Here is a 113,023-nt window from a genome sequence, read left to right on the forward strand (position 1 = left end):
GCCAGGTCGTCGGCCACGGGCTCGACCTCGGGGTCTTTCTCCATCGCGATCTGCTTCAGGTAATGGCCGCAGCTGTCGCAGCACTCGGCCTTCACAGCGCCTTCGCGCGCGCCGGTGCCGGACAGGGTCACGCCCGGCTGCGGCGACAGCGACTCGAAGTGAATGCCCTTGGTGCTTTCGCAGTGCGTGCATTTGATGCGCACGTAATGCCATTCGGTGCTGCACAACGAGCAGTGCAAATACCTGAAGCCCGCCTCGTCGGCGCCGATGCGCGTGATGCTCACCGTGGGCGCGCTGCCGCAGCAGGGGCACTCGGTGCCGGGGTCGGTGCGCCCGAAGATGTTTTCGCCTTCGCGCTCGGCCACCTGCTGCACCAGGTGGGTCCAGTAGGTCTGCAGGCCGGCGGCGATCAGCGGTGCGGCGGCCAGGTCGAGGCCGAACATGATGCGGCGCGACAGCAGGTCGGCCTGCTGTTCGATCCATGCATCGTCTGCGGCCAGCACGCGGTCCAGCGTGTCGCGCGCGGGGCCTTGCGGAACGCGCACGCGCAAGAGGGTGAGCAATCGGCGCATTTCGTGCAGCCACACGGGGTCACGCGTCCAGCCGAAGGCGGGCATTGGCGGCTTCAGCAGCTTGGCAGCGGCTTCGAGTGCTTCGGACGCGGGGAGCGCTACGGCTGCGTAGTCCTGCAGCACTTGGTGCTGTGCCTGCGCAAGGTCCGCGATGAAGATCAGGTACTCGCGCATCGGGTGCGACGCAGCGAGCTGGCGCAGGCGCAACTGCCTGTCGGAGAACACGAGGGCGCGAACCGGCAAGCGCAGGAACGGCATCTGCCGTCCGGCCTGCATCGCGATCTGTTCGGGATCGAGCACGCGCGTGGTGCGCAGCGGTGGGGCGCCTGGAGGGCTGTTCATTGCATTCACTCTACAGCGATCTGGCGGTTTGCATGGTGCCTTCCCCCTCTGGGGGAAGGCTGGGAGGGGGGCAGTGCCCAACGAGCGCTGCAGCAGTGCACAGGCCGTCGTGCCCCCACCCCGGCCCTCCCCCGGGAGGGGAGGGAGCAAGACCGGAACGCAGGGGAGAAAGAGGGCGACGCGCTATTCACCGCGCGTCATCTTCCGGTGCCACAGCGGATGGTTCAGCTTGGCCCACCCTTCGGTGACGGTGCCGCGCGTCATGGCGCGCAGCGTGCCCTTGACCCAGATGGCCGCATAGATGTGCGTGATGACCGACAGGATCAGCACCACCGCCGACACCGAATGCACCAGCACCGCAATGCGCCGCACAAGGATCGGAAAGAACCCGACGAACCACGGGCTCCAGAACATGAAGCCGGTAGCAAACAGCAGGAGCAGGCTGATGCCGAAGGCCCAGAACACCAGCTTCTGCCCCGCGTTGTACTTGCCCACCGGCGGCATGCCCGACTTGTCGCCCTTGAGCATCCTGGGCGCATTGGCGACCCATTCGCGATCGGTCTTGTCCAACACGTTGTCTCGCCACATGGTGAAGAACAGGAACACGAAGCCGAACACCATCAGCAAGCCCATGAACGGGTGCAGGATGCGCGTCCACGGCCCGCCGCCGAACAGCGTGCTCAAAAAGAACAGGGCCGGGTGGAAGAACGCCAGGCCCGAGAGCGCCGCGCAAAAGAACATGAGTGCCACGAACCAGTGGTTCATGCGCGTGGCGTCGCGGTAGCGGCGAAGGTAGTAGCGGGTCATCGCATTCTCCTCATGCACGGGGGGCCGAAGATGATGCGGGCGGCGGCGCCTCGATCACCACCACGTCGTCGGGCTTGCCGTCGCGCTCGGCGTCGGGGTGCTCGTCCTTCGGCTCGATGGGGCCGACCTTCATGTAGTGGAAGAAGCTGCCCACCACCGCGCCGATCATCGCGACCATGGCCAGCGGCTTGGCCACGCCCTTCCACAGCGACACCAGCGGGCTGATGCGCGGGTCTTTGGGCAGGCCCGCGTACAGGCCCGGCCGGTCGGCATGCTGCAGCACGTACATGACGTGCGTGCCGCCCACGCCCGCGGGGTCGTACACGCCGGCGTTGGCAAAGCCGCGCTCCTTCAGGTCGACGATGCGCTCCGAGGCGTACTCGTGCATGTCTTCCTTGGTGCCGAAGTGCAGCGCGCCTGTGGGGCAGGCCTTGACGCAGGCCGGCTCCAGGCCCACGCCCACGCGGTCGGAGCACAGCGAGCACTTGTAGGCCTTGTTGTCGGCCTTGCTGATGCGCGGCACGTCGAACGGGCAACCGGTGACGCAGTTGCCGCAGCCCACGCAATGCTCGCTGATGAAGTCGACGATGCCGTTGGCGTACTTGATGATGGCGCCCGGCGAGGGGCACGACTTCAGGCAGCCCGGGTCGTCGCAGTGCATGCAGCCGTCCTTGCGGATCAGCCATTCGAGCTTGCCGGCCTCGGGCTCCACTTCGGAGAACTTCATCACCGTCCAGGAAGAGGGCGTGAGGTCGACCGGGTTGTCGTAGGTGCCGTGGTTGATGCCGACCTCGTCGCGCAGGTCGTTCCACTGCATGCACGCGACCTGGCAGGCCTTGCAGCCGATGCAGGTCGACACGTCGATCAGCTTGGCCACCTGCTGCACCTGCGGGCGGTGGCGGATGTCGGGCGATGGTGTGGTGGTGGCCGAGCGGGCGGCGATGTCGAGGGTTTGGAGGGAGGACATCAGCGGCTCCGGTGTTCTGTCTTGCCCCTTCCCCTTCCGGGGGAAGGTTGGGATGGGGGCAGGCCTTCGATGAGGCGCCGCGTGGCCGTGGAAGCTGTCGTGCCCCCACCCCGGCCCTCCCCCGGAAGGGGAGGGAGAAAGTCGAAGGCAAAGTCAACGAGCGCGTGCGTCATCTCATGCCTTCTCGATATTCACAGTGAACGACTTGTACTCCGGCGTCTGCGTGTTCGCATCCCCCACGAACGGCGTGAGCGTGTTCACCAGATAGCCCGGCTTGGCCACGCCCACAAAGCCCCAGTGGTTCGGCAGCCCCACCGTGTGCACCGTGCGCCCGTCCACCTGCAGCCCGACGATGCGCTTGGTCACCACGGCCACCGCCTTGATGTGGCCGCGCTTGCTCCACACCTTCACCATGTCGCCGTGCGCAATGCCCTTCTCCCTGGCCAGCTCCTCGCCAATCTCCACGAACTGCTGCGGCTGAATGATGGCCGAGGTGCGCACATGCTTCGTCCAGTAGTGAAAGTGCTCGGTCAGCCGGTAGCTGGTGGCCACATACGGAAAGTCCGCCGGCACGCCCAGGCGCTCCAGGTCGCCCTTGAAGATGCGCGCCGCGGGGTTGGCGCGCGCCACCGCGTTGTTCGGGTGCATCAGGTTGTTGACCAGCGGCGACTCGAAGGGCTCGTAGTGCTCCGGCAGCGGCCCTTCGGCCATGCCCGTGGGCGCAAAGAGCCGCGCCACCCCTTCGGCCGTCATGATGAACGGGCGCACCGCGTCGGCTTCCATCGGGTTGGCGTCGGGCCGGATGTCGGGAATGTCCGAGCCGGTCCATTGCTTGCCGTCCCATGCGATGAGCTTGCGCCTGGCAATCCATGGCTGGCCGGTGGTGGGGTCGGTGGAGGCGCCGTTGTACAGAATGCGCCGGTTCGCCGGCCACGCCCAGGCCCAGTTCAGCGCCTGGCCGATGCCGAACGGGTCGGCGTTGTCGCGCCGGGCCATCTGGTTGCCGGCCTGCGTCCACGCGCCGCTGTAGATCCAGCAACCTGAAGCCGTCGAGCCATCGTCGCGCAGCAGGCCGAAGCCCGAGAGCTGTTCGCCGGCCTTGGCCATCGGCGGCTTGCTCGGGTCCTTCGGGTCGAGCAGGTCGGTGATGGCGCGCCCGTTGTATTCCATCGCCAGCTCTTGCGCAGAAGGCGAGTGCGGGATCTTGTAGGGCCAGGTGAGCTTGACGATCGGGTCGGGGAAGGCACCGCCGTCCTTGATGTACGCCTGGCGAATGCGGTTGAAGATGCCCGCCACGATCTCGATGTCCCCCTTGGCCTCGCCCGGCGGCTCCGCGCCCTTCCAGTGCCACTGCAGCCAGCGGCTGGAGTTGGTGAGCGAGCCGTCTTCCTCCGCGAAGCAGGTCGAGGGCAGGCGGAACACCGTGGTCTGAATGTCCGCGGTCTTCACGTCATTGAACTCGCCGAAGTTGCGCCAGAACTCGCTGGTCTCGGTCACCAGCGGATCGATGGTGACCAGAAACTTGAGCCTGGAGAGGCTGTCGACGATCTTCTTCTTGTCCGGGAACGAGCCCACGGGGTTGAAGCCCTGGCAGATGTAGCCGTTCATCTTGCCCAGGCTCATGAGCTCGAAGGCCTGCAGGATGTCGTAAAGCTTGTCGATCTTGGGCAGGTAGTGAAAGGCCCACTCGTTCTGCGCCGTGGCCGCGTCGCCCCACCACGACTTCTGCATGCTGACGAAGAACTTGGGGTAGTTCTGCCAGTAGCTCATCTGGTTGGGGCGCAGCGCCTTCAGCGCGCGAGTCTTGTAGTAGTCGGGCAGGTTCTGTTCGCTGTCACGCGCCAGCGACAGGTAGCCCGGCAGCGAGTTCGACAGCAGCCCCAGGTCGGTCAGCCCCTGAATGTTGCTGTGCCCGCGCAGCGCGTTCATGCCGCCGCCCGCCACGCCGATGTTGCCCAGCAGCAGCTGCATGATCGCGCCGGTGCGGATCATCTGCGAGCCCTGGCTGTGCTGGGTCCAGCCCAGCGCATACATCACCGTCATCGTGCGACCGCTGGTGCTGGTGCTCGCGATGTACTCGCACACCTTCAGGAACTTGTCTTGCGGGGTGCCGGTGATGCGGCTCACCAGCTCGGGCGTGTAGCGCGCGTAGTGCCGCTTCATCACCTGCAGCACGCACTGCGGGTCTTGCATGGTCATGTCGACCTTGGCCATGCCGGCATCGTCCAGCGCGTAGTTCCACGACGCGGGGTCGTAGTTGCGCTTCTCGGCGTCGTAGCCGCTGTAGAGGCCGTCCTCGAACTTGTAGTCGGGCCCCACGATGAACGGCGCGTTGGTGTAGTTGCGCACGTACTCCGTCTGGATCTTGTCGTTGCTCAGCAGGTAGTTCAGCACCCCCGCCAGAAACGCGATGTCCGAGCCCGCGCGTATCGGTGCGTAGTAGTCGGCCATGGCGGCCGAACGCGTGAAGCGCGGATCGACCACCACCAGGCGGGCCTTGTTCTGCTTCTTGGCTTCAATCACCCATTTGAAGCCGCACGGATGCGCCTCCGCGGCGTTGCCACCCATGATCAGCACGACATCCGCGTTCTGGATGTCCTGCCAGTGGTTGGTCATTGCGCCTCTGCCGAACGTCGGGGCCAGACTGGCCACCGTGGGTCCGTGTCAAACGCGCGCCTGGTTGTCGAACACCAGCATCCCGGTCGAGCGGAATGCCTTGTGCGTGATGTAGCCGGTTTCGTTGGACGAGGCCGAGGCGCACAGCATGCCGGAGCTGGTCCAGCGGTTGACCGTTTTGCCGTCGGCGTTGGTGGTCTGAAAGTTGGCGTCGCGGTCGGCCTTGAGCAGCTTGGCGATGCGGTCGAGCGCGTCGTCCCAGCCAATGCGCTTCCATTCGGTGGCACCGGCCTCGCGCACCTCGGGGTACTTCAGGCGGCTGGGGCTGTGCACAAAGTCGAGCAGGCCCGCGCCCTTGGGGCACAGCGTGCCGCGGTTCACGGGGTGGTCGGCATCGCCCTCGATGTGCAGGATGTCCGACACCACGTTCTTCGCCTTGTCGCCCAGGCTGTACATGATGAGCCCGCAGCCCACCGAGCAGTAGGGGCAGGTGTTGCGGGTTTCGGTGGTGCGCGCGAGCTTGAAGTTGCGGGCCTCGGCCAGCGCGGCGGTCGGCGAGAAGCCGAGCGCCACGATGCTGGAGCCGACCAGCCCCGCGCTGCTGACGCGGAAGAATTGCCGGCGGCTTATGTCCATGACACAAGCTCCTGCAGCGCTGAAGTGGGGTGTTTCATCGGGAGCTTCTTCTTTGCGTGGGGAACTGGAAAAGCTGTTTCTGTCTGTTGGGCAGCGTCAGCTACTTGGGCGCCGTGCCGTCGCCACCGCTGGGCGCGGGCGCCGCGCCACCGGAGGTGTTGCCGCCGCTCGGGCCGCTCATGCCGCCCACGGCCGTGCCGCCTTCGGACGGGCCTTTGTGTGAGGTGGAAGATTCGACCTTGTCGCCGGAGTCGGCGGGCTTGATGCCGCTGGGGCTGGCGCCGGAAGGGGCTGCTGCTGCTGCCGGTGTCGCGCCCTGCGCCATGTTCGTGGTGGGCTTGGGATCGCAGGCACTCAACAGCAGACCGAGGGCCATGCACAGGCCCAGGGTTGGAAGGCGCTGAATTCTCGGCATCGACACTCCTTCGGGGAAAGGACGGTCAGACAGTGGAATGTTGTCAGTTCACCCGAATGCACCGGCAGGAAATGCCCGATCAGTGCGCTGAGGTGTTTTTTACGCATCATGCGGCAGCGCTCCGAAGCGATCAATACCCCAGAGGAGGCGTTAACCCTGAATCAGGTCTCGGCCTACAGGCCTCAGGCCTTGTCTTCCAGAAACAGCTGCGCGGCCAGCACGTGCTTGCAAGGCCCGCGCGACCCTGCGTACTTGGCCCAGAATTCGCAGGTGCAGCGCGGTGCGCCGTTCGTGAACCCGACCCAATGGAAATGTTCGCCGCTGGCCACTTTGAGGTACGCATTCTCCGGCGTCACCGCGCCTGCTTCGACCAAGGCCCTGGCGGCGGCCAGGCGCGGGTAGTTGTTGTTCAGGCGCGCGTCGACCAACGGCAGCTGCCTATGGAAGTAGCTTTGTTCGTGCAGGTCGAAGCCCACGTGCCCCGAGGTCGACAGGTACTGCAGCGCGCGGTGCACGCGTTCGGCGGACAAACCGGTTTCCTTCACCAGCGCCGCCTGGTCGATGGCAGCTTCCCATGCCAGCAAGGCGCTCACCGTCGCGGCGTCTTCGCCGCTGGCCTGGGTGAGTGCGCTCAGCACGGCGCCCTCGCCCGAGAAGCCCCGGTAGGGCTGAGGCGACAGCATCAGCATCAGGCGCGCGCCGGGCAAGAAGAACTCCCAGGCGCTTACCGCGACCAAGCTGCCCGCATCGAGGTCCGGCCCGTGAACCTGCACCCGCTGCACCAAGTGTTGCAACCGCTTGATGGCCGACAGCCGCGCCGTGCCAGCGAGCGACACGCCGCCCGCCGCTGGCTTGCTCGCCTGCCGCAGCCCGGTGGGCGTGGGCTGGAGCCACATGTTCACCCCGGCGCCGCTGCCGCCCGACATGGGCAGCGCGTTGATGAAGCGCAGCCAGTTCACCGTGTCCATGCTGGCGCGCGGGCGCAAGGTGGGTGCGATGGATTGCGTTTCCGCCAACGCGCGAACCCAGCGTTCGGGCAGATGCACTTTGCGCTCGACGAAGCTGCCCTGCGGCATCGTCATCTGGATCTGTGCAGGGCCGACGCTCAGGTGCAAGGGATGCTTTGCGCGCACGCCGGCCAGTGCGCGTGCCAGTGGAGGGTTGATGTCGATGTTGGTCGTGCCGAAGCCAAGGGTTGCCCCATCGAAGGTCTGCCCCAGCAGGTCGAGCCGCGCATAGACGCCGTTGCAGGCCGAGAACGCCTCGCAGCGCAGCCGGTCGCCGTTGGCGGTGACCACCGGGTCGAGAGAAGCCAAGCCCCCTGGAACCGGATTGAAGTAGCGCGTGGAGGCCACTTCCACCAGCGTGCGCAGGCCGGCCGCCGCCACGTCGGGCCGTGTCAGCGTACCGCTGAAGAACACCGGGTGACTGACCAGCCCGTGCGGCGTCAGGCCGGCTGCGGTCTGCAGCGTCATCTGGTCTTGCGCGGTGTCGGCGATGTAGCTGGAGGCTTGCAGATAGGTGTCGGTGACTTCGCTCATGGTCGTTCCTTGCTCAATGCCTCATGCCATGCCCAGCAACTGCTGCAGGCGCCTTGCTTCGAGCAGCAACTTCGTGCTGCCCTTTCTGGCGGCAACGGCCTCCAGCGGCGCGATGGTTTCCCGTATGCCAAGGCTTCCTGCCACACGGCTTGCCAGCGCGAGCAGATCGTGCGTGTTGGTGGGCGGCACGGCCTTGGCGAGCGCCGCGTGCACGCTGGCGCTGATCAAGGGCCATAGCACCGGCGCCTGCGGGCCGGCGCATGCCACCTGTGCCAGCGACGCTGCCAGCCGCCCAGCCTTGAGCGTGCCGCAGTCGATGGCCGCGGCCGCCAGCTCGCAGGCCAGGGCGCTGTCGTAGCGGCCCTGGTGGATCAGCTCCAGCAGGCCGTCGCTGCCCACCAGGCGGCCTTCGATGTGATTGGCCGACATGCAGAACAGCACGGCCAGATGCAAGGCGGGCCCGGCAGGTCCGTGGGCCGCCAGAAAGAGCGGCAGGGAACAGGCGAAAGCCTTGCCGCCGTCCGACTCGAAGTCGGCGCCGGCCTTGCGGAAGCCCCAGAGGTGCATGGCTGCCATGGCTTCGGGGTTGTTGGGCATGGCCTGGACGATGTTGCGCTCCAGAAGGTCCCAGTACCAGACGTCCTGCACCGCCTCCGGTGCGAAGCCTTCGCCCCAGCGTGTCGGTGTGCCGTCGATGTCCGGCAACTGCTGCATGGGCCGCAGCGTCACGCAGACTTCGCGTTCGCCAGTCGCAGCCCAATGGCTGGGCCGCGAGTAACGGGTAACCGGCTCGCCACCGACACACTGCCACTGCGTCTGCAGTTGCTCCATGCCGCCAGCCTCGAAGAAACTCAGCGCGCTGCTGGCCTGCGCAGTGCCGACGGCACGCAAGGCGTCGAGCCGCGCGGCATCGGGCTGCTGCGTGCGCATCAGCGCGAGCAGCAGGTCGAGCGGGCCGGCCGTCGTGCCTGTCGCCGCGAGCCGGCGCAGTCGCGTCACGAGGTCGTCGGCGGTGATCGCGCCGTGGAGGTAGCTTGGCTGCGACACCAGCGCATAAGGTTGGCCGCTGGCCAAGGCCTCGACCACTTCGGATGCGCGCATCTCGACCGCCGCAGCCGCCAATGGAACGCGCGAGGCATGCCAGTAGTCGGAGTCGTACTTCGCCGGTTCGGGCATGCGGTCGCGCCCCTGAACCGCCAGAAGCATGCGGCGCTTCCCGGCTTCCATCGGCTTGCCCAGCCGCGCCCGCATGTGCTCGGACAGGTCGGAGATGCCCGCGTTGTGGGCGCGCACCGCGAACTCGATGATGTGTTCGATCGAATGGAGTCGTTCGTCGCCGGGGACCAGCGGTGAGCCGTCGGGTGCGTCCGGCACGCCGCGGGACGCATCGTTGATCGGCAAGAACGCGTGCGAGGCCTGGGGCGTGATCGCCAATGCGTGGGTGGTCGGAAAAGGCACGGCGGGCGCCGGGGCCGAATCCGCGTCCATGTCCGGCGACGTTGGCCGCAGCGTGGCGTAGATCGTCGGGTCCATGGCGGCTCTCAGCGAATCGATGCGCGCGTCCAGCGCATCGCGATCGGCCGTTGCCAGCGGGCCGGCGAGCTTCAGCAGCCTGGCGGCCGCGTCCTTCTGGAACGCGAAGTCGTCCACCATCAACGCGCCCGCCAGCCCCGACAGCGAAGCCGCCAACAGCGCGGGGCGCGACTGGCTGCGCTTGGCGGCCCAGGCCAGCTGGGCTTGCCGCAGCCCCTTCTCCTTGCGCGCGAACACGATCTGGCACGCATTGACGAACAGGTCCTCGTCCAGCGGCTCGACCGCATCGAGGCGCTGCAGCAGCGTCTGGGCACATTCGGCTGCGCTGCCGTGCGCGCTGGCCATCACCCCGCAGAGGGTGTCGGCCAGCGGTGCAATGAGTTGAGGGCTGGGCTCGACCGCCAGGAGCAATCGCGCCAAGAGGCGCTGCGCGCTCACCGAGTCGTTGCGCGTCAGTGCAGTCACGGCGTCTTCCGCCACGGTGCGCCGGTCGAGGAATCCGGCCTTCAGCAGACCGGCCAGCGTTCGGGAGGCGTGGTCGGACCGCTCGGCCACCAGCCAGCCGCCGATCAGATGCATGACCGCGTCCTTGTGCAAGAAGACGGCTCGCACCATGTCTTTCAGGCCGAACAGGGCAGCGGCAACGTCCACGCTGGAGGGCGCATCGATCTCTTCCCCATGCGCCAGCCAGTGCCCATCGCGCCCGTCGTGCCCGTCGGAATTGTTGTCGAGCCAGAGACGCGACACCTTGCGGACGAAGGGGGCAGGCGGGTCTTCCGGCAGTCGGTAGGGCATCAGCGTAGAGAAGCTCCTGGCCCAGGCTTCGATCATGAAGGCCTCGTCGGGCGAATCGAGGCCGAAGCCTTTCATCAGCGCCAACAGAACGTCGGCGTACATCGGCTTCTTGCGCTTGCCGCCGATGAGCAGCTTCAGGTAGGCCTGTGTCCAGTCGCGGCCGTTGCGAGCCACCGCGTTGACGAGCGCGGCCTTGGCCTCACCGCGCGCCGCGTACAGGTCGCACACGGCATCCCATTCGGCGACGCCGGTCGTGCGCGAGCCAGGCGGTCGGAGCGCCAGCGCCTGCTTGGGCGTGCGAGCCGTGGCCACCACGGCAATCAGCGCATGCATCCAGCGCGTGCTGTCGCCGTTCTGCGCAAACGCTGCTTCGATCGCCTCCGCCTCCGCGCTCCAGTATTCAGCCAGCCAGGCCTGCGCCGCGCGCTTTTGCTTGTCGCTCCACGCGGCGGTGGCGTCCAGCAAGCGTTGATGGTCTCCTCCTCGTACCAGATCCTCGATGTCCTGCATGTGCTTCTTCTCGTTCGCCGGCGCCGCCGGGTTGTCCGGAGCGGGTCCGGGTTTTCGAATGGTGTGCGTGCCGCACTCTATCGCCTCCGCGCGACAGCGCGCGGTGACCCATGCCCTCTTATTCCCCGCAGAATCATCGGGACTTCTCATCGGCTATCGTCGCGCCCATGAATGCCTCTCTCCGCCTGGGTTGGCGCACGCTCTGGCGCGACCTGCGCGCCGGCGAGTTGCGCCTGTTGATCGTTGCCGTGCTGCTGGCCGTGGCCGCGCTCACCGCCGTCGGCTTCTTTGCCGACCGCCTGCAGGGCGGCCTGAAGCGCGATGCACGACAACTGCTGGGCGGCGACGCAGTAGTGGTCAGCGACAACCCGACGCCCGAAGCCTTCGTGGCGCAGGCGAAGGCGCTGGGCCTGCAGGGCAGCGGCACCTACGGTTTTCCGACCATGGCCCGGGCCGAGGACGCGCAGGGCGGCGCCAGCAAGCTGGTGGCGCTGAAGGCCGTTACCGCCGGCTATCCGCTGCGCGGCAGCCTGCAGACCTCGCCCACGCTGGAAGGCGCGGGCACCGTCACGCGCGACATTCCGCCCGCCGGCGAGGTGTGGGTCGATGCCTCGCTGCTCGACTCGCTCGGCCTGAAGGTCGGCGACACGCTGCTGCTGGGCGACACCGGCCTGCGCGTGGGCCGCGTCATCACGCTGGAGCCCGACCGCGGCGCCGGCTTCATGAGCTTCTCCCCGCGCGTGATGCTCAACCAGGCCGACGTGGCGCGCACCGCGCTCGTGCAGCCGGCCAGCCGCGTGGGCTACCGCTATGCGGTGGCCGGCAACGACGTTGCGGTGAAGCGCTTCACCGACTGGGCCGACGCCACCATCAAGAAGGGCGACCAGCGCGGCGTGCGGCTCGACTCCTTCGAGGGCGGCCGCCCCGAAATGCGCCAGACGCTGGACCGCGCCGAAAAATTCCTGAGCCTGGTGGCGCTGCTGGCGGCGCTGCTCTCAGCCGTGGCCGTGGCGCTGGCCGCGCGCGGCTTCGCGGCCAGCCACCTGGACGACTGCGCCATGCTGCGCGTGCTGGGCCAGAGCCAGCGCACCATCGCCGCGGCCTATGCCTTCGAGTTCGCGGTGATCGGCCTGGTGGCCAGCGGGCTGGGCGTGGCCATCGGCTTTGCGGTGCACTACGTGTTCGTGCTGCTGCTGGCCGGCCTGGTCGAAACGGCACTGCCGGCCGCCACGCTGTGGCCCGTGGCCTTCGGCATGGGCATGGGGCTGACGCTGCTGTTCGCCTTCGGCCTGCCGCCGGTGCTGCAGCTGGCCAAGGTGCCGCCGCTGCGTGTGATCCGGCGCGACGTGGGCGGGCTCAAGCCGGCGTCGCTGGCGGTGCTGGGTGTGGGCGTGGCGGGCTTCGCGGCCTTGCTGATGGCGGCCAGCAGCGACATCACGCTGGGGCTGATTGCGGTGGGCGGCTTCGCGGGGGCGGTGGCGGTGTTTGCGCTGCTGAGCTGGCTGGCGGTGAAGGTGCTGCGCCGCAGCGTGAACGAAACCACCGCGCCGCGCTGGCTGGTGCTGGCCACGCGGCAAATCTCCGCACGGCCGGCCTATGCGGTGGTGCAGGTCAGCGCGCTGTCGGTGGGCCTGCTCGCGCTGGTGCTGCTGGTGCTGCTGCGCACCGACCTGGTGGCCAGCTGGCGCAAGGCCACGCCGCCGGACGCGCCCAACCGCTTCGTCATCAACGTCATGCCCGACCAGAGCGAGGCGTTCCAGAAGTCGCTGCGCGACGCGGGCGTGGGCAAGTTCGACTGGTACCCGATGATCCGCGGCCGGCTGGTCGCCATCAACGACAAGCCCGTGACGCCCGACGACTACGCCGAAGACCGCGCCAAGCGCCTGGTGGACCGCGAGTTCAACCTGAGCAACAGCGTGCAGGCGCCCGAGCACAACAGCATCACGGCCGGCAAGTGGACGCCCGACGCCAAGGGCGAGGTGAGCGTGGAAGAGGGCCTGGCCGACACGCTGGGCCTGAAGCTGGGCGACACGCTGCGCTTCGACATCGGCGGCATGCAGAACGACGCGCGCGTGACCTCGCTGCGCAAGGTCGACTGGGGCTCGCTGCACGCCAACTTCTTCGTGATGTACACGGTGGCCTCGCTGGCCGACGTGCCGGTCACGTACATGGGCGCGTTCCGCGCGCCCGAGACCAAGGGCTTCGACAACGCGCTGGTGCGCAGCTACCCCAACGTGACCAACGTGGACATGAGCGCGACCATCAACCAGGTGCAGCGCGTGCTCGACCAGGTGATTCGCGCGGTGGAGTTTCTGTTCGGCTTCACGCTGGCGGCCGGGCTGGTGGTGCTGTTTGCCGCGGTGACGGCCACACGCGAAGAGCGCGCCCGCGAATTTGCCGTGATGCGCGCGGTGGGCGCGCGTGCCAGCCTGCTGCGCCAGGTGCAGCGCGCCGAGCTGGCGGGCGTGGGCCTGCTCGCTGGCTTTCTGGCGAGCATCGTGGCCTCGGTGATCGGCTGGGCGCTGGCGCGCTATGTGTTCGAGTTCACCTGGACTGCGTCGCCGCTGGTGCCGGTGGCGGGCGCGCTGGCGGGCGCGGTGTTGGCGCTGGGGGCCGGTTGGTGGGGCCTGCGCGACGTGCTGCGCCGGCCGGTGGTGGACACGTTGCGGCGCGCGTCGGAGTAGGTTCGGCGTAGTGCCGGAGTAGTGCCGGAATACCGCCAAAGCAGGCACTGAAAGTTTTTTCTTCTGTCATCGGCAAGACGGGGTCGGGGATGCCATACATTCCCCGACCCCGTATTCAATTCAGAAGAGAAACCCCTGCATGCGCTTGGCGTCATTCCAGATCACCCACTTTCGCTCGATCAACGACAGCGGCCTTATCGATTCCTCGCAGATCACGGCCATCCTCGGCCGCAACGACAGCGGCAAGTCGAACCTGCTGCGCGCACTGCACAGCCTGAACCCGGCCGACGGCCTGGTCGAACTCAGCCCCATCAAGGACTTTCCGCGCCACCGCCGCCTGGAGGAATGCACCGGTGAAACACCGGTCGTGTTCACGCGCTGGCTGCTGGACGACAGCGAGCAGGCCGCGCTGGCCGAGATGCTGCCGCGCGCGGCCGGCGTGCGCCACGTCACCGTGAGCCGGGGCTACGCCACCGACCGCCGCGCCGGCCTCGAAGGCCTGGCCGCGCTGTCGCTGGACGTGAGCGACATCAAGGGCAAGGTGCGCAAGATCGTCCCGGCCGTGAAGGCCGCCGCCGAGAAGGTGGCCGAGGAGGCCAAGGCCCTGCTCGAGCAGGAGGCCGACACCTTCGACGCCGCCATGATCATGAGCCCCGACTACATCCGCTGGTCGGCCGGCGCGGTGAAGGCGGCGCAGGCGTTGCGCAAGGCGCTGGCCGTGGCGGGCGGCGAGCTCAGCGACAAGCAGGAGCAGATGCTGGCCGAGCTGGAGGACATGGCCCTGGCCATTGCCAACGACGCACCCGCGCTGGCCCGGGCGCAGGCCTGGGTCATCGAGAAGCTGCCGCGCTTCGTGTACGTCGACGAATACCCCGCGCTGCCGGGCCGCCAGAACATCGCCGAGTACCTGGGCCGCCAGGGCTGGGGGCAGCTGACGCCCGCGCAGCAGAGCTTCGGCAAGCTGTGCAAGGTGGCGGGGCTCGACCCGCAGCAACTGCAGGGCCTGCTCGAAAAGAACGACCTGGCCACGCGCAACCAGCTGGTCAACCGCGCCGGCGCGGTGGTGACGGCAGAGATCCGCCGTCTGTGGAAAGACCGCCCGCTGAAGGTGCGCTTCAACCTCGACGGGCAGCACCTGGACACGCTGGTGTCGGACGCCAACGACGCCTATGAGGTGGAGGTGAACCTGGACGAGCGCAGCCGCGGCTTTCAGTGGTTCTTTTCGTTCTACATCGCGTTCTTTGCCGACACGCAGGGCGCCCGCGCGCAAGACGCGGTGCTGCTGCTGGACGAGCCGGGCCTGCACCTGCACGCCCACTCGCAGGCCGACCTGCTGGCGCACTTCGAGGCGGACTTCGGCAACCAGATTCTGTACACCACGCACTCGCCGTTCATGGTGCCCACGCACCGGCTGGACGCGGTGCGCACGGCCAGCCTGGACGCGCGCAACGGAACGACGGTGAGCAACACCGCGCAGGGCGATCCGCGCACGCTGTACCCGTTGCAGGCGGCGCTGGCATTGAGCCGGATGGGGACGCAGGCCGCGCCCGTGGCAGCACCGGCACCCGCCGCAGCCCCCGCAGCTGTCGCTGCAGTCCCGGCAGTACCAGAGCCAGCCTGACCGGCCGGCGCCGCGGCCCCGGGGCTCAGCCCCGGCTGTCCGCGGCTTCGAGCCGCGCCATCGCTTCATTGACCGCGCTCAGGCGCGCGTCCTGCGTGCGCGAGGCGTCGACGATCGCTTCCATGATGCGCGAGGCCTGCTGGGCCGACTGCTGAATCTCCTGCATCACGCGGCCCGACTCCTGCACCTTCGCATTGCCGACCTGCACGCGTGCCGTGGAGGCCGAAATGAGCCCGTTGATTTCGCGCGCGGCCGCCGCGCTGCGGTGCGCCAGGCTGCGCACCTCGCCGGCCACCACCGCAAAGCCGCGGCCCTGCTCGCCCGCGCGGGCGGCTTCCACCGCCGCGTTGAGCGCGAGCATGTTGGTCTGGAACGCAATGCCGTCGATCAGGCCCACGATGTCGGCAATGCGCTTGGAGTCGGCCTGAATCTGCTGCATGGTGCTCACCGCGTCGGCCGAGGCGCCGGCGCCGTCGAGCGCAACGCGGGCCACCTCGCGGGTGTGCGAATGCGCGTTGTCCGCCTGGCTGGCGCTTTGCCTGACCAGGTGCTGCAGTTCCTCGAACGCGCCCTGCACCATGCGCGTGGCTTCGAACCGCGCGGTGATGTCGGTGGCGTACTTCACCACCTTGAAGGGCTGGCCGGCCTGGTCGAGCACCGGGTTGTAGTTGGCCTCGATCCACACCGTGTTGCCGTTGCGCCCCACGCGCGCGAACTGGCCCTGGTGGAACTGGCCGCGCCCCAGGTGCTGCCAGAAGGCGCGGTACGCCTCGCTCTGGCGCTCGTCCGCGCGCACGAACATGCTGTGGTGCTTGCCGACCAGTTCGCTTTCGTGGCGGTAGCCCATGGCGTCCAGAAAATTGCGGTTGGCGCGCAGGATGCGGCCTTGCAGGTCGAACTCGATCACGGCCTGCGCGCGGCCCACCGCGGCCAGCTGGCTTTGCGTTTCGGCGTCGCGCAGCGCCTGCTGCGAAATGTCCATGGCGTACTTCACCACCCGCACCACCTTGCCAGATGCGTCGAGCACCGGGCTGTAGTTGGCCTGCAGCCACACCTCGCTGCCGTCGCCGGTGATGCGCCGGCAGCGCCCCACGAAAGCCTCGCCACGCTGCAGCCGGCGCCAGAACTGCGCGTGCTCGGGTGACTCCTGTTCGACCGGATCGACCAAGGTGCGGTGGTGCCGCCCCTTGAGCGCATCGAGCGAATAGCCCATCAGCGCCAGGAAGGGTTCGTTGGCGAACACCACCGTGCCATCGGGCGTGAATTCGATCACCGCCTGGTTGCGGTAGAGCGACTGGAGTTGGCGCCGCGCGGAAACACGTCGGCCCGACAGAAGGGAAACCAGGGATGCGAAGGGGTTCATGACTGGAGGCTGAGAAAACAGTGTCATGACAGTACGCACCTGATGTTTGTCTGGATGTAAGAAATGTGCGCAATTTAATTGCGCTAGAGGCTATTTTTTCGATGCCCTGAAAAGACTGCTCGAGAGGTTCATGCGACGACCCGTTGAAGGGCCTCGAAGCAGGCGGGGTCGATGGCCGTGCCCACGCTGGCGGCCATCACCGTGAGCGCCTGCGCCACCGGCATCGCCGCGCGCTGGGGGCGGCTGGCGCACAGCGCGTCGAAGATGTCCGCGGCAGTGATGATGCGGGTCTCCAGCGGAATCTGCGGCGCCTTCAGCCCGCGCGGGTAGCCCGTGCCGTCCAGCCGCTCGTGGTGGGCCGCGGCCATGCGCCCGAGGTGGCCGAAGGCGCCCACGCGCGACAGAATGGCTTCGGTGTGCAGCACGTGCTGCTGCACGGCGGCCCACTCGGTGCTGTCCAGCTTGCCGGGCTTGTCGAGCACCGTGTTGCTCACGCCGAGCTTGCCCATGTCGTGCAACAGCGCGCCGCGGCGCAGCCACCGCCGGCGCGCGGGCGCCAAGCCGAGCTGTATGCCGATGCCGTCCACGCTGGCCGCCACGCGCGCGCTGTGGCCGGCGGTGAACAGGCTCTTGCCGTCCACCACCTCGCCGAAGGCCTCGGCAATGTCGTCGAGGTGGTCGTCGCTCACCACGACCCGTGCGCTGGCGGGCGCCATCGCGGCCACGCGCGCCTCCAGCGCTGGCGATGCCAGGCGGTGCCAGAACATCGGGTCGAGCGCCACATGGTCGAAAGCCGCGACCAGCGCCGGGTCGAACCAGGTGCCCGCGCGAGACCGTGCCTCGTGAATGGCCAGCGGCGCATGGCCCGCCGCGTGGTGCACCTCGACCACCTGCGCCAGCAGCGCGATGCGCGCGGGCAATGCAATTGCATCGCCCTGACGCCGCTGCGGGCGGCCGTTGCCGTCCCAATGCTCGTCCAGGTCGGCAATGCCTTGCGCCACTGTTTCGCCCAGGCGCAACTTGCGCGCAAGTGCGGCGCCGCGCGTGCTGCGGGTGCGGAAGAGTTCGTCGGCAATCTGCGCTTCGTTGCGCAGCACGTGCAGCAGGCTGCGCAGCCGCGCCGGCAGGCCGGCCTTTCGCCCCGAGTGGCTGGACCCGGTGTGGCTGAAGACGAAGCGCAGCATGCGCGGCCAGCTGTCGCCCACCGCCTTGAAGTCGCGCTTGAAGCACAGGTCGTCGGTGAGGTACAGCTCGCAGATGCGCGCTGCGTTGCTGCTGCAGCCCAGGTCTTTCAGCAGCACCGTGTAGTACAGGTCGCGCAGCGACGCCTCGTGCAGCCCCATCTGCCGCCCGATGTTCATGCCGATCCAGCAGGCCCGCACGCAATGCCCCCGGGGCTGGCCCGAGGTGAGGTCCAGCGCATGGCTGAGCGAGCCGATCAGCTCGGAGAGCACCAGGCGTTCGGGCGCGGGCGCGAGCCCGGGCGAGGACGCAGAGGGGTCCGAGGGGGCTGGAATGGCGCTGGGCGACGGCATCCCCGTTCTATCGGCACAGTCGCCGAAAAATTAAGCCCTTAGTTCGTAACCGCCGGTGTGTCGCCGGCCTCCCTGAACATGTGCTCGCCCGCAAAGTCGACGAACGCCCGCACCTTCGGCGACAGCTGCCGGCTGGACGGCCACAGCGCAGAGAACTGCCCCTGCCGCGCCAAATGCGTGGCCAGCACGCGCTGCAGCTCGCCGCGGCCCAGCGCATCGCGCGCCAGAAAGTCGGGCATGTACGCCACGCCCATGCCCGCCACCGCCGCACCCAGCATCGCCTCCATGTTGTTGCACAGCAGGCCGGGCGGCAGCGGTTCGGGCAGGCCCGGCAGGCTCCATTCCTCCAGCCTGCCGCCGGTCGAGAACTTGTAGCGCAGGCAGGTGTGCTGCGCGAGGTCGGCCGGGGTGAGGGGCACGCCGCGGCGTTCCAGGTAGGCCGGCGAGGCGACCAGCACAAAGCCGAACGGGCCCAGGCGCCGCGCGACCAGTTGCGAGTCGACCAGCTCGCCGCTGCGGATGGCCACGTCCACGCCTTCGGCAATCACGTCGACCAGCCGGTCGTTGAAGTCCAGGTCGAGCTCGATCTCCGGGTAGCGCGCCTGAAAGGCCGGCAGCATCGGCAGCAGAAAGCGGTAGCCGATGGTCGGCAGGCTCACCCGCAGGCGCCCGCGCGGGGCGGCCACTGCGTCTTGCATCATGGCGCGCGCGTCGTCCAGCTCGTCCAGGATGCGGCGGCAGCGCTCATGGAACAGCGCGCCTTCCTGCGTGAGCCGCGTGTGGCGCGTGGTGCGGTTGAACAGGCGCACGCCCAGCTGCTGCTCGAGCCGGGCCACGTTCTTGCCCACCGCCGACGCCGAGATGCCCAGCAGGCGACCGGCCTTGGCAAAGCTCAGCAGGTCGGCCGCGCGCACGAAGGATTCGAGTCCGCTGAAACTGTCCATGGATTGGCAACCTTGGGTTGGGAGTTTGAGGATCGAAGCAGGTATTCCTGTTCGATTGAATCCTTTTTATCTTCGTGCTTCCGCTTTTTTCTTTGCGCGAAAGCCCTCGATGCCTCCGATCCCCCCGATCCACTCCACCTCGTCCAACAACTGGCTGCTCGCCGCCGTCTGCCTGGCCGCGCTGGGCATGCCGCTGAGCTTCACCGGCCCGGCGGTGGTGCTGCCCGCCCTGCACGGCGCGCTGGGCGGCAGCCCGGTGCAACTCAACTGGGTGACCAACGCCTTCATGCTGAGCTTTGGCGCCACGCTGATGGCCGCCGGTGCGTTGGCCGATGCGTACGGACGCAAGCGCGTGTTTCTGCTGGGGCTGGCGGTGGTGGCGCTGAGCAGTTCGCTGCTGACGCTGGCCCCCGGCATCGTGGCTTTCGACCTGGTGCGCGCGCTGCAGGGGTTGGGCTCGGCGGCGGCGTTTGCGGCGGGCACGGCGGCGCTGGCGCAGGTGTTCGACGGCGCGGCGCGCACGCGGGCGTTCAGCCTGATCGGCACCTCGTTCGGCGTGGGGCTGTCGTGCGGCGCCATGCTGTCGGGCTGGCTCGCGCAAAGCGTCGGCTGGCAGGCCGTGATGCTGAGCCCCGGCGTGGCCAGCCTGCTGGCGCTGTGCATCGCCGCGCCGTGCATGCGCGAGTCGCGCAACCCCCATGCGATGGGGCTCGACCTGCCGGGCGCGCTGAGCTTCACCGCCGCGCTGAGCCTGCTGACGCTGGGCGTGCTGCAGGCGCCAGACAGCGGCTGGGGCAGCCCCTGGGTTGTCGGCGCGCTCGCGGGGGCGGCGTTGATGGCGGCCGCCTTCATCGCCATCGAACGGCGCGTGGCGCACCCGATGCTCGACCTGTCGCTGCTGCGCTTTCCGCGCTTCGTCGGCGTGCAACTGCTGGCCGCGGCGCCGGCCTATGGCTTTGTGGTGTTGCTGGTGCTGCTGCCGATTCGCTTCATCGGGCTGGAGGGGCGCAGCGCGCTGGAGGCTGGCGGCTTCATGTTCGCGCTGTCGGGGCCGATTCTTGTCGTGCCGACGCTGGCGGCATCGCTGGCGCACCGTTTTTCGGCGGGCGCGATTTCAGCGGTGGGGCTGCTGGCGTGCGCGGCGGGGCTGTTGTGGCTCAGCCGCTGCGCGCCCGGTGCGCCGCTGCATGAGCTGACGGGCGCGCTGTTGCTGATCGGCGCGGGCATCGGCCTGCCGTGGGGTTTGATGGACGGTCTTGCCGTGAGCGTGGTGCCGCGCGAGCGCGCGGGCATGGCGTCGGGCATCTTCAACACGGTGCGGGTGGCTGGGGAGGGCATTGCGCTGGCGTTGGTGGGGGCGGGCCTGACGGCGCTGGTTGCGCGGCAACTGGGCCATGGCGCCACGGTCTCGCAGGCGGCGCAGCGCGTGACCACGGGCGACATGTTGCAGGCGCTGGCCTTGTTGCCCGGCATGGACCGCGCCGGGGTGCTGCAAGCCTACGGCGCGGCGTTCGGCACGCTGTTGTGGGTGCTGGCGGGCGTGACGGTGTTGACGGCGCTGGTGGTGTTCCTGTTCCTGCGGGGGGAGGTGCCGGTCGATGTGCCGGTAGCGACCGATGAACGTCACAAAAGGCGTGCGCGTCTTCCTGTCCAATAGCGTCATGGAAAACCAACCCGACGCCCTGACCGAACGCGTGACCGAACTCGAGATCAAGTCGAGCTACGCCGAAGACCTGCTGGACCAGCTCAACATGACGATCTACCGTCAGCAGCAGCAGATCGACCGGCTGATTCAGCAGGTCACGCAGCTGCGTGAGCAGAGTCAGAACGCGATGCAGGACGGATCGGGGAGCAATCCGCGGGACGAGTTGCCGCCGCATTACTGAGCGCTTGTTTTGGGCCGTTGTTCAGGGCGACGCTCACGCCGACGGCGTGCTTCTTTTCTCGAATGTCCCCCGGGGCTTCGCCCCTCCTCCTTTATTTCGCGAAAAGAAGCCCACCATCGGCGTGAGCGTTTTCAGAGCAGTGGTTGATCGCGCGATCACCGCAGAGCGTGCCCTGGTGCACAGGGCGTCGGGTACTCCCCGCAGCGAAATAAAGGAGGAGCGAAGCGGGGGACATTCGCGGAGGGGAGTACCCGGCGGCCTGTGCACGCGCCCCGAACGAATTCAACAGCGCCTTGAACGACAGCGCCCCCAAAAAGTCACCCGTGCGAATGCCAGAGCACAGCAAAGAAGTGACAGGTACTGCCGGCCAGCACGAACAAGTGCCACACCGAATGCGCAAAACGAACCTTGTTGTCGAACAGGAACACCACCGCCCCCGCCGTATAGAAAAGCCCGCCCGCCACCAGCCATCCCAGCCCTGCCGCCGACATGCGCTCATACAGCGGCACCGCCGCCATCAGCGCCATCCAGCCCATCGCCACATACAGCCCCGTCGACCATAGCGGATGCTGCAGCTTGTTGAACAGCTTGGCGCTCACCCCCAACACCGCCGCCGCGCAAATGGCGCCGAACAGCGTCCACCCCAACGGCCCACGCAACACGCCGAACAAAAAGGGCATGTAGCTGCCCGCAATGAAAAGGTAAATGGCGGCATGGTCCAGCCGGTTGAACCAGGCCTTCGCCCGGCCCATGGGCAATGCGTGGTACAGCGTGGAGATCAGGTACAGCACGATGGCCGTGCCCGCGAACAGGCACGCGCCCACCACGCCCGCGGCTTGACCCTTCTGCGCCGCGCTGTACACCAGGATCGGCAATGCCGCGATCGCCAGCGCCAGGCCCAGGCCGTGGCTGAGCGCATTGAAGAGTTCTTCCATCGCCGTCTGCTCGCGGGACGCCAGAACGGCGGTGCGGGGCGAAGTGGGTGCAAGCGTGTGCGTGCGTGAACGGACTGTCATCTGTACCTCATGCAAGTGCGGTGACTGCGCAGATTACTTCACCTGCGGCTTGCCCAGCTTGCGCGCCAGCGTGCGCCGGTGCATGCCGAGCCTGCGCGCGGTCTCCGAGATGTTGAAGCCGGTCTCGGCCAGCGTCTCGTGAATGCGCTCCCACTCCAGCGTCTTGATCGACGTGGAGCGGTTGGTCAGCTCCACCTCGGTGGTGCCGGCCGCGCGGCCGAAGGCGGCCTCGATGTCGTCGGTGTTCGACGGCTTGGCCAGATAGTGGCAGGCGCCCAGCTTGATCGCCTCCACCGCCGTGGCGATGCTGGCAAAACCCGTGAGCACCACGATCAGCATCTGCGGGTTGTGCCGGTGCAGCATCTGCACGCAGGCCAGGCCGGAGGCCTCGCCGTTGAGCTTCAGGTCGACCACCGCGAAGCCGGGCGAGCGCGCGGCCAGCAACGCCTCGATCTCGCCCAGGTTGCCGGCCTGCGACACGGCATAGCCGCGGCGCTCGAAGGAACGGCCCAGCGTGCGTGCGAAGGCGTCGTCGTCCTCGACGATCAGCAACTGGCGCTCAGCTTCGGTGTCTGTCATGGGCTTTCGGTTCGGTGGTGGGGCCGTGCAGGGCCTTGGCGTTCAGGTGGTTCAGATGGCCCTGGCCGTCATGGTCTTCCTCGTCGTCTTCGTCGTCGTGTTCCTCGGGCTCTTCCTCCAGCACGATGGCCGCCAGCGGCAGAGTGATCTTCACGATGGCGCCGCCCTCGGGCCGGTTGAGCGCCGAGACGCGACCCCCCACCGTGCGCGCCACGTTGACGACCAAAAACAGCCCCAGGCCACCACCGGGGCGGCCCTTGCTCGACTGATAAGGCTTGCCGAACTCCTTCAGGATGGCCGGCAGAAAACCGGGGCCGGCGTCCGTGACGGTGATCGTCAGCGCGTCGGCATCGTGCGCCGCCTCCAGCCGCAGCCAGTGCGGCGACGCCTCCAGGGCATTGTCGAGTACGTTGCAGATCATCTGCTTCAGGGCCGAGTCGGAAACCATGGAGAGGTCCCGGCCAAAGTGGTTGTCGTACTCGAAGTCTTCAATGGGGCGGGTGGTGCGCCACTCCTGCACCAGGTCGTCCAGGAAGGTGCTCACGGTGGTTTCTTCTGACGACTCGCCGCGCGCCTCGCCGGCCGACATCAGGATGCCGCTCACGATGCTTTTGCAGCGCTGTATCTGCAGCTCCATCTCGGCCACCTCGGTGAGCAGCTCGGGGTCGGAGCTGAAGTGCGGCAGCCGGCGCCAGTCGCCCAGGATCACCGCCAGCGTGGCCAGCGGCGTGCCCAGTTCATGTGCGGCGCCCGAGGCCAGCAGGCCCATGCGCACGATGTGTTCTTCTTCGGAGGCGCGCTGGCGCAGGTCGGCCAGCCGGGCATCGCGCGCACGCAGGTTGCGGCTGATGCGGGTGATGAAGATCACCAGCAGCGCCGCGTTCAGCGCAAAGCACACCAGCATGCCCTGCACGTAGGGGCTGCCCAGGCCGCGGTCGTGGTCCAGCGGCAGCGCGAGCGGGCGCGAGAACAGCGCCAGCAGCGCAAAGCACAGGCTGGTGATGACCACCATGGTCCAGGTCGACCAGGGCTTGAGCAGCACCGCGCCCAAGGTCACCTGCAACAGAAAGAGAAACACGAAGGGGTTGGTGGCGCCACCGCTCAGGTAGAGCTGCGCGGTGAGCGTGGCCACGTCGATCAGCAGCGCCAGGAACAGCTCGCCGTTGGTCACGCGCCGCGGGCTGCGCGAGCGCCACAGGCTGACCATGTTGAACAACGCCAGGCAGGCCAGCACCTGCAGCATGTGGTCCAGCGGCAGCCGAATGGCGAAGCCGTAGTGGACCAACAGAATGGTGACCACCTGCCCCACCACGGCGAACCAGCGCAGCTGAATCAGCTGCAGCATGTTCTGGTGGCCGGTGGCGTTGTCCAGGTTGGTCCAACCTACGCGAGGGGCGTGCAGCTCGCCCGCGACCGCGTCGGTGGTGGCGGACATCTTGGGCGGGGTGGGCGTCGGCATGGGCTGCATTTTCGCCGCACCCGTTCGGCTCACCCCGGGGACCCCGGGCGGTTCTTGCCGTCGCGCCAGACGAACCACGCCCCTATCAGCACCATCAGCGCCAGGCCATACCAGGTGAAGGCATAGACGGCGTGGCTGTTGGGAAAGGCGATGACCGTGAGGCCGCCCGCCGGCCAGGCTGGTGTGTCTGCTGCTGCTGCATTGGCTGGCACCTGGGCCGCCTCTGCGTCGACGAAGTAGGGCGCCACCTTGCCGATGTCGTTCAGCCCGCGCGCCGCGGCAATGGCCTGCACGTCACGCGAGAACCAGCGCTCGCCCGCTGCGTCGTTCTTGCGCAGGAAGCCGCCGTTGGGTTCGCTCAGCCTCAGCAGGCCGTTCACGGTGGTCGGGCCCTGGGGCTCGGGCGCGGTGCGTGCCGAGCGCTCGCGCGCCTCGGGCGGCACGAAGCCGCGGTTGACCAGCACCACGGTGCCGTCGGCGGCCTTCAGCGGGGTCAGCACCCAGAAGCCGGCACCCAGCCGGGTGCTGGCTTGCACCAGGGTCTCTTTGTCGTGGAGGAAGGTGCCGGCGAGGCGCAGGTGCCGGTATTCGTCATTGGCCGCGTTCGCCGCGTTGATGGCGGGCCATTCGGCCGGTCCCGGCGGCGCGGAGGCCGGGGCGTGCACGCGCTGGTCGACGCGGGCGATGAGATCGAGCTTCCAGGCGCGGCGCTCGACTTGCCAGGTGCCCAGGGCAACGAACCCGGCAAAGGCAAGCACGGCACAGACCGCCAGCGCCACCCGCGCGGTAGCGGAACGCTCGCGGACTGCGCTGGCCGTCAAGGCATGTTCTTCATGTCGTGCATGGACGGCATCATGTTGGTGTTCATGTGATACATGACCCACAGCGAGCCGGCCAGCGTGATGACCACGACCACGATGGTGAAGATGAGCGCCAGGAGGTTCCAGCCGCCTTCGGACTTGGCGTCCATGTGCAGGAAATACACCATGTGCACCACGATCTGCACCACGGCAAAGGCCAGGATGACCAATGCGGTGGTGTTGGGCTTGTCGAACACCTTGGCCATCACCAGCCAGAACGGAATGGCGGTGAGGATCACGGCCAGCACGAAGCCGGTCATGTAGCCCTTGAAGGTGCTGTGGCTCACGGGGCCGTCGTCATGGTCGTCGTGACCATGTGCGTCATGCGCGCCATGGCCGGCGTTGTCGATATGCGCGCTCATTGCAGCGATCCCATCAGGTACACGAAGGTGAAAACGCCGATCCAGACTACGTCCAGAAAGTGCCAGAACATCGACAGGCACATCAGGCGGCGGCGGTTGGCGGCGGTGAAGCCGTGCTTGGGCAGCTGGACCATCAGCACGATGAGCCAGATGATGCCGAAGGTCACGTGCAGGCCGTGCGTGCCCACCAGCGCGAAGAACGACGACAGGAACGCGCTGCGTTGCGGGCCGGCGCCTTCGTGGATCAGGTGCGCAAATTCATACAGCTCCAGGCCGATGAAGCCCGCGCCCAGCAGGCCGGTGATGGCCAGCCAGACCAGCACGCCGCGCATGCGCTTGCGCTGCATTTCCAGCATGGCAAAGCCGTACGTGATGGACGACAGCAGCAGCAGCGACGTGTTCATCGCCACCAGCGGCAGGTCGAACAGGTCGGCGCCCGAAGGGCCGGCCGCATAGCTGCGGCCCAGCACGCCGTACACCGCGAACAGGCACGCGAAGATCAGGCAGTCGCTCATCAGGTAGAGCCAGAACCCCAGCAGGGTTCCGTTCTCCGGATGGTGGTCTTCGTTGCGAACGTTGAACAGCTCGAAGGTGGGCACGCTTGCGGCGTTGCCCACGGTGTTCGTGTGGGAGGGGAGGGCGGTACTGTTAGACATGGGCAGCCAGGAGGCGCGTGCGCGCGTCTTCGGTGCGAACGACTTCATCCGCGGGGATGTGGTAGTCGCGCTTGTAGTTGAAGGTGTGAACGATGATGGCGACCAGCATGGCCACGAAGCTCGCGCCGGCCAGCAGCCACATCTGCCAGATCATGCCGAAGCCCATTGCCGCGCTGAGCGCCGCGATGATGAAGCCGGCGGCCGTGTTCTTGGGCATGTGGATCGGGCTGAAGCCGTCCACCGCGCGCTGGTAGCCGCGGGCCTTCATGTCCGACCAGGCGTCGTTGTCATGAATGCGCGGGGTGAACGCGAAGTTGTAGGCCGGCGGCGGCGACGAGGTCGACCACTCCAGCGTGCGGCCGTCCCACGGATCGCCCGTGGTGTCGCGCAGCGATTCGCGGCGGATGTAGCTCACCACCAGTTGAATGATGAAGCAGGCAATGCCCAGCGCGATCAGCACGGCGCCAAAGGCGGCGACCTGGAACCAGATCTGCAGCGACATGTCCTGGAAGTGGCTCATGCGGCGCGTGACGCCCATCAGGCCCAGCACGTACAGCGGCATGAAGGCGGTCCAGAAACCGATGATCCAGAACCAGAACGAGCACTTGCCCCAGAACGGGTCGAGCTTGTAGCCGAAGGCCTTGGGGAACCAGTAGGTGATGCCCGCCAGCATGCCGAACAGCACGCCGCCGATGATCACGTTGTGGAAGTGGGCAATCAGGAACAGGCTGTTGTGCAGCACGAAGTCGGCCGGTGGCACCGCCAGCAGCACGCCGGTCATGCCGCCGAACACGAAGGTGATCATGAAGCCGATGGTCCACATCATGGGCAGCTCGAAACGAATTCGGCCGCGGTACATGGTGAAGAGCCAGTTGAAGATCTTCGCCCCGGTCGGGATGGAGATGATCATGGTCGTGATGCCGAAGAACGAGTTCACGCTGGCGCCGGAGCCCATGGTGAAGAAGTGATGCAGCCACACCAGGTACGACAGGATGGTGATCACCACCGTGGCGTACACCATGGAGGCGTAGCCGAACAGCCGCTTGCCGGAGAACGTGGAAACCACTTCCGAGAAGATGCCGAAGGCCGGCAGGATCAGGATGTACACCTCGGGGTGGCCCCAGATCCAGATCAGGTTCACGTACATCATGGCGTTGCCGCCCATGTCGTTCGTGAAGAAGTTGGTGCCGACGTAACGGTCCAGCGACAGCAGGGCCAGTACGGCGGTCAGCACCGGGAAGGCGGCAACGATCAGCACGTTGGTGCACAGCGCGGTCCACGTGAAGACGGGCATCTTCATCATGGTCATGCCGGGCGCGCGCATCTTCACGATGGTGGCCAGCAGGTTCACGCCCGAGAGCAGGGTACCTACCCCCGCTATCTGCAATGACCAGATGTAGTAGTCCACCCCCACGTCGGGGCTGAAGATGATGCCCGACAGCGGCGGGTACGCCAGCCAGCCGGTCTTGGCGAACTCGCCCACGAACAGCGAGGCCATCACCAGGCCGGCGCCGAAGGTGGTCATCCAGAAGCTGAAGTTGTTCAGGAACGGAAAGGCCACGTCGCGCGCGCCAATCTGCAGCGGCACCACGAAGTTCATGAGGCCCGTGACCAGCGGCATGGCCACGAAGAAGATCATGATCACGCCGTGCGCGGTGAAGACCTGGTCGTAGTGGTGCGGCGGCAGAAAGCCCGCGTTGTCCCCGAAGGCCATGGCCTGCTGGGCACGCATCATCAGCGCGTCGGCAAAGCCGCGCAGCAGCATCACCAGGCCCAGGATGATGTACATGATGCCGATCTTCTTGTGGTCGATGCTGGTGATCCAGTCACGCCACAGCGGGCCCCACAACTTGAAGTACGTCAGCGCGAGCAGCACGGCAATGCCGCCCAGCACCACCGCGCCAAAGGTGGCAAGCAGGATGGGCTCGTGGTAGGGAATCGCCTCCCAGGTGAGGCGACCGAAGACCAGCTTCGTGAGGTCGAGGTGTTCGAGCATCGTTATTCTTCGGTAGTGCACATTGCCGTGACGTACTTACGCTTCGGCGAATTGATGTTGTCGGGCTGCCAGGGTTGCATGGTCGCGACGTTGAACGCGCCGGGCTTGCCCAGTCCGCCGTCGGCATCGATGGCCATCATCTGCTTCATGCACATCTTGCTGCTGTCGACACAGCGGTTCAGGATGGCGTCGTACAGGTCGGGTGCCACGGTGGCGTAGTGGCGCACCGGTTCGCGTTCGCTGGGCGCTTCGAGCTTCTGGTACAGCGCGCGGCTGAGTTCGCCTTCGGTGCCGGTCTTCACCTTGGCAACCCATTGGTCGAAGTCGCCGTGGCTCAGGCCGTGAAATTTGAAGCGCATGCCCGAGAAGCCCGCGCCGCTGTAGTTGGCGGAGAAGCCGTCGAACTCGCCCGGCTTGTTGATCACCGCGTTCAGCTTGGTCTCCATGCCCGGCATGGCGTAGATCTGGCCGGCCAGCGCGGGAATGAAGAACGAGTTCATCACCGAGGAGGCCGTGATCTTGAACAGGATCGGGCGGTCCACCGGGGCGGCCAGCTCGTTCACCGTGGCAATGCCTTGCTCGGGGTAGATGAAGAGCCACTTCCAGTCGAGGGCCACCACTTCGACCACCAGCGGCTTGGTGTCCGCGGGAATGGCGCGCTGGGCGTCGATGCGGCGCAGCGGCTGGTACGGGTCCAGCGTGTGGGTGCTGATCCAGGTGATGGCGCCCAGCGCGATGATGATCAGCAGCGGGGCCGCCCAGATCGCCAGCTCCAGCTGGGTGGAGTGGTCCCAGTCGGGGCTGTAGACCGCCTCCTTGTTCGACTGGCGGTATCGCCAGGCAAACAGGATGGTCAGGGCCACCACCGGGATGATGATGATCAGCATCAGCACGGTGGAGACGACGATGAGTCGTCCCTGCTGATGGGCGATGTCGCCGGAGGGGTTCATCAACACCGTGTTGCAGCCGGCCAGAAGGACGGCTGTAAGCAGCATGAGTGATCGGCGAAGGTTCTTTAGGATGTGCATGCCGTGGGGAAAAGAGGTACGAGGTCGGCGCAAAATGACCCCACAATCTACGCCGCGAGACGGGTTTTGCCTATTGGACGTTTTGTCCTATGGCGGTAAACGTGTTTCGGTGCGACGCTACAGGTTCTCCATGATCTTTATATGTCGCGCACCCGCGTGGCATTCGAATTACAGCAAGCAATGACGACGTCCAGCATCATTCCGCAAGGCGCCCATCCGCAGCCCGGCTCGCCCGAACGCGACGCCCGGCCAGGCGATGACCACTCGCACATCGCCCCGGGCGAGATCGCCGTCGGCGTGATCATCGGCCGCGCATCCGAATATTTCGACTTCTTCGTCTACGGCATTGCCTCCGTGCTGGTGTTTCCGGCGGTGTTCTTCCCCTTCGAGAAGCACCTTGAAGGCGTGCTCTATTCGTTCCTGATCTTCTCCTTCGCCTTCATTGCGCGGCCGTTTGGAACTGTCATCTCGATGGCCATCCAACGACGATTCGGGCGCGAAGCCAAGCTCACGCTGGCGCTTTTCGTGCTTGGCACGTCCACCGCCGGCATCGCCTTCCTGCCGGGCTATTCGAGCCTGGGCTTCACGGCCATCGTGCTGCTGTCGGTGTTCCGCTTCGGCCAGGGCCTGGCGCTGGGCGGTTCGTGGGACGGCCTGCCGTCGCTGCTGGCGCTGAACGCACCGGCCAACCGCCGCGGCTGGTACGCCATGCTGGGCCAACTGGGTGCGCCCATCGGCTTCTTCATTGCCAGCGCGCTGTTCGCCTTTCTGTACTCCAGCCTGCCGAGCGAAGACTTCCTCGACTGGGGCTGGCGCTACAGCTTCTACGTGGCCTTTGCCATCAACGTGGTGGCGCTGTTCGCCCGCCTGCGCCTGGTGGCCACCGACGACTACTCGCGCCTGCTCGAAGAGCGCGAACTCGAACCCACCAGCGTGGGCGAGCTGGTCAGCTCGCAGGGCTCCAACATTCTGATCGGCGCGTTCGCCGCGCTGGCCAGCTATGCGCTGTTCCACCTGATCACCGTGTTCCCGCTGTCGTGGATCACGCTGTACTCCGACCAGTCGATCACCGAATTTCTGGTGGTGCAGATGATTGGCGCGGTGCTTGGCGCGGCCGGCATCGTGGCGTCGGGCTTGTTGGCCGACCGCATCGGGCGTCGCTTCACGCTGGGCGGCCTGGCCGCGGTGATTGCGGCGTTCAGCGGCTTCGCGCCCACGCTGCTGGACGGTGGCCGTGTCGGCCAGGACATCTTCATTCTGGTGGGCTTCGTGATTCTGGGCCTGTCGTACGGCCAGGCCTCCGGCGCCGTCACCTCCAACTTCGCGCCCAAGTACCGCTACGTGGGCGCCGCGCTGACGGCCGACGTGGCCTGGCTCATTGGCGCAGCCTTTGCGCCGCTGGTCGCGCTGGGCCTGTCGGCCCACTTTGGCCTGGCCTACGTGAGCATCTACCTGCTGTCGGGCGCCATTGCCACCCTGGCCGCGCTGGGCCTGAACCGGGCGCTGGCGCGCGACTGACCGATTGCAGCCACTGTTGCCGTTTCTTTCAAAAGGGGCCGTTCGGCCCCTTTTTCATTAGGATCTACCGATGTTCGCTGCCGCAATTTTCGACATGGACGGGCTGCTGATCGACTCGGAGCGCCCCCTCATGGCCGCCTGGATCGAGGCGGCCCTCACCCTCGACATCGCGCTTTCGCACAGCCAGTACCTGCAGGTCGTGGGGCTGGCCCACCCCGAGTCGCGGCGCATCCTGGCGTCGCTGCTGGGCGGCGAACAGGCCTACGACCACGCGGTGGGCCATGTGCGCAGTCGCCTGCAGCTGGAGCGCTCGGACGGCGCGCCGCTCTTTCCCATCAAGTCCGGCGCGGCCGAATTTCTGGCGGCGTTGCACGCGCGCGGCACGCGCTGCGCCGTGGCGTCGTCTTCGACCCGCGGGCAGATCCAGGCCTGCCTGGGCAGCCTCGGCCTGCTGCACCATTTCTCGGCCTTCGCAGGCGGCGACGAGGTGGTGCGCGCCAAGCCAGACCCCGCGCTCTACCTGCTCGCGGCCGAGCGGCTGGGCGTGGACCCGGCGGACTGCATCGCCTTCGAAGACAGCGAGAACGGCACCAAGGCCGCGCTGGCCGCGGGCATGCGGGTGGTGGTGGTGCCCGACCTGAAGCACCCGCCGGCCGCTATTGCCGAGCGCGCGTTCCATGTGCTCGGCTCGCTGCACGACGCCGTGCCGCACCTGCCGCGCTGGTTTCCCACGGCCGAGGCGGCAGGGGCGGCAGAGAAGCTGGTGTGATCAAGATCGGCACGCTCTGCCATGTGGTCGACAGCTGCCAGGCGTCGCCCTTCACCGAGCGTGCGGTCGGTCGCATCGTCGAAGTGGTTTCGCTGCCTTACCAGGCGCCGAGCGAGCGCTACCTGCCCGGCACCTACTACGACGTGCTGTTCGACGGCTGGACCTTTTATTGCCGCAGCGACAAGCTCGTGCCCATCTCGGACCCCGACGCGCAAATCGAGCGCTGGGAGGATGTCTTCCTGGAAGAACCCGCGCCCATGCCCTTTGTTCAGAGCACTTCGTCGCGCAACTGCGGAAACACCTTCGACACCTTCGCGAGCAGGTAGTCGCCGTAGCGCCCATTGAAGGCGTGCACGTTGGCGCGGTCCCAGCGCTCGGTGCTGTCGTCCAGCGCCTGCGCGCCCGCCAGCCCTTCGATGCGCTGCACGCGGGCCTCGAAGTTCGGATCGAAGAACAGCGGAAACGACAGCCGGTCGTGCCCCGATGTGTTGCGCTTCACGCGGTGCGGCGTCGACTTGTAGAGCCCGCCGGTCATGCGGTCGAGCATGTCGCCGATGTTGCAGACGAAAGAGCCGGCCACGGGCGGCGCGTCGATCCAGCCGCCCGGCGTGTGCACCGCGAGGCCGCCGATCTGGTCCTGGTGCAGCACGGTCAGCAGCCCGTAGTCGGTGTGCTCGCCCACGCCCCATTGCACATCGAGGCCTTCTGGCACGGCCTGGGTCGGGTAGTTGAACAGGCGAAACAGGATCAGCGGGTCGGCCGTGTAGCGCTCGGCGAAATACGCGGCGGGCAGCCCGAGGCTCAGCGCAATGCCTTCCATCAGCCGGTGGCCCAGCTGCGTGACCGCGGCCATGTAATCGAGGATGGTCTCGCGAAAGCCCGGCAGGTCGGGCAGGTCAGGAAAGAGATTCGCGCCATGCACCGGCGTATTCGCCAGCACCCGCGGGTGCGTGGCAGGCAGCTCGGTGCCCAGGTAGAGGCCTTCCTTCCAGTCGGGCCGGCCCGAGGTCAGCTCGCCGCCCAGCGGAAAGTAGCCGCGCCAGGCGCGACCGCCCAGGGCCATGCGCCATTGCATCTTGGTGTCTTCGGGCAGCGCGAAGAAGCGGTGGCTCAGTGCTTCGAGCCGCTGCACCAGCGCCGCATCCACGCCATGGCCGGTCACGTAGAAGAAGCCGTGCGCGCGGCAGGCGGCGCCGATCTGCGCGGCCACCGCGTCACGGCCCGGCGTGCCCGCCACCAGCGTGGCCACGTCGATCAGGGGAAGGTGTGAATCGGTCATGCGTCTCGTGAAAAGGGCGAACGAATGTCGGACAGAAACTGTTGCGCGCGCGGATGCTGCGGCCGGTTGAAAAAGTCGTCGGGCGTGGCGCGTTCCAGCACCTTGCCTTCGTCCATGAACAGCACGCGGTCGGCCACCTCGCGCGCAAAGCCCATCTCGTGCGTCACGCAGACCATGGTCATGCCGTCGCGCACCAGGTCTCGCATGGCCAGCAGCACCTCGCCCACCATCTCGGGGTCGAGCGCGCTGGTGGGTTCGTCGAACAGCATCAGCGGCGGCTGCATGGCCAGTGCGCGCGCAATGGCCACGCGCTGCTGCTGGCCGCCGGAGAGCTCGCTCGGCCATGCATTGGCCTTGTGCGCCAGGCCCACGCGCTGCAGCAGCGCCATGGCGCGCTCGTCGGCCTGCTCGCGCGACAGGCCGCGCAACTGCATCGGCGCCATGGTGCAGTTCTGCAGCACGGTGAGGTGAGGGAACAGGTTGAACTGCTGAAACACGAAGCCGATGCGCGAGCGGAAAGCGTTCACGTCCAGGCCCGGTGCATGAATGTCCTGGCCGCCCACCACGATGCGGCCCGACTGGATGGGCTCCAGCCGGTTGAAGGTGCGAATCAGCGTCGACTTGCCCGAGCCCGAAGGCCCGCACACCACCACCACTTCACCCTTGTGGATGGTCTCGCTGATGTCGACCAGCGCGTGGTAGCTGCCGTACCACTTGTTGACTTTTTCGAGTTCGATCATGCGGAGACCTTGGGGCCGACGGTGGAGGCTGCCGTGGCAGCCCTGGACAAGCCGCGGCGCGCGAGCCGGCGTTCGAGCCGGTAGGCGAAGCGCGACAGGCCGAAGCAGAGAATGAAATATGTGCCGCCCAGAATCAGGTAGATCTGCGCGGGCTTGGTGAACACCTGCGTGTTGATCTGCGTGGCAATGAAAGACACCTCGGCCAGGCCGATGATGTAGCCCAGCGAGGTCTCCTTGATGGTCGAGACGAACTGGTTCACCAGCGAGGGCAGCATGCTGCGCAGCGCCTGTGGCAGCACCACCAGGCGCATGGCGCGGCCATACCCCAGGCCCAGTGCGCGTGCGGTTTCCATCTGCCCGCGCGGCAGGCCCTGGATGCCGGCGCGCACGATCTCGGCCAGGTACGCGGCGTCGAACACCACCAGCGCAATCAGCATGGTGGTGAACTGGTCGGTCTTGATGCCGGTGACGCTGGGCAGGAAGAAGTAGGCCCAGAAGATCACCATCAAGAGCGGCAGCCCGCGCACCACGAACACGAAGCCCGTCACCGGCCAGCGCAGCCAGCGCCATGGGCTCACGCGCGCCAGCCCCAGCAAGATGCCCAGCGGCAGCGCCAGCACCAGCCCGCAGGAGGCCAGCACCAGCGTGAGCACCAGCCCGCCGAGCGGGCCGTTGGGGTACTGCCCGATGAGAAAGTAGACCCAGTAGTCCTTGATGATGTCGATCATTGCGTGGGCGCCTTCAGATCGTTCGCACCGGGAAGCGGTGTTGGTACCAGGTCGCCAGGCCGGTGATGGCCAGCGACACGCTCAGGTACGCGGCACTGGCGAACGCGAACGACTCGGCGCTGCGGAAGGTGGCGCTCTCGACCTGCCCGGCCTGGTACATCAGCTCGGCCACGCCGATCACCGTGGCAATGGAGGTGTTCTTCCACAGGCTCAGCGTTTGCGAGATGAGCGGCGGCACCGTCACGCGCAGCGCCTGCGGCAGCACCACGCGGCGCATGGTGGCGAGGTAGCTGAAGCCCATGGCGCGCCCGGCCTCGAACTGCACGGGGGGAATCGCGCGGATGCCGCTGCGGATGTCTTCGGCCATGAAGGCCGCCGTGTACAGAGCCAGCGCGATGATGGCGCTGTAGGCCTCGATGTGCCCCGCGTAGAGCCATTGCTTGATGCCCTCGGGCAGCAGCTCCGGCGCGCCGAAATACCAGAACAGCATGTGCGCGAGCAGCGGAATGTTGCGGATCGACTCGACGTACGCAAAGCCCAGCCAGCGCAGCGGCGCGAAGGGCGACAGCCGCAGCAGCGCCACCACGAGTGCAAGGGGCAGCGCAAGCACCAGCGCGGCCACGAGCAGCTGCAGCGATAGCAGCAGGCCCGCGATCAGCATGTCGTGGTACTTGCCGGTGAGCAGCAAGGAATAGTCGAACAGGGGCATGGGGGGCGACAGTATCACCGCCGCGGTGCTGTTGGCTCCCTCCCCGTTGGGGGAGGGTTGGGGTGGGGGCACGACGGCGATCGATTCGCCGCGGCCCGTGCAAAGGCCGCTTGCCCCCATCCAAGCCTTCCCCCGGAAGGGGAAGGAGCAATTCAAGAAAGATCGCTCAGCCGCTCAGCCGCTCAGCCGCTCAGCCGCTCAATCGATCTTGTCGCTGTCCAGCTTGAAGTCGCGCGTCTGAAAGCCCGAGGCCGTCGTCGGGCCGTACCACTTCACGAAGATCTTCTGCGCCTCGCCCGACTTCTCCAGCTCGCGCAGCGTGTCGTCCACCACCGCCTTCAGGCCGCTCTCGCCCTTCTTGATGCCGATGGCCAGCGCCTCGGTGCTCAGGTTCTGCTTGAGCACCACGTACTGCGCCTTCTGCGGGCCCAGCTTGGCGTAGCTGCGCAGCAGCGCGGCCTCGTCGTCCACATAGCCCACGCCCTTGCCCTGCTGCAGCGCCTGGAAGGCCTGCTGGCTCGTGTCGAAGGTGACGACATCCACGTTGGGCACGGCCTTGCGGATGTTCGGCTCCTGCGTGCCGCCGCGGATGGTCAGCACCTTCTTGCCGGCAAGCTGCGACACCTCGGCAATGCCGCTGTCCTTCTTCACGATGGCCTTCTGGCCGGTCACGAAGGTGGTGAGCGAAAAATCGATCTGCGCCTCGCGCTCCTTGTTGTGCGTGAGGCCGGCGGCCACCAGGTCCACATGGCCCTGCTGCAGCTCGGGAATGCGCGCGGCCACCGCGATCTGCTTGAGCACCGGCTTCACGCCGATCTTTTTGGCAATGGCGTTCACCAGGTCCACCTCGTAGCCGACGATCTGGCGCGTCTTCGGGTCGACGAAGGTCGCGGGCTCGTCGGTGCCGAGCACGCCGACGACCAGCTCGCCCTTCTTCTTGATGTCGGCCAGCTGGTCGGCGTGGGCGAGGGTGCCCAGCAGCAGGGTGGAAGCGGCAACGGCCGCGGCAATCAGGTTCAAGCGCATGTTCTTCTCCTTCAGGGAAAGCAGGGCGAAACCATATCAATAAAACTTCGGATCATTAAATGGTCAATTCATATATCGACATGTGCGCGCGGCTATGAGGCCGTGGCCGCGGTCAAGATACGGCAACGACACCTTGACGCCAGCTTCATGGAGCACCGATGACCCCACTCCCGCCGCCCGAATCCTGGCGCACCGACCCCGAAGGCCGCTGGATCGACGCGGCCAACACCTTCGGCCACCACCTGATGCAGGCCGCGCGCGACCGCGCCTTCGCCCGCATTCCCGCGTCCGCCACGCCGGAGTGCCGCGACATTGCCCGCCAGGCGGCGCTGGACGCCATCTACGGCGTGTTGATGTTGCTGGACGGCGTGGCCGACAGCGACGGCGTGCGCTATGCGCTGCAGGCCCGGGTTCAGCCTGCCGACACCGCCGAAACCATCGAACTGGCGCCCGACGGCGACGGCCTGTGCATGGGGTTTCACGGCTGGGTGGCCGGCGACTTCGGGGAGCCCTCCCGGTAAGAGGCATTTGCGGCCTGGGTTAAATTCGCGGCGCCCCACGCGCTCAGGCGCCGCGGCCGCTCCTTCGCGGCTGCGGCTTGCGTCGCGCGTCCCATCCAGCGAGAGTTCCATGATCATCAAACCCCGCGTGCGCGGCTTCATCTGCGTCACGACCCACCCCACCGGCTGCGCGGCCAACGTCGATCAGCAGATCGCCTACGTCAAGGCGCAGGCCCCCATCGCGGCCGGCCCGAAGAAGGTGCTGGTGATCGGCGGCTCCACCGGCTACGGCCTGGCCGCGCGCATCACGGCCGCCTTTGGCTGCGGCGCCGACACGCTCGCCGTGTTCTTCGAGCGCGCCGGCAGCGAGACCCGGCCCGGCTCGCCCGGCTGGTACAACACCGCCGCCTTCGAGCGCGCCGCTGCCGCCGAAGGGCGCTATGCCCGCAGCATCAACGGCGACGGTTTTTCCGACGCGGTGAAGCAGCAGGTCATCGACACGGTGCGTGCCGACCTCGGCCAGATCGACCTGGTGGTCTACAGCCTTGCCTCGCCGCGCCGCACGCACCCGAAGACGGGGCAGGTCTTCAACTCGGTGCTCAAGCCCATCGGCAAGTCGGTGAACCTGCGCGGCCTGGACACCGACGCCGAGACCGTGAAGGAAACGGTGCTCGAGGCCGCCACGCAGGAAGAAATCGACAACACCGTGGCCGTGATGGGCGGTGAAGACTGGCAGATGTGGATCGACGCGCTGCAGCAGGCCGGCGTGCTGGCCGATGGCGCCAAGACCACGGCCTTTACCTACCTGGGCGAGCAGATCACGCACGACATCTATTGGAACGGCTCCATCGGCGCGGCCAAGAAAGACCTGGACGACAAGGTGCTGGGCATTCGCGCGCAGCTGGCCGCGCAGGGCGGCGATGCGCGCGTGTCGGTGCTGAAGGCGGTGGTCACGCAGGCCAGCTCGGCCATTCCGATGATGCCGCTGTACCTGTCGCTGCTGTTCAAGGTGATGAAAGAGCAGGGCACGCACGAAGGCTGCATCGAGCAGGTGCAGGGGCTGTTTGCCGAAAGCCTCTACGGCAAGGCGCCGCACCTGGACGGGCAGGGCCGCCTGCGTGCGGACTACAAGGAACTGGCGCCGCAGGTGCAGTCGCTGGTGCAGGCGCAGTGGCCGCTGGTGACCAACGAGAACCTGTACGAGCTTACGGATTTCGCCAGCTACAAGGCCGAGTTTCTTCGGCTCTTCGGCTTCGGGCTGGACGGCGTGGACTACGCCGCCGACGTCAACCCCGAGGTGGACATTCCGGGCCTCGTGCAGGTCTGAGCACGCCCCGCAGAGAGACGCGCGCCATGCAGATACAAGACAAGCCGCCCGCCGGCACGCCGTTCGAATGGATCGGCGGCGAGCCGAAGGTGGAGGCGCTGGTGGAGCGCTTCTACGACCTGATGGAGCTGGAGCCGGCCTATGCGCAACTGCGCGCCGTGCACGGCAGCAGCCTGGACAACGCGCGCCAGCGCCTGTTCTGGTTTCTGTGCGGCTGGCTCGGCGGGCCGCAGCACTACACCGACCGCTTCGGCCACCCGATGCTGCGCGCGCGCCACCTGCCGCAAAGCATTGGCGGCCACAGCATCGGCATCAAGGAACGCGACCAGTGGCTGGCCTGCATGGACCAGGCCATGGGTGAAACGGGCGTGCCCGAGGACCTGCGCGAACGTCTGCGCGACTCCTTTTTCAAGACCGCCGACTGGATGCGCAACCGCGGCGGGTGACCCACCACACAACGATTTCGAAAGACCTTTTTCCATCATGAATTCCATCGTCATCATCGGCGGCGGCCACGCCGCAGCCCAGCTTTGCGCCGGCCTGGCCGAAGCGGGGCAGGGCTCGCGCGTGCACCTGGTCTGCGAAGAGGCCTGCGAGCCGTACCACCGCCCGCCACTGTCCAAGGCCTTCCTGAAGAGCGCCGAGGAAACCACGCAGCCGCACAAGGCCGCCGACTGGTACCGCGAAGCGGGCATCACGCTGCACCTGGGTGATGCCGCCGTGGCCATCGACCGCGACGCGCACACCGTCACGCTGCGCTCCGGCGCGGTGCTGCCGTGGGAGCGCCTGGTGCTGGCCACCGGCACGCGCGCCCGCCAGATCCCCGAGCTGAAGCCGGGCCTGGAGAACGTGGCCAGCCTGCGTGCCGCCGACGAGGCGCATCGCCTGCGCACACGCCTGGCGTCGGCCGAGAAGGTCACCGTGCTGGGCGGCGGCTTCATCGGGCTTGAAGTGGCGGCCACTGCCAAGGCGCTGGGCAAGTCGGTGCAGGTCATTGAAAGCGCACCTCGCCTGCTGGGCCGTGCGGTGTCGCCCGAGCTGTCGGCGCATGTGCTCGCCACGCACCGCGCGGCGGGCATCGACATCGTGCTGGGCGCGCAGACCGGCGCGTTCGAGGTCGAGGGCGAAGGCGAGGGCGCGCGGCTGGTGTCGGTGCAGGTCAACGGCGTGAAGCAGCCGGTCGACCTGCTGCTGCTGGGCATTGGCGCGGTGCCCGAGACCGCGCTGGCGCAGGCCGCGGGCATCGAGTGCGCCGACGGCATCGTGGTCGATGCGCAGATGCAGACCAGCGCGGCCAATGTGCTGGCGGTGGGCGACTGCACGCGCTTCCCTGATCGCCGCGCGGGCCGCGCGCTGCGGCTGGAGTCGGTGCAGAACGCCAACGACCAGGCCCGCACGGCCGTGGCCACGCTGACCGGCGCCGCGCGCGACCACGACGCGGTCGCGTGGTTCTGGTCCGACCAGGGCAGCATGCGCCTGCAGATGGCCGGCCTGATGCCCGCCGAAGGCACGCCGGGCCTGACCAGCGCGCGCCGCGCCGGGCCCAAGCCCGAGGCGTTCTCGCTGTTCCATTACGTCGACGCACAGCTCGTGTGCGTGGAATCGGTGAACGCGCCGGTCGACCACATGATGAGCCGCAAGCTGCTCGAAGCAGGCCGCAGCCCCGACGCGGCGGCGGTGTCGGACGTGTCAATACCACTAAAGAATCACCTGTCGTAAACCTGCAGCGAATGCGGCGTGGGTCAGGCCGGGTTCACCAGCCTGTCACTCTGCTTTCAGAGACTGGTCTTCCTCGAATCAGCAGGGAGATCTCTCGATGAACAACGCAGCGGTTGCGGCGCCTTCGCCCCTTTCAGGCTTCTCAAGCCTTCCCACCTTTTCCAATGCCTCGCCTTCGCGGCGTATTGCCTCCATGACCACCTGCGCCGCCGTGCTGGCTGCCGTGCTCACCGCCTGCGGTGGCGGAAGCGGCGGCGGCAACGTGGTGTTCCCACCGGTCACCGCGCCGCCGCCGACCACGCCGGCACCCGCACCCCCGCCCGTCGCCGAGGGCACGCGCGCCACGGTCGCGTTGCTGGAAACCACCGACCTGCACTTCAACGTGCGCAGCTACGACTACTTCAAGCTCGCCGAAGACAAGTCGTACGGTTACGAGCGCACCGCCACGCTGATCAACGCGGCGCGCAAGGAATTTGCGAACACCATGCTGTTCGACAACGGCGACACCATCCAGGGCACCGCGCTGGCCGACTACGAGGCGCTGGTGAGCCGCATTCCGTGCACCCAGCCGCTGTCGGTCTACAAGGCCATGAACGCCACCGGCTACGACGCCGGCACGCTGGGCAACCACGAGTTCAACTACGGGCTCGACTTTCTCAACCAGGTGATCGGCGGCGGGCTGGATGTCGACGGTGTCGACGGCACAAAGAAGTGCGCCGGCCCCAACTTTCCGATGGTGCTGGCCAACGTGCAGAGCGTGAAGAGCGGCAAGCCGCTGCTGGCGCCGTACACCATCGTCACGAAGCAGTTCGCAGCCGTCGGGCCCGACGGCAAGGCCCTGACGGTGTCGGTGAAGGTCGGCGTGATCGGCTTCACCACGCCCGGCATCCTGAGCTGGGACAAGCGTTTTCTCGAAGGCAAGGTGCGCACCGAAGGCGCGGTCGAATCGGCGACGCGCTACATCCCCGAGCTGCGCGCGCAGGGCGCCGACATCGTGGTCGCGCTGCAGCACGGCGGGCTCGACGCCTCGCCGTACTCGCCGACCATGGAAAGCCCCGGCCTCTACCTGTCCAAGGTGCCGGGCATCGACGCGCTGATGATGGGCCACCAGCACGGCGTGTTCCCCGACCGCGGCACCAGCCCGGGCTACAAGCAGACCGGCGTGGACAACACTGCAGGCACCGTGAACGGCGTGCCCGCCGTCATGGCCAGCTCGTGGGGCAAGGCGCTGGGCCTCATCAAACTCGACCTGGTGTACGACGGCAAGGCCTGGAAGGTGGACAAGACCAAGACCGCCGTGGAAGTGCGTTCCACGCAGACCGGCAAGGACGGCGCGGGCAAGGCGATTTACGTCGACCCCGACGCCACGGTTGCGCCGCTGATCGAAACCCAGCACCAGGCCGCCATCACCTACGTGAAGACGCCCATCGGCAGCACCGACTTCCGCATGAACACCTACTTTGCGGACGTGGGCGACCCGGGTGCGATCCAGATCGTCAACCAGGCGCAGGCCGACTACGTGAAGGCCTACCTGCAGGCCAATCTGCCGCAGTACGCGAGCCTGCCGGTGCTGTCGGTGAGCGCGCCGTTCAAGTCGGGCTACGAGGGCGGGCGCGACTACACCGACGTGGCCGTGGGCAACCTGGCGATCTTCAATGCGGCCGACCTGTACCTGTACCCGAACACGGTGTATGCCGTGAAGGTTACAGGCGCGGAGATCAAGGGCTGGCTAGAAGCGGCGGCCAAGCGCTTCAACAGGATCGACCCGGCCGTGGCGACGGACCAGCAGTTGATCAGCACCTTCCCGGGCTACAACTTCGACATGTTCACCACGCCAGACGTGCAGTACGAGATCGACGTGACGCAGGCCGTGGGCAGCCGCATCAAGAACCTGATGTACCTGGGCGCGCCGATCGACCCGGCCAAGGAGTTCGTCATTGCCACCAACAACTACCGTGCGACCAGCGGCGCGAGCTTCATTCCGGCACTGGACGGACGCGCGACGATCTATGCGTCGCCCGATGCCAACCGCGACGTGCTGATCGACTACATCAAGGCCAAGAAGACCATCACCCGCACGGCGAACGGCGCGGCGCGCAGCTGGCGCTTCACGCAGGTGACGACGGCGGGCAACGTGGTGTTCACCTCGGGCCAGGGGCAACTGGGCGCGGCCGTCGATGCGGGGCTTGCGAACATCTCGCTGCTGACGGCGGATGACGGAAGTGGCAAGGGTCGGTCGGTTTACAGGCTGGACCTGAGCAAGTAGAGCCGCCTCTTGAGCACCCCCTCTTGTCCCCTCTCCCCTCGGGGAGAGGGCTAGGGTGAGGGAGGTGCGCTGGACAAGGCGCGGCGGCGAAGCAGAAGCTGCAAACCCTCACCCCAACCCTCTCCCCCCAAAGGGAGAGGGAGCAGGTCAGCGCCGCACCGGCGCCAGCAACACCACCAGCGCCCCGGCCCCACCCTCCGCCGGCTTCGCCTGCACGAACGCGATCACCTCGTTCTTCTGAATCAGCCAGCGCTGTGTCTTGGTCTTCAGCACCGGCATCTTGCCCGGCGAGCCCAGCCCCTTGCCGTGCACCACGCGCACGCAGCGCAAGCCCTTCTTGTGCGACGAACGAATGAAGCCGCCGAGCGCCTCGCGCGCCTCGTCGCTGCGCAGGCCGTGCAGGTCGACCTGCGCCTGAATCGACCACTCGCCCTTGCGCAGCCGCGCGGTCACATCGGTGCCGATGCCGGGGCGGCGAAAGCTCATGGCGTCGTCCACGTCGAGCAGCGTGGTCACGTCGAACTCGTCGGACAGCGATTCGCGCAGCACGCGCTGCTCGTCGAGCTGGTGCTGCACCGGAATGGGCGGGGGCGGGTCGGGCGCGAGCGGCACGCTGGCCTTGCGGCGCAGCGGCTCGGTGGCGCCAATGGCGCGGGTGAACAGGTCTTTTTCGGCGGCACGCCTGCGCTCGGTCGCGGCCTTGGCAGCGGCCTCGGCGGCTTCGCGCGCGCGGGTTTCGGCCAGCATCTGTTGCACCTGCTTCAGGTCGGCCAGCGTCTTCAACGACGGGGTGCGCGAGGCCATCAGAGCAGCCCTCCTTCGGCCATCGAAAAACTTTTTCCGGGGCCGACGATGACATGGTCGAGCACCCGCACGTCGACCAGCGCCAGCGCGGCGCGCAAGGTCTGGGTGAGCAACTCGTCGGCGCGCGATGGTGCGAGGTCGCCGCTGGGGTGGTTGTGCGAGAGCACCACGGCCGCGGCCTGGTGGTGAATGGCGCGCGTGACCACCTCGCGCGGGTACACGCTGGTCTGCGAGAGCGTGCCGCGGAACATTTCTTCCAGCGCAATCAGGCGGTGCCGCACGTCGACGAACACCACCGCGAACACCTCGTAGGGGCGTGCGCCGATGTGCAGCTGCAGGTACTGCTTCACCGCGTCGGGCGAGTCGAACACCGCGCGCTCCTTCAGCGTCTGGCCCATGGCGCGGCGGGCCAGCTCGAGCACCGCCATCAGCTCGGAGCGCTTGGCGGTGCCGCCCATGCCCTTCACGGTCTTGAGGTCGTCCGCGCCGGTGTGCAGCAGGCCCGCCAGCCCGCCGAAGCGCTCGAGCAACTGCTGGGCCAGCTGCAGCACGTTCTTGCCCGCCACGCCGGTGCGCAGCAGCAGGGCCAGCAGCTCGGCGTCCGCGAGCGCGGAAGGGCCGCGCGCGATGAGTTTTTCGCGCGGGCGGGCGTCGAGAGGAAGGTCCTTGAATGCCATGAAACCCTGGTTGAAACCTTGGCGGAGCCGGGTGGAAGCCCTGCTCCTTAAAATGAGGGCCAGTTTATCGGGACACCCACCTTGTCTTTGCCCACCTCTGATGCCCCCATGTCCCAAGTTGTGACTTCCGGCTCCTTCCTGACCCTGCACTACCGGCTGGCCGGCCCTGCGGGCGACATCATCAACACCTTTGCCGACAAGCCCGCGACCCTGTCGCTGGGCACCGGCGAGCTTTCTCCGGCCATGGAGCAGCGCCTGATGGGCTTGGAGGAGGGCACCCACGCCACCTTCGAGCTGCCCGCCGGCGAGGCTTTCGGCGAGCGCAACGCCGACATGCAGCAGTGGGTGGCCAAAAAACTGCTGGCCAGGATGGGCGACCCCGACGAGCAATACGCCGTGGGCGACGTGGTGCAGTTCCCCACGCCCGACGGCAGCGGCAGCTACGCCGGCGCGGTGGTCGAGTCGAGCGACACCGCGGTGCGCTTCGACTTCAACCATCCGCTGGCCGGCCAGCCCGTGACCTTCGAAGTGAAGCTGATCGGCGTGCTATGACGGTCATCTCGGAAGTTCTTCTGGCCGAGCCGCGCGGTTTCTGCGCTGGCGTGGACCGTGCCATCGAGATCGTGGAGCGCGCGCTGGCCAAGTTTGGCGCGCCCATCTACGTGCGCCACGAGATCGTGCACAACACCTACGTGGTGAACGAGCTCAAGGCCAAGGGCGCGATCTTCATCGAGGAGCTTTCCGACGTGCCGCCCGGCTCCACGCTGGTGTTCAGCGCGCACGGCGTGAGCAAGGCGGTGGAGCAGGAGGCGCGCGACCGCGGCTTCTCCATCTTCGACGCCACCTGCCCGCTGGTGACCAAGGTGCACGTGGAGGTGGCCAAGCTCGCCAAGGAGGGCTACGAGTTCATCATGATCGGCCACAAGGGGCACCCCGAGGTCGAGGGCACGATGGGCCAGCTGTCCAGCGGCATTCACCTGGTGGAAGACGTGGCAGACGTGGCGCGCGTGTCGCCCCTGCAGACCCAAAAGCTGGCCGTGGTCACGCAGACCACGCTGAGCGTGGACGACGCGGCCGAAATTGCCGCGGCCGTGCGCGCGCGCTTTCCGGCGGTGCGCGAGCCCAAGCTGCAGGACATCTGCTACGCCACCCAGAACCGCCAGGACGCGGTGAAGATCATGAGCCCGCAGGTCGACCTGGTGATCGTGGTCGGCAGCCCCACCAGCTCCAACAGCAACCGGCTGCGTGAACTGGCGCAGCGCCTGGGCACCGAGAGCTACATGGTCGATTCGGCCGAAGAGCTCAAGCCCGAGTGGTTCGAAGGCAAGACGCGCATCGGTCTCACGGCCGGTGCGTCGGCGCCCGAAGTGCTGGTGCGCGAGGTGATCGACCGCGTGCGCGCGTTCGGCGCGGTGTCGGTGCGCAAGATGGACGGCATCGAGGAAACCATCAAGTTCCCGCTTCCCAAGGGCCTCAAGCTCGACGACATTCCGCCCCCGGGCCACATCTCCTGAACGACATGAATACAACGAATTGGCGCTCTGAAATAGACAGCGCCTACGCAAGGCTGAACGAGCGTGCAGCGCACTTCCTGCGCGAAACCCCGCTGTGGAAGCTGCCGGCCGCCGCCTTCGGCGTGACGGCGCCGGGCGCCGAGGTCTGGCTCAAGCTGGAGCACATGCAGGTCAGCGGCAGCTTCAAGGCCCGCGGCATGATGAACCGGCTGCTGGCAAACGACATTCCCGCCAGCGGCGTGGTCGTGGCTTCCGGCGGCAACGCCGGCATTGCCACCGCCGCCGCCGCGCAGGCACTGGGCGTGCCGTGCCAGGTGTTTCTGCCGGGCGTGTCGCCCGAAGCCAAGCGTGCGCGGCTGCGCGCGCTGGGCGCCGAAGTGGTCGTGGTCGGACAGCTGTACCCCGACGCGCTCGCCGCCTGCCTCACGCGCCAGAAAGAAACCGGCGCCTTGCTCACGCATGCCTACGACCAGCCCGAAGTGGTGGCCGGCGCCGGCACGCTGGGCCGCGAAATCGAAGCGCAGGGCGGGTTGCCCGACTCGGTGCTGGTGAGCGTGGGCGGCGGCGGCCTGATCGGCGGCCTGGCCGGCTGGTTCGAGCAGCGCGCCCGCGTGGTGGCGCTCGAGCCCGAGAAAGCGCCCACGCTGTACCGCGCCCGCGAAGCCGGCGAGCCGGTCGACGTGGACGTGAGCGGCATCGCGGCCGACTCGCTGGGTGCGCGCCGCATCGGCGCCATCGCCTGGGAGATCACGCAGCAGCAGGTGCAACACGCGCTGCTGCTGAGCGACGAGTCCATTCGCGCCGCCCAGCAGTGGCTGTGGAAAGAACTCAAGCTGGCCGTGGAGCCGGCCGCCGCGCTGCCGCTGGCGGCGCTGCAGACCGGCGCCTACGTGCCGCGCGCGGGCGAGAAGGTGTGCCTGATCGTCTGCGGCGCCAACGTCGACCCAGCCACCGTTGCCTGACAAACCCGCCCTCTAAAATCGACCGATGCTCGACATCACCCTGCTCCGCAAAGACCTGGCCTCCGCTGTGGCCGGCCTCGAAAAACGCAAGAAGAACCAGCCCTACCTCGACGTGTCGGCGTTCACCGCGCTCGAGGCCGAGCGCAAGACGCTGCAAACCCGCACCGAAGAAATCCAGGCGCGCCGCAATACGCTGAACAAGCAGATCGGCCCGCTCAAGGCCAAGGGCGAGTCGGTCGACGCGCTGATGACCGAGGTCAACGGGCTGAAGGCCGAACACGAGTCGCAGTCGAAGCGCCTGGAAGAAATTCAGCCCGAGCTGCATGCGCTGCTGCTGGCCGTGCCCAACCTGCCGCACGCCAGCGTGCCGCTGGGCGAGGACGAAGCCGGCAACCTCGAAGTGCGCCGCTGGGCCCCGCAAGGCGGCGCCGGCGCCAATGCCGTGCCGCTGGCCTTCGCGCCGAAGGACCACGTCGACCTGGGCGCGCCGCTGGGCCTGGACTTCGAGATGGGCGCCAAGCTCACCGGCTCGCGCTTCACCGTCATGAAGGGCCCGATCGCGCGGCTGCACCGCGCGCTGGCGCAGTTCATGATCGACACGCAGACCGAGACGCACGGCTACACCGAGTGCTACGTGCCGTACATCGTCAATGCCGCCACGCTCAGCGGCACCGGCCAGCTGCCCAAGTTCGAGGGCGACCTGTTCGCCGCCAAGAAGGGCGGCCAGGACGGTGAGCCGGCGCCCGACCATTCGGCGCTGTACCTCATTCCGACCAGCGAAGTGCCGCTGACCAACTTCGTGCGCGACGAGGTGGTGGCCGAGTCGCAACTGCCGATCAAGCTCACTGCCCACACGCCGTGCTTTCGCTCGGAGGCCGGCAGCGCGGGCCGCGACACGCGCGGCATGATCCGCCAGCACCAGTTCGACAAGGTCGAGATGGTGCAGATCGTGCACCCCGAGCAAAGCTACGACGCGCTGGAGCAGATGACCGGCCACGCCGAGGCCGTGCTGCAGGCGCTGGAGCTGCCGTACCGCGTGGTGCTGCTGTGCACCGGCGACATGGGCTTCACCGCCGCCAAGACCTACGACCTGGAAGTGTGGCTGCCGGCGCAGGACACGTACCGCGAGATCAGCTCGGTGTCGAACTGCGAGGCCTTCCAGGCGCGCCGCCTGCAGGCGCGCTTCAAGAACGCCAACGGCAAGAACGAATTGGTGCACACCCTGAACGGCTCCGGCTTGGCGGTGGGTCGCGCACTGGTCGCGGTGCTGGAAAACCACCAGAACGAAGACGGCTCCATCAACGTGCCGGTGGCGTTGCGTCCGTACATCGGCGGTGTTGAAATTTTGCGCGGCTGATTCTTTTTGTCGAAACGCCTTGAATTGCCCGTATAATCAGAGGCTCGACAGACACCGGAGAGGTGGCAGAGTGGTCGAATGTACCTGACTCGAAATCAGGCGTACTAGCGATAGTACCGAGGGTTCGAATCCCTCCCTCTCCTCCAGAAATGGCCCCGCAAGGGGCTATTTTTTTGTCTGTACGGTCCTGAATACGCAAAAAAAGTGTTGCGCAGGACCCATCCCGGGCCCCGGCGCAACGCCTCGGTCGCCAAACAAGCTATTCGATCTTGAACACAAACTCCTGCGTCGCCAGGATCTCCGCATCCCCCGTCGTCTGGCATTCGTAGCGCAGCATGGCCGAGCGCACCGCCGACTGGTACACCTTAGGCCCCGACAGAAAGCGCACCTCCGTCACGCGCCCGCCCTTGATGCGCACCTCCGCCTTCACCACGCCGCTGATGCCTTCGTCCAGCGCCTTGCGCGGCATCTCGGGCTTGACCTGTTTCGGGCAGGCCACGGCGATGTCGGCAGAGGTCGCGTGCGGTGGCGCGGGCGGTGCGGGCGGTGCCGGTGGCGCGGCCGGCGGCGGCGCCACCGGCTCGGTGCTCTGCACCGCGGTGACTGCCGGCGCGCTGCTCGGCGGCGGTGTCACGGCCGGCGGCGGCACGTAGGCGGGCCTGGGTGGAGGGGGCGCCTTCGGGGTCTCCAGCTTGATGACCTTTTTCGGCGGCGGCGGCGGTGGTGGAGGTGGCGGGGGCGGCGGCAGCTTCACCTCCGCGATGATGGTCGCGGCCATCGGCTTCTTGATCATCTCCACCGCCTTGCGGGCCAGGCCGGAGACCAGCGCGTAGCCCACCAGCAGATGGAACAGCACCATCACGCCGATGCCCACTGGGCCAAAGCGGGACTTGGGGTCGAAGTCGTTGGCGCGGCTCATGGAACGAACTGCTCCGAGCCCATGATGCCCAGCTTGGTCAGGCCGGAGCGCTGCGCCGAGGCCATCACACCCGCCACCACGTTGTACTTGGCGTGCCTGTCGGGGCGCAGGTGCACCTCGGGCTGCACCGGCTGCGCGGCAAGCTGCGCGAAGCGCCGCTCCACCTCGTCCAGCTCTCCCACGGTCTCGCCGTTCCACAGCACCGCGCTGCGTTCGTCGATGTCGATGCGCAGCACCTCGGGCTTCAGGTCGCTGGGCGGCGGGTTGCCGTTGGGCATGTTCAGGTTCACCGCGTGCAGCTGAATGGGGATGGTGATGATCAGCATGATCAGCAGCACCAGCATCACGTCGATCAGCGGGGTGGTGTTGATGTCCATCATGGGTTCGTCCGACGGCGCGCCGGCGCGCCGCCCCTGTTTTTCTTTTCGCATGGCTGTGCCTTGTCAGTTCAGTTGCGCGCGGGGGGCTCGGTGATGAACCCCACCTTCACGATGCCGGCCGACTGGCACGCGAAGATGATCTTGCCCACCGGCTCGTAGTCGGAGTGCCAGTCGCCGCGGATGTGCACCTCGGGTTGCGGGGTGAGCGCGGCCACCTTCTTCAGCTTGTCGGTCAGCGCGGTCACGTCGCGCACGGGCGTGTCGTACCAGTAGATGCGCCCGGCTGCGTCCACCGACAGCACCACCGTTTCGGGCTTGCTTTCGCGCACCTCGTTGCGCTGCTTGGGCACGTCCACCGGCACCGAGTAATTGACCACCGGAATGGTGATGAGGAAGATGATCAGCAGCACCAGCATCACGTCGACCAGCGGCGTGGTGTTGATGGCGGCAATCGCCTGCTCCTCGTCGCCGCCGGCGGAGGGAATGTTCATCGCCATGGTGTGGCTCGCTTGCTTGCGTGAACGGGGTCCGGGCTCAGGCCTGGGCGCTGCCGGCCAGAATCACCGAGTGCAGCTCGCCGCTGAACTCGCGCACGTCGTCCATCACCGTGATGTTGCGCCGCAGGAGCCAGTTGTAGCCCAGCACCGCGGGCACGGCCACGGCCAGGCCAATGGCCGTCATGATGAGCGACTCGCCCACCGGCCCGGCCACCTTGTCGATCGACGCCTGCCCCGCGATGCCGATGGCCGTGAGCGCGTGGTAGATGCCCCAGACCGTGCCGAACAGGCCCACGAAGGGCGCGGTGGAGCCCACCGTGGCCAGCAGCGACATGCCGTTGCTCAGGCGGCGCTGCACGCGCTCCGTGGCGCGGTGGATGCACAGGTCGACGAAGTCGGCAAAGTCGACCTTGCCGCGCAGGCCGTCGTGCTTCTTGGTGGCGTGCACGCCGGCGTCGGCAATGAAGCGGAACGGGCTGCCTTCGGCCAGCCGCGCGGTGCCGGCCTGCACGGTGCCTTCGTTCCAGAACTCGTTGTCGACCTCCTTCGCCTGGCGGCCCATGCGCATCTGCTCGAGCAGCTTGGTGACGATGACGTACCAGCTGCCCATCGACATGATCGCCAGGATCAGCAGCACGGTCTTGGCCACCAGGTCGCTTTGCGCCCAGAGCGCGCCCACGCCGTAGGGGTTGTCGACCTTGGCGGGCGCGGATGCAGTTGCGGGTGCAGATGCGGGCGTGGGCGCGGGCGCGGCGGCTACCGGCGCCTCTGCAGCGGGTGCCGCCGTGGCGTCTGGAGCGGCAACAGGTGCCGGCGTGGCCTGTGCGTGGGCTCCCTGCGGCATGGCCGTCAAAGAGAACGCCAGAACGAGCGGTGCGGCCGCGGCCATCAGCCTTGCGCAGAAGGTTTTCATCATGAGTGACTCCAAAAAAACAAAGGTTCCGGGTTCAGGCGTCGGGGCCTGCCGCGTGCCAGCCGCGGGCCTTGCCCCACACGGCGTGCACCTGCGTGCCCGCGCCGCGCACGACGTGGTAGCGGTCGTAGGGGGCCGCGGTCATGCAGGCGTGGTGCGGCAGGATGCGCACGCGCCCGCCGATCGGCAGGGCCTCGAACAGGGCCTGCAGCTCTTCCTGCAGCGCTTCCGGCGTATGGCCCGCGCCGTCACCGTCGCAGGCGATCAGGCCGTGCTCCTGGTGCAGCTCGGCCACGCGCAGGCCGGGCAGGGGCCGGGTGTTGCCCGCATGGCAGACCAGCCCGAAGCCCAGGCCATCGCGAAACTCCGCGCCGGATTCGTCCTTCGACAGCGCCAGCGCGCCCGCGTCGATCAGCACGCGGCGCGAGCGCGGGTTGTGCCCGATCACCGTGGCCAGCACCGACAGCGCAATGTCCTCGATGCCGCAGATGCCGCGCGCGGCCTGGTCGAGGTCGAAGAAGGTGTAGACGCCGGGGCGCATTTCGGTGACGCCGTCCAGCCGCTCGGCGCACACCGCCGTGGGCGTGGCGCCCACGCTCACCACGTCCACCTCGAAGCCGCCTGCGCGCAGGCACTCGGCCGCGCGCACCGCGCCGGCGCGCTCGGCCTCGGCAATGGCGCGGATCGCGGCCAGCCCGTTGGCGTGGTAGCTGTGGCCGGCATGCGTGAGCACGCCGGCCAGCGTGAGCGCGCCGCTGCGTTGCACCTCGGCGGCCAGGGCCAGCAGCGCGTGCTCGTCGTCCGGTGCCACGCCGCCGCGGCCACCGCCGGTGTCGACCTCTATCAGCACCTTGAAGCGCGCACCCAGCGCGCGTGCCCGCGCGGCCACGGCCTGCACCGCCTCGACGCGGTCGGCCAGCAAGGTGAGGCGCGCGCCGTGCATGCGCTGGATGCGGTGCAGCGCATCGACCTTGCCCGCGCTGATGCCCACCGCGTAGGTCAGGTCGTCGAAGCCGTGGCGCGCGAAGTAGTCGGCCTCGGCAATGGTCGACACCGTGATGGCGCCGCTGTGCCCGCGCGTGGCCAGGCGCGCCACGTCGGCCGATTTCGAGGTCTTCAGGTGCGGGCGCAGCGCCACGCCATGGCGCGCCGCGCGCCGCGACATGGCGTCGCAGTTGCGCTCCAGCACCGTGCTGTCAAGCAGCAGCGCGGGGGTGGTGAGTTCGGCCAATGCGGTATGCGCCAGTTGCATCATTGCGACCATCCCAGCTCCGCCATCATCAGGTCGACCGCTTGCGCAATCTGCTGCACGAAGGGCGGCAGCAGCACCAGCGTCATGTGCGCGGCGCCTTCCACCAGCTGCACGCGGCCCCGCGTCGACAGCGCCGCATGGTCCTGCTGGTATTCGGGCCAGCGCCGCTGGACTTCAGACGCGCTGTCGGTGCCCGCCGGCAACTTGTCCTGCGCCGCCCACAGCACCGCGACCGGGCGCGCGCCCAGGTCGGGCGATGCCGCCGCCTGCTGCGTCACGCGCGGCAGGCCCGCGTGCTCCGACACCATCGTGTCGATGGCTTCGGGCGTGTAGGTGGCCTTCAGTTGCCGCACCACGTCGGGCAGGTCCGCGAACATTGCCTCGAACGGCGCCATCTCCGGTGGCGCCGCGCCGCCGGCCTGAAAGGCGCTGCGCTTCGCGCGCTCGGCGTCCAGGTGCGCCTGCGGCAGCGGTTGCCTGAACAGTTCGCACTGGTCCGGGTGGCTCGCGTCGAGCATCACCAGCCCCACCACCCGCTCCGGGTACAGCCCGGTGTAGATGCGGTTGAGCAGGCCGCCCATCGAATGGCCGATGAGCACGACAGGGCCCGTCACGCCGGCTGCCTCCAGAAGCGCATGCAGGCGTTGCGCATTGCGCTGCCCGTCGAAGGGCTCGGGGTCGGCTTCGCTCCAGCCCATGCCGGCGCGGTCGTAGCTGATGACCGGGTACTTCGCCGACAGCACCTGCTGCAGCCGCCCGTAGGTCGAAGAGGCGCAACCGCCGCCGGCCTCTATCACCAGCGTGGGCTGCAGTGCGCCGGCCGGTGCCGGGCCGCTGCGCTGCAGGTGCATGGCGCGGTCGTTCACGGTGTACAGCTCGCCGGGCGCTGGCACCTGCCAAGGCTTGCGGCTCTGCGCGGGGCCGCGCTTCGGCTCTTCCACCCGCGGCCAGTAGTCGAGGTCGCGCACGCGGTACGGCAGGTTCGCAAAGTCGTCGCTCAGCGCGGCCGGCGTCGACACATACAGCACCGCCTTGGCAATGGGCGCGAACTGCGCATGAAAGTGCTGCGCCGACTTCACCACAATGAGCTTCTTGCCCGCCAGCTCGATGCCCAGCCCGGTGAACAGGTCGGGCGACATCACCTGGTTGCGCTTGCTGATGAGCACGATGTCCACGCCGCGTTCCGCCTGCACCCACACGCACGGCCCCATGGGCGTGCGCAGGCCGGCCGCAAGACCGCCTTGCTCGTGCGCGTCCAGCACGCCCTTCACGGTCACGCGCAGGTCGATCGGGTCGCCTGATGCGGGCCCGCACTTGCCGCCCAGCCGCAGCTCGAATTGCGCGCCAACGCCCGCGTCGCGGCACAGCTGAATCGCGCCCAGGTCCCAGATGCCGGCGACGGCCACGTCCGCGATCTGTCGCTCGACGATGGCGCGCAGCACGAAGGTGCTGTCGCTGGTGGCGCCGCCACCGGGGTTGTCGGCGATGTCGGCAATGACCACCGGGCCGCCCGGCATGCCCATCGCTTCGTCGAGCGTTTGCGCGACGCCGGCCGCGTGCACGCCGGTCTGGTGGCGCAGATCCCAGAACGCGCGGCCCAGTTCGTCGGCGAGCTTTGCTGCCAGCGCGGGGTCGTTGTCCGTCACCACCCACAGCTTGGCGCCCGACTCAGGCACGTCGGCCCACGGAAAGCCATGGCCCAGCGACACCGACAGCACGCCGGGCAGCTTCTCGCAGGCCTCCATGCGGCGCACGAAGCCGGCCATCGGTTCGCGCGTGGTGTGCCACTTGCCCACCATGCGGCAGTCGTGCACGGCCATCACCGGCTGCACGCGGCCCTGCGCGGCATCGACCACGATGCGCACCAGCTCATGCAGGCGCAGCACCGCGTCGGTGTGCGGATATTCCTTGTAGCCGACGATCACGTCCGACTCGGTCAGCATCTGCCGCGTGAAGTGGCAGTGCAGGTCGAGCTCCACGCCAATCGTCACCTTCGGCCCGACGATGGCGCGCACGCGCGAGATGAGGTCGCCCTCGCAGTCGTCGCAGCCGTCGGCCACCATGGCGCCATGCAGCACCAGGATCACGCCGTCCACCGGGCCGGCCTTGCGCAGGTCGCTCAGAATTTCGTCGCGCAGGCTTTCGTACACGGTGCGCACGGTGCGCCCCAGCGGCTGCGCAAAGGCCAGCAGGCTCTCGACCATCTCGTGGCCTTCGGCGGCCAGTTGCTTGCGCACCTCCACCGCGAACATGCCGTAGCCGTTCGCATCGCGCGTGCTGGCATCGCCGTGAAAGATGCCGTATTCGTTGAAGCTCCCCCAGCCGGTGGGGGCGGAGACGAAGGTGTTGGTCTCCGTGGCGAGCAGGGCGGCGAAGAACTTCATGCGTGTGACTCCTGGCGAGCGAGGTGGATGTTGCGTGTGCGCAGCGTGTGCAGCCGCAGTCCCGTGACGCGGCCTTGCTTGCGTTCCACGGTGAGCGTCGATTGGCCCATCTGGCTGAGCACCGGGTCGGTCGAAGTGAGCGTCATCACGTCGGCCGAAATGGGCGTGAGCGCGCAGACGTGCTGGCCATGGCGGCCTTGCACCGTGAGCAGCAGCGCGCCGTCGACCAGCGCCATCCGCGCGGTGGCGTCCAGGTCGGCGCTGGTGTAGTCGCCGCACAGCTGCGCGGCCACTGCGGCGATGTCGGGTACGTTCTCCGGCAGGCGTTCAAAGCGGCAGGGCTGGCCGCCTTCGTGCAGCACCAGCGTGTCGGGCGCGCGCTGCGGATCGATGTCGCTGGCGTCCAGCACCAGGTCGTTGATCGGCAGATCCTGCAGGCCCAGCCACAGCTTGCCCTCGCCCTGGTGCAGGGGCTTGGCGCCGCTGGCCTGCCACGACATACCCAGCTTGCCCGCCACGTCGGCAAAGCCGATCACGCTGCCGGTGGACGGTGCGTGGTAGTTCTGGCCGATGAGCGTGGGGAAGGCACTGGCCAGCGGGCGCACTTCGGGCGGCTGCAGCGCGTCGCCCAGCAGCAGCTCGACCACCTTCAGCGCCAGCGTCGACGGAGACACCGCCGCGCCGTTGACCATGACGATGATGTCCAGCCCGTGCGCCGGCACGCTGAGCATCTGCGACTGCGCGCCGAGCACCGCGCCCGCGTGATGGACTATTTCCACGCCGCGGTACGGGTGGCGCGCCAGGCCAAAGCCGTAGCTCACCGTCGAGCCCGACAACAGCGTGGTGGGTGCGGACAGCAGCGCCCAGCTCTTCGCGCTGCCCACCGTCTTCTGGCTGCCGTGCAGGTGCGCGAGCCAGCGCAGCATGTCGTCCACCGTCGACACCAGCGAGCCGCCGCCGTCGAGCTCGCACGGGTACAGGCCGCGTTGCCATCCGCCGCCGGGCGCGGGCATGTAGAGGCCGGCCAGGCCGGGCACCACGTCCAGGTCGGTGGCGACCGACGCGGTGTCGGGCATGCCCAGCGGGCCGAACAGGCGCGTCTTCAAAAAGTCGTCGAAGCGCTGCCCGCTCACGCGCTCCACGATCTTCGCCAGCAGAAAGTAGCCGCCGTTGCTGTAGACCATGTGCGTGCCGGGCGCGAAGTTCAGCTCGCTCTGGCGCGCCATGGCCGGCAGCCCCGGGCCTGGCCGGGTGAAGGTGAGGCCGTGCGCCAGCGCCCACAGCTCGTCGTGGCCGCGCCAGCCGCTGGTGTGGGTCAGCAGGTGGCGCAGCGTGGGGCCGTTGGCGCTCAGCTGCGGCAGCTCGGGCAGGTGCTTTTGCACCGCGTCGTCCACGTCGAGCAGGCCGTCCTCGGCCAGCAGCAGCACGGCCATGGCCGTGAAGTGCTTGCTGGTGGAGGCGATGCGCATGCGAGTGGTCGGCGTGTTGGCCACGCCCATCTCCAGGCTGGCCATGCCGACCGCGCGGCGGTACAGCAGGCGGCCGTGGCGCGCGATGCCCATCACCAGGCCGGGGGCATCGCTGCGGTTGAAGGGCGCCACCAGCGCGTCGATGGCGGCCAGTGCGGCGGCCTCCGAAGCTTGCGGCGAAGAGGATGTGTCAGGAGCAGAAGGCGACGGGTGTTGTGACATGGAAGGACAACGAAAAGGGTGTGAAACGAAAGAGGGGAGAGGTTCAGGTGGGCCGCGCCGCGCGCATCAGCCGCACGAACGGGCCTTCGGTGGCGCGCAGCACCATGGCGCCCATGACGCCGCCGATCAGCGTGGTGGCCACGATGGAAACCGCCAGCCCGTTGGGCACGGACTTCAGCGCGTCCGACAACATGCCCACCACCAGCGGCCCCAGCACGCCGAAGGGCAGGCCGCCCACGGAGAGCAGCGCGATGGTGCGGGCGCGCAGGTGCGGCGGCGCCGCGTCCTGCAGCACGTTGGGCAGCAGCACCGCCCCGCCGATGAGCGGCACCACCAGCAGCGCCAGCAGCATGAAGGCGTCGTTGGCCGAGCGCGTGAACAGCAGCAGCGTGGACAGCAGCGCGGCCGTCAGATTGCCCAGCATGATGATTCGCAGCGCGGCGGCCGGCCCCATGCGCGGCTGCACGAAGCGCATCGCCGCCACGCCCAGCAGGCCACCTAGCACCGTGCCGCACAGAAACGCCAGGCCCATGCCCTTGCCCATCTGCGCCGGCGTGATGCCGTATTCGCGCGCCGCCATGATCGGCAGCCAGGTGCCGATGGAGCTCATGCCCACGCTCGCCAGCCCCGCGCCAATCACCAGGCCCGCGAAGGTGCGCCAGTGCGTGCGCAGATGGTCGCGAAAGCTGACGGTGCTGGGTGCGTCGTCGGCATCGGCATGAAGCGGGGCGTGAGCCGTGGCCGGAGCGCTGGATGTGACCGTTGCATCAGCGGCCTGCCGCTCACCACCGCGCCGTGTCCGTCGAATCGACAGCACCAGCAGCGCCACCGGCACGCCCGCGCAGGCCATCACGAAGAAGGTCAGCCGCCAGGCTTCCAGCTGCTGCATCGACGCGGGCAGCCAGGGCCGCAGGTCTTCCGTCAGGTGCACCACGGTGCCGCCCAGCAAGGCGCCCAGCGCGCTGCCGAAGATGGCCGACAGCGCGAACACCGCATTGGCCAGCACCCGCTGCGCGCGCGGAAACAGGTCCGGGATCATGCTGTTGGTGATGGGCGTGAGCCCGGCTTCGCCCACCCCCAGGCCGATGGAGGCGATGAACAGCACGCCGTAGTCCATGGCGGTGCCGCGCATGGCGGTGGCCGCGCTCCACAGCACCACGCAGGCGGCCAGCACCACGCGCCGGTCGTAGCGGTCGCTCAGCCAACCCAGGGGCAGCGTGGCGATGCCGGTGAACAGCACGATGCCGGCGCCCTGCAAAAGCCCCAGCTGCGTGTCGGACAGCTGCAGCGTAATGCGCATCGGCTCCGTCAGCAGCGTGAGGATGACTTTGTCGATCGAGCCCAGCACCGTCGCAATGACCAGCACCGCCAGCGCATACCAGGCGCTGGGCGGTGCTTTTCTTGTCGTCTCGTGTGCTGCGGGGCCCGTCGCGTCCGGCGGCAAGGCAGCCGCCAGCGGATGGAGGCTGGACATCTCAGAACGGCACGTTGACGGTCAGGCCCACGGTGCGCGAGGGCGACAGCGCCGCCTGCACCAGGTTCGGGTTGGCCGACAGGCCGGTGTCGATCGACAGAATGCCGCGCTTGTTGGCCAGGTTGCGCACATAGGCCGCAAGGCTGAAGCGCTGAAAGTCGATGCCCGCCTGCAGGTCGACCACCGTGTAGGCCGGCATCTTGATGCTGGGAATGACCGCGCTGCCGCGGTAGCCCGCGTCGCGCTTGCCGGTGTAGCGCGCGCTCACGCCAAAGTAGGCCGGGCGCTCGGCAATGCTGAAGTTGTGCGTCACGCCCAGCGTGGTGGCAAAGCGCGGCGTCTGCGGCAGCCGCGTGCCGGCCTTGGCGTCCAGGCCCTTCGCGTCCTCGGTCAGGCGCGCGTCGATGAGTGCGGCGTTGGCGGTGAAGCGCCATGCCTTGCTCGGCTTGTAGTTGAGCGTGAGTTCACCGCCCTTGATGCGCGCCGCACCCGCGTTGGTGACAAACACGAAGCCGCCGCTGCGCGTGGGCTGCTGCACGTCGCGCCACTCGATGTCGTAGAGCGCGGCTTCCAGCGACAGCGTGCGGTCCAGCAGGTCGGCCTTGTAGCCGAGCTCGTAGCTCCACAGCGAGTCGGACTTGTACATCGGCTGCACGATGCTGCGGTCGGTGTCGGCCTTCAGCACATTGGGGCCGCCGGGGCGGTAGCCGCTTGCCGCGCGAAAGTACATGGTGCTGGTGTCCGACAGCGTGTACTTGGCCGCGGCCAGGTAGGTGGTGGGGCTTTCCGACGAGGTGCCGCTGGCGTTGGCGTCGACCGGGCCGACCAGCGTGCCCGACTGCTTGCTGCCGTAGCGCTGCTCGTTGCGCGCCAGCCGCACGCCGCCGGTGAAAGACAGCGCGGGCGTCACGTTCCAGGTGACGTCGCCGTACGCGGCTTCTTCGCGGTAGCGCGAGAACTGCGTGGAGGTCAGGAAGGTCTTGTTGCCCAGCCCACCGTTCAGGTTGGCGCTGAGCACGCCGTCGTTCTCGCCGCGTTCGCGGTTCAGGTACACACCGGCCAGCCACTCGATGGTGGTGCCCGAGCGCGAGGTCAGCCGAAACTCCTGGCTCACGCGGTGCTGCTCCACGGTGCTGGCCAGCGGCACCGATGCGGCGGAAAGGCGCATCGCGGTGAGCGACGGGCCGTAGAGCGCGGTCAGGTCGACCGAGTTGCCGATCTTCACGTCCTGCGCGGAGGTGATCGAGTTCAGTCGGGCCCAGCCAAAGTCGTACTCCACGTCCAGCCCGAACAGCTGCGTCTTGTTGCTGTAAGACTCGTTGCCGCCCAACTGGCGTGTGCGCTCGGGGCCCCATGGGCGCCCGGTGCGCTTGTCGATGTCCTCGAAGCCCAGGCCCTTGCGGTGCACGTCCTGCACCATGCCCGTGAGGCGCACCGTGAGTTCGCGCGTGGGGGTGAGCAGCAGCGACACCCGGCCGCCGTCGGTATGGCCGCGGTCGATGTTGCGGCCCCTTCCCAGGCCGGTGGCGTCGTAGCTGCCGCCCACCTGGTCGGTGAAGGCGGCGAAGCGCACGGCGGCCACGTCTTCCTTGATGGGCACGTTGAGCACCGCGCCGGTGGTGAAGCCCGGGCCGCCGCCCTGCGTCCAGGAGGTGCCGAACTTCACCGAGCCCGCGAACTCCATGGTGTCGGGCTGGTTGGTCACGTACTTGAGCACGCCGCTCATGGCGCCCGCGCCGTACAGCGTGCCCTGCGGGCCGCGCAGCACCTCGATGTGGTTCAGGTCGAGCATGCCCATGTCCAGCGGCGTGAACCCGCTGAGCGCGCCGGCCGAGCTCAGCCCGGTGGCCACGTCGTCCACATACACGCCCACGGTGGCAATGCCCTGCACCGGGCCGGTGGTGAGCCCCCGCATGGTGAGCGCGCCGCCCACACTGCCGCTGCTGGTGAGGTTCACGCCCGGCTGCTCGGCGACGTAGTCGGCCAGGTTCCTGGCGCCGGCGCGCTCCAGCGTCTCGGCCTTCATCACGTTCACCTGCATCGGCACTTCGCGCACGGGCTCGCGGCGGCGCGTGGCCGTGACGGTCACGCTGTCGAGCGACTGCGGCTCTTCGGTGGTCGGCCGGGTCACCACCGGCGCGGCGGTGTACACCACCACTGCGCCGTCGTCGCCGCGCCGCGTGAGCAGCGGCGTGCCTTCCAGAATGCGCGCCAGCGCCTCCTGCGGTGCCAGCGCGCCCTGCACGCCGCGCGTGGCAAAGCCCTTCACGTCGTCGACCTTGTAGATCAGCTGCACGCCGCCCTGGGCAATGTAGGCATCCAGCGCGGACTTCAGGTCGCCGGCGGCCACGTCGAAGCTGCGTTGCGCCTGCGACTGCCCCTGGCCTTGGCCCTGTGCCTGCGTTTGCGTGGAGAGCCCGCCAATCAGCGCGCACGTCCCCGCAATGACCCAGGGCCGAAGGGTCACCCGTTTGCTCTTCTTCACGGACGGCACGGAAGGCAGGGTAGCGCTTTGCTCGATTCGATTCATGATCTACAGCGTGGTATTTGTTTGGGTACCCACTGAGACGAATGCCCCGTCACATTCCGGTAATAAGCTAGTTCGAAATTCTTGTTTCGTTGCCGTGCTCCTGCACCGCCAGGCCAAAGCCCTGCTTGAGCAACGCCACAAAACCGGCCATGTTGGCGGCGTCGAAACTGCCGCCGATGCGAATGCGCGCAATGGCCGCATCGGCAATCACCAGCTTGTGCGTGTTGTAGCGGTTGAACTGCGTGGCCGCGTCGGCCAGCGTGGTCTGGTCGAACACCAGCTTGCCCTGGCGCCAGCTCAGTTCGTCGTCGATCTGCTTGGGCGCCTTGGGCACCACCAGCACGTTGCCGGCGTTGGCCACCGCGGCCTGGTTGCGCGTGATGACGGTGGGCGCGGCGGCCTTGTCGCCCGTGGCATCTTGCGCGGAAGCGATTTGCACGCGGCCTTCTTCCACCACCACGTTCACCTGCTCGCCCTGGCGGCGCACCACGAAGCGCGTGCCCAGCACGGTGATGCGGCGGTCGCCCGCAATCACCACGAAGGGGTGCTTCTTGTCGTGCGCAATGTCGAAGTAGGCCTCGCCGTCTTCCAGCCACACCTTGCGCCCGCTGGCGTTGACCAGCGTGCGCAGTTGGGTGTCGGTGTTCAGCGTGAGCCTGGAGCCGTCGGCCAGCGAAACCAGCTGGCGCGCGCCCACCGCGGTGGCGTAGTGCTCGCTTTGCCAGTCTTGCGTGTAGCGCCAGCCCAGCCAGCTGACGCCGGCCGCGGCCAGCAGCATGCTGGCCGCAATGCGCTGGGTGGAAAAGCGCGGCAGCCACCGTGCGCGCGTGCCTTGCGCAGACGGGCTGGCCGCGGGCGCGCGCACGGGCAGGGGAATGGGCACGAAAGCGGGCGCGGGTGGCGCGCGCAGTGCGCTCAACCGGTCGCTGCGCTGCCACACGCTCTCCAGCCGAAGCCACGCGATGCGGTGCGCAATCGACACGGCAATCCACGCGTCCAGCTGCTGCTGGTCGGCCTCGCTCCAGTGGCCGCTGTCGCGGCGTGCCAGCCAGTCGGCGGCGGCGGATTCGATGCGTTCGGCTTCAGTCATGGCGAGAGCCTCTTGTCGTTCTGTGCCCGCCCGAAGGCCTTGGTGTCCAGCTGCACGCCGCTGGAGAGCATGGCGTCGGCCAATGCCCGCACGCCGCGCGACACCTGCCGCTCCACGGTGTCTTCGGTGATGCCCAGTTGGGTGGCCACCTCGCGTTGCGATAGGCCTTCTATCTTGCGCATTTCCACCACGCGGCGGCACTTGGAGGGCAGGGCGTCCAGCGCGGTCTGCAGCAGCCGCAGCTCGCCGCGGCCGGCGGCATGGCGCTCGGGCGTGAGCTCGTCGGCCGAGAAGTCGAGCGCGTCCAGGTCGGCAATGATTTCGATGGACACGATCTGGGCGCGGCGCGCCCGGTCGATCAGCAGGTTGCGGGCGGTGGCGAAGACAAAAGGCTTGACCAGCTCGGGGAGGGCCTTGGCAGCCGATTCATAGATACGCACGTAAACGTCCTGGCGCAGGTCGGGAATTTCGGCGTCGTCACGCCAGTTGCGGCGAAGAAAGCGCGTGAGCGCGGCCTCCATCGGCAGCACCTGGCTGACGAACCAGGTGTCCAAGTCACTGAGAACCAAAAGAGCGCTCCTGGGAATGGCCGGATGGGGTGGCGACGGGCCGCCGGGATTGGCGACAGACAGTGAGACGAACGGCCGCGCAATTTCCGGTAACGCGGCTTGCAAATAAATGCGCGCGCGCACCGAAATGCGGCGCGCGCCTTACCGGAAACCGGTGGCTGGCTCGTCTCACAAGGGTCACAAGAAAAATCACACCGCGGGAAGCACATTCAAATGAACAGAAGCCGGAGGCAGCATTCCTCCCTCCATGCCGGGCCCAGCCAACACCTGGCGCTGGCCCTGGCCGTCTCGGGTGTCTTGATGACAGGCCCTGCGTGGGCCCTGGGCGCGGCCCGCGATTTTGACGTGGGCAGCGGCGCGCTCAAGCCCGCGCTCGACGCCTTCATTGCGCAGTCGGGTGTGCAGCTCATCTACAAGGTGGAAGACGTGAAAGACCTGGCCACGCGCGGCGTGAAGGGAAAGATTGCGCCCGACGCGGCGCTGGAACGCCTGCTGGAAGGAACCCTGCTGCGCATTCGCCGTGGGCAGGACGGCGCGATGGTGCTGATTGCGCCGGTGCAGCGCAAACCCTGACCCAATGACAGGGCCCGTGTTCAGTTCGGCTTAAGTTTGCGTGCCGATACTGGGCAAGACGGTCAGCCGGCGCTGGTAGAGGTTGCTCAGGCACCCGCCCTCAGGGGTGGTTCCTCGAAGCCGGCGGTCGTCCCATCTTTCGGGCCATCATTTTTTGGGGTCTGCCCTCGGGTCTGCCCATTTGGGAGGCACCGCGTTGCAGGCCACGCCAGGCAACGATCTCGCCCCAACTTCGCACGGTTGTCCCCAGGGTTGTCCCCCATCGGCGGGGACAACCGCGAGTGCGCGAATTCAGGCCGCCCAGGCGCGCGTTTCGTCCTCGACGCGCCAGGCCGGCTCGTTGGAGGTCTCGGGGAAGCCCCCGCCGTCCAGGGTCTTGATCATTGACGGGATCTGGCTCTGCGTCTGGCCCTGCGCCTGGGCCTGAACCGGCGCCTGCGCCGGCAGGTGGCGCAGCTCGTAGCCGCGCCCGTACACCGAATGCAGCACGAACTCGCTCTGCTTGTGCAGCGACAGCTTGCGCCGGATGTTCGCCACGCAGCAGTCGAGCACGCGGCTCTTGCGCTCGATGCGCGAATCCATCCACAGCGAGGCCAGCAGCCAGTCGCGTTCCAGCAGCCGGCCCTTGTTGCGAAACAGCAGCAGCGCCAGCTCGAACTCGCGCGGCTTCAGCCGAATGTCCTCGCCCTTGAGCACCACCACCTTGCGGCTGCCGATGAACTGGTAGTCGCCGAAGCTCGCGCTCACCGACTGCGGATGCAGCAGCGTGTGGTTGCGCCGCAGCGCCTCGCGCACGCGCAGCTCCACCTCGAAGTCGTCCACCGGCAGCACCGCGAAGTCGATGGTGGCGCCCGTGGGCTCGGTGTCCGCCGCGGCCAGCACGTCCGTCAGCAGGTCGCGCTGCAGCGCATTGGCCACCAGGAAGATCGGCAGGCGCAGCGCCTTGCACATGGAGGTGAGCACCGGCCAGGCGCCTTCGTCCTTCAGCACCACCAGCAGCAGGCCGAACTGGCTGCCGTGCGTCAAGGCCAGCAGAAAGTCGGTGCTGTTGTCGAAGCGCACCGGCGTGCAGCCCATCAGGTGCAGGCGCTGGCCCCAGGCGTGGGCCTGGGCCGGGTCGCAGCCCACCATGGCCACCTGGCGCAAGCCTTGGGCGTTCTTCGGGTCGATAGCTTCCATGGAGGGACGTAGGAGAAAGAGTGTGGCGCGACGGGGCTCAGCCCGCCGCGAGGCGTGTGCCGGTGCCGGGCTGCGTCTTGCGAGCGCCGTCCGGGCCGTAGAAGAGTTGCGCGCTGGCCTGCAGAAAGTGCAGGGCCTGCTGCGTGAAGTCCAGGTGCGCATACACCATGGAGCCGTTGCGCAGGTTGTGGCTGCGGGCCTGCACGGCCAGCACCAGCAGCGCGGCCCAGGCCTGCTGCACGGCCGGGCCGCCGGCCGCCGCGGCAGCCTCGGCGCCCGCGCGGCCGGGCGCAAAGCCCAACACCACCTGCAGCGCCTCGCGCTCGATGTCCAGCGCCGCCATGCGGTCGAGCAACTGGGTTTTCTGCGCGGCAATGGCGGCCAGGTCGTTGAACACGTTGTCCGACATGGCCTTGGCTTCGCGGTCCAGCAGGGCCAGAAATTCCTGGATGCAGGCGGTTTCGGTGCGCAGGTGCGCTTGCAGCGAGACGGTCATTGGCCGCCCTTCGGCTGGGGCTTGCCTTCGACCGGCGCCTCCGCCTGGGGGTCGAGCAGGTCGCGCACGCTGGCCAGCAGGCCGTCGGCAATGCGCTCCGGGCGAATCTGGTAGCGACCGGCGCGAATGTCTTCGCGGATCGCGGCCACCCGGGCGGCGTCGAAATCGTTGCCGCCCACGGCGCTGGGCAGGGTGCGCACGTGCGCGGTGAACTGCGTCGGGGCTGCTTCCTTGGCGCGCGCGGCGGCATCTGCGGGGGCTGCGCCGCCTGCGGTGGCTGCAGGCGCCGCGGCCGGTGCGGGCGTTCGGTGAAGGGGCGTGGCCGAAGGGGCGGGTTGATCGATTTTCAAGGTGATTCCTCAGGGGCTGACCGGTATATCGGCAGCGCTGGCAAGAACTTTAGAAGCGACGTGCAACAAAGCGTACGGCCGCATTGTCCGAGGCCTCATTGGGCCAGCTGGACCTGGCCGTGCATGTCGGCCACGCCGCTGACCATGCGCCCGTCCTGGGTCTTGGCCTGCACCACGGCGCCCACCGTGGCCCCGGTCATGGCCTTGGCGTCGGTGCTGACCGAAAAGCCCGGCCCCTGGGCCACCACCTTCACGGCCTGGCCCTGCTGGATCACGGTGACACCGCGCACCAGCTCCTTGCGCAGCGGCGCGCCCGGCGCAATGCGGTTGGACGTGACCACGCCCGCCAGGTCGGCGGCGCTGGTGATGACCGTGCGCGGCAGGCGAGACAGGTCGCCCGTGCGTTCGGTGACGTCGCCCGGGCCCAGCGGGCGGCCCGACTCGATGGCGCGCGCGGCCACGAAATAGCTGCCTTCCACCGCCACATGGGCCTGCACATAGCGCGTCCAGGGCCGCTCGGTCTGGCAGCGCACGCCCACCGACACCCGGCCCCACAGCGTGGCGCCCGGCGGCAGAAAGACCTCGGGCGCTTCGCAGTCGGGCAGCACGGCGGTGCCACGGCCTTCCATGCGAACCGTCACCTTGCCGGGCAGGCCGGCGGTCTGCACCTGCAGGTATCTGGCGATGGCGGCGTCGGCGGCGGCGTTGGTCTGCGAGGTGTGGGTCTGCGAGGTGTTGGCCGCGGCATTCGTCGCATCCTGCGCAGGCTCCGCCGCCCAGGCGAAGGCCGTGCCGCAGGCCGCCAGAAGAGGCAACAGCACGGTATGCAGCAGGCGTTGGCGCAGCTTGGGGAGGTTCATCGCAGGAGTTGAAGAAGGGGGCTTGAGGGGCTTGGAATGCGGGGCGCCCTGAAGCAGGGGGCACAAGTCGCCGCCCGGAAATTCTAGAAATTCGCACCCGGATCGAAGGTGCGAGCAACAACACAAAACCCCCTTTGTTCGAACGATTGCAAAAGCATCTCATGCATAGACTCGCTTTCCATCTGTCGCCACGCCATGCGCAAACGCGACCCTTCAACAGATGGAACTCAGATGATCGACAAGCTGGATGCAGCGTTTCGCTTCAACCGCGAGGCCCTCAACCTCCGCGCGGAACGCCAGGAGGTGATTGCGGCCAATATCGCCCACGCCGACACGCCCAACTACAAGGCGCGTGACTTCGACTTCAGCGCGCGCCTGAGCGACGCCGTGGAGCGCGGCCGTTCGTCGCAGTCGATGTCGATGAGCACCACCTCCTCGCGCCACATCGAAGGCCAGGCGCAGAGCGCGTCCGACAAAGACCTGCTCTACCGCACCCCCAACCAGTCGAGCATCGACGGCAACACCGTCGAGATGGACGTGGAGCGCATCGCCTTTGCCGACAACGCGCTGCGCTACGAGTCGAACCTGACCGTGCTCAACGCCAAGATCAAGTCGCTGCTCTCGGCCGTCGCGCCCTGAGCCTGAATTACGTACCGGAGCCGCGCATGCCCTTCCCCAGCACATCCATGAACATCTTCAACGTGGCGGGTTCCGCCATGACCGCGCAGTCGCAGCGCATGAACGTGACCGCCAGCAACATGGCCAACGCCGAGAGCGCGGCCGGCCCCGACGGCATGCCGTACCGCGCCAAGCAGGTGGTGTTCGAGGTTGCGCCTTCGGGCATGCAGAACATCGGCGGCGTGCGCGTGTCCGGCGTGGTGGAAGACCCGTCGCCCCCGCGCATGGTGTTCGACCCCAAGAGCCCGCATGCGAATGCAGACGGCTACGTGGCCATGCCCAACGTCAACGTGGTCGAGGAGATGACCAACATGATCTCCGCCTCGCGCAGCTACCAGGCCAACGTGGAGGTGCTCAACACCGCCAAGACGCTGATGGTCAAGACGCTCACGCTCGGCCAGTAACTCCCTTTTCAAATTCAACAGGCAACGCAATGGCCATCTCCGACACATCTTCCATCAGCGGGCAGAACGCCGCCACCGCCACCAGCAACAACAGCGTGTCCAGCGCCGACAGCGAGCAGCGCTTTCTGAAGCTGCTGGTCACGCAGCTGAACAACCAGGACCCGCTCAACCCGATGCAGAACGCCGAGCTCACCTCGCAGCTGGCGCAGATGAGCACCGTCACCGGCATCGAAAAGCTCAACAGCACGCTGTCGGGCCTGGTGAACCAGACCGGCTCCAACCAGGTGCTGCAGTCGGCCGCGCTCATTGGCTACAACGTGCTTTCCCCGGGCGAAACGCTCACCGCCAAGAAGACCGAAGACGGCAAGGACCCCGCCACCCAGGCCTTTGCCGTGGAGCTGCCGGGCACGGCCGCCAACGTCGACATCAAGATCGTGGACGCCTCGGGCAACGTGGTGCGCACCATCAGCGCCGGCGCCATGAAGGAAGGCGTCAACGCCGTCACCTGGGACGGCAAGGACGACACCGGCAACGCAGTGGCCGAAGGCACCTACCGCTTCACCGTGGACGCCACCAACGGCAGCACCGCCGTGAAGGCCACCTCGCTCACTTTCTCGCAGGTGGCTGCTGTCAAGCAGGGCACCGACGGCGTCACGCTCGAACTGGCATCGGGCAACAACATCGGCCTGTCCGACGTGCGCCTGTTCCTCTGAACCATTCAACGCATCGCAACAAGGACACATCATGGCTTTTTCCCAGGGCATCAGCGGACTCGGCGTTGCCGCCGCCAACCTCGACGTCATCGGCAACAACATTGCCAACTCGGGCACCGTCGGCTTCAAGTCGGCCGCCGCCACCTTCCAGGACGTGTACGCCGGCTCGCGCGTGGGCCTGGGTGCCTCCGTGTCGGGTGTCACGCAGAACTTCACGCAGGGCGTGACGCAGACCAGCAGCCGCCCGCTGGACGTGGCCATCCTGAACGGCGACGGCTTCTTCCGCCTGGCCAGCACCAGCGGTGAGGTCATGTACTCGCGCAACGGCCAGTTCACCCGCGACAAGGACGGCTACATCGTCAACACCTCGGGCCTGCGCCTCACGGGCTACGGCGTGAACGCCAACGGCGGCATCAGCGGCGGCACTGCCGCGCCCATCCAGATTCCGACCGCGTCCATGACGCCCAAGGCCACCACTGGTGTTGACGCCGAGTTCAACCTCGACGCGCGCCTGAAGACGCCGACCAAGACGCCGTTCAACGCGGCCGACTCCGACACGTTCAACTACTCCAACGCCGTCGGCCCCATCTACGACTCGCTGGGCAACCCGCATGACGTGGCGGTGTACTTCGTGAAGTCCCCCACCACCGCCAACACCTGGGACGTGTTCGGCACCTCCGACGGCGCGGCGTTGAACGGCGGCGCTGCCATGAGCACGCTCACCTTCGACTCCAGCGGCAAGATGACCGCGCCCGTCGGCGGCAAGCTGAGCACCGGCGCCATCACCTTCACCAACGGCGCGGCGCCCCTGACCGCATCGATCGACCTCACGGGCACCAGCCAGTTCGGCGCGGCCAACGGCATGAGCAAGCTCAGCCAGGACGGCTACCGCTCGGGCGAGCTCACCTCGTTCTCCATCAACCCCGACGGCACCATCACCGGCAAGTTCTCCAACGAGCAGACCAAGCTGCTGGGCCAGGTGGTGCTGTCGTCGTTCGCCAACCCCAACGGCCTGGAGCCCAAGGGCGACAACGTGTGGGCCGAAACGCAGGCCTCGGGCAATGCGCTCACCGGCACGCCGGGCGAGGGCACCAAGCTCGGCTCGCTGCAGTCGGGTGCGCTGGAAGCGTCCAACGTCGACCTCACGTCCGAACTGGTCAACCTGATCGTTGCGCAGCGCAACTACCAGGCCAACGCGCAGACCGTGAAGACGCAGGACCAGGTCATGCAGACGCTGATGAACATCCGCTGACGCGTTACTGAACCACCGACACCAGGAACACCCAGTGGATCGAATGCTGTACGTCGCCATGAGCGGCGCCAAACAGGTCATGGACCAGCAGGCCACGGTCGCCAACAACATGGCGAACGTGTCGACGCCGGGCTTCCGCGCGCAGATTGCCAACTTTCGCGCCGTGCCCGTGGTCGGCCAGGAGGCGCAAACCCGCGCCTTCGTTGCCGCCACCACGCCCGGTGCCGACTTTTCCCACGGCCCCATCACCGAAACCGGCCGCGCGCTCGACGTGGCCGTGAGCGGCCAGGGCTGGCTGGTGGTGCAGACGCCCGACGGCGGCGAAGCCTACACGCGGGTGGGCAACCTGCAGATTGGCGCCGACGGCCAGCTCACCACCATGGGCGGGCGCCCGGTGGTGGGCGACAACGGCGCAATGACCGTGCCGCCCGGCTCCGCCGTGACCGTGGCCACCAACGGCCTGGTGGCCGCGCGCGACCCCGCCTCGGGCACGCTCACCGGTATGGCCGAAGTGGGCCGCCTGAAGCTGGTGAACCCGCCCAACGCCGACCTCGAGCGCGGCGACGACGGGCTCTTTCGCATGCGCGCGGGCCAGCAGCCCGCGCAGGCCGACGAAGCGGTCACGCTGGTCAGCGGCGCCATCGAAGGCAGCAACGTCAATCCGGTCGAGGCCATGGTGGCCATGATCGCCAACGCGCGCAGCTTCGAGATGCAGATGAAGTCGATGCAAAGCGCCGACATCAACGCGCAGTCGGCCAACAAGCTGCTGTCGTACGGCTGAAGCGCCGCCGCCGACCGCCCCTTCAAACACCCGCAGGACATCCTCAATGATTCGCTCCCTCTACATCGCCAAGACCGGCCTCGATGCGCAACAGACGCAGCTCGACGTGGTCTCCAACAACCTGGCCAACGTGGGCACCACCGGCTTCAAGCGCAGCCGCGCCGTGTTCGAAGACCTGGTCTACCAGAACCTGCGCCAGAGCGGCGGCCAGTCGTCCGACCAGACCCGCCTGCCTTCGGGCCTGCAAGTGGGTACCGGCGTGCACGTGGTCGCCACCGAGCGCATTCACTCGCAAGGCAACCTCACCAAGACCGACAAACCGACCGACGTGGCCATCAACGGCAGCGGTTTCTTTCAGGTGCTGATGCCCGACGGCACCACCTCGTACACCCGCGACGGCTCGTTCCAGACCGACCGCGACGGCCAACTGGTCACGGCCAGCGGCTTCCCGGTGCAACCGGCCATCACCATTCCGGCCAACGCCACCAGCGTGACCGTGGGCCGCGACGGCATCGTGTCGGTCGTGCAGGCCGGCAGTACCAACACCGTGCAGGTCGGCCAGCTCCAGCTCGCCACCTTCATGAACCCCACCGGCCTGCAGAGCAAGGGCGAGAACCTGTATGCGGAAACCGATTCCTCCGGCGCACCCAACCAGGTGAACCCCGGCGTGGACGGCGCGGGCACGGTGAGCCAGGGCTACGTGGAAGCCTCCAACGTGAACGTGGTGGAAGAGCTGGTGAACATGATCGCCACGCAGCGCTCGTACGAAATCAACAGCAAGGCTGTGCAGACCTCCGACCAGATGCTGCAGCGCCTGGCGCAAATGTGATGCAGGGCGTGCGTCTTCATCGTTGGGCCGGCGGTGCGCTTTTTTCGCGTGCCTTGCTGGCCCTGGCGCTGGTTGCCACCGTGCTGGCCACGGGCTGCGCGCAATTGCCGCGCGAGCCGCTGGTGCACCAGCCGATGACGGCGCGCGCCGAGAACTACGCGGCCCTGCAGCCGCGCCGCGCCCCCGGCGCCATTTTTCAGGAAGGCCCCGGCGCCAACGCGCTGTTCGAAGACCGCCGTCCGCGCAACATCGGCGACATCCTGACCATTCTCATCAGCGAGAAGGTCAACGCCACCAAGAATTCCGCCGCCAACGCCAGCCGCGTGGGCAGCACCGCGAGCGTGTTCGCCGCCATTCCCAAGCTCATTGGCGGCCTGCTCGACGGGCAGGACACCAAGCTCAGCGGCACCAACTCGCTCACCGCCAAGGGCGGGGCCAATGCCAACAACACCTTCAACGGCGTGATCACGGTCACCGTGACGGACGTCATGCCCAACGGCAACCTGCTCGTGAGCGGGGAGAAGCAGATGGGCATCAACCAGGGCACGGAGTTCATCCGCTTCTCGGGCGTGGTCAATCCGCGCACCGTGTCGGGCAACAACACCGTGCCGTCCACGCTGGTGGCCGATGCACGCATCGAGTACTCGGCCAAGGGCTACATCGATGAAGCACAAACGATGGGCTGGATGCAGCGCATCTTCCTCAACGTGATGCCGTTTTGAACATGAAAAATATCCTTGCTTCGCGCATCGCGGCTCTTGCCGTGCTGGGCACCCTGTGTCTTGCCCCCGCGCATGCGGAGCGCCTCAAGGAGCTCGCCACCATCCAGGGCGTGCGGGACAACCCGTTGATCGGCTACGGCCTGATGGTGGGCCTGGACGGCACCGGCGACCAGACCATGCAGACGCCGTTCACCACGCAGAGCCTGAACAACATGCTGCAGCAGCTGGGCATCACGATTCCGCAAGGCGTGAACATGCAGCTGAAGAACGTGGCCGCGGTAATGGTCACGGCCACGCTGCCGTCGTTCGCGCGGCCGGGGCAGAACATCGACGTGACGGTGTCCTCCATGGGCAACGCCAAGAGCCTGCGCGGCGGCACGCTGCTGATGACGCCGCTGAAGGGCATCGACGGCGCCACCTACGCGGTGGCGCAGGGCAACATGGTGATCGGCGGCGCCGGTGCCGCGGCCAACGGCAGCAAGGTGCAGATCAACCAGCTGAGCTCGGGCCGCATTCCGGCCGGCGCGCTGGTGGAGCGCACGGTGGAGGCACCGGTGGGGGCGGAGGGCACCTTTGCCATCGAGCTCACCCGTTCCGACTTCGGCACCACGCAGCGCGCGGTGGACGCCATCAACCGCCAGTTCGGCCCAGGCACGGCCGAGGCCATCGATGCGCGCGCCATCCGCGTGCGCGCACCCGAGCCGCAGCAGCGCGTGGGTTTCCTCGCCAAGCTCGAAGACCTTGAAGTGACCCCCACGCAGGCCAGCGCGCGCGTGGTGGTCAATGCGCGCACCGGGTCGGTGGTGATGAACCAGGCGGTGCGCGTGCGCGACTGCGCCATTGCACATGGCAGCCTGTCGGTGGTGATCAACACCGAGCCGGTCATCAGCCAGCCGGGCGCGCTCTCGGGCGGCAGCACGGTGGTGGCGCAGACCTCGCAGATTTCAGTGAACCAGGGCGGCGGCGCCATTCAGATGGTGCGCGGTGGCGCGTCGCTGGCCGACGTGGTGAAGGGCCTGAACAGCCTGGGCGCCAACCCGCAGGACCTGGTGTCGATTCTTCAGGCCATGAAGTCGGCGGGCGCCCTGAGCGCCGAGCTCGAAATCATCTGAGGACGATGCGATGACCGTATCCACCAGCAGCGCCTGGAGCGGCACCGACGCGGCCAGCCGCGCCGGCGCGCTAGACCAGCGCTTTGCGCTCGACGTGCAGGGCGTCGATGCCCTGCGCCGCACCGTGCGCACCACGCCGGAAGAAGGCCTGCAGCAGGTCTCGCGGCAGTTCGAGGCCATGTTCATGAACATGGTGCTCAAGAGCATGCGCGAGGCCACGCCCTCCAGCGGCATGCTCGACAGCCAGAGCCAGAAGGTCTATCAGTCGATGTTCGACCAGCAGCTGTCGCAGAACCTCTCGGGGCGCGGCGTGGGCCTGGCCGAGGCCATGCTCGCGCAGCTGCGCCGCACCATGCCCTCGGGTCCGCCCGATGCGGAAGGCGACGCAGCCATCGGCATGAAGCCGATGTCGCTGGAGCCGCGCGGCGGTCTGCCGTACGGGCCGAACGCGGGCATTCCGATTGGCTCGGCGCCCGCCAACCGGGTGGCCGCTCCGGCGGACCTGAGCGCGTACCAGATCAACGGCGACCGCCGCTCGAATGGTGCGAGCGGGGCCAATGCCTCCCTGCAAGGCCAGGTCGATGAATTCGTCGGCCGCATGGGCCCTTCGGCGCAAGCGGCCAGCACGGCCAGCGGCGTGCCCGCGCCACTCATCCTGGCGCAGGCCGCGCTGGAGTCGGGCTGGGGCAAGCGCGAGATTCGCGCGGACGACGGCACGCAGAGTTTCAACCTGTTCGGCATCAAGGCCGACAAGGGCTGGAAGGGCGCGACGGTCGAGACCATGACCACCGAATTCGTCGACGGCGAGCCGCAGAAGGTGCGCGCCAAGTTCCGCGCCTACGGCTCCTACCAGGAAGCCTTTACCGACTACGCGCAGTTCATCACGCGCAACCCGCGCTATGCCAACGTGCTGGCCACCGACGACCCGGCGGCCGCGGCGCACGGCCTGCAGCGCGCGGGCTACGCCACCGATCCGAAGTACGGCGAAAAGCTGGTTCGCATCATGCAGAAATTCAGCTGAGCCGCGCGCGGCCCGGCCCATGCCTGAAATGCCCGCAATGCCCTGGCGGCATCCACCACACCAAGGACTCCCATGAACGAGATTGCGGGCACCGCCCACCGACAACAGCAGCAGCAACAACTGGCCTCCGGCCGCCTGGAGGTCGTGACCTTCAAGCTGGGCGAAGAGGAATACGGCATCGACATCCAGAAGGTGCAGGAGCTGCGCGGCTACGACGCGGTGACGCGCATTGCCAACGCACCGGACTACATCAAGGGCGTGGTCAACCTGCGCGGCATCATCGTGCCGATCATCGACATGCGCATCAAGTTCAAGCTGGGCGACCCGACGTACGACCAGTTCACGGTGGTGATCGTGCTGAACATCGGTGGGCGCGTGGTGGGCATGGTGGTGGACAGCGTGTCGGACGTGATCACGCTCACGGCCGAGCAGATCAAGCCGCCGCCGGAGCTGGGCGCCGCGCTGGACGCTGATTACCTCATCGGCCTGGGCACGCTGGACGAGCGGATGCTGATTCTGGTGGACATCGACCGCCTGATGTCCAGCGACGAAATGGGCCTCATCGAAAAGATGGCTGCCTGACCGCGCACACGACAGCACCTCGGAAAAAAACGACAGACAGGGTTCGCGGGAGAGACACATGAAAAATTGGAAGATCGGTCGGCGCCTGGGCGTCGGTTTTGGGCTGGTGCTGGCGTTGATGCTCATCACCGCTGGCATTGCCGTGCTGCGCCTGCAGGGCGTGGGCGCGGCCACCGAGTCGATGGCCAAGCGCTCGCTGGTCAAGGAGCGCCTGGCCGCGGCCTGGCAGCTGGGCACCAGCACCAACAGCGTGCGCACCTTCTCGCTGCTCAAGAGCAGCGACCCCGCCGTGCAGGCCTATCTGCAGAAGAACATCACCGCCACCAGCGCCGTCATCAGCGAAACGCAGAAGAAGCTGGAAGACATGCTCGACACGCCGGCCGAGCTTGCGCTGAGCGCGGACATCAAGCAAAAGCGTGGCGTGTATGTGGCGCTGCGCAACCAGGTGCTCAAGCTCAAGGCCGACGGCCGCGCCGACGAGGCCGCAAAGCTCACCGACGCGCAACTGATGCCCGCGCTGGACGCCTACGACGCGAGCATTCGCGCCATGCTGGCGCAACAGCAGCAAGACATCGACAAGACCGCCGCCGACATCGACACGCAGTACCGCTCGGGCCGCATCTATGTGCTGAGCCTCACCATGTTCTCGCTGGTGGTGGGCACGGTGGTGGCCTGGGTGCTCACCCGCAGCATCGTCGGGCCGATCGGCGAGGCACTGCTGATTGCCGAGACCGTGGCGGCCGGCGACCTGAGCCAGGACTTCGAAACCGAACGCGGTGGCGACTTCGGCCGGCTGCTGCGCGGCATGGGCGACATGGAAGACACGCTCACCGACCTGGTGACGCGCATCAAGGCCTCGACCGATTCGATCGCGGTGGCCTCGCGGCAGATTGCCGCGGGCAACCAGGACCTGTCTTCGCGCACCGAAGAACAAGCCAGTTCGCTGGAACAGACCGCTGCTTCGATGGAAGAACTCACATCGACCGTGAAGCAGAACGCCGACAACGCACGCCAGGCCAACCAGCTGGCCGTGTCCGCCTCCGCGGTGGCGGTGCGGGGTGGCAACGTGGTGTCGCAAGTGGTGGGCACCATGGGGTCGATCAATGCGTCGTCCAGAAAGATCGTGGACATCATCGGCGTGATCGACGGCATCGCGTTTCAAACCAACATCCTCGCGCTGAATGCGGCCGTGGAAGCCGCGCGTGCGGGCGAGCAGGGCAAGGGCTTTGCCGTGGTGGCGTCGGAAGTGCGCAGCCTGGCGCAGCGGTCCGCGTCGGCGGCCAAAGAAATCAAGACCCTCATCGGCGACTCCGTGGAGAAGGTCGAAGAGGGCAGCAAGCAGGTGGCCGAAGCGGGCCGCACCATGGAAGAGATCGTGGGCAGCGTGAAGCGCGTCACCGACATCATGGGCGAGATCACCTCGGCCAGCCAGGAGCAGACCTCCGGCATCGAACAGATCAACCAGGCCATCTCGCAGATGGACCAGGTCACGCAGCAGAACGCCGCGCTGGTGGAGCAGGCTGCGGCCGCTGCCCAGTCGCTGCAGGAGCAGGCCGACAACCTGGTGCGCGCCGTCAGCACTTTCAAGCTCGACGCCGATGAACCCACAACAGCCCAGGTGGCCTGAAGTACCGAACCCGTGCGCTCCCGTCTCAGTCCCAAGTTGGCGCTTCGCCTGGGCAGCGGCTTTGCCGTTTTTCTTTTCATGCTGGCCGCGGCCCTGAGCCTTGGCTTCAAGGCCGGCGCCGGCTACGAGTGGGCCCTTCACGCGGTGTTTGCGCTGGGCGTGACCGCGCTGCTGGCCGGCGTGCTCATCGCCTGGTGCATCACGCGCGCCCTGGCCCGCTCCGCGCGCGACGCCGATCTGGTCAGCCAGCGGCTGGACCGCGTTTTTCAGAATTTCAAAGCAAGCGACTCCTGACCTTTTCATGAACTCACTCCTCAATCTCAAGATCGGCACCCGTCTCGGCATCGGCTTTGCCGCGGTGCTCCTGTTGCTGGCCGGCCTGGTCGGCCTGGGCCTGAACGCCATGGGCGGCATTCAGTCGCGGCTGGACGGCATCGTCACCAACAACAACGTGAAGGTGGCCTCGGTCAACAAGATGATGGACGCGATCCGCGACATCGCGATCCTCGACAGCAACCTCATTCTGCTGAGCGACGAGGCGGCCATGCGCGAGGAAGGCAAGAAGATCACCGCCGCGCGCGACAGCTTCACCGAGTCGCGCACCGCGCTGGCCAAGCTGCTCATCACGCCCGCGGGCAAGGCGCTTCTGGCCGGCATCGACGAGAAGGTGGGCGTGCTCTTTCCGCTGCACACCGCGCTGTCGGAACTGGGACTGCAGAACAAGAACGAAGAAGCGACCGCGATCTTCATCACCAAGTTCCAGCCGGCCGTGAAGACCGCGCTCGGCGAGCTCGACAACCTGGCCGCGCATGAAGGCAGGCTGTCGCGCGTGGCCAACGAGGAGGCCGGCGCCGCCTACGCATGGGCGCGCAACCTGATGCTCGCGCTGGGGGCCTTGGCCGTGCTGGCGGGCGCCGCCATTGCGTGGTTCATCACGCGCACCATCACCCGCCCGATCGGCGAGGCCGTGCTGGTGGCCGAGAAGGTGGCCGCGGGCGACATCAGCTCGCGCATCGAGGTGCATTCGAAAGACGAAACCGGCCGGCTGATGCTCGCGCTGAAGGCCATGAACGAAAGCCTGGTGCGGATCGTGCGCGAAGTGCGCATCGGCACGGACACGATTGCCACGGCATCGAGCCAGATTGCCTCGGGCAACCAGGACTTGTCTTCGCGCACCGAAGAACAGGCCAGCTCGCTGGAACAGACCGCGGCGTCGATGGAAGAACTGACTTCGACCGTGAAGCAGAACGCTGACAACGCACGTCAAGCCAACCAGTTGGCCGTGTCGGCCTCCGCTGTTGCAGTGAAGGGCGGCAGCGTGGTGTCGCAAGTGGTCGACACCATGGGTTCGATCAACGCGTCCTCCAAGAAGATCGTCGACATCATTGCGGTGATCGACGGCATCGCGTTCCAGACCAACATCCTCGCGTTGAATGCCGCCGTGGAAGCCGCGCGTGCGGGTGAGCAAGGCCGTGGCTTTGCGGTCGTGGCTTCGGAAGTTCGCAACCTGGCGCAGCGCTCCGCTGCGGCAGCCAAGGAAATCAAGACCCTCATCGGCGACTCCGTGGAGAAGGTCGAAGAGGGCAGCAAGCAGGTGGAAGAAGCCGGCCGCACGATGGACGAAATCGTGGGCAGCGTGAAGCGCGTGACGGACATCATGGGCGAGATCACCTCGGCCAGCCAGGAGCAGACCTCGGGCATCGAGCAGATCAACCAGGCCATCTCGCAGATGGACCAGGTCACCCAACAGAACGCCGCGCTGGTCGAAGAGGCTTCGGCCGCTGCCCAGTCGCTGCAGGAACAGGCCGGCAGCCTGGTGAAGACCGTCAGCGTGTTCAAGCTCGGCGGCGAAGCGATGGCGCCCGCGCGCCCGAGCTTCACGCGCATCACCCCAATCACCCCAATCACCCCAATCACCCCAATCACCCCAATCACTCCCAAGCGGCCAGCGCACCCCGCCGGCAAGGGCGCACGGCCCGCAGCCAAGGCCTTGCCCGCCCACCGCAAGGCCTGCGGCGCCCCGCAACTGGCCATGGCCAGCGACGCGAAAGGCGATTGGACGGAGTTTTGAGAAAAAAGGTCTCAAGTCTGGCGACCTGATGCCGATAACAGAGGGTGACCCGTCCCCCCGTTATTGAAGGAAGCGCGCAATGAGTCTGAAGGATCTGAAAATCGGCACCCGTCTGGGCCTCGGCTTCACGGTGACGCTGCTGCTGATGGCACTCATCGCGTGCATCGGCGTGCTGCGGCTCACCGCCGTGGGCAAGGCGACCGACGAGATGGTGACGCAGGCACTGGTGAAGGAGCGCCTGGCGACCGAATGGCTGGCCAATGTGCGCTCCAACACCGTGGCCAGCTTCGCGATGGTCAAGGCGACCGACCCGCAGGTGGTGGCCTACTTCGCCAAGACCCAGGCCGCAGGCTCGGCGCGCATCAACCCGGTGCAAAAGCAGCTGGACACCATGCTGGACACGCCCGACGAGAAGGCGCTTTACGCCAAGGTGGCGGCGGCGCGCAAGGTGGTGCTCGACACGCTGGGCGTCATCGGCAAGCTGAAAGACGGCGGCCAGCAGGCGGAAGCCAACACCATGGTCGAGACCCAGTTCACCGACGCGCTGGCCGGCTACAGCGGCGCGGTGGAAGCGCTGGCCGGCCACCAGCGCGAGAAGATCGATGCCGCGGCCAAGGGCATCGCAAGCGACTACACGGCGGGCCGCACCATGCTCTTGGTGCTGTCCGCTTTTGCCCTGGTGGTGGGCGCGCTGTTTGCCTGGCGCCTCACGCTGGGCATCGTGCGCCCGCTGGGCCGCGCCGTGACGGTCGCCGAAACGGTGGCCGCCGGCGATCTGAGCGCCCACATCGTGGTCGAGAGCCGCGACGAGGCCGGGCAGCTGATGCATGCGCTGCGCGAGATGAACGCCAGCCTGGCCAAGGTGGTGGGCGAGGTGCGCATGGGCACCGACACGATTGCCACGGCTTCCAATCAGATTGCCTCGGGCAACCAGGACCTTTCTTCGCGCACCGAGGAACAAGCCAGCTCCCTGGAACAGACTGCGGCGTCGATGGAAGAACTCACTTCGACCGTGAAACAGAACGCCGACAACGCACGCCAGGCCAACCAGCTGGCCGTGTCCGCGTCTGAAGTGGCGGTGAAGGGCGGCAGCGTGGTGTCGCAGGTCGTGCAGACCATGGGCTCGATCAATGCGTCGTCCAAGAAGATCGTGGACATCATCGGCGTGATCGACGGCATCGCGTTTCAAACCAACATCCTCGCGCTGAACGCGGCAGTGGAAGCCGCACGTGCCGGTGAACAGGGCCGCGGCTTTGCCGTGGTGGCCTCCGAAGTGCGCAACCTCGCGCAGCGCTCGGCCGCGGCGGCCAAGGAAATCAAGACGCTCATCGGCGACTCGGTGGAGAAGGTTGAGGCCGGCAGCAAGCAGGTGGCGGAAGCGGGCCGCACGATGGAAGAAATCGTGGGCAGCGTGAAGCGCGTGACCGACATCATGGGCGAGATCACCGCGGCCAGCCAGGAGCAGACCTCGGGCATCGAGCAGATCAACCAGGCCATCTCGCAGATGGACCAGGCCACGCAGCAGAACGCCGCGCTGGTCGAAGAGGCTTCGGCCGCCGCGCAATCGATGCAGGAGCAGGCCGGGAACCTGTCTCAGGTCGTGGGCGTGTTTCGCCTGGACGGCAGCCGCACGGGCGGCGCGGCACCGCACGGGCAGTTTGCCGCGCTCGCACCCCAATAAAAAAACGGAGAAATCAAATGCAGTGGTTCCAGAATTTGCGCGTGACCGTCAGGCTGATCCTCAGCTTTCTGGTGGTTGCGGCCATCGGCGCGGCGGTCAGCGCGCTCGGCATTTATCACATGGGCCGCATCAGCGACGCCACCCAGCGGCTGTACGCCAACGAGCTGCAGGCGCTGCAGGCCATTCAGGAGGCCAACATCCACCTGCTGTACGCCAGCCGTGCCCAGGTCACGCTGCTGTCGGCCGGCACGCGCGGCGAGCGCAACACGGGCGCCAACGAACTCAAGGCGTCGATGGAAAGCCTGTCGGCGCGCGCCGCCGAGGTGAAGCCCTTCTTCGAGGAGAGCGAGGAGGGCAAGAAGCTCTACGGCCAGTTCGAAACCCTGGTCGGCCCGCTGAAGGCGCACATGACCGACTTTGTGGCGCTGGTGTTCAAGCAGCCGCTGGACAGCTCGCAGTTCGACAACCAGGTGACCGAAGACAGCACGCGCCTGCTGAGGGAATCGCGCGGTGTGGAAGACGTGCTCAAGGGCATGGTCGCGCACAGCAAGGCGCTTGCGAAGGAAAGCGCCGAGCATGCCGCCGGCACCTACCAGACCTCGCGTCTGATGATGGTGGTGCTGGCGCTGGCTGGCATTCTGGTGAGCGTGGGCCTGGGCGTGGTGGTTGCGCGCCTGCTGGCGCGCCAGCTCGGCGGCGAGCCGGCCTACGCGGCCGACGTGGTCAGCCGCATCGCCAATGGCGACCTGTCGCTGGCAGTGGAGGCCGACGCGGCGCGTGACGGCAGCCTGCTGCATTCCATCAAGCAGATGCAGGCACAGCTGACCTCGATCGTCGGAAAGATCAAGGACTCCAGCGAAACCATTGCCACGGCGTCGGGGCAGATTGCGGCGGGCAACCAGGACCTGTCTTCGCGGACGGAAGAGCAAGCCAGTTCGCTGGAACAGACCGCTGCTTCGATGGAAGAGCTGACTTCGACGGTGAAGCAGAACGCCGACAACGCACGCCAGGCCAATCAGCTGGCCGTGTCGGCCTCCGAAGTGGCCGTGAAGGGCGGCAGCGTGGTCTCGCAAGTGGTCGACACCATGGGCTCCATCAATGCGTCGTCGAAGAAGATCGTCGACATCATCGGCGTGATCGACGGCATCGCGTTCCAGACGAACATCCTCGCGCTGAATGCGGCGGTGGAAGCCGCTCGTGCCGGTGAACAAGGCCGAGGCTTCGCGGTCGTGGCGTCTGAAGTTCGCAGCCTGGCGCAGCGCTCGGCCGCAGCGGCCAAGGAAATCAAGACGCTGATCGGCGACTCGGTGGAAAAGGTCGCCGAGGGCAGCAAGCAGGTGGCTGAAGCGGGCCGCACCATGGACGAGATCGTGGGCAGCGTGAAGCGCGTGACGGACATCATGGGCGAGATCACTTCCGCCAGCCAGGAGCAGACCTCGGGCATCGAGCAGATCAACCAGGCCATCTCGCAGATGGACCAGGTCACGCAGCAGAACGCCGCGCTGGTGGAAGAGGCTTCGGCCGCCGCCCAGTCGCTGCAGGAGCAGGCCGGCAGCCTGTCTGAAGTCGTGGGCGTGTTCCGCCTCGGCAACACCCAGTTGGCCTTGGCCTGACAGAGAAGCCCGACCATCATGCGTGTCAACTTGCCGGTCACCGGCACCGAATACCAACTTTCGCAAGACGCCGCCCTGGTGTCGCGCACCGACCTGAAGGGCCGCATCACCTACGTCAACCCGGCGTTCGTCGAGGCCAGCGGCTTCGACGCCGCCGAGCTCATGGGCAAGGCGCACAACATCGTGCGCCACCCCGACATGCCGCCAGAGGCCTTTGCCGACATGTGGCTGTCGCTGGGCCAGGGCCTGCCATGGACCGGCCTGGTGAAGAACCGGCGCAAGAGCGGCGACTTCTACTGGGTGCTGGCCAACGTCACGCCGCTGAGCCGCAACGGCCGCGTGCAGGGCTACATGTCGGTGCGCAGCAAGCCGGACCGTGCCGAGGTGGCCGAAGCCGATGCGCTGTACGCCAGCATGCGCGAAGGACAGGCGAAGGGCGTCGCGATCGTGCAGGGCGAAGTGGTGCAGCGCAGCTGGCTCAACCCGCTGGCGCAGCTGCGCCGCATTCCCGTGCGCAGCCGCGTGTTCGGCGTGACGGCGGTGGCTGCCGTGCTGTCTTTGGGGCTGGGTGCCGCGGGCTGGGCGACGGCGTCGCGGTTGGTGGCTGCGGCCGGCACGCACAGCGTGCTGCCGGGCGCCATTGCGGCCAGCAGCGTGGGCTTTGCGCTGGCCTGGCTGGGCCTGGGCCGGTTCCTGGGCCGCACGGTGTTTCGCCCGCTCGACGAGGCGGTGCATGTGGCGCGCGCCATTGCGGGCGGCGACCTGGCGCGCTTCGAGGTGCGGCGCGGCGACGAAATTACCGGGCTCTTGCGCGCACTCAACCAGATGAGCGCCAACCTGTTCGCCATCGTGTCGGACGTGGGTGTGAACGTGGCCGGCGTGATGTCGGCGTCGAACCAGATCGCCTCGGGCAACGAAGACCTGTCTTCGCGCACCGAGCAGCAGGCCAGCTCGCTGGAGCAGACGGCGGCGTCGATGGAAGAGCTCACCTCCACCGTGAAGCAGAACGCGGACAACGCACGCCAGGCCAATCAGCTGGCCGTGTCGGCCTCCGAAGTGGCGGTGAAGGGCGGCAACGTGGTGTCGCAGGTGGTGGACACCATGGGCTCCATCAATGCGTCGTCCAGGAAGATCGTGGACATCATCGGCGTGATCGACGGCATCGCGTTCCAGACGAACATCCTCGCGCTGAACGCGGCGGTGGAAGCCGCGCGTGCCGGCGAGCAGGGCAAGGGCTTTGCCGTGGTGGCGTCGGAGGTGCGCAACCTCGCGCAGCGCTCGGCCTCCGCGGCCAAGGAAATCAAGACGCTGATCGGCGACTCGGTGCAGAAGGTCGAGGCCGGCAGCAAGCAGGTGGCCGAAGCGGGCCGCACGATGCAGGAGATCGTGGGCAGCGTGAAGCGTGTGACCGACATCATGGGCGAGATCACCACCGCCAGCCAGGAGCAGACCTCCGGCATCGAGCAGATCAACCAGGCCATCTCGCAGATGGACCAGGTGACCCAACAGAACGCAGCGCTGGTGGAGGAGGCCACGGCCACCGCCCAGTTGCTGCAGGAACAGGCCGACGGCCTGGTGAAGGCCGTGCGCGTGTTCCGCGCCGACGCGGGCCAGCAGGCCGAAATTGCGCAGGCCGCATAAGCCCCGCCGACCCCCCCACACATATACCCAACAGATTCAACCCGGAGAAGAACCCCATGCTCAACAAGGCAAAAGACCCACTCAAACAAGCCGCTTCGTCGTCCGCCGCCGCCGGCGCCCGCCTGGAGGTTGTGACCTTCAAGCTGGGCGAAGAGGAATACGGCATCGACATTCAGAAGGTGCAGGAGCTGCGCGGCTACGACGCGGTCACGCGCATTGCCAATGCGCCGGACTACATCAAGGGCGTGGTCAACCTGCGCGGCATCATCGTGCCGATCATCGACATGCGCATCAAGTTCAAGCTGGGCGACCCGACGTACGACCAGTTCACGGTGGTGATCGTGCTGAACATCGGTGGGCGCGTGGTGGGCATGGTGGTGGACAGCGTGTCGGACGTGATCACGCTCACGGCCGAGCAGATCAAGCCGGCGCCGGAAATGGGCTCGGTGCTGGACGCCGACTACCTCATCGGCCTGGGCACGCTGGACGAGCGGATGCTGATTCTGGTGGACATCGACCGCCTGATGTCCAGCGACGAAATGGGCCTGGTCGAGGCCGCCGCCACCGCCTGACACCCGGCTGAACCTCTGCTCATACCCCGCCCCACATTCGCCTGAAGCCCCCGCCATGAACTTCCTCGCCAACCTTCGCATCGGCGCCCGGCTGATGGTGGCTTTTGCCATCGTGCTGGGCCTGACCATTGTCTCGACCACCATCGCCCTTGTCTCCGCCCGCAACAACGCGGAGGCCACCCGGCTGATGATGCAAAGCCCGCTTGCCAAGGAGCGGCTCATCTCCGACTGGTACGTGCTCACCTACTCGGCCATTGCGCGCACCTCGATGATTGCGCGCACCACCGACGAGACCCTGCCCGTGACCTTTGCGGCCGTGATTTCGGAGAGCGTGAAGAAGGGCAGCGAGACCATCGCCAAGGTGGAGCCGCTGCTGTTCACCGACGAGGAGAAGGCGACCTTCAAGTCCATCCTGGCGTTGCGCGCGAAGTACCAGGCGGGCAAGGACGAGGTGAGCAAGGCCAAGGCGAGCGGCAACGCGGCCGAAACGGCGCGCGCCTTCAACGACGTGTTTCAGCCGGCCGCCAAGGCCTACGAGACCGGCGTGCTCGATCTGCTGTCGATCGAGCGGCGCGACATCGACCGCATGAGCCAGGCCATCGATGCGGCCAATGCCCACAGCTTCAACCTGCAGCTGCTGCTGACCGTGCTGACGGTGGTGTGCGGCAGCATCTTCGCGTTCTTCATCTCGCGCAGCATCGTTCGCCCGCTGGCGCGTGCCGTCGAGGTGGCCGAAACGGTGGCCGCGGGCGACCTGAGCGCAAACATTCGCGTGGACAGCCGCGACGAGGCCGGCCAGCTCATGCAGGCGCTGAAGAACATGAACACCAACCTGGCCAAGGTGGTGGGCGAAGTGCGCACGGGCACGGAGACGATTGCCACGGCGTCGGGGCAGATTGCGGCGGGCAACCAGGACCTGTCTTCGCGCACCGAAGAGCAGGCCAGCTCGCTGGAGCAGACGGCTGCGTCGATGGAAGAACTCACTTCGACCGTGAAGCAGAACGCGGACAACGCACGCCAGGCCAATCAGCTGGCCATGTCGGCGTCGGCAGTGGCCGTGAAGGGTGGCAGCGTGGTGTCGCAAGTGGTCGACACCATGGGCTCGATCAATGCATCTTCCAAGAAGATCGTCGACATCATCGGCGTGATCGATGGCATCGCGTTTCAGACCAACATCCTTGCGTTGAACGCGGCGGTGGAAGCCGCACGTGCAGGTGAACAAGGCCGTGGCTTCGCAGTCGTGGCATCTGAAGTTCGCAGCCTCGCGCAGCGCTCCGCTGCGGCAGCGAAGGAAATCAAGACCCTCATCGGCGACTCCGTGGAGAAGGTCGAAGAGGGCAGCAAGCAAGTGGCCGAAGCCGGCCGCACCATGGACGAAATTGTCGGCAGCGTGAAGCGCGTGACCGACATCATGGGCGAGATCACCTCGGCCAGCCAGGAGCAGACCTCCGGCATCGAACAGATCAACCAGGCCATCGCACAGATGGACCAGGTCACCCAACAGAACGCCGCGCTGGTGGAAGAGGCTTCGGCCGCCGCCCAGTCGCTGCAGGAACAAGCCGGCAGCCTCGTGCAGGCCGTGAGCATTTTCAAGCTGGGCACGGACGCACAGTCCGCGCCCCGCACGCAGGCCAAGGCGTTGCCGGCCTCCCGACAGAAGATCGCCAGGGCCGCTGCACCGCAGCTGGCCGTGGCGGCTGCCGGGGACTGGCGCGAATTCTGAGTCGCGTGCACTGCAAGAACAACCAATAACAGCATCTGGCCTTCCCCGGGCCGCTAGGAAAAATCATCAAAGCCTTCTACAACCTCAAGATCGCGACCAAGCTGCTTGTGTCGTTCATCGCCGTCCTTGTGTTGACGGCTTGTGTGGGCGCCGTTTCGGTGCTGCAACTGAGCAAGGTCCACGACATGTCGACGGACCTTGCCACCAACTGGATGCCGGCGACACGTTCGCTGCTCGAGATGAAGAACCTGGTGTCGCGCTTTCGCACCCAGGAGCTGCAGCACATTCTGTCGCGCTCGACCGTTGAAATGACCAACTACGAGAAGTCGATGGACACGACCTGGGCCGCGCTGCAGAAGAGCCGCGCCGAGTACCAGACGCTGATTTCCGAGCCGGAAGAGCGCGCGGTCTACCCCGTGTTTGAAAAGCTGCTGGCCGAGTACGGCCTGGAGCACAACAAGATCCTTGCGATCTCGCACACGCAGGACAGCGAGCAGGCGACCACGCTCAGCCGTGGCAAGTCGCTGCAACTGAACCGCGAGATCAACGACGCGCTGGACAAGCTGACCGAAGTGAACGTGACCGGCGCCGTGCGCGCGGGCGAAACCGCCGACACGGTGTATGCGCAAGCCCGCCTCTGGGTGCTGAGCCTGCTGGTGGGTTGCATCCTGCTCGGCCTGGCGCTGGCGATGTGGATCGCGCGCATCGTGGCGCGTCCGCTGGCCGAGGCCGTGAAGGTGGCGCAGGCAGTGGCCGCCGGCGACCTGACCAGCCGCATCGAGTCGCAGACCACCGACGAAACCGGCCAGCTGCTGCAGGCCCTGCGCGGCATGAACGACAGCCTGCTGAAGATCGTGGGCGAAGTGCGCACCGGCACCGACACCATCGCGACGGCGTCGAGCCAGATTGCGTCGGGCAACCAAGACCTGTCTTCGCGCACCGAAGAGCAAGCCAGCTCGCTGGAACAAACAGCGGCGTCGATGGAAGAACTGACTTCGACCGTGAAGCAGAACGCGGACAACGCACGCCAGGCCAACCAGCTGGCCGTGTCGGCGTCTGAAGTGGCGGTGAAGGGTGGCAGCGTGGTGTCCCAAGTGGTGGGCACCATGGGCTCCATCAATGCGTCGTCCAAAAAGATCGTCGACATCATCGGCGTGATCGACGGCATCGCGTTCCAGACGAACATTCTTGCGCTGAACGCGGCCGTGGAAGCGGCGCGCGCGGGTGAACAAGGCCGTGGCTTCGCGGTCGTGGCCTCCGAAGTTCGCAGCCTGGCCCAGCGCTCCGCTGCGGCAGCCAAGGAAATCAAGACGCTGATCGGCGACTCGGTCGAGAAGGTCGAAGAGGGCAGCAAGCAGGTGGAAGAGGCCGGCCGCACGATGGAAGAAATCGTCGGCAGCGTGAAGCGCGTGACGGACATCATGGGCGAGATCACCGCGGCGAGCCAGGAACAAACTTCGGGCATCGAGCAGATCAACCAGGCCATCTCGCAGATGGATCAGGTGACCCAACAGAACGCCGCGCTGGTGGAAGAGGCTTCGGCCGCCGCCCAGTCGCTGCAGGAACAAGCCGGCAGCCTGGTGCAGGCCGTGAGCATCTTCAAGATGGACCACAACGCAGTCGTCGTGCGCACGCCGTTCACCCGGCTCACGCCGATTGCCAAGCCAGGCCAATCTTCCAAGGTCGGCAGCTTTGCCAAGCCCGCGCTCAAGCGCCCGTCCGCGGCGGCCCTGTCGGGGCGCCGCGAACCCGGTGCGGGCGCTGCGCCCAAGCTGGCCGTGACCAGCGACGCCAAGGGCGACTGGACCGAGTTCTAGCAACAACAAGAAGCCCCCTGCCGGCGGGCCCGTGCCGACAACGAACAGACAACGCCGCATGTCGCGGCGAGATTCGCACCCGTTCTGAAAGAGAAGAAATCAAATGAGTTTGAAGAACATGAAAATCGGCGCCCGCCTGGGCCTTGGCTTTGCAACCATGCTGTTGCTGATGGCGGTCATTGCCGGCACGGGCCTCATACACCTGGCCAGCGTGGGCAGGGCCACGGACGAGATGATCGAGAACGCGCTGGTCAAGGAGCGCCTGGCCAACCAGTGGTCCAACCTGCTGGGCCCCAGCATCGTGCGGTCGTTCGCGATGGTGAAGGCCACCGACCCCAAGGTGGTGGCCTACTTTGCCAAGGCCCGCGCCGACAGCTCCGCGCTGATCAACCCGGTGCAGAAAAAGCTCGAGACCATGCTGACCTCGCCGGAAGAGAAGAAGCTCTACGCTGGCGTGGCCGATGCGCGCGCGGCCGTGCTGGTGACCATCGAGAAGATCAACAAGCTCAAGCTTGCGGAGCAGAACGACGAAGCCACGGCGATGGCCGACAACCAGTTCGCCCCGGAGCTCGTGGTGTACGAAGACGCGGTGGCCAAGCTGGCCGCGCACCAGCGCGAAAAAATCGATGTGCTGTCCAAGGGCATTGCCGCCGATCACGCGGTCGGCCAGACCACGCTGTGGGGCCTGTCGGCACTGGCGCTGGTGCTGGGCGCGCTGTTGGCCTGGCGCCTCACGCTGGGCATCGTGCGCCCGCTGGGCCATGCGGTGACGGTCGCCGAAACGGTGGCCTCGGGCGACCTGAGCACCGACATTCGCGTGGAAAGCCGCGACGAGGCGGGCCAGCTGATGCAGGCGCTGCGCGAGATGAACGCCAGCCTGTCGAAGGTGGTGGGCGAAGTGCGCATGGGCACCGAGACCATCGCCACGGCGTCGGGGCAGATTGCCTCGGGCAACCAGGATCTTTCTTCGCGCACCGAAGAGCAAGCCAGTTCGCTGGAGCAGACCGCTGCGTCGATGGAAGAGCTCACCTCGACCGTGAAGCAGAACGCCGACAACGCGCGTCAAGCGAACCAGTTGGCTGTGTCGGCCTCCGCAGTGGCGGTGAAGGGCGGCAGCGTCGTGTCCCAGGTGGTCGACACCATGGGCTCGATCAATGCGTCGTCCAAGAAGATCGTCGACATCATTGCGGTGATCGACGGCATCGCGTTCCAGACCAACATCCTGGCGTTGAACGCGGCCGTGGAAGCGGCTCGCGCCGGTGAACAAGGCCGAGGCTTCGCTGTCGTGGCTTCGGAAGTTCGCAGCCTGGCGCAGCGCTCTGCTGCGGCAGCGAAGGAAATCAAGACCCTCATCGGCGACTCGGTCGAAAAGGTCGAAGAGGGCAGCAAGCAGGTCGCCGAAGCCGGCCGCACCATGGACGAAATCGTTGGCAGCGTGCAGCGCGTGACGGACATCATGGGCGAGATCACCGCCGCCAGCCAGGAGCAAACCTCCGGCATCGAGCAGATCAACCAGGCCATCTCGCAGATGGACCAGGTCACGCAGCAGAACGCCGCGCTGGTGGAAGAGGCTTCGGCCGCCGCCCAGTCGCTGCAGGAACAGGCCGGCAGCCTGGTGCAGGCCGTGAGCATCTTCAAGCTCGACCGCAACGCCGTGGCCTCGCCGCGCGCGGCGTTCACACCCATCACGCCCATTGCGAAGGTGGCCAGGGCCGCGCCGCGGCGCCCGGCCAAGGCGCTGCCGTCGCGCCGGCATGAAGGCAACGCACCCGCCGCGCCGCGTCTGGCCGCAACGGCCGAAGCCAAAGGCGACTGGACCGAGTTCTGACCCTCAACTTTCGGCGGGCGCTGCCGATATAGAGAACAAGGCCCCGCGGCGCAGCGCCGCGATGCCACCCCTACACCCTATCGACAGGTAAAGCCTTATGTCCGGAAGTTTGTTCAATACAGGTCTGAGCGGTCTCAGCGTCGCTCGCACCGCACTGATGACCACGGCCCACAACACCGCCAACGTGTACACCGCCGGCTACAGCCGCCAGGTGGCAGAGATCTCCACGGGCGGTGCCATCTCCAGCGGTTCGGGCTTCATCGGCTCGGGCGCCAACGTGACGACCGTGACGCGCAGCTACGACCGCTACCTCACGGCGCAACTGGGCACCGCGCAGTCGGCCTCGGCCGCGCTGGCCACCAACAGCGTGCAGATCAACCGCATCGACACGCTGCTGGCCGACAAGACCTCCGGCATCGCACCGCTGATGCAGGCCTTCTTCACCAGCGTGCAGGGCGTGGCCAACACGCCGGCCGACCCGGCCGCGCGCCAGCAGATGATCAGCTCGGCGCAGGCGCTGTCGAGCAAGTTCCGCTCGACCGACCAGTACCTGTCGGACCTGAACTCCTCGGTGAACGAGCAGATCGTGGGCAGCGTGGACCAGATCAACACCTACGCCACCAAGATTGCCGGGCTGAACCAGCAGATCAGCCAGCTCAGCGCCATGGCCGGCGGCCAGCCGCCCAACGACCTGCTCGACCAGCGCGACCAGCTCGTGAGCGAGCTGAGCCAGGTGGTCGACGTGAAGGTGCTGCAGCAGGACAACGGCAAGTACAACGTGTTCATCGCCACCGGCCAGTCGCTGGTGGTGGGCGACTACGCCTCGCAGATGGAGGCCGTCAACTCCGCGGCCGACCCGTCGCGCAAGGCCATTGCACTGAAGGGCTTTGCCGGCAACATCAGCGAGCTGCCCGACACCGCCATCACCGGCGGCGTGCTGGGCGGGCTGTTGAACTTTCGGCGCGACACGCTCATTCCCACGCAGAACGCCGTGGGTCGGCTCGCCATGTCGGTGGCCGACGCGGTGAACACGCAGCACAAGCTGGGTGTGGACCTGACCGGCGCGCTGGGCAAGGACTTCTTCACGCAGTCCACGCCCGCCGTGCTGACCAACGCACGCAACGGCGGCAACCTGGAGTTTGGCGCCACGCTGTCCGACGCCTCCAAGCTCACGACCAGCGACTACAACGTGGCCGTCACCAACGTGGCCGGCACGCTCACCTACTCGGTCACCCGGCTTTCGGACAAAACGTCGATGGGCACTTTCACCACCTTCCCCATTACCTTCGACGGCGTGAGCCTCACGGCCGCCAGCGGCACCGCGCAGGCCGGCGACTCGTTCCTGGTGCAGCCCACGCGCACCGGCGCACGCGACCTCGACGTGCTCACGCTCGACCCGGCCAAGGTGGCCGCCGCATCGCCCGTCGTCACGGGCAACACGTCCGGCAACAAGGGCAGCGGCGCACTGAGCGCGGCCACCGTGGACACCAGCTACGCCAGCACGCCGCTGGCCGGCCCGGTCACGCTGAGCTACGACGCCACCAGTGGCACCGTCTCGGGCTTTCCGGCCACCTCCGCCGTGACCGTGACGCTGGCCAACGGCACCAGCACCAGCTACGCCGCGGGCACGGCCGTGCCGTTCACCGCAGGCGCCAAGATGAGCTTCGACGGCATCACCGTCGGCATGAGCGGCACACCCGCGCAGGGCGACACCTTCACCATCGGCAAGAACACCTCGGGCGTGTCCGACAACAGCAACGCGCTGGCGCTGGGCGCCCTGCAGCGCAAGACGCTGATGTCGGGCGGCACGGCCACCTTCAACGGTGCTTATTCGCAGTTGGTGAGCGACGTGGGCAACCGCGCCATGGCGGTCAAGGTGGCGGCCACCACGCAGGACAGCGTGACGGGGCAGATCAAGGCCAGCCAGCAATCGATCTCCGGTGTGAACCAGGACGAGGAAACCGCCAACCTGCTGATGTTCCAGCAGATGTACCAGGCCAATGCCAAGGTGATCCAGACCGCGTCGACCATCTTCGACGCGATTCTCGGCATCAGCAACTGAGCCCCCATTCCGTACCGATTTAAGTACCGATTCAAGTACCGATTCAGGACACCGCGATGCGCATCAGCACCCAATCCTTCTACGACCAGAACGTCAGCGCCATGGGCCTGCAACAGCAAAAGCTGTTCCGCGTGCAGCAGCAGCTGGCCACCAACTCCAAGTTCCTCACGGCCGGCGACGACCCGGTGGGCGCCGCGCGCGCGCTGGGCGTCACGCAAACACTGTCGGAGAACGCGCAGTACGCCACCAGCCGCCAGCGCGCGTCGCTGTCGCTGTCGACCGAAGAGAACGCACTGAACTCGGTCACTTCGATCCTGCAGAACATCAAGACGCTGACCGTGGCGGCCGGCAACGGCACCATCTCGGACGCCGACCGCGGCTCGCTCGCCACCACCATCCAGAGCGCGCTCGACCAGCTGGTGGGCGTGGCCAACTCGGACGACGGCAACGGGCAGTTTCTGTTCGGCGGCTACAAGAGCGGCACGGCGCCGTTCGTGCCGGCCGCGGGTGGCGGCGTGCAGTACGTGGGCGACCAGGGCCAGCGGCTGATGCAGGTCGACGTGGCGCGCCAGCTCTCCACCTCGGACGACGGGCGCAGCGTGTTCCAGACGGTGCAGGGCGGCGCGGGCTACGTGACCGCGGGCGCGGCCGGCAACACCGGCACCGGCGTGTTCGGCTCGGTGGGCGTGAAAGACGCCGCCAACGCCGACTTCGGCAAAGACTTCAGCGTGAGCTTTGCCGGCGGCAACTACTCGGTGTCGACCAAGGACACGCCCCCCGTGGTGGTGGCCGGCGGCCTGTACACAGAAGGCCAGCCCATCTCCTTCGGCGGCGTGCAGATGACCTTCACCGGCACGCCCGCCAGCGGCGACAGCTTCGACGTGTCGACCGCCAAGAACGCCGGCACCGACATCTTCGCGTCCATCGGTGCGCTGGTGAGCGCGCTGCGCACGCCGCTCACCGGCGGCGGCGCGGCGGCCCAGGCCAAGCTGCAGAACGCCTTGAGCACGGCCAACGTGAAGGTGACGAACGCGCACGACAACGTGCTCACGGTGCTGTCGTCGGTGGGCTCGCGCCAGACCGAAATCGACGCGCTGGACACTGCGGGCGCGGCCAGCAAGCTGCAGGAAGAAAGCTACCGCTCCAGCATCGAAGACCTGGACCCGTACAGCGCCATTGCGGAGTTCTACCAGCGCCAGTCGTCGCTGCAGGCCACGCAGATGACGTTTGCCAAGCTCAACAGCATTGCGCTGTTCAATTACCTGTAAGCGAGAAGGCGGGGCCTTGGGGTTTCAAGGTCACGAAGCTCTTTTGCCATTGGAATTGGCATCGAGCATGAAATCAATGAATGTGCGGAGCTTTCCCGGCATGTATTTGCGATGCGGGTAGTACAGATGAAAGGCATCGTCCATTCCGCTGTACTGCTTGAGAATCTGCCGCAATTGGCCGCTGGCCAATTCCTGTTTGGCAAAAGCCTCGAATACGAAACCGATGCCGTGCCCCTGTACGGCGGCGTCCAGCACAGACCTCATTTCGTCGAAAACAAGACGCCCCTGCACATCGATTTGAACCATTTGGCCGCCTGAATCGAATTTCCATTCGAACCAGCGGCTTCCAATGGAATAGCGTTGTCGAATGCAGTCGTGGTGCAGCAGATCGTCGAGGGTCTTCGGTTCTTTTCGCTCTTTGAAATAATCCGGGGCAGCCACCACGATTCTTTTTTGTACCGGGCCCAGCTGCATGGCCACCATGTCGTTCTGCACTCGCTTGCCCATGCGTATGCCGATGTCGAAGCCGGCATTCACGATATCGCCGAGCACGTTGTCCAAAGATATTTCGACATTGATCAACGGGTAATTCACCAGAAATTCTTTTAGCTGCGGCTCGATAAAAAGCCGATAGGCCACGTACGAGGAATTGACGCGCACGGTGCCGGACGGCTGATCGGCTGCCAGCGAAGCATCTGACAATGAATTTCTGATCATTGCCAGCGCGGGTGCCATTTTCGAATTCAGCGACGAACCCGCCTCGGTCAGGCTGACGCTGCGCGTTGTGCGATTGAACAGCCGCACATTCAATTGCGCTTCCAGGATCTTGATGGTGCGCGACACCGCCGTGGGCGTGACGCCCAATTCTGTTGCAGCCCGGGCAAAGTTCAAATGCCGCGCCGCCGCCTCGAACGTCAGCAGCCCCGGAAGATGCACCGGTGGCGAGGCGAGCGCCACGCCCGTGCGGCCAGGCGTCGCCACATCCGGGATTGTGAGCTTTTCGTTCATACGCTATCTCCGTTTCTGACTATTTACGTCATTATTGCCGGACCTGATACTGCTGACTTCACATCAATTGTTCGCGCAACCTGGTTGCCGAACGGGAACGGAAATGAAGCTCAGCAGTTCTTTCAGCGACCTTTTTTCGCCAGTGGCCATGGGTGCGCTGACACTCGCAAACCGCATCGTCATGGCGCCGCTCACTCGCAGCCGCATGGGCCCCGATGGCGTGCCCAACGAAATGCATGCCCGTTACTACGCACAGCGGGCCAGCGCAGGCTTGATCGTCAGTGAAGCCACCAACATCTCGGCGCAAGGGCGCGGCTATGCGCTGACGCCAGGCATCTGGACGCAAGCACAAGTGGCCGGCTGGAAAACGGTGACAGACGCGGTGCACGCAGCCGGTGGTCTCATCGTGTGCCAGCTGTGGCATGTGGGCCGTTTCTCGCATGTCGACCTGCAGCCGGATGGGGCCGCCCCGGTGGCACCTTCTGCCATTCGGGCAGAAGGGCAGACCTATACCGAACATGGAATGCTGGATGTGTCGATGCCGCGTGCATTGGAAACGTCCGAAATTCCTGGAATCATCCAGCAATACCGGCATGCCGCGGAATGCGCAAAGCGCGCCGGATTCGACGGTGTGGAAGTGCATTCGGCCAACAGTTATTTGCTGGATCAATTCCTGCGCGATTCGACCAATCAGCGTACCGACGAATACGGTGGAAGCATCGAGAACCGCAGCCGGCTCACGCTGGAAGTGACTGCTGCGGTGGTCGAGGTGTGGGGCCACGACCGTGTCGGTATTCGGCTTTCCCCCGTGACGCCGGACGCGGGCAATACGCCGCTCGACAGCCAGGTGATGCAAACGTACGGCCATTTGATCGATCAATTGAATGGTTTCGAATTGGCATACATGCATTTTGTGGAGGGCGCCACGGCCACCTCGCGGTCCGTGCCCGAAGGCATAGACCTCGACGCATTGCGCGCACGATTCAATGGTCCTTATATCGGCAACAACAATTACGACTTCGACCTTGCGGTGGCTCGCCGGGCCGAAGGCAAGGTCGACGCCGTCGCATTTGGCCGTCCATTCATTGCCAACCCTGATCTGGTTCATCGTTTGAAAGTGGGCGCCGAGCTGGCAATTGCACCGCGAGATACCTATTACGGCAATGGCGCAAAGGGTTACACCGACTGGCCTGCGCTCGCGGACTGAAGAAATGATCCATATGCAATGAACAGCCAATCAATTCGAGTGAATTAGAGTGAAAAAGATCTTTATAAAGACTTTGATTTTTGCGGCAGTCGCTGTTGGCTTGAGCAGCACCGCTCAAGCCGCGGACTCGCCGACCCTACCCCCAACCAACCAAGGAAAAACCATGAGCAAGACCACGTACGTGCAGGACTACCAGGCCATCTCCGAAGTGCTGAACAAGTACATCGAAGGCTGCAAGCAGGCCAAGAGCAGCATCATGAAATCCGCTTTCGACCCGAAGGCGACGATGTACAGCGTCGGCGCCGACGGCAAGCTGGCCGGCGGCCCGATCGCTCTGCTGTTCGAGGGCATCGACAAGGACTTTCGCCCGTCGCCCGACGCCCAGGCCGCGATCACCCGCATCGAGATCGTGGGTACGGCGGCCAGTGCCCGCATCGACGCCAACGGCATGTCGGGCCTTTCGTTCACCGACTTCTTTCATCTGTTGAAGGTCGATGGCCAGTGGACGGTGATCAGCAAGATCTTTCAACCGCATGCAGCGGATTGACCAGGGTCTTGCGCCTCGCACGCTCGCTGAAAAAACATCATGAACACCCTCGCTTCCGCTGGAACTGTTTCCGTCCCGACCCTGTACGGCGGGAATGCCTCCGCAGCTGAGCTGGTCGGCGTCGAACACAACACGGCCAAGTTCCTGCAAGCCCTCGAAGGCGGCAAGCCGCTCGAGTCCATGACGCCAACCGATGCACGCGCCGCGCTGGTGGCCGCGCAGGCTGGCCCCCAGGTGGTGTTGCCGGCCGCGGACGTCAGCGAAAAGACGATCCGCGTCAACGGCGGCGACCTGAAGCTGACCATCGTGCGCCCGGCAGGCAGCGAACAGCAGACCCTGCCCGCGTTCATGTTCTTCCACGGCGGCGGCTGGGTGCTGGGCGACTTCCCGACCCACGAACGGATGGTGCGCGACCTGGTGGCGGGCTCGGGTGCGGTGGCGGTTTTCGTCGACTACACGCTGTCGCCCGAGGCGGCATTCGGCGTCGCCATCGAGCAAGCCTATGCCGCGACCCGATGGGTGGCCGAGCATGGCGAGCAGATCAATGTCGACGGCAAGCGCCTGGCCGTGGTTGGCAACAGTGCGGGCGGCAACATGGCCGCCGTGGTGGCCTTGATGGCCAACGAGAAGGGCACGCCTGCACTGCGCGCGCAGGTGCTGCTGTGTCCGGTAACGAATGCCGACTTCGACACGCCGTCTTACAAGCAGTTTGCCAACGGCTACTTCCTGACGAAGGACTTGATGGCCTGGTTCTGGAACAACTACACCACCGACGCCAAGGCACGCAGGCAGATGCACGCTTCGCCGCTGCGGGCGACGACCGAGCAGCTCAAGGGCTTGCCGCCGACGCTGATACAGACCGCCGAGTTCGATGTGCTGCGCGACGAGGCCGAAGCCTACGGCCGCAAGCTCGACGCCGCGGGCGTGCCGGTTAAGTCGGTGCGCTACAACGGCATGATTCACGATTTCGGTTTGTTGAACGTGTTCAGCCATCTGCCTGCGCCCCGCAGCGCAATGGCGCAGGCAGCGCAAGAGCTCAAGGCCAACCTGGGCACCTGACCGACCGCATGGTTGTATGCGCTTCGTCGATGTGCGATTGACCGGAGCATCGATGTTTGCGATGCTCGATTCGTGATCAGCGAACTCAAAACCTTCATCGCCGTGTGCAAGCACGGCACCTTTTCCGCAGCTGGAGACCGCATCGGGCTCACGCAGTCCGCGGTGAGCAGCCAGATCAAGCGGCTTGAAGAGGCGCTGGGTTTCGAGCTGTTCGATCGCACCGGGCGCTCCGCCACCCTGAACGTTGCGGGTCAGACGACCTTGCCGCGTGCGGAGGAAATCTGTGCGTTGTTCGCAAAGCTAGGAGAGCTCCCTCAGGACAGTGCCACGAGTGGATTGCTGCGAATAGGTGCTATCGCCTCGTCGCAACCCACCTTGCTCGCGCGTGCGCTCGAGCGGCTGCGCAAGGCCTTTCCGTTGGTGCGCGTGCACGTGTCGCCCGGTGTGTCGATGCGGCTGATGGACGACCTGGACGCGGGCAAGATCGATGCGGCGGTGATCATCCGCCCCCCTTTCGGCATGCCTTCCGACCTGACGTGGCAAGCGCTGATCCACGAGCCTTTTGTGCTTGTCGTGCCCAAGGCGGCGCCCGCGACGAGGGACTGGCGCGCACTGATCCAGCAGCAGCCGTTCCTGCGCTATGACAGGGCTTCTTTCGGCGGGCGAATGGTCGAGGGATTTCTTCGCCGCGAGCGGCTGGTGGTCAACGACGCGATCGAGATCGACGAAATTTCAGGGCTGATTCATCTGGCTTCCAAGGGCCTGGGCGTTGCGCTTGTGCCCCTGGTCGAGGCGCATCTGCCGCTGCCCGCAGGGGTGCGGGTCGTTTCGCTGGGAGAGTTCACCTTCTACCGGGAGATTGGTCTGCTTCAACGCAAGCCAAGGGTCAGCCCGCCGATCGTGGCCCATTTTGCGCAGCACCTGCGCGATGCAGCCGACGCGCAGCCAAGCAACCCCCTGGTGCAGAAACTTCGTCGCGCCGCTGCATCGGGGCGGCGCGACGGTCCGCATCAGCGCGCCTCGTAAGCCTCCAGCGGCTTGTCAGACGGCGCGGCCCATGCGGCCTTGGTCATCGCGTTGGCCGGCAACCCCACCTTCGAGCCACTGGGCGGAATCGGCTGCATGAACCACTTGTCGTAGATGCGCGAAACATCACCGCTTTTGGCGAGCGCAAGAATGCTGTCGTCGACCACCTTCTTGAATGCAGGGTCGCCCTTGCGGAACATGATGGCGATGGGCTCCACGCTCAGCACCTGGTCCAGCAGCTTGTACTTCTCGGGCTCCTTGCTCTTGGAGATCAGCGTCGCCAGGATCTGGCCGTCGGCAACAAACGCTTCGGCGCGGCCACCTTCAAGCAGCAGGAAGCCTTCGCTGTTGTCCTTCGACAGCACTTCGGAGACGCCGGCAACGCCGTCGCGCCCGAGCTTTCGCAGCGCTTGCACGGAGGTACTGCCGGTGGTGGCCGCAACCGTCTTGCCAGCCAACTGTGCGGGGGATGCGATGCCCGAGGCTGTCTTGACGGCGATGCGGATGCCCTCGACATACAACGTGGGCGCGAATGCAACGTCCTTCTGCCGCGCGGCATTGTTGGTCGTGGTCCCGCACTCGATGTCCACCGTGCCGTTCTGCACCAGAGGAAGTCGGTTCTGCGGCGTCACGAGCTGGTACTTCACATCGATCTTGTCGAGCTGCGCCGCCTTCTTGATGTCGGCAATGACTCGCTCACAGATCTCGACATGAAAGCCCGTGTACTTTCCGGGCCCGAGCGTGAACGACATGGCGCCAGAGGCATCGCGCACGCCCATCGTGATGGCGCCTGCCTCCTTGACCTTGGCCAAGGTGTCCGACTGGGCCGAGGCAGACGCGCAGGCGACCAGCATGGCAGCCAAGGCCACGCACTTCATGTTGCGATTGATCATGAAGCTCTTTCAGCGCGCGAACAGCGAGCTCAGGTCCGCGAAGGACTTCATCTCGATGGCGTTGCCCGAGGGGTCCAGGAAGAACATCGTCGCCTGCTCGCCGGGCTCGCCCTTGAAGCGGATGTAGGGCTCGATGACGAAGGCGGTCTTGCGCGCCACCAGCTTGTCGGCCATGAGCTGCCACTGATCCATGGGAATGATCGCGCCGAAGTGACGCACCGGCACGTCGTGCCCGTCCACCGCGCTGCTCTGGCGGTGGCCGCATTCGTCGGGTGCCAAGTGGGCGACGATCTGATGGCCGTAGAAATCGAAGTCGACCCATTCCGGCGCGCTGCGACCTTCCGGACAGCCGAGCAGTTCGCCGTAGAACGCACGAGCTTCGGCGATGTCGCGCACAGGAAACGCCAGGTGGAATGGAATGCGGGTGGTTGCGGTGGACACGGAGATTTCCCATCGGGAGAGTTGCAGTGGGGGCAACTCTAAGGACGGTCTTCGATGAACGAAAACGATTTATTTTGCTGGTGAGCAGCATAAAAATCGATGGATCGCCAAGAGCGCGGCCATTGGGGACCAGTGCAGAAAATCCCTACGGACGCAGCCCCTGCGTGAACCTCAGCATGTTGGCAATAGCCTCCGCAAACCTCGGCTCCAGAAACGCCGCCAGGTTCGGCATCAGCAACTGCAGCATGAAGATGCCCGCCAGCAGCGTCAGCGGAAAGCCCACCGCGAAGATGCTGAACTGCGGCGACGCGCGGTTCAGGATGCCCATGGCCAGGTTCAGCGTGAGCAGCGCGGTCACCAGTGGCAGCGCCAGCATCAGCCCGCTGGAGAAGATGTCGCCCGCGGCCAGCACCAGAAACAGCCAGCCGCCCGCGGCCATGCGGCCTTCGGAGATGGGCAGTGTGCTGAAGCTCTCGGCCAGCGCGTTCACCATGAGCAGGTGGCCGTCCAGCGCCAGAAAAATAAGCATCGCCAGCATGTTCAGCAGGCGCGACACCACCATGGTGCTGCCGCGGCTCATGGGGTCGAAGAACGAGGCGAACGACAGGCCCATCTGCAGGCCGATGTATTCGCCCGCGGCCAGCACGGCGGTGAACACCAGCTTCATCGAGAAGCCCATGGCCGCGCCAATGAGCACCTGTTGCACCACGATCCACAGGCCGCCGGCGGAGACCACCGGCACGGCCGGAAACGCGCCCAGCGTGGGCGCGATCACAAAGGTGAGCATCACGGCGACCGCCACCTTCACCGGGCGCGGCACCCACACCTCGCCGAAGATGGGCGAGGTGCTCACCAGCGCGAGCATGCGAACGAACGGCCACAGGAAGGCCACCATCCAGCCCTCGAGCTGGGCCGAGGTGACGGAGACGATCGACGGCGTCACGCCACCAGCTGCGGAATGCCGGCGAACAGCGCGCGCATGTAGTCGAGCATGCGGTCGAGCATCCAGGGGCCCGCGACGACCAGCGTGGCAAACACGGCCAGCAGCTTCGGAATGAAGGACAGCGTGGCTTCGTTGATCTGCGTGGCGGCCTGGAAGATGCTCACGATCAGGCCGATGACCAGCGCCACCAGCAGCAGCGGCGCGCCCAGCAGCAGCGATATTTCCATGGCCCGGTGGCCCATGGTCATGACGATTTCGGGGGTCATGTCGGGGTACCTAAAGGTAGAAGCTCTGCGCCAGCGCGCCGATGAGCAGCTGCCAGCCGTCGGCCAGCACGAACAGCATCAGCTTGAAGGGCAGCGCAATGGACGCGGGCGGCACCATCATCATGCCCATGGACATCAGCACGCTGGCCACCACCAGGTCGATGATGAGAAACGGAATGAAGATGGTGAAGCCGATCTGGAACGCGGTCTTCAGCTCGCTGATGACGAAGGACGGCAGCAGAATGCGCAGCGGCACGTCTTCCGGGCCCTGCATGTCGGGCACCTTGGCCAGGCGCGCGAACAGGGCCAGGTCGCTTTCGCGGGTCTGCTTGAGCATGAAGGTCTTGAAGGGGGCAATGCCGCGCTCCAGTGCCTTGTCGGCGCTGATCTTGTTCTCGGAGAAGGGCACGTAGGCGTCGGTGTAGGCCTTGTCGAGCACCGGTGCCATCACGAAGAAGGTGAGAAACAAAGACAGCCCCACCAGCACCTGGTTGGGCGGCGAGGTCTGCGTGCCGATGGCGGTGCGCAGCAGGCCCATCACGATCAATATGCGCGTGAAGCTGGTCATCGACAGCAGCATCGCGGGCAGAAAGGTGAGCGAGGTGAGCAGCACCATGGTCTGCACGCTCAGCGACCAGGTCTGGCTGCCGCCGGGGCCGGGCGTGCTGGTGAGGCCGGGCAGGCCCTGGGTCCAGGCCACGGCGGGCAACGCGGCGGCGGCAAGCAGCAGCGCGGCTCGCAGGCCGCGGCGCAATGCGGAATGCGTCATGGGGCGGTATGCGCCTTGCCCGTGAGGGCCTCGCGCAGCTTGCGGGCAAAGAGTTCGACAGGGTTGTTGGGGGCACCGGGCATGCGTGACGCGGCAGCAGCCGGTTGCACGTGCTGCACCTGCGCGGGCAGGGCGTGCAGCATGTTGACCTGGCTGGACGTGACGCCCAGCACCAGCCACTGGTCGCCCACCTCCACCACGACCACGCGCTCGCGCTGGCCGACCGAGGCACTGGACACCACCTTCACCAGGTGCCCGCCGCCCAGGCGCTGCAGCCCGAAGCGGCGCGCCGCCCAGGCGCACAGAAAAATCAACCCGACCACCACCGCCATGCCAAAGCCGGCCTGCAGCAGGCCACCCGCGCCGACCGCGCTGGGCGTGGCTTCATGCACGGGCGTGGGCACGGTGGGCAGCGCGGCATGCGCGGTGCGTACCGTGAGAACGGCAAGCATGCACAGCGCCGGCAGCACCGCCGCCCGGGCCCGCAGCTGTGGCAGTAGGCAACGCACGCTCATGTGCGCGCGAGCTTCTGCATGCGCTCGGAGGGGGTGACGATGTCGGTCAGCCGAATGCCGTACTTCTCGTTCACCACCACCACTTCGCCCTGGGCGATGAGGTAGCCGTTGATCAGCACGTCCAGCGGCTGGCCGGCCAAGCCGTCCAGCTCCACCACGGAGCCCTGCGACAGCTGCAGCAGGCTCTTGATGGTGATGCGGGTGCGGCCGATTTCGGCGGTGAGCTGCACGGGCACGTCGAGCACGCGCGCAATGTCCACCGGCGTGGTGCTGGAGGGCGCGTGCGCCGGCTCCTGAATCTGCTGGAAGACCTGCGCAGTGGCGGGGGCCACGGCGGGTTCGGGCACTGCCGGTGCGGTGGCTGCGGTCTGTTCGGCCAGCGCGCTGGCCCAGTCGTCCGCGTCGCTGCTGGCGGAAGAGGTGTTGTCAGTCATGGTCGTTCTTCAAATCGCTGTCTTGGTGGGAGATCATGTTTTGCACGCGCAGGGCGTAGCGCTCGTTGGCGGTGCCGTAGCCGCACTCCATCACGGGCACGCCGCCAACCTTGGCAACGACGGTGGTCGGCAGTTCGATGGGAAGCACGTCGCCAACCTGCAGCTTCATCACTTCGCCCAGGGTGGAGGGCATGGTGACGAAGTCGGCAATCAGCTCGACGTCGGCGGCCTGCATCTGGCGCGACATCTGCGTCACCCAGCGCTTGTCGACCTCGACCTCGTCCTGGATCGGGTTGGACAGCAGGTCGCGAATGGGCTCGATCATCGAGTAGGGAATGCACACGTGCAGAAAGCCGCCCACGGGGCCGAACTCGATCTGCAGCGTGGTGTTGATCACCACCTCGTTGGGCGCCACGATGTTGGCCAGCTTGCCGTGCATTTCCGCGCGCACGTAGTCGAAGTCCAGCGGAAACACCGGCTGCCAGGCGTCGCCGTAGCACTGCAGGGACAGGTCGAGCAGGCGCTTGATGATGCGTTGCTCGGTGCGCGTGAAGTCGCGGCCTTCCACGCGCACGTGGTAGCGCCCGTCGCTGCCGAACAGGTTGTCCACCACGAGGAACACCAGCTTCGGGTCGAACACGAAGAGGGCGGTGCCGCGCAGCGGCTTCATGTGAATCATGTTGATGTTCGCGGGCACCGGCAGGTGCCGCACGAACTCGCCGTACTGCTGGATCTGCACCGGCCCCACCGAAATGTCGGGGCTGCGGCGCATGAAGTTCAGCAGCGCGCTGCGCAGGCCACGCGCAAAGCGGTCGTTGATGACCTCCAGCGTGTGCATGCGGTTGCGCACCACGCGGTCGGGCGCGCCGAGGTCGTAGGCCGGCAGGCCGTCCCTGGGCGGCTTGGGAGCCACCACCGGATCGACTTCGCCGGTGACGCCCTGCAGGAGAGCGTCGACCTCGTCCTGGGAAAGCACCTGTTCATACGCCATGGGTCGCTTGTCCGGAGAAGAAGGTCACTGCACCACGAAGGTGTTGAAAGACACGTTGGAGATGCCCAGCGCCGGCTGGCCCACGCCCAGCGGCGTGTTCAGCGTGGTGCGGATCTCCTCGGCCAGCTTGGCCTTGCCCTCGGGCGTGACCAGCGTGTCGGGCGTGCGGTTGGACAGCAGCATGAGCAGGCGGCTGCGCAGCTCGGGCATGAACTCCACGATCTGCGCCTTGGTCTGCTCGTCGGGCAGGCGCAGCGCCATGCCGATCTGCAGAAAGCGGGCGCGGCCTTCGGACTGCAGGTTTACCGTGATGGGCTCCAGCGTGAGGAAGATCGGCTTTTCAGGCGCGGGCGGCTTCGCGTGCTCGGCCGATGCGGGCGCCGGGTTCATGAAGCGGGGAATGAAGGTGTACGCGGCTGCGCTGGCGGCCGCGAGGCCGACGGCAATCACGACCCCGATCAGCAGCTTCGAGGAGCGGCGTGGGGCCGATGGTGCGGCCGAAGCGGCGGTTGCGACAGGAGTGGAGGTAGCCATGGTGATGCGGTATTACGAGTCCGGCCTATTCTTTGCGAAGTGCCCCGCGAACGAACGGCCGAACAAGCGCACAAAGGCGTGTCATATCCGTTCATTGCGCGCCGGGCAGGGCGCGCGCGGGGGATGGGGTGTGGGGCAGGGGGCGTGTACGCCAGCGGTCAGGCGAAGGTATCGACGCCAGCGCCCGCATTGGCGGCAGGGCTCGGGCGTGCGGCGGCCACGCTGGCCACCGGCGCGCTGGCGGCACCGCGGCCCGCGCCGGGGTAGCTGGCGGCCTGCTGGCGGGCGGCGTTCTGTTGCTGTTGTTGCTGCTGCGCAAACGCGGCGTCCTGCCCGCTGGCCTGGCGCGTGTCGGCGCCCACGGAGGTCTGGCCCAGGGTGATGCCTTGTTCAGACAGCGCGGTGCGCAGTTGCGGCAGCGCAGCCTCCACGGCCTTGCGCACGCTTTCGTGGGCCGACACGAACATGGCCTGCGCCTGGTTGTCGCCCAGTTGCAGCGTGACCTTGAGCGGACCGAGGCCGGCCGGGTTGAGGCTCAGCTCGGCCGTGTGGTTGCCGGTGGTGCTCATGCGCGCCATCTGCTGGCCGAGCGCGGCGCCCCATTTGTCGCTGCCCACTTCGGGAGCGAGGCTGTGCACCGGCGCGCGGGTGGCGGCGGCTTCGTCCGCGCGGGCGGCCGAGGCCGTGTTGGCGGCGGTCTGCTGCAGCGCGAAGGCGGTTGTGGGCGACTGGCTGTCGGTGCCGGCGCTGGTGTCGGCGTCTGCCCCGGTGGCGTTCACCGCGGCCTGCACGGCGGCGGCGGTCACGTTGGCGGTGTCGGCCTTGGCATCGGCACTGGCGCCTGGGCCGGCCTTGGGTTGCGTGGCGCTGGCCAGCTGCTCGGCGGCGGTGGCGCTCACGGCGCGCGGGCCGGTGCGGCCGGGGGCTGCGGTTCCGACGGCCGGGCTGGCCGGCGCGCCGGTTTTTGCGGTGCCGACGGTCATGGCCTGTGCGGCGACGGCGGCGCGTGCCACGTCCTGCAGCGAAGCGGTGGGTGCGGCGTCGGCCGGGGCGTCCGTCGCGGCGGTCGCGGTGGCTGCAGGCTTGGCGGCATCCTTGGCCGCGGCATCGGTGTCGGGCACGGCCTTGGCGTTCGCGGCCAGTGCGGCGGCCGCGGCGGCGTCGGACGTGCCGGCCTGGGCCTTGGCGAGCGGGTCGATGGCGGCGGTGGCCGCGGCAGCAGCTGCCGCATCCGCGGGCAGGTCGGTGGCCGCGACGGTGCCGTCGGCAACGCCCTTGCCGTCGGCCTGTGCCGCCGCGCGTCCCGCCAGGGTCAGCGCATGCAGCGGCGAGTTGGCCGGGGCCAGAAAGGCGAGGTTGGGGTCGGCGGGCAGGGCGTCCTTGGCCTCGTCGTCAGCGCCGGGCTTGCGCGCGGGCTTGCGTTCGGCGGTGGCCACGCTGGCGCCGTCCTCTGACGAGCTCTGCGTGCGCTGGCCGTGGTTGCCGTTGGCGCGCGAGCGCTCCAGCGCGGCGCCAAAGCCTTGGCCCTGTGCTTCGTCCGTGGCGCGGTTGCGCGAGCCTGCCTGCGCGGCCGACGTGCTGCCGCTGGTCGATGCAACGGCGGGCGAGATCATGGGCATGGGGGGCATGTCGGTTCCTGGAGATTCAATGGGTCGGGTGCGAGGCACGGTCGAAGAACTTGCGCGCCGCGCGTTCGTCGCTGTCGCGCTGCTCGCGCTTGTTCGCGGCCATCATTTCCTGGGCGCGCACGCGCTCGGCCAGGGTGTCGAAGGAGCTCAGGCGGCGCTTTTGCTGCTGCCAGTCGACGCGCCCGCTGTCCAGCCGGGTCTCGGTCTGCGTGGCAATGGCGCGCTGCTGCTCGATGGCGCCGTCCAGCGTGCCCAGAAAGTTGCGGTAGTTGCGCCACTGCGAGGAGGGCAGGCCGTCGCGCATCAGCGCGTCGAGCTGGTTGTGATAGTCCTGGCGGTACTGCAGCAGCAGCTCGAGCTTCTGGTTGGCGCTGAGGTGCGCGCTCTGCAGCGCGCCCAGGCGCCGCGCGGCGTCGTCCGTCTGCGTGTGGGCCAGGTCGATCAGCATGCCGAGGGGGAGCTTGCGGGTCATGGAAGAAGTCCTTGGGTGGTGTCGGGTGGGCGTGGGTTGCCGCGGGTGCTGCAGACGTTTCAGGCGCGCCGCTCGGGAGCGAACAGGCCTTCGAGCTGGTCGACGGACTCTTCGTACCCGGTGCGCTCGTCCATCGACTGCTGCAGGAAGGACTCGATGCGCGGGTACATTGCAATGGCCTTGTCCAGCTGCAGGTCGTGGCCGGGCGCATAGGCGCCCACGCTGATCAGGTCGCGGTTGCGCTGGTAGCGCGAAAGCATCTGCTTGAAGCGGCGCACCGACTCGAACTGCGTCGGCGGAATCAGCGAGGTCATGGCCCGGCTGATGGACGCCTCGATGTCGATGGCGGGGTAGTGCCCGGCCTCGGCCAGCGTGCGCGACAGCACCACGTGGCCGTCCAGAATGGCGCGGGCCGAGTCGGCAATCGGGTCCTGCTGGTCGTCGCCCTCGGACAGCACCGTATAGAAGGCGGTAATGGAGCCGCCGCGCCCCTGGGCGTCGCGCGGGCCGTTGCCGGCACGTTCCACCAGCGCGGGCAGCTTGGCGAACACGGAGGGCGGATAGCCCTTGGTGGCGGGCGGCTCGCCCACGGCCAGCGCAATCTCGCGCTGCGCCATGGCGTAGCGGGTGAGCGAGTCCATGATGAGCAGCACGTCCTTGCCCAGGTCCCGGAAGTACTCGGCCAGGCAGGTGGCGTAGGCCGCGCCCTGCAGGCGCAGCAGCGGGGAGTTGTCGGCGGGCGCCGCCACCACCACGGCACGCGCCAGGCCTTCTTCGCCCAGCGTGTTCTCGATGAAGTCTTTCACCTCGCGGCCACGTTCGCCGATCAGGCCGACCACGATGACCTCTGCACTCGTGTAGCGCGCCATCATGCCCAGCAGCACGCTCTTGCCCACGCCGGAGCCGGCGAACAGGCCCATGCGCTGGCCGCGGCCCACGGTGAGCATGGCGTTGATGGCGCGCACGCCCACGTCGAGCACCGAATCGATGGGCGCGCGCGTGAGCGGGTTGACGGGTGGCGAGCTCAGCGGCACCTTGCGTGCGATGTCCAGCGGGCCGAGCCCGTCCAGCGGGCGGCCGGCCGCATCCACCACGCGCCCGAGCATGCCTTCGCCCACGGGCAGGCGCTTGGTGTGGGCGTTGCCGCCACCCACCATGCCCGGCTCCACGGTCACGGGCCGCGCGAACACGCGCGCGCCCGGCACCAGGCCGGCCACTTCGGTCTGCGACATCAAGAAGAGGCGATCGCCCGCGAAGCCGACCACTTCGGCCTCTGCATAGCGTTGCGCATTGCCCGGTGGCAGCTCGATCAGGCAGTCGCTGCCCACGGGCAGTTGCAGGCCGACCGCCTCCAGCACCAGCCCCACGGCGCGCGTGAGACGGCCCGACGCGGTGGTGGTGGTGCATTGCGCGACGCTGCCGCGCGCCTTCTCCAGCGTGGCGCGCACGTGGTCCAGGTGCAGGTTGGCGGCGGCAGTGGGAATGGCAGCGGGAATGGCTGTGGGGACAGCGGTGGCGGTAGGCATCGTCGCGCTCGCGTTCAAAGGAATTCGCCGCCGTCGGAGGCGTTCTCGCGCAGCACCGAGGCCACGCGCTTCCAGCGGGTTTCCAGCGTGCCGTCGAGCTCGCCGTTGGCCGACTGCACGCGGCAGCCGCCGCGCGCCAGCGAGTCGTCGCTGCGCACCAGCCAGCCGGCAGCCTCTATCTCGTGGCCCAGGCTGTTCTTCACCAGCGCCACGTCGTCGGGGTTGAGCAAGAGGCGCGGTTCGCCGCGCAGGGCGGGCTCGGTGTTGAGCAGGTCGCGCACCAGCGGCAGCACCCATTCGGGCTCGGCCTTCAGCGTGCGGTGCACCACTTGGCGCGCCACGTCTAGCGCGAGCACCAGCACGGTGTCGGTCAGCTCGCTTTCGGCGCGGCGCAGGGCGTCGGGCAGCGACAGCGTGAGCGCGCGCAGGCGCTCGGCATGCACGCTGGCGGCCGCCAGGCCGGTGGCCAGGCCTTCGGTGTGGCCCACCTTGCGGCCTTCGGCCAGGCCCGCGGCGCGGCCCTCGGCCTCGCCGGCGGTGCGTGCTTCCTTGCGGATGCGCGCCAGTTCGGCCAAGTCGACCTTTGGGGGTGGGGGCGCCAGCGGGGCCGGCGGTGCGGCGACCGCATTGCGCCCGCCGTTGCGGCTGAACTCGGCGGCGGCGGCGGCCTTGCGGCTGGCGGGCACCGACGGCTTGCCGTCCAGCGTGCCCATTTCCCACCGTTCCCACGGGTCCCGGTCGGACAGCGTGGGCTGGGCGCCGGCGGCGGCCTGCCGCGCCGCGGCGTGAATGGCGGCGAGGCGCTCGCGCGAGCCGCCGAAGGTGTTGGATGCGCCCTGGGCGCCGGTGTCAAACGAAGTCATCGGTGCCAGGCGCTGAGATCACGATTTCGCCGGATTCCGCCAGGCGGCGTGCCACCTGCAGAATGGTCTTCTGTTCGGCCTCGACCTGAGACACGCGCACCGGGCCGCGCAGCTCCATGTCCTCGCGCAGCGTTTCGGCGGCACGTTGCGACATGTTGTTGAGGAACTTGTCGCGCAGCTCCATCGGCGCGCCCTTGAGCGCGATGATGAGCGAGTCGCTCTCGATGTCCTTGAGCAGGCGCTGAATGCTGCGGTCTTCCAGGCCGAGCAGGTTCTCGAACACGAACATCTCGTCCACGATGCGCTGGGCCAGCCCCTCGTCCTGTTCGCGCACATGGGCAATGGCTTCTTCTTCCACCGTGGTGCTCATCAGGTTGACGATTTCGGCCGCGGTGCGCACGCCACCCAGGCGGCTGCGGCGCAGGCCCTGGCCGGCCAGCATTTCGGTGAGCACGTCGGTCAGCTCGTTGAGCGCCGAAGGCTGCACGCCGCCGAAGGTGGCCACGCGCATGATCACGTCGTGGCGCAGGCGCGTGGGCAGTTTCTCCAGCACCTCGGAGGCCTTCATGCGGTCCAGGTGAATGAGCAGCGTGGCCAGAATCTGCGGATGCTCGTCGCGAATGAGCTCGGCCACTTCGCCGGCCTCCAGCTCGTTGAGCCGCTCGATGCCGCCGTGCGGCTCTTCGGGCGCCAGAATGTCTTCCAGCAGGTTGCTGGCGCGGTCTTCGCCCAGCGCCTTCTTCAGCACCGCGCGGATGTAGCTGGTCGAGCCCAGGTGCAGGGCCGACAGCTGCTCGGTTTCCTGGCGGAACTCGGCCAGCACCTCGGCCAGCTCTTCGCGGGAGACCGAGGTGAGCTTGGACATGGCCAGCCCCAGCGTCTGCACCTCGGAGGTGGGGAGCTGGTGCAATGCGGCGGCGGCCCGGTCTTCGCCGAGCGCCATCAGCAGGATGGCGCTTTTACGGGTGCCCAGTTCATTGCTCATTGCTGTTCATCCAGTGCTGGATCAGGGCCGCGACCATCTTGGGGTCCTTGTCCGCGATCTGTTGCGCGTAGTCCATGTCGGCTTTCTTGCGGTTGGCCTCGCGTTCGCGCAGGCTTTCTTCCGGCGAGGGCGCGCTGTCGTGCGCGGTGACCGGTGGCGGGGTGTCGTCGTCCAGCGGCGTGGCCGCAACGGGTGCCGGCGGCGGCGGTGCGTGGCGGCGCATCAGCGGACGCAGCACGGCCAGCCAGGCGAACAGGGCGATCAGCGCGTACAGCAGGTACTGGCCCAGCGTCTTGCCGATCTCGATGTTGTCGCGGTCCTTCCAGAACGCCACTTCGGGTGCGGGGCCGCTGTCGGCGTCGCGGGCGAAGGCGCTGTTCACCACGTTGAGCGAGTCGCCGCGCTCCTGGCTGAAGCCCATCGCCTCTTTGGCAAGGTTGCGGATCTGGTCGACCTCGGCCGTGGTCAGCGCGCGGCTGGTGTTCTTGCCCGCTGCGTCCACGCTGTCGCGGTTGTTCACCACCACGGCCACCGACAGGCGCTTCACGCCGCCGGCGGCTTGCTGCACGTGGCGGATGCTGCGGTCGAGCTCGTAGTTGGTGGTGGTGTCCTTGCGCGTGCTGCTGGGGCCGGTGGCGGCCGTGGCGGTGGTCGCGGTGGTGGTGCCCGGTGCACCAGACGCACCGGGTGTGCCCGGTGTGCCTGGTGGGGGCGTGCCCGGCGCGTTGGGCGCGCGTGGCCCCACGATCGGTGCGTTCGGGTTCACCGGCGGCTGGTTCGACAGCGCGCCCGGCACGCCGCCCGGCGCGCCGCCGCCCTGCTGGACCGACTCGCTGCTCTGCTGGCTGCGCATGGCGGCCTGCGTCGGGTCCTGGTTGGGCTTGTACTTTTCGTCGGTGTGCTCGACCACCGAAAAGTCGATGTCCGCCGCCACCTGGGCGCGCACGTTGGTCGCGCCGACGATGGGTTGCAGGATGGCCTCGATGCGGCGGATGTAGCCGGCCTCGATCTCCTGCGCATATTTGAGCTGGCTCACGTCCAGCCCGCGGTCGGTGCCGCGCGCGGAAGACAGCAGGTTGCCGCGCTGGTCGACCACGGTGACGCTCTTGGCGTCCAGGTCGGGCACGCTGCTGGACACCATGTGCACGATGGCGCTGACCTGGCCCTCGTCGATGCTGCGCCCGCGCATGAGTGTGAGCACCACCGAGGCCGAGGGCTTCTTCTGGTCACGCACGAACAGCGAGGGCTTGGGCAGCGCCAGGTGCACCCGGGCCGCCTCGATGGTGCCGATGGATTCGATGGAGCGCGCCAGCTCGCCTTCCAGCCCGCGCTGGTAGTTCACCTGCTCGGCGAACTGGCTGGTGCCGAACTTCTGGTTGTCCATCAGCTCGAAGCCCACGCCACCGGCCTTGGGCAGGCCTTGCGCGGCCAGCTTCAGGCGCGTTTCGGCCACCTTGTCGCCCGCGATCAGGATCGCGCCGCCGCCCTCGGCGAACTTGTAGGGCACGTTCATCTGCTGCAGCGACGCAATGATGGCGCCGCCGTCGCGGTCCGACACATTGGTGTAGAGCACCTTGTAGTCGGGCGCCCGGCTCCACAGCATGAAGGCGGCGGCTGCGGCCACCAGGGCCGCGCCGCCGATGATCATCGGCAGCTTGGGCTGGGCGCGCATGCGTTCGAGCATTGGCGGGAGGCCGCCGCTTGCGCCGCCTGTGCCGCTGGCCGCAGCGGAGACGTCGCCCGTGGGCACCGCTGTACTCATGAGCGCACCTGGGTCGCGCCCGTTAGACCGCAACGGTCCAAAGCCATGGTTGGAGAGAGATTTCGGTGTTGAGAGTTCATTCCGGAGGGCCGCTGTAGTCGTCCACGACCTGTTCGTTTGGCGACGATTGTCAACAGCGCATGGGAATTCGAATGGCCGAACAGCCGGGGTTTTCGCCCTCAGTTGCGCCCTTGAATCGGGGTCTTCCCTTGATACGCTGCGAGCCAGCCGGGGGACCTTGCGTCCTCCTTGTCAAGTCACGCAGAAGTGTTCACACAGGAAGAAGAGATCCCATGTCGATCAGCGCCATTGAATCCGTCTTGCAGCAAATGCGCGTTACCGCGCTCAACACCGGCATCGGCCCGTCGGCCGGCGCAGGCGCCCCCGCGGAGGCCGGCGGCTTTGCCGCCGAGCTGAAGCGCTCGCTGGCCAATATCAGCAGCGCGCAGCAAGGCGCCTACGCCCAGGCCGAGTCGTTCGAGCTGGGCAAGCCCGGCGTCGCCCTGAACGACGTCATGGTCGACCTGCAGAAGGCCAACGTGGCGTTCCAGACCGGTCTGCAGGTGCGCAACCGCCTGGTGACTGCCTATCAGGAAGTGATGAACCTGCAGGCCTGAGGGCCCGGTTGGGTGACCGGGGCGGTTTGTGCAACTTTTTTGTACGCCGCCCTAAAGGTTTGAAGGCACTCGCCGATAACCAATTCAACGATGGCTTGAGTCTCACAGCGGAAGCGGGTCCAGCGTTACGGCCGATGGCCGGAGTCACACAACCTTTGTCAATCAGGAGTCGAACATGACGCAAGTCATCAATACCAACAGCCTCTCGCTCGTCACGCAGAACAACCTCAACAAGTCGCAATCGGCGTTGAACACCGCCATTGAGCGCCTGTCTTCGGGCATGCGCATCAACAGCGCCAAGGACGACGCTGCAGGTCAAGCCATTGCCAACCGCTTCACGGCCAACATCAAGGGCCTGACGCAAGCAACGCGCAACGCCAACGACGGCATCTCGATCGCTCAAACGACCGAAGGCGCACTGACCGAAGTCAACAACAACCTGCAACGCGTTCGTGAACTGTCGGTGCAAGCCGCCACGGGCACCAACTCGGCAAGCGACCTGGACTCGATCCAGTCGGAAATCGGCCAGCGTCTGGACGAAATCAACCGCGTGTCGGAACAGACCCAGTTCAACGGCGTGAAGGTTCTGTCGGCTGACGCTGGCAAGCTGACCGTGCAAGTCGGCGCGAACGATGGCGAAACCATCGACATCGACCTGCAGGAAATCAGCGCCAAGACCCTGGGTCTGGACGGCTTCAACGTGAACAACACCGGTTCGAAGAACAAGGTCGCCACGTCGTCCGACCTGCTGATCGCTGGCTTCACCGCTGCTGCGCCTTCGAACGGCGTGACTGCCTACAGCCGTACCCTGGGCACCGCCAACACCGCCACCTCCAACGACGCGCTGGCCAACATCAAAGACGGCGGCAAGGTTGCCGTTACCGGCGGCGCAACGTACACCTACAGCGCGGCCACCAAGAGCTACTCGGTTGCTGAAACCGCCCGTACCGCGACGAACACGCTCGCAGCACTGAAGCCGCCTGCTGGCACCAGCGTGACGGCCACCGTCAAGCTCGGCAGCCAGTCGACGGACGTCAAGATCGACAGCAACGGCGCACTGACCGATGCCGCCGACAACTCGGCGCTGTTCCTCGACGCCAGCGGCAACCTGACCAAGACCGGCGCTGGCACGACCGTCGCCGCCACGCTGACCGCCCTGGTCAGCAACGTCAACGGCATGAAGGCTGCTGGTGACTCCGTCACTTTCGCAGCAACTGGCGCGAAGTATGTTGTCGCCGCTCCTGGTGCAGGCACCGCTGCCACGTTCGACGTGACTGGCGAAAAGGCAACGGCTGGCGAAGTGGCAGCCAAGATCGGCGCCGCAGCAGGCTCCATCGACCTCGACGGCACGGGCTCCGACGTTTACACCCTGGCAGCCGCCGACGGCAAGACCGACGGCTTCATGGGCGTGAGCGGCCTCACGAAGACCACTGCAGAAACGATCAACGTGAATGCCAACGGCAACATCACGACCACCACCGGTGGCATCGTGTACGCCGACTCGAGCAAGGCCGGCAGCGTGACGACCAATGCAGTCAGCAATGGCAAGTCGACCGTCGACCCGCTCAAGACCCTCGACGCAGCCCTGTCGAAGGTCGACAAGCTGCGCAGCGCCCTGGGCGCCGTGCAAAACCGTTTCGACTCGGTGATCTCCAACCTGGGCACCACGGTGACCAACCTGTCGTCGTCGCGTTCGCGCATCGAAGACGCTGACTACGCAACGGAAGTGTCGAACATGACCCGCGCGCAGATCCTGCAACAAGCTGGCACCTCGGTGCTGTCGCAGGCCAACCAGACCACGCAGGGCGTGCTGTCGCTCCTGCGTTGATCGACAACGGCTAGGTAGAAGCAAAGGAAAGCCAGGCCCCTGCCGAAAGGTGGGGGTCCGGCGAGCGCAGGTCCCGGACGCAAGCCGGGAGTGCCTGCGCTGTCCTCTGCGGCCATGCTTCCCTTTCAGGGAGAGCGAGACCGCAGAGGACAGCGAACCCCGCAAAGAACAAGGTGGAAATGATGTCGAACCCCGTGCCAGCCAACCCCGTGAAGGACAACCCGTGGACGCAGATGCTCGTCGGCGGCGCAGTGGGTACGGGTGCGGCTGCAGGCCTTCGGGCGCTGTCGAGCACCACCAAGAGCGAGGCTAAAGAAGACGCCACGCCGGTGCAGGTGGAGCGGGCCGTGCAACAGGTGAACGAGTCCCTGGCGCTGCGCGAAGTCGGCCTGCAGTTCGAGGTCGACAAGGACACCGACAAGCTCATCGTCAAGGTGGTCGACCGCACGAACGGTGAAGTTATTCGCCAGATTCCCAACGAAGAGGTCGTGCGCATCGCCAAGCTGATGAGCGACGGCAACGGGCTGCTGGTGGACCACGCGGCCTGAGGCCGCCTTCGCCCTTGCACGCAGCCCCCCCGTTTTTCATCTGCAACCGCAGCAATCAGGAATAAATTCAAATGGCAACGATCAGCAGCCTCGGCGTTGGCTCCAACCTCAATCTTGCGGACCTGCTCACGCAGCTGCAGACCGCCGAGAGCCAGCCGCTCGTGGCGCTGCAGGCCAAGGCCAAGAGCTACACCAGCAAGCTGTCGGCCTACGGCACCATTCAGAGCGCGCTCAGCACGCTGCAGAACGCCGGCAAGAAGCTGGGTGACCCTTCGCTGTTCCAGAGCGTCACCGGCACGCCCACGGTCAGCGGCATCCTGGCCGCCTCGGCCACCGACGCCAGCGCCGCGGGCAACTACACCATCGACGTGAAGCAGCTCGCGCAGGCACAAACCGTCATCAGCGCGGGCCAGGCCACCACCAACACCGCCATCGGCAACGGCAAGATCACCATCGACTTCGGCCAGATCACGGGCGGCACGCTGAACGCCACCACCGGCCAGTACACCGGCGCGGGCTTCACCGCGGACGCGAGCCAGCCGGCCAAGTCGATCACCATCGACCCGACCAACAACACGCTGGAAGGCATTCGCAACGCCATCAACAACGCCAGCGCCGGCGTGACGGCCAGCATCGTGAACGACGGCAGCGGCGCGCCCAACCGGCTGGTGCTGACGTCTTCCACCACCGGCGAGAAGTCGAGCATGCGCATCTCGGTGGACGGCGACGCCGCGCTGCAAAGCCTGGTGGGCAACGACCCGGCCGGCACGCAGAACCTGAAGCAGACCTCGGTGGCGCAGAACGCGATGCTGAACGTGAACGGCATCGACGTCACCAGCCAGACCAACACGGTGAAGGAAGCGATTCAGGGCGCCACGCTCACGCTGGTGAACACCGGCAAGACGGGCCTGTCGATGAAGGAAAACACGGCCGGCGTGAAGTCGGCGATCACCGATTTCGTGAACGCCTACAACACGCTGCAGAGCACCGCCAAGACGCTGACCGCGTACGACGCCGACACCAAGACGGCCGCCGCGCTGGTGGGCGACACCACGCTGCGCAACCTGCAGACGCGCATTCGCCAGGCGCTCACCACGCCGCAGGCGGGCGGCCCCAACGACATGAAGGTGCTCACGGAGATTGGCGTGGCCTTCCAGAAGGACGGCACCATCGCCATCGACGCCACCAAGCTGGACAAGGCCCTGGCCTCCAACCTGAAGGGCGTGGCCAACCTGTTCTCCAGCGCCACCGGCAGCACCGGCGGCTACGGCAAGCAGATCGACGCGCTGGTGACCGACCTGAACACCGGCGCCCTGAAGGTGGCCAGCGACGGCGTGACCTCCACCATCAAGGAGCTCGACACCCAGTACGACGCCATGCAGACGCGCGTGGACTCGACGGTGGCGCGCTACAAGGCCCAGTTCACGCAGCTGGACGTGTTGATCAACAGCCTGAACAACACCAAGACCTACCTCACGCAGCAGTTCGATGCGCTGACGAGCAGCAAGTAAGCCCCCCGCACACGACGAAGACCTGGAGCAGCAGCGATGTACACCCCTCACAACTTTCGCACCGGCGCCGGCGCCTATGCGCGCGTCGGCGTGGAAACCAGCGCCATGAGCGCGTCGCCGCACCAGCTCATCGTGATGCTGTTCGACGGCGCCAAGACCGCCATTGGCATGGCGCGCCATCACATGGGCACCGGAGAGGTCGTGGCCAAGGGCCTGGCGATCTCCAAGGCCATCGGCATCGTGGACAACGGCCTGAAGGCCGCGCTCGATGCGCAGGCCGGCGGCGAGGCCGGCGCCCAACTGGTGGGCAACCTGTCCGCGCTGTACGACTACGTCGTGCGGCGCCTCTTTCAGGCCAACCTGCACAACGATGTGCAGGCCCTGGACGAAGCCGGGCAGCTGCTGGAAAACATCGCTTCCGCCTGGCGGGAGATCGACGACCGCAGCCGCGGTTGAGAAGTCGCAAAAAAAAGCGGCAAGGCGGCAATCAAATGACAACAGGGATAGAGAACAACATGGCAGTCCGCAGTGAGGTGGTTCATTGTTACGAGGAGCTGGCCGCCAGCGTCTCGTCGATGCTGGTGCTTGCACGCGCCAAGGAATGGGGCAAGCTGCCCGAGATTGAAACGCGCTGCGCGGCGCTGGTCGAGCGCTTGCGCGCCATCGAGCCGCTGGAGGCGCTGGACGCGATCCAGATCGAGCGCGTGCTCGCCTTGCTCGACCGCATTCGCGCCGAGCAGGCGGAGGTGTCCGGGCTCATCAAGCCGCAGCTGGACGACCTGATCGTGCGCATGGGCCACCTGCACAAAGAGAAAAGCCTCGGTCGCGCCTACGGGCCGATGCACTGAGCGCACTCTGCCTGCACACCCCTGCCTGCA

Annotated in this window: 105 protein-coding genes, 1 tRNA gene and 1 pseudogene (1 of these 107 only partly in view); 50 read left to right on the forward strand and 57 right to left on the reverse strand. The window is 67.0% G+C overall.

Features of this window, described 5'->3' with window-relative positions; all coding sequences use genetic code 11:
- The 7 genes from fdhE to VLK31_RS16930 all read right to left on the reverse strand — a co-directional run.
- Window positions 1-914, reverse strand: the 5' portion of a protein-coding gene (gene fdhE / locus VLK31_RS16900; protein ID WP_409169572.1) for a formate dehydrogenase accessory protein FdhE. Its footprint begins 124 nt before the window's first position; the window shows 914 of its 1,038 coding nt (coding positions 1-914); its start codon is at window positions 912-914; its stop codon lies off the left edge, out of view.
- A gap of 183 nt (window positions 915-1,097) precedes the next feature.
- The gene (locus tag VLK31_RS16905; protein WP_409169573.1) at window positions 1,098-1,721 is read right to left on the reverse strand and encodes a formate dehydrogenase subunit gamma; all 624 of its coding nucleotides are present in this window, start codon (window positions 1,719-1,721) and stop codon (window positions 1,098-1,100) included.
- 10 nt (window positions 1,722-1,731) lie between these two features.
- Window positions 1,732-2,688, reverse strand: a complete 957-nt coding sequence (fdxH, locus tag VLK31_RS16910; RefSeq protein ID WP_409169574.1) for a formate dehydrogenase subunit beta — start codon at window positions 2,686-2,688, stop codon at window positions 1,732-1,734.
- Between the two features lie 174 nt (window positions 2,689-2,862).
- A complete protein-coding gene (fdnG, locus tag VLK31_RS16915) occupies window positions 2,863-5,940 on the reverse strand; it encodes a formate dehydrogenase-N subunit alpha (protein ID WP_409169575.1) in 3,078 nt (1,025 codons plus the stop codon).
- 100 nt (window positions 5,941-6,040) lie between these two features.
- Complete coding sequence (locus tag VLK31_RS16920; RefSeq protein WP_409169576.1) at window positions 6,041-6,355, reverse strand: hypothetical protein; 315 nt, start codon at window positions 6,353-6,355, stop codon at window positions 6,041-6,043.
- A 182-nt stretch (window positions 6,356-6,537) separates the two neighbouring features.
- On the reverse strand, window positions 6,538-7,896 hold the full coding sequence (locus VLK31_RS16925) for an SWIM zinc finger domain-containing protein (RefSeq protein WP_409169577.1): 1,359 nt from the start codon (window positions 7,894-7,896) through the stop codon (window positions 6,538-6,540).
- A gap of 21 nt (window positions 7,897-7,917) precedes the next feature.
- Complete coding sequence (locus VLK31_RS16930; protein WP_409169578.1) at window positions 7,918-10,734, reverse strand: DUF6493 family protein; 2,817 nt, start codon at window positions 10,732-10,734, stop codon at window positions 7,918-7,920.
- A gap of 167 nt (window positions 10,735-10,901) precedes the next feature.
- Between VLK31_RS16930 and VLK31_RS16935 the strand changes: the two genes are divergently transcribed.
- Window positions 10,902-13,418 (forward strand): ABC transporter permease, encoded by a 2,517-nt coding sequence (locus VLK31_RS16935; protein WP_409169579.1) that lies wholly within the window; start codon window positions 10,902-10,904, stop codon window positions 13,416-13,418.
- Between the two features lie 139 nt (window positions 13,419-13,557).
- Window positions 13,558-15,039 (forward strand): AAA family ATPase, encoded by a 1,482-nt coding sequence (locus VLK31_RS16940; RefSeq protein ID WP_409169580.1) that lies wholly within the window; start codon window positions 13,558-13,560, stop codon window positions 15,037-15,039.
- 25 nt (window positions 15,040-15,064) lie between these two features.
- On the opposite strand, the gene VLK31_RS16945 is transcribed toward VLK31_RS16940, so the two are convergent.
- The 3 genes from VLK31_RS16945 to VLK31_RS16955 form a co-directional block, all read right to left on the reverse strand.
- Window positions 15,065-16,402 carry a methyl-accepting chemotaxis protein gene (locus VLK31_RS16945; RefSeq protein ID WP_409169581.1) on the reverse strand — a complete coding sequence of 446 codons (1,338 nt, stop codon included), beginning with the start codon at window positions 16,400-16,402 and terminating at the stop codon, window positions 15,065-15,067.
- A gap of 128 nt (window positions 16,403-16,530) precedes the next feature.
- On the reverse strand, window positions 16,531-17,937 hold the full coding sequence (locus VLK31_RS16950; protein ID WP_409169582.1) for an HD-GYP domain-containing protein: 1,407 nt from the start codon (window positions 17,935-17,937) through the stop codon (window positions 16,531-16,533).
- 38 nt (window positions 17,938-17,975) lie between these two features.
- Window positions 17,976-18,881, reverse strand: coding sequence for a LysR family transcriptional regulator (locus tag VLK31_RS16955; RefSeq protein ID WP_409169583.1), 906 nt, complete (start codon window positions 18,879-18,881; stop codon window positions 17,976-17,978).
- A 109-nt stretch (window positions 18,882-18,990) separates the two neighbouring features.
- On the opposite strand from VLK31_RS16955, the gene VLK31_RS16960 reads away from it, so the two are divergent.
- Window positions 18,991-20,538 carry an MFS transporter gene (locus VLK31_RS16960; RefSeq protein WP_409169584.1) on the forward strand — a complete coding sequence of 516 codons (1,548 nt, stop codon included), beginning with the start codon at window positions 18,991-18,993 and terminating at the stop codon, window positions 20,536-20,538.
- Between the two features lie 4 nt (window positions 20,539-20,542).
- Window positions 20,543-20,767 (forward strand): SlyX family protein, encoded by a 225-nt coding sequence (locus VLK31_RS16965; RefSeq protein ID WP_409169585.1) that lies wholly within the window; start codon window positions 20,543-20,545, stop codon window positions 20,765-20,767.
- 317 nt (window positions 20,768-21,084) lie between these two features.
- Here the strand turns inward: VLK31_RS16965 and trhA are convergent, their stop codons facing one another.
- The 8 genes from trhA to cyoA all read right to left on the reverse strand — a co-directional run bounded on the left by trhA (window position 21,085) and on the right by cyoA (window position 28,723).
- Complete coding sequence (gene trhA, locus VLK31_RS16970) at window positions 21,085-21,702, reverse strand: PAQR family membrane homeostasis protein TrhA (protein WP_409169778.1); 618 nt, start codon at window positions 21,700-21,702, stop codon at window positions 21,085-21,087.
- Window positions 21,703-21,816: 114 nt separating this feature from the next.
- Complete coding sequence (locus tag VLK31_RS16975) at window positions 21,817-22,362, reverse strand: response regulator transcription factor (protein ID WP_409169586.1); 546 nt, start codon at window positions 22,360-22,362, stop codon at window positions 21,817-21,819.
- Window positions 22,343-23,821: an ATP-binding protein gene (locus VLK31_RS16980; RefSeq protein WP_409169587.1), complete on the reverse strand. Its 1,479-nt coding sequence runs from the start codon at window positions 23,819-23,821 to the stop codon at window positions 22,343-22,345. The genes VLK31_RS16975 and VLK31_RS16980 overlap by 20 nt, the downstream gene beginning before the upstream one ends.
- 29 nt (window positions 23,822-23,850) lie before the next feature.
- Window positions 23,851-24,642: an SURF1 family protein gene (locus tag VLK31_RS16985; protein ID WP_409169588.1), complete on the reverse strand. Its 792-nt coding sequence runs from the start codon at window positions 24,640-24,642 to the stop codon at window positions 23,851-23,853.
- A complete protein-coding gene (gene cyoD / locus VLK31_RS16990; protein ID WP_409169589.1) occupies window positions 24,639-25,043 on the reverse strand; it encodes a cytochrome o ubiquinol oxidase subunit IV in 405 nt (134 codons plus the stop codon). The genes VLK31_RS16985 and cyoD overlap by 4 nt, the downstream gene beginning before the upstream one ends.
- Entirely contained in the window at window positions 25,040-25,699 is a 660-nt protein-coding gene (gene cyoC, locus VLK31_RS16995) for a cytochrome o ubiquinol oxidase subunit III (RefSeq protein ID WP_409169590.1), read from the reverse strand. The genes cyoD and cyoC overlap by 4 nt, the downstream gene beginning before the upstream one ends.
- The gene (cyoB, locus tag VLK31_RS17000; protein WP_409169591.1) at window positions 25,692-27,695 is read right to left on the reverse strand and encodes a cytochrome o ubiquinol oxidase subunit I; all 2,004 of its coding nucleotides are present in this window, start codon (window positions 27,693-27,695) and stop codon (window positions 25,692-25,694) included. Before cyoB ends, cyoC begins: the two co-directional genes overlap by 8 nt.
- A gap of 2 nt (window positions 27,696-27,697) precedes the next feature.
- Complete coding sequence (cyoA, locus tag VLK31_RS17005; RefSeq protein ID WP_409169592.1) at window positions 27,698-28,723, reverse strand: ubiquinol oxidase subunit II; 1,026 nt, start codon at window positions 28,721-28,723, stop codon at window positions 27,698-27,700.
- Window positions 28,724-28,903: 180 nt separating this feature from the next.
- On the opposite strand from cyoA, the gene VLK31_RS17010 reads away from it, so the two are divergent.
- From VLK31_RS17010 to VLK31_RS17020, 3 genes are all read left to right on the forward strand, one after another.
- Complete coding sequence (locus VLK31_RS17010) at window positions 28,904-30,241, forward strand: MFS transporter (protein ID WP_409169593.1); 1,338 nt, start codon at window positions 28,904-28,906, stop codon at window positions 30,239-30,241.
- Window positions 30,242-30,311: 70 nt separating this feature from the next.
- Window positions 30,312-31,010: an HAD family hydrolase gene (locus VLK31_RS17015; protein WP_409169594.1), complete on the forward strand. Its 699-nt coding sequence runs from the start codon at window positions 30,312-30,314 to the stop codon at window positions 31,008-31,010.
- On the forward strand, window positions 31,007-31,336 hold the full coding sequence (locus VLK31_RS17020; RefSeq protein WP_409169595.1) for a hypothetical protein: 330 nt from the start codon (window positions 31,007-31,009) through the stop codon (window positions 31,334-31,336). The genes VLK31_RS17015 and VLK31_RS17020 overlap by 4 nt, the downstream gene beginning before the upstream one ends.
- On the opposite strand, the gene VLK31_RS17025 is transcribed toward VLK31_RS17020, so the two are convergent.
- The 5 genes from VLK31_RS17025 to VLK31_RS17045 form a co-directional block, all read right to left on the reverse strand.
- Entirely contained in the window at window positions 31,279-32,289 is a 1,011-nt protein-coding gene (locus VLK31_RS17025; protein ID WP_409169596.1) for an isopenicillin N synthase family dioxygenase, read from the reverse strand. The genes VLK31_RS17020 and VLK31_RS17025 overlap by 58 nt on opposite strands.
- A complete protein-coding gene (locus tag VLK31_RS17030) occupies window positions 32,286-33,029 on the reverse strand; it encodes an amino acid ABC transporter ATP-binding protein (protein WP_409169597.1) in 744 nt (247 codons plus the stop codon). The genes VLK31_RS17025 and VLK31_RS17030 overlap by 4 nt, the downstream gene beginning before the upstream one ends.
- Window positions 33,026-33,757, reverse strand: coding sequence for an amino acid ABC transporter permease (locus tag VLK31_RS17035; RefSeq protein ID WP_409169598.1), 732 nt, complete (start codon window positions 33,755-33,757; stop codon window positions 33,026-33,028). The genes VLK31_RS17030 and VLK31_RS17035 overlap by 4 nt, the downstream gene beginning before the upstream one ends.
- 13 nt (window positions 33,758-33,770) lie before the next feature.
- Window positions 33,771-34,466 carry an amino acid ABC transporter permease gene (locus tag VLK31_RS17040; RefSeq protein ID WP_409169599.1) on the reverse strand — a complete coding sequence of 232 codons (696 nt, stop codon included), beginning with the start codon at window positions 34,464-34,466 and terminating at the stop codon, window positions 33,771-33,773.
- Window positions 34,467-34,664: 198 nt separating this feature from the next.
- Complete coding sequence (locus VLK31_RS17045; protein WP_409169600.1) at window positions 34,665-35,492, reverse strand: ABC transporter substrate-binding protein; 828 nt, start codon at window positions 35,490-35,492, stop codon at window positions 34,665-34,667.
- Between the two features lie 158 nt (window positions 35,493-35,650).
- On the opposite strand from VLK31_RS17045, the gene VLK31_RS17050 reads away from it, so the two are divergent.
- The 5 genes from VLK31_RS17050 (at window position 35,651) to VLK31_RS17070 (ending at window position 41,304) form a co-directional block, all read left to right on the forward strand.
- The gene (locus VLK31_RS17050; protein WP_409169601.1) at window positions 35,651-36,013 is read left to right on the forward strand and encodes a hypothetical protein; all 363 of its coding nucleotides are present in this window, start codon (window positions 35,651-35,653) and stop codon (window positions 36,011-36,013) included.
- Window positions 36,014-36,122: 109 nt separating this feature from the next.
- Complete coding sequence (fabV, locus tag VLK31_RS17055; RefSeq protein WP_409169602.1) at window positions 36,123-37,319, forward strand: enoyl-ACP reductase FabV; 1,197 nt, start codon at window positions 36,123-36,125, stop codon at window positions 37,317-37,319.
- A gap of 26 nt (window positions 37,320-37,345) precedes the next feature.
- Window positions 37,346-37,765, forward strand: coding sequence for a group II truncated hemoglobin (locus VLK31_RS17060; protein WP_409169603.1), 420 nt, complete (start codon window positions 37,346-37,348; stop codon window positions 37,763-37,765).
- 37 nt (window positions 37,766-37,802) lie between these two features.
- Window positions 37,803-39,038, forward strand: coding sequence for an NAD(P)/FAD-dependent oxidoreductase (locus VLK31_RS17065; protein ID WP_409169604.1), 1,236 nt, complete (start codon window positions 37,803-37,805; stop codon window positions 39,036-39,038).
- Between the two features lie 193 nt (window positions 39,039-39,231).
- Window positions 39,232-41,304: a bifunctional 2',3'-cyclic-nucleotide 2'-phosphodiesterase/3'-nucleotidase gene (locus tag VLK31_RS17070; RefSeq protein ID WP_409169605.1), complete on the forward strand. Its 2,073-nt coding sequence runs from the start codon at window positions 39,232-39,234 to the stop codon at window positions 41,302-41,304.
- Window positions 41,305-41,451: 147 nt separating this feature from the next.
- Here VLK31_RS17070 and VLK31_RS17075 read toward each other — a convergent pair whose 3' ends face one another.
- Together VLK31_RS17075 and radC are read right to left on the reverse strand one after the other, a co-directional pair.
- Window positions 41,452-42,108, reverse strand: coding sequence for a Smr/MutS family protein (locus VLK31_RS17075; protein WP_409169606.1), 657 nt, complete (start codon window positions 42,106-42,108; stop codon window positions 41,452-41,454).
- Complete coding sequence (gene radC, locus VLK31_RS17080) at window positions 42,108-42,785, reverse strand: RadC family protein (RefSeq protein WP_409169607.1); 678 nt, start codon at window positions 42,783-42,785, stop codon at window positions 42,108-42,110. Before radC ends, VLK31_RS17075 begins: the two co-directional genes overlap by 1 nt.
- 108 nt (window positions 42,786-42,893) lie before the next feature.
- Here radC and VLK31_RS17085 point away from each other — a divergent pair, with 108 nt between their 5' ends.
- The 5 genes from VLK31_RS17085 to VLK31_RS17105 all read left to right on the forward strand — a co-directional run bounded on the left by VLK31_RS17085 (window position 42,894) and on the right by VLK31_RS17105 (window position 46,764).
- Complete coding sequence (locus VLK31_RS17085) at window positions 42,894-43,337, forward strand: peptidylprolyl isomerase (protein ID WP_409169608.1); 444 nt, start codon at window positions 42,894-42,896, stop codon at window positions 43,335-43,337.
- Window positions 43,334-44,299: a 4-hydroxy-3-methylbut-2-enyl diphosphate reductase gene (gene ispH / locus VLK31_RS17090; protein WP_409169609.1), complete on the forward strand. Its 966-nt coding sequence runs from the start codon at window positions 43,334-43,336 to the stop codon at window positions 44,297-44,299. Before VLK31_RS17085 ends, ispH begins: the two co-directional genes overlap by 4 nt.
- Before the next feature lie 5 nt (window positions 44,300-44,304).
- Window positions 44,305-45,261 carry a threonine/serine dehydratase gene (locus VLK31_RS17095; RefSeq protein ID WP_409169610.1) on the forward strand — a complete coding sequence of 319 codons (957 nt, stop codon included), beginning with the start codon at window positions 44,305-44,307 and terminating at the stop codon, window positions 45,259-45,261.
- A gap of 25 nt (window positions 45,262-45,286) precedes the next feature.
- Window positions 45,287-46,618, forward strand: coding sequence for a serine--tRNA ligase (serS, locus tag VLK31_RS17100; protein WP_409169611.1), 1,332 nt, complete (start codon window positions 45,287-45,289; stop codon window positions 46,616-46,618).
- 56 nt (window positions 46,619-46,674) lie between these two features.
- Window positions 46,675-46,764, forward strand: a tRNA-Ser gene (locus tag VLK31_RS17105).
- Between the two features lie 113 nt (window positions 46,765-46,877).
- Here VLK31_RS17105 and VLK31_RS17110 read toward each other — a convergent pair.
- The 12 genes and pseudogenes from VLK31_RS17110 to VLK31_RS17165 form a co-directional block, all read right to left on the reverse strand.
- Entirely contained in the window at window positions 46,878-47,537 is a 660-nt protein-coding gene (locus VLK31_RS17110) for an energy transducer TonB (protein ID WP_409169612.1), read from the reverse strand.
- Complete coding sequence (locus VLK31_RS17115) at window positions 47,534-47,968, reverse strand: ExbD/TolR family protein (protein ID WP_409169613.1); 435 nt, start codon at window positions 47,966-47,968, stop codon at window positions 47,534-47,536. Before VLK31_RS17115 ends, VLK31_RS17110 begins: the two co-directional genes overlap by 4 nt.
- 17 nt (window positions 47,969-47,985) lie before the next feature.
- Window positions 47,986-48,414, reverse strand: coding sequence for an ExbD/TolR family protein (locus VLK31_RS17120; RefSeq protein WP_409169614.1), 429 nt, complete (start codon window positions 48,412-48,414; stop codon window positions 47,986-47,988).
- Between the two features lie 37 nt (window positions 48,415-48,451).
- Window positions 48,452-49,330 (reverse strand): MotA/TolQ/ExbB proton channel family protein, encoded by an 879-nt coding sequence (locus tag VLK31_RS17125; protein WP_409169615.1) that lies wholly within the window; start codon window positions 49,328-49,330, stop codon window positions 48,452-48,454.
- 31 nt (window positions 49,331-49,361) lie between these two features.
- Window positions 49,362-50,591: an alanine racemase gene (locus tag VLK31_RS17130; RefSeq protein ID WP_409169616.1), complete on the reverse strand. Its 1,230-nt coding sequence runs from the start codon at window positions 50,589-50,591 to the stop codon at window positions 49,362-49,364.
- The gene (locus VLK31_RS17135) at window positions 50,579-51,430 is read right to left on the reverse strand and encodes an alpha/beta fold hydrolase (RefSeq protein ID WP_409169779.1); all 852 of its coding nucleotides are present in this window, start codon (window positions 51,428-51,430) and stop codon (window positions 50,579-50,581) included. Before VLK31_RS17135 ends, VLK31_RS17130 begins: the two co-directional genes overlap by 13 nt.
- Before the next feature lie 93 nt (window positions 51,431-51,523).
- Window positions 51,524-52,963: pseudogene (locus tag VLK31_RS17140) on the reverse strand (M81 family metallopeptidase); the annotation flags it as partial.
- Complete coding sequence (locus tag VLK31_RS17145; protein WP_409169617.1) at window positions 52,960-54,654, reverse strand: serine hydrolase domain-containing protein; 1,695 nt, start codon at window positions 54,652-54,654, stop codon at window positions 52,960-52,962. The pseudogene VLK31_RS17140 and the gene VLK31_RS17145, both read right to left, overlap by 4 nt.
- 43 nt (window positions 54,655-54,697) lie before the next feature.
- The gene (locus VLK31_RS17150; RefSeq protein ID WP_409169618.1) at window positions 54,698-56,128 is read right to left on the reverse strand and encodes an MFS transporter; all 1,431 of its coding nucleotides are present in this window, start codon (window positions 56,126-56,128) and stop codon (window positions 54,698-54,700) included.
- A gap of 1 nt (window position 56,129) precedes the next feature.
- The gene (locus VLK31_RS17155; protein ID WP_409169619.1) at window positions 56,130-58,595 is read right to left on the reverse strand and encodes a TonB-dependent receptor domain-containing protein; all 2,466 of its coding nucleotides are present in this window, start codon (window positions 58,593-58,595) and stop codon (window positions 56,130-56,132) included.
- A 130-nt stretch (window positions 58,596-58,725) separates the two neighbouring features.
- Window positions 58,726-59,748: a FecR family protein gene (locus VLK31_RS17160; RefSeq protein ID WP_409169620.1), complete on the reverse strand. Its 1,023-nt coding sequence runs from the start codon at window positions 59,746-59,748 to the stop codon at window positions 58,726-58,728.
- The gene (locus VLK31_RS17165; RefSeq protein ID WP_409169621.1) at window positions 59,745-60,302 is read right to left on the reverse strand and encodes an RNA polymerase sigma factor; all 558 of its coding nucleotides are present in this window, start codon (window positions 60,300-60,302) and stop codon (window positions 59,745-59,747) included. The genes VLK31_RS17160 and VLK31_RS17165 overlap by 4 nt, the downstream gene beginning before the upstream one ends.
- A 228-nt stretch (window positions 60,303-60,530) precedes the next feature.
- Here VLK31_RS17165 and VLK31_RS17170 point away from each other — a divergent pair, with 228 nt between their 5' ends.
- Window positions 60,531-60,890, forward strand: a complete 360-nt coding sequence (locus VLK31_RS17170; protein ID WP_409169622.1) for a hypothetical protein — start codon at window positions 60,531-60,533, stop codon at window positions 60,888-60,890.
- 291 nt (window positions 60,891-61,181) lie between these two features.
- On the opposite strand, the gene VLK31_RS17175 is transcribed toward VLK31_RS17170, so the two are convergent.
- The 4 genes from VLK31_RS17175 to flgA all read right to left on the reverse strand — a co-directional run bounded on the left by VLK31_RS17175 (window position 61,182) and on the right by flgA (window position 63,775).
- On the reverse strand, window positions 61,182-62,069 hold the full coding sequence (locus VLK31_RS17175; RefSeq protein ID WP_409169623.1) for a winged helix-turn-helix domain-containing protein: 888 nt from the start codon (window positions 62,067-62,069) through the stop codon (window positions 61,182-61,184).
- 37 nt (window positions 62,070-62,106) lie between these two features.
- Window positions 62,107-62,565: a flagella synthesis protein FlgN gene (locus VLK31_RS17180; protein WP_409169624.1), complete on the reverse strand. Its 459-nt coding sequence runs from the start codon at window positions 62,563-62,565 to the stop codon at window positions 62,107-62,109.
- On the reverse strand, window positions 62,562-62,915 hold the full coding sequence (flgM, locus tag VLK31_RS17185) for a flagellar biosynthesis anti-sigma factor FlgM (protein WP_409169625.1): 354 nt from the start codon (window positions 62,913-62,915) through the stop codon (window positions 62,562-62,564). The genes VLK31_RS17180 and flgM overlap by 4 nt, the downstream gene beginning before the upstream one ends.
- Window positions 62,916-63,010: 95 nt before the next feature.
- The gene (gene flgA, locus VLK31_RS17190) at window positions 63,011-63,775 is read right to left on the reverse strand and encodes a flagellar basal body P-ring formation chaperone FlgA (protein ID WP_409169626.1); all 765 of its coding nucleotides are present in this window, start codon (window positions 63,773-63,775) and stop codon (window positions 63,011-63,013) included.
- A gap of 231 nt (window positions 63,776-64,006) precedes the next feature.
- Between flgA and flgB the strand changes: the two genes are divergently transcribed.
- The 22 genes from flgB (at window position 64,007) to flgL (ending at window position 89,772) form a co-directional block, all read left to right on the forward strand.
- Window positions 64,007-64,414 (forward strand): flagellar basal body rod protein FlgB, encoded by a 408-nt coding sequence (gene flgB / locus VLK31_RS17195; protein ID WP_409169627.1) that lies wholly within the window; start codon window positions 64,007-64,009, stop codon window positions 64,412-64,414.
- A gap of 47 nt (window positions 64,415-64,461) precedes the next feature.
- Window positions 64,462-64,857 (forward strand): flagellar basal body rod protein FlgC, encoded by a 396-nt coding sequence (gene flgC / locus VLK31_RS17200; RefSeq protein WP_409169780.1) that lies wholly within the window; start codon window positions 64,462-64,464, stop codon window positions 64,855-64,857.
- A gap of 29 nt (window positions 64,858-64,886) precedes the next feature.
- A complete protein-coding gene (locus VLK31_RS17205; protein ID WP_409169628.1) occupies window positions 64,887-65,570 on the forward strand; it encodes a flagellar hook assembly protein FlgD in 684 nt (227 codons plus the stop codon).
- 31 nt (window positions 65,571-65,601) lie between these two features.
- Window positions 65,602-66,822, forward strand: coding sequence for a flagellar hook protein FlgE (gene flgE / locus VLK31_RS17210; RefSeq protein WP_409169629.1), 1,221 nt, complete (start codon window positions 65,602-65,604; stop codon window positions 66,820-66,822).
- Window positions 66,823-66,856: 34 nt separating this feature from the next.
- On the forward strand, window positions 66,857-67,603 hold the full coding sequence (gene flgF, locus VLK31_RS17215) for a flagellar basal-body rod protein FlgF (protein ID WP_409169630.1): 747 nt from the start codon (window positions 66,857-66,859) through the stop codon (window positions 67,601-67,603).
- Between the two features lie 46 nt (window positions 67,604-67,649).
- Entirely contained in the window at window positions 67,650-68,432 is a 783-nt protein-coding gene (gene flgG / locus VLK31_RS17220) for a flagellar basal-body rod protein FlgG (protein ID WP_409169631.1), read from the forward strand.
- Complete coding sequence (locus VLK31_RS17225; protein WP_409169632.1) at window positions 68,432-69,154, forward strand: flagellar basal body L-ring protein FlgH; 723 nt, start codon at window positions 68,432-68,434, stop codon at window positions 69,152-69,154. The genes flgG and VLK31_RS17225 overlap by 1 nt, the downstream gene beginning before the upstream one ends.
- Before the next feature lie 2 nt (window positions 69,155-69,156).
- Window positions 69,157-70,266, forward strand: a complete 1,110-nt coding sequence (locus VLK31_RS17230; RefSeq protein WP_409169633.1) for a flagellar basal body P-ring protein FlgI — start codon at window positions 69,157-69,159, stop codon at window positions 70,264-70,266.
- Window positions 70,267-70,276: 10 nt separating this feature from the next.
- Entirely contained in the window at window positions 70,277-71,287 is a 1,011-nt protein-coding gene (gene flgJ, locus VLK31_RS17235; protein WP_409169634.1) for a flagellar assembly peptidoglycan hydrolase FlgJ, read from the forward strand.
- Window positions 71,288-71,359: 72 nt separating this feature from the next.
- The gene (locus VLK31_RS17240; RefSeq protein ID WP_409169635.1) at window positions 71,360-71,869 is read left to right on the forward strand and encodes a chemotaxis protein CheW; all 510 of its coding nucleotides are present in this window, start codon (window positions 71,360-71,362) and stop codon (window positions 71,867-71,869) included.
- A 58-nt stretch (window positions 71,870-71,927) separates the two neighbouring features.
- Complete coding sequence (locus VLK31_RS17245) at window positions 71,928-73,496, forward strand: methyl-accepting chemotaxis protein (RefSeq protein WP_409169636.1); 1,569 nt, start codon at window positions 71,928-71,930, stop codon at window positions 73,494-73,496.
- A 12-nt stretch (window positions 73,497-73,508) separates the two neighbouring features.
- The gene (locus VLK31_RS17250) at window positions 73,509-73,790 is read left to right on the forward strand and encodes a hypothetical protein (RefSeq protein ID WP_409169637.1); all 282 of its coding nucleotides are present in this window, start codon (window positions 73,509-73,511) and stop codon (window positions 73,788-73,790) included.
- A 7-nt stretch (window positions 73,791-73,797) separates the two neighbouring features.
- The gene (locus tag VLK31_RS17255) at window positions 73,798-75,567 is read left to right on the forward strand and encodes a methyl-accepting chemotaxis protein (RefSeq protein WP_409169638.1); all 1,770 of its coding nucleotides are present in this window, start codon (window positions 73,798-73,800) and stop codon (window positions 75,565-75,567) included.
- Window positions 75,568-75,646: 79 nt separating this feature from the next.
- Window positions 75,647-77,248, forward strand: coding sequence for a methyl-accepting chemotaxis protein (locus tag VLK31_RS17260; protein ID WP_409169639.1), 1,602 nt, complete (start codon window positions 75,647-75,649; stop codon window positions 77,246-77,248).
- Window positions 77,249-77,265: 17 nt separating this feature from the next.
- On the forward strand, window positions 77,266-78,861 hold the full coding sequence (locus VLK31_RS17265) for a methyl-accepting chemotaxis protein (protein ID WP_409169640.1): 1,596 nt from the start codon (window positions 77,266-77,268) through the stop codon (window positions 78,859-78,861).
- An 18-nt stretch (window positions 78,862-78,879) separates the two neighbouring features.
- Window positions 78,880-80,502, forward strand: a complete 1,623-nt coding sequence (locus tag VLK31_RS17270; RefSeq protein ID WP_409169641.1) for a methyl-accepting chemotaxis protein — start codon at window positions 78,880-78,882, stop codon at window positions 80,500-80,502.
- 56 nt (window positions 80,503-80,558) lie between these two features.
- Window positions 80,559-81,074: a chemotaxis protein CheW gene (locus tag VLK31_RS17275; RefSeq protein WP_409169642.1), complete on the forward strand. Its 516-nt coding sequence runs from the start codon at window positions 80,559-80,561 to the stop codon at window positions 81,072-81,074.
- A gap of 55 nt (window positions 81,075-81,129) precedes the next feature.
- Window positions 81,130-82,797 (forward strand): methyl-accepting chemotaxis protein, encoded by a 1,668-nt coding sequence (locus VLK31_RS17280; protein WP_409169643.1) that lies wholly within the window; start codon window positions 81,130-81,132, stop codon window positions 82,795-82,797.
- A 65-nt stretch (window positions 82,798-82,862) separates the two neighbouring features.
- Window positions 82,863-84,614, forward strand: a complete 1,752-nt coding sequence (locus VLK31_RS17285; RefSeq protein ID WP_409169781.1) for a methyl-accepting chemotaxis protein — start codon at window positions 82,863-82,865, stop codon at window positions 84,612-84,614.
- 103 nt (window positions 84,615-84,717) lie between these two features.
- Window positions 84,718-86,442 (forward strand): methyl-accepting chemotaxis protein, encoded by a 1,725-nt coding sequence (locus VLK31_RS17290; RefSeq protein ID WP_409169644.1) that lies wholly within the window; start codon window positions 84,718-84,720, stop codon window positions 86,440-86,442.
- 97 nt (window positions 86,443-86,539) lie between these two features.
- Complete coding sequence (gene flgK / locus VLK31_RS17295; RefSeq protein WP_409169645.1) at window positions 86,540-88,504, forward strand: flagellar hook-associated protein FlgK; 1,965 nt, start codon at window positions 86,540-86,542, stop codon at window positions 88,502-88,504.
- A gap of 56 nt (window positions 88,505-88,560) precedes the next feature.
- Window positions 88,561-89,772 carry a flagellar hook-associated protein FlgL gene (gene flgL, locus VLK31_RS17300; RefSeq protein ID WP_409169646.1) on the forward strand — a complete coding sequence of 404 codons (1,212 nt, stop codon included), beginning with the start codon at window positions 88,561-88,563 and terminating at the stop codon, window positions 89,770-89,772.
- Window positions 89,773-89,802: 30 nt separating this feature from the next.
- On the opposite strand, the gene VLK31_RS17305 is transcribed toward flgL, so the two are convergent.
- Entirely contained in the window at window positions 89,803-90,780 is a 978-nt protein-coding gene (locus tag VLK31_RS17305) for a LysR family transcriptional regulator (protein WP_409169647.1), read from the reverse strand.
- A gap of 103 nt (window positions 90,781-90,883) precedes the next feature.
- Between VLK31_RS17305 and VLK31_RS17310 the strand changes: the two genes are divergently transcribed.
- From VLK31_RS17310 to VLK31_RS17325, 4 genes are all read left to right on the forward strand, one after another.
- A complete protein-coding gene (locus VLK31_RS17310) occupies window positions 90,884-91,987 on the forward strand; it encodes an alkene reductase (RefSeq protein WP_409169648.1) in 1,104 nt (367 codons plus the stop codon).
- Window positions 91,988-92,150: 163 nt separating this feature from the next.
- The gene (locus VLK31_RS17315) at window positions 92,151-92,534 is read left to right on the forward strand and encodes a nuclear transport factor 2 family protein (protein ID WP_409169649.1); all 384 of its coding nucleotides are present in this window, start codon (window positions 92,151-92,153) and stop codon (window positions 92,532-92,534) included.
- A 39-nt stretch (window positions 92,535-92,573) separates the two neighbouring features.
- Complete coding sequence (locus VLK31_RS17320; RefSeq protein ID WP_409169650.1) at window positions 92,574-93,593, forward strand: alpha/beta hydrolase; 1,020 nt, start codon at window positions 92,574-92,576, stop codon at window positions 93,591-93,593.
- Between the two features lie 72 nt (window positions 93,594-93,665).
- Window positions 93,666-94,619 carry a LysR family transcriptional regulator gene (locus tag VLK31_RS17325; RefSeq protein WP_409169651.1) on the forward strand — a complete coding sequence of 318 codons (954 nt, stop codon included), beginning with the start codon at window positions 93,666-93,668 and terminating at the stop codon, window positions 94,617-94,619.
- Here VLK31_RS17325 and VLK31_RS17330 read toward each other — a convergent pair.
- The 15 genes from VLK31_RS17330 to fliF form a co-directional block, all read right to left on the reverse strand.
- Complete coding sequence (locus VLK31_RS17330) at window positions 94,604-95,512, reverse strand: amino acid ABC transporter substrate-binding protein (RefSeq protein ID WP_409169652.1); 909 nt, start codon at window positions 95,510-95,512, stop codon at window positions 94,604-94,606. The two genes, VLK31_RS17325 and VLK31_RS17330, sit on opposite strands and share 16 nt — an antisense overlap.
- 9 nt (window positions 95,513-95,521) lie before the next feature.
- Window positions 95,522-95,899: a VOC family protein gene (locus tag VLK31_RS17335; protein ID WP_409169782.1), complete on the reverse strand. Its 378-nt coding sequence runs from the start codon at window positions 95,897-95,899 to the stop codon at window positions 95,522-95,524.
- A 199-nt stretch (window positions 95,900-96,098) separates the two neighbouring features.
- Window positions 96,099-96,884 carry a flagellar biosynthetic protein FliR gene (gene fliR, locus VLK31_RS17340; RefSeq protein ID WP_409169783.1) on the reverse strand — a complete coding sequence of 262 codons (786 nt, stop codon included), beginning with the start codon at window positions 96,882-96,884 and terminating at the stop codon, window positions 96,099-96,101.
- 8 nt (window positions 96,885-96,892) lie between these two features.
- A complete protein-coding gene (gene fliQ / locus VLK31_RS17345) occupies window positions 96,893-97,162 on the reverse strand; it encodes a flagellar biosynthesis protein FliQ (RefSeq protein WP_409169653.1) in 270 nt (89 codons plus the stop codon).
- A gap of 10 nt (window positions 97,163-97,172) precedes the next feature.
- Window positions 97,173-97,904 carry a flagellar type III secretion system pore protein FliP gene (gene fliP, locus VLK31_RS17350; protein WP_409169784.1) on the reverse strand — a complete coding sequence of 244 codons (732 nt, stop codon included), beginning with the start codon at window positions 97,902-97,904 and terminating at the stop codon, window positions 97,173-97,175.
- Between the two features lie 23 nt (window positions 97,905-97,927).
- A complete protein-coding gene (gene fliO, locus VLK31_RS17355) occupies window positions 97,928-98,383 on the reverse strand; it encodes a flagellar biosynthetic protein FliO (RefSeq protein ID WP_409169654.1) in 456 nt (151 codons plus the stop codon).
- A gap of 59 nt (window positions 98,384-98,442) precedes the next feature.
- Entirely contained in the window at window positions 98,443-98,880 is a 438-nt protein-coding gene (gene fliN, locus VLK31_RS17360) for a flagellar motor switch protein FliN (RefSeq protein ID WP_409169655.1), read from the reverse strand.
- Window positions 98,873-99,871 (reverse strand): flagellar motor switch protein FliM, encoded by a 999-nt coding sequence (gene fliM, locus VLK31_RS17365; protein WP_409169656.1) that lies wholly within the window; start codon window positions 99,869-99,871, stop codon window positions 98,873-98,875. The genes fliN and fliM overlap by 8 nt, the downstream gene beginning before the upstream one ends.
- A gap of 24 nt (window positions 99,872-99,895) precedes the next feature.
- Entirely contained in the window at window positions 99,896-100,405 is a 510-nt protein-coding gene (gene fliL / locus VLK31_RS17370; protein ID WP_409169657.1) for a flagellar basal body-associated protein FliL, read from the reverse strand.
- A gap of 158 nt (window positions 100,406-100,563) precedes the next feature.
- On the reverse strand, window positions 100,564-102,033 hold the full coding sequence (locus VLK31_RS17375) for a flagellar hook-length control protein FliK (RefSeq protein WP_409169658.1): 1,470 nt from the start codon (window positions 102,031-102,033) through the stop codon (window positions 100,564-100,566).
- Between the two features lie 16 nt (window positions 102,034-102,049).
- Window positions 102,050-102,505: a flagellar export protein FliJ gene (fliJ, locus tag VLK31_RS17380; protein ID WP_409169659.1), complete on the reverse strand. Its 456-nt coding sequence runs from the start codon at window positions 102,503-102,505 to the stop codon at window positions 102,050-102,052.
- A gap of 59 nt (window positions 102,506-102,564) precedes the next feature.
- Complete coding sequence (gene fliI / locus VLK31_RS17385) at window positions 102,565-104,031, reverse strand: flagellar protein export ATPase FliI (RefSeq protein ID WP_409169660.1); 1,467 nt, start codon at window positions 104,029-104,031, stop codon at window positions 102,565-102,567.
- 14 nt (window positions 104,032-104,045) lie between these two features.
- Complete coding sequence (gene fliH, locus VLK31_RS17390) at window positions 104,046-104,894, reverse strand: flagellar assembly protein FliH (RefSeq protein WP_409169661.1); 849 nt, start codon at window positions 104,892-104,894, stop codon at window positions 104,046-104,048.
- Entirely contained in the window at window positions 104,881-105,879 is a 999-nt protein-coding gene (fliG, locus tag VLK31_RS17395) for a flagellar motor switch protein FliG (protein ID WP_409169662.1), read from the reverse strand. Before fliG ends, fliH begins: the two co-directional genes overlap by 14 nt.
- A complete protein-coding gene (fliF, locus tag VLK31_RS17400; protein WP_409169663.1) occupies window positions 105,869-107,641 on the reverse strand; it encodes a flagellar basal-body MS-ring/collar protein FliF in 1,773 nt (590 codons plus the stop codon). The genes fliG and fliF overlap by 11 nt, the downstream gene beginning before the upstream one ends.
- 293 nt (window positions 107,642-107,934) lie before the next feature.
- On the opposite strand from fliF, the gene fliE reads away from it, so the two are divergent.
- From fliE to VLK31_RS17430, 6 genes are all read left to right on the forward strand, one after another.
- Window positions 107,935-108,258, forward strand: coding sequence for a flagellar hook-basal body complex protein FliE (fliE, locus tag VLK31_RS17405; protein WP_409169664.1), 324 nt, complete (start codon window positions 107,935-107,937; stop codon window positions 108,256-108,258).
- A gap of 175 nt (window positions 108,259-108,433) precedes the next feature.
- Entirely contained in the window at window positions 108,434-110,086 is a 1,653-nt protein-coding gene (locus VLK31_RS17410; protein WP_409169665.1) for a flagellin, read from the forward strand.
- A 179-nt stretch (window positions 110,087-110,265) separates the two neighbouring features.
- Window positions 110,266-110,634: a flagellar protein FlaG gene (locus VLK31_RS17415; RefSeq protein ID WP_409169666.1), complete on the forward strand. Its 369-nt coding sequence runs from the start codon at window positions 110,266-110,268 to the stop codon at window positions 110,632-110,634.
- A gap of 71 nt (window positions 110,635-110,705) precedes the next feature.
- Window positions 110,706-112,145 (forward strand): flagellar filament capping protein FliD, encoded by a 1,440-nt coding sequence (fliD, locus tag VLK31_RS17420; RefSeq protein WP_409169667.1) that lies wholly within the window; start codon window positions 110,706-110,708, stop codon window positions 112,143-112,145.
- Window positions 112,146-112,181: 36 nt separating this feature from the next.
- Window positions 112,182-112,601 carry a flagellar export chaperone FliS gene (gene fliS / locus VLK31_RS17425; RefSeq protein WP_409169668.1) on the forward strand — a complete coding sequence of 140 codons (420 nt, stop codon included), beginning with the start codon at window positions 112,182-112,184 and terminating at the stop codon, window positions 112,599-112,601.
- A gap of 59 nt (window positions 112,602-112,660) precedes the next feature.
- Window positions 112,661-112,993 carry a flagellar protein FliT gene (locus tag VLK31_RS17430; RefSeq protein ID WP_409169669.1) on the forward strand — a complete coding sequence of 111 codons (333 nt, stop codon included), beginning with the start codon at window positions 112,661-112,663 and terminating at the stop codon, window positions 112,991-112,993.
- The last annotated feature ends 30 nt before the right edge of the window (window positions 112,994-113,023 follow it).

It is taken from the genome of Variovorax sp. H27-G14 (assembly GCF_046156345.1).
Taxonomy (GTDB): Bacteria; Pseudomonadota; Gammaproteobacteria; order Burkholderiales; family Burkholderiaceae_C; genus Variovorax.

Bases quoted from the DNA above. Each gene is read 5' to 3' on its own strand.
- VLK31_RS17170 (WP_409169622.1), top strand. From the start codon at position 60,531: ATGAACAGAAGCCGGAGGCAGCATTCCTCCCTCCATGCCGGGCCCAGC.
- VLK31_RS17290 (WP_409169644.1), top strand. From the start codon at position 84,718: ATGAGTTTGAAGAACATGAAAATCGGCGCCCGCCTGGGCCTTGGCTTT.
- flgB (WP_409169627.1), top strand. From the start codon at position 64,007: ATGATCGACAAGCTGGATGCAGCGTTTCGCTTCAACCGCGAGGCCCTC.
- VLK31_RS17045 (WP_409169600.1), bottom strand. From the start codon at position 35,492: ATGCGCTTGAACCTGATTGCCGCGGCCGTTGCCGCTTCCACCCTGCTG.
- cyoA (WP_409169592.1), bottom strand. From the start codon at position 28,723: ATGCACATCCTAAAGAACCTTCGCCGATCACTCATGCTGCTTACAGCC.
- VLK31_RS17150 (WP_409169618.1), bottom strand. From the start codon at position 56,128: ATGTCCAGCCTCCATCCGCTGGCGGCTGCCTTGCCGCCGGACGCGACG.
- VLK31_RS17315 (WP_409169649.1), top strand. From the start codon at position 92,151: ATGAGCAAGACCACGTACGTGCAGGACTACCAGGCCATCTCCGAAGTG.
- VLK31_RS17060 (WP_409169603.1), top strand. From the start codon at position 37,346: ATGCAGATACAAGACAAGCCGCCCGCCGGCACGCCGTTCGAATGGATC.
- fliI (WP_409169660.1), bottom strand. From the start codon at position 104,031: ATGCCTACCGCCACCGCTGTCCCCACAGCCATTCCCGCTGCCATTCCC.
- fliE (WP_409169664.1), top strand. From the start codon at position 107,935: ATGTCGATCAGCGCCATTGAATCCGTCTTGCAGCAAATGCGCGTTACC.
- fliL (WP_409169657.1), bottom strand. From the start codon at position 100,405: ATGGCTACCTCCACTCCTGTCGCAACCGCCGCTTCGGCCGCACCATCG.
- radC (WP_409169607.1), bottom strand. From the start codon at position 42,785: ATGGCATTCAAGGACCTTCCTCTCGACGCCCGCCCGCGCGAAAAACTC.
- VLK31_RS16920 (WP_409169576.1), bottom strand. From the start codon at position 6,355: ATGCCGAGAATTCAGCGCCTTCCAACCCTGGGCCTGTGCATGGCCCTC.
- VLK31_RS16940 (WP_409169580.1), top strand. From the start codon at position 13,558: ATGCGCTTGGCGTCATTCCAGATCACCCACTTTCGCTCGATCAACGAC.
- fabV (WP_409169602.1), top strand. From the start codon at position 36,123: ATGATCATCAAACCCCGCGTGCGCGGCTTCATCTGCGTCACGACCCAC.
- VLK31_RS17375 (WP_409169658.1), bottom strand. From the start codon at position 102,033: ATGCCCCCCATGCCCATGATCTCGCCCGCCGTTGCATCGACCAGCGGC.
- fdxH (WP_409169574.1), bottom strand. From the start codon at position 2,688: ATGTCCTCCCTCCAAACCCTCGACATCGCCGCCCGCTCGGCCACCACC.
- fliN (WP_409169655.1), bottom strand. From the start codon at position 98,880: ATGACTGACAACACCTCTTCCGCCAGCAGCGACGCGGACGACTGGGCC.
- VLK31_RS17065 (WP_409169604.1), top strand. From the start codon at position 37,803: ATGAATTCCATCGTCATCATCGGCGGCGGCCACGCCGCAGCCCAGCTT.
- VLK31_RS17180 (WP_409169624.1), bottom strand. From the start codon at position 62,565: ATGACCGTCTCGCTGCAAGCGCACCTGCGCACCGAAACCGCCTGCATC.
- fliM (WP_409169656.1), bottom strand. From the start codon at position 99,871: ATGGCGTATGAACAGGTGCTTTCCCAGGACGAGGTCGACGCTCTCCTG.
- VLK31_RS17230 (WP_409169633.1), top strand. From the start codon at position 69,157: ATGAAAAATATCCTTGCTTCGCGCATCGCGGCTCTTGCCGTGCTGGGC.
- VLK31_RS17030 (WP_409169597.1), bottom strand. From the start codon at position 33,029: ATGATCGAACTCGAAAAAGTCAACAAGTGGTACGGCAGCTACCACGCG.
- cyoB (WP_409169591.1), bottom strand. From the start codon at position 27,695: ATGCTCGAACACCTCGACCTCACGAAGCTGGTCTTCGGTCGCCTCACC.
- fliQ (WP_409169653.1), bottom strand. From the start codon at position 97,162: ATGACCCCCGAAATCGTCATGACCATGGGCCACCGGGCCATGGAAATA.
- VLK31_RS17225 (WP_409169632.1), top strand. From the start codon at position 68,432: ATGCAGGGCGTGCGTCTTCATCGTTGGGCCGGCGGTGCGCTTTTTTCG.
- VLK31_RS17205 (WP_409169628.1), top strand. From the start codon at position 64,887: ATGGCCATCTCCGACACATCTTCCATCAGCGGGCAGAACGCCGCCACC.
- VLK31_RS16955 (WP_409169583.1), bottom strand. From the start codon at position 18,881: ATGGACAGTTTCAGCGGACTCGAATCCTTCGTGCGCGCGGCCGACCTG.
- fliD (WP_409169667.1), top strand. From the start codon at position 110,706: ATGGCAACGATCAGCAGCCTCGGCGTTGGCTCCAACCTCAATCTTGCG.
- VLK31_RS17310 (WP_409169648.1), top strand. From the start codon at position 90,884: ATGAAGCTCAGCAGTTCTTTCAGCGACCTTTTTTCGCCAGTGGCCATG.
- VLK31_RS17085 (WP_409169608.1), top strand. From the start codon at position 42,894: ATGTCCCAAGTTGTGACTTCCGGCTCCTTCCTGACCCTGCACTACCGG.
- VLK31_RS17275 (WP_409169642.1), top strand. From the start codon at position 80,559: ATGCTCAACAAGGCAAAAGACCCACTCAAACAAGCCGCTTCGTCGTCC.
- VLK31_RS17040 (WP_409169599.1), bottom strand. From the start codon at position 34,466: ATGCCCCTGTTCGACTATTCCTTGCTGCTCACCGGCAAGTACCACGAC.
- VLK31_RS16975 (WP_409169586.1), bottom strand. From the start codon at position 22,362: ATGACAGACACCGAAGCTGAGCGCCAGTTGCTGATCGTCGAGGACGAC.
- flgA (WP_409169626.1), bottom strand. From the start codon at position 63,775: ATGAACCTCCCCAAGCTGCGCCAACGCCTGCTGCATACCGTGCTGTTG.
- VLK31_RS17115 (WP_409169613.1), bottom strand. From the start codon at position 47,968: ATGCGAAAAGAAAAACAGGGGCGGCGCGCCGGCGCGCCGTCGGACGAA.
- VLK31_RS16965 (WP_409169585.1), top strand. From the start codon at position 20,543: ATGGAAAACCAACCCGACGCCCTGACCGAACGCGTGACCGAACTCGAG.
- VLK31_RS16950 (WP_409169582.1), bottom strand. From the start codon at position 17,937: ATGCCGTCGCCCAGCGCCATTCCAGCCCCCTCGGACCCCTCTGCGTCC.
- VLK31_RS17260 (WP_409169639.1), top strand. From the start codon at position 75,647: ATGAGTCTGAAGGATCTGAAAATCGGCACCCGTCTGGGCCTCGGCTTC.
- VLK31_RS17415 (WP_409169666.1), top strand. From the start codon at position 110,266: ATGATGTCGAACCCCGTGCCAGCCAACCCCGTGAAGGACAACCCGTGG.
- VLK31_RS17070 (WP_409169605.1), top strand. From the start codon at position 39,232: ATGACCACCTGCGCCGCCGTGCTGGCTGCCGTGCTCACCGCCTGCGGT.
- VLK31_RS17015 (WP_409169594.1), top strand. From the start codon at position 30,312: ATGTTCGCTGCCGCAATTTTCGACATGGACGGGCTGCTGATCGACTCG.
- flgE (WP_409169629.1), top strand. From the start codon at position 65,602: ATGGCTTTTTCCCAGGGCATCAGCGGACTCGGCGTTGCCGCCGCCAAC.
- VLK31_RS16945 (WP_409169581.1), bottom strand. From the start codon at position 16,402: ATGAACCCCTTCGCATCCCTGGTTTCCCTTCTGTCGGGCCGACGTGTT.
- cyoC (WP_409169590.1), bottom strand. From the start codon at position 25,699: ATGTCTAACAGTACCGCCCTCCCCTCCCACACGAACACCGTGGGCAAC.
- VLK31_RS17145 (WP_409169617.1), bottom strand. From the start codon at position 54,654: ATGTCACAACACCCGTCGCCTTCTGCTCCTGACACATCCTCTTCGCCG.
- VLK31_RS17430 (WP_409169669.1), top strand. From the start codon at position 112,661: ATGGCAGTCCGCAGTGAGGTGGTTCATTGTTACGAGGAGCTGGCCGCC.
- fliJ (WP_409169659.1), bottom strand. From the start codon at position 102,505: ATGACCCGCAAGCTCCCCCTCGGCATGCTGATCGACCTGGCCCACACG.
- trhA (WP_409169778.1), bottom strand. From the start codon at position 21,702: ATGGAAGAACTCTTCAATGCGCTCAGCCACGGCCTGGGCCTGGCGCTG.
- VLK31_RS17330 (WP_409169652.1), bottom strand. From the start codon at position 95,512: ATGATCAATCGCAACATGAAGTGCGTGGCCTTGGCTGCCATGCTGGTC.
- serS (WP_409169611.1), top strand. From the start codon at position 45,287: ATGCTCGACATCACCCTGCTCCGCAAAGACCTGGCCTCCGCTGTGGCC.
- VLK31_RS17075 (WP_409169606.1), bottom strand. From the start codon at position 42,108: ATGGCCTCGCGCACCCCGTCGTTGAAGACGCTGGCCGACCTGAAGCAG.
- flgG (WP_409169631.1), top strand. From the start codon at position 67,650: ATGATTCGCTCCCTCTACATCGCCAAGACCGGCCTCGATGCGCAACAG.
- fliH (WP_409169661.1), bottom strand. From the start codon at position 104,894: ATGACTTCGTTTGACACCGGCGCCCAGGGCGCATCCAACACCTTCGGC.
- VLK31_RS17025 (WP_409169596.1), bottom strand. From the start codon at position 32,289: ATGACCGATTCACACCTTCCCCTGATCGACGTGGCCACGCTGGTGGCG.
- VLK31_RS17240 (WP_409169635.1), top strand. From the start codon at position 71,360: ATGAACGAGATTGCGGGCACCGCCCACCGACAACAGCAGCAGCAACAA.
- VLK31_RS17125 (WP_409169615.1), bottom strand. From the start codon at position 49,330: ATGATGAAAACCTTCTGCGCAAGGCTGATGGCCGCGGCCGCACCGCTC.
- VLK31_RS16905 (WP_409169573.1), bottom strand. From the start codon at position 1,721: ATGACCCGCTACTACCTTCGCCGCTACCGCGACGCCACGCGCATGAAC.
- VLK31_RS17035 (WP_409169598.1), bottom strand. From the start codon at position 33,757: ATGATCGACATCATCAAGGACTACTGGGTCTACTTTCTCATCGGGCAG.
- VLK31_RS17130 (WP_409169616.1), bottom strand. From the start codon at position 50,591: ATGGTCGCAATGATGCAACTGGCGCATACCGCATTGGCCGAACTCACC.
- VLK31_RS17010 (WP_409169593.1), top strand. From the start codon at position 28,904: ATGACGACGTCCAGCATCATTCCGCAAGGCGCCCATCCGCAGCCCGGC.
- flgC (WP_409169780.1), top strand. From the start codon at position 64,462: ATGAACATCTTCAACGTGGCGGGTTCCGCCATGACCGCGCAGTCGCAG.
- VLK31_RS17120 (WP_409169614.1), bottom strand. From the start codon at position 48,414: ATGGCGATGAACATTCCCTCCGCCGGCGGCGACGAGGAGCAGGCGATT.
- VLK31_RS17305 (WP_409169647.1), bottom strand. From the start codon at position 90,780: ATGAACGAAAAGCTCACAATCCCGGATGTGGCGACGCCTGGCCGCACG.
- VLK31_RS17095 (WP_409169610.1), top strand. From the start codon at position 44,305: ATGAATACAACGAATTGGCGCTCTGAAATAGACAGCGCCTACGCAAGG.
- VLK31_RS17280 (WP_409169643.1), top strand. From the start codon at position 81,130: ATGAACTTCCTCGCCAACCTTCGCATCGGCGCCCGGCTGATGGTGGCT.
- VLK31_RS17110 (WP_409169612.1), bottom strand. From the start codon at position 47,537: ATGAGCCGCGCCAACGACTTCGACCCCAAGTCCCGCTTTGGCCCAGTG.
- VLK31_RS16960 (WP_409169584.1), top strand. From the start codon at position 18,991: ATGCCTCCGATCCCCCCGATCCACTCCACCTCGTCCAACAACTGGCTG.
- cyoD (WP_409169589.1), bottom strand. From the start codon at position 25,043: ATGAGCGCGCATATCGACAACGCCGGCCATGGCGCGCATGACGCACAT.
- VLK31_RS17245 (WP_409169636.1), top strand. From the start codon at position 71,928: ATGAAAAATTGGAAGATCGGTCGGCGCCTGGGCGTCGGTTTTGGGCTG.
- flgJ (WP_409169634.1), top strand. From the start codon at position 70,277: ATGACCGTATCCACCAGCAGCGCCTGGAGCGGCACCGACGCGGCCAGC.
- VLK31_RS17050 (WP_409169601.1), top strand. From the start codon at position 35,651: ATGACCCCACTCCCGCCGCCCGAATCCTGGCGCACCGACCCCGAAGGC.
- VLK31_RS17255 (WP_409169638.1), top strand. From the start codon at position 73,798: ATGAACTCACTCCTCAATCTCAAGATCGGCACCCGTCTCGGCATCGGC.
- VLK31_RS17135 (WP_409169779.1), bottom strand. From the start codon at position 51,430: ATGCACCTGCAGCGCAGCGGCCCGGCACCGGCCGGCGCACTGCAGCCC.
- ispH (WP_409169609.1), top strand. From the start codon at position 43,334: ATGACGGTCATCTCGGAAGTTCTTCTGGCCGAGCCGCGCGGTTTCTGC.
- flgK (WP_409169645.1), top strand. From the start codon at position 86,540: ATGTCCGGAAGTTTGTTCAATACAGGTCTGAGCGGTCTCAGCGTCGCT.
- fliS (WP_409169668.1), top strand. From the start codon at position 112,182: ATGTACACCCCTCACAACTTTCGCACCGGCGCCGGCGCCTATGCGCGC.
- VLK31_RS17175 (WP_409169623.1), bottom strand. From the start codon at position 62,069: ATGGAAGCTATCGACCCGAAGAACGCCCAAGGCTTGCGCCAGGTGGCC.
- fliO (WP_409169654.1), bottom strand. From the start codon at position 98,383: ATGCTTGCCGTTCTCACGGTACGCACCGCGCATGCCGCGCTGCCCACC.
- VLK31_RS17320 (WP_409169650.1), top strand. From the start codon at position 92,574: ATGAACACCCTCGCTTCCGCTGGAACTGTTTCCGTCCCGACCCTGTAC.
- VLK31_RS16935 (WP_409169579.1), top strand. From the start codon at position 10,902: ATGAATGCCTCTCTCCGCCTGGGTTGGCGCACGCTCTGGCGCGACCTG.
- VLK31_RS17160 (WP_409169620.1), bottom strand. From the start codon at position 59,748: ATGACTGAAGCCGAACGCATCGAATCCGCCGCCGCCGACTGGCTGGCA.
- VLK31_RS16925 (WP_409169577.1), bottom strand. From the start codon at position 7,896: ATGAGCGAAGTCACCGACACCTATCTGCAAGCCTCCAGCTACATCGCC.
- fliF (WP_409169663.1), bottom strand. From the start codon at position 107,641: ATGAGTACAGCGGTGCCCACGGGCGACGTCTCCGCTGCGGCCAGCGGC.
- flgL (WP_409169646.1), top strand. From the start codon at position 88,561: ATGCGCATCAGCACCCAATCCTTCTACGACCAGAACGTCAGCGCCATG.
- fliG (WP_409169662.1), bottom strand. From the start codon at position 105,879: ATGAGCAATGAACTGGGCACCCGTAAAAGCGCCATCCTGCTGATGGCG.
- VLK31_RS16980 (WP_409169587.1), bottom strand. From the start codon at position 23,821: ATGCCGACGCCCACCCCGCCCAAGATGTCCGCCACCACCGACGCGGTC.
- VLK31_RS17265 (WP_409169640.1), top strand. From the start codon at position 77,266: ATGCAGTGGTTCCAGAATTTGCGCGTGACCGTCAGGCTGATCCTCAGC.
- VLK31_RS16930 (WP_409169578.1), bottom strand. From the start codon at position 10,734: ATGCAGGACATCGAGGATCTGGTACGAGGAGGAGACCATCAACGCTTG.
- VLK31_RS17270 (WP_409169641.1), top strand. From the start codon at position 78,880: ATGCGTGTCAACTTGCCGGTCACCGGCACCGAATACCAACTTTCGCAA.
- VLK31_RS17410 (WP_409169665.1), top strand. From the start codon at position 108,434: ATGACGCAAGTCATCAATACCAACAGCCTCTCGCTCGTCACGCAGAAC.